General features: G+C 68.4%; 106 protein-coding genes, 5 tRNA genes, 2 pseudogenes and 1 riboswitch (1 of these 114 running past the window's edge). Of the genes and pseudogenes, 71 read left to right on the top strand and 42 right to left on the bottom strand.

Going from position 1 to position 113,132, the window contains the following annotated elements:
- The 3 genes from ACWEQQ_RS32470 to ACWEQQ_RS32460 all read left to right on the top strand — a co-directional run.
- Positions 1–16 (top strand) — tRNA-Cys (locus ACWEQQ_RS32470) (it extends 55 nt beyond the left edge of the window).
- A gap of 25 nt (positions 17–41) precedes the next feature.
- Positions 42–116 (top strand) — tRNA-Val (locus ACWEQQ_RS32465).
- 203 nt (positions 117–319) lie between these two features.
- A complete protein-coding gene (locus tag ACWEQQ_RS32460) occupies positions 320–2,617 on the top strand; it encodes an FdhF/YdeP family oxidoreductase (protein WP_452350924.1) in 2,298 nt (765 codons plus the stop codon).
- 35 nt (positions 2,618–2,652) lie between these two features.
- Here the strand turns inward: ACWEQQ_RS32460 and ACWEQQ_RS32455 are convergent, their stop codons facing one another.
- Positions 2,653–3,717, bottom strand: coding sequence for an FUSC family protein (locus ACWEQQ_RS32455; RefSeq protein WP_452350923.1), 1,065 nt, complete (start codon positions 3,715–3,717; stop codon positions 2,653–2,655).
- Between the two features lie 358 nt (positions 3,718–4,075).
- Positions 4,076–5,023, bottom strand: coding sequence for a LysR family transcriptional regulator (locus ACWEQQ_RS32450; RefSeq protein ID WP_452350922.1), 948 nt, complete (start codon positions 5,021–5,023; stop codon positions 4,076–4,078).
- Between the two features lie 253 nt (positions 5,024–5,276).
- Here ACWEQQ_RS32450 and ACWEQQ_RS32445 point away from each other — a divergent pair, with 253 nt between their 5' ends.
- Entirely contained in the window at positions 5,277–6,323 is a 1,047-nt protein-coding gene (locus ACWEQQ_RS32445; protein ID WP_452350921.1) for a fused (3R)-hydroxyacyl-ACP dehydratase subunits HadA/HadB, read from the top strand.
- A 103-nt stretch (positions 6,324–6,426) separates the two neighbouring features.
- On the opposite strand, the gene ACWEQQ_RS32440 is transcribed toward ACWEQQ_RS32445, so the two are convergent.
- On the bottom strand, positions 6,427–8,172 hold the full coding sequence (locus ACWEQQ_RS32440; protein WP_452350920.1) for an N-acyl-D-amino-acid deacylase family protein: 1,746 nt from the start codon (positions 8,170–8,172) through the stop codon (positions 6,427–6,429).
- Positions 8,173–8,299: 127 nt separating this feature from the next.
- Between ACWEQQ_RS32440 and ACWEQQ_RS32435 the strand changes: the two genes are divergently transcribed.
- Positions 8,300–8,983: a CPBP family intramembrane glutamic endopeptidase gene (locus ACWEQQ_RS32435; protein WP_452350919.1), complete on the top strand. Its 684-nt coding sequence runs from the start codon at positions 8,300–8,302 to the stop codon at positions 8,981–8,983.
- On the opposite strand, the gene ACWEQQ_RS32430 is transcribed toward ACWEQQ_RS32435, so the two are convergent.
- Positions 8,956–9,450 carry a DUF1772 domain-containing protein gene (locus ACWEQQ_RS32430; RefSeq protein WP_452350918.1) on the bottom strand — a complete coding sequence of 165 codons (495 nt, stop codon included), beginning with the start codon at positions 9,448–9,450 and terminating at the stop codon, positions 8,956–8,958. The genes ACWEQQ_RS32435 and ACWEQQ_RS32430 overlap by 28 nt on opposite strands.
- 119 nt (positions 9,451–9,569) lie before the next feature.
- Between ACWEQQ_RS32430 and ACWEQQ_RS32425 the strand changes: the two genes are divergently transcribed.
- The 4 genes from ACWEQQ_RS32425 (at position 9,570) to ACWEQQ_RS32410 (ending at position 11,305) form a co-directional block, all read left to right on the top strand.
- Positions 9,570–10,061, top strand: a complete 492-nt coding sequence (locus ACWEQQ_RS32425; RefSeq protein WP_452342642.1) for a MarR family winged helix-turn-helix transcriptional regulator — start codon at positions 9,570–9,572, stop codon at positions 10,059–10,061.
- 91 nt (positions 10,062–10,152) lie between these two features.
- On the top strand, positions 10,153–11,025 hold the full coding sequence (locus ACWEQQ_RS32420; protein WP_452350917.1) for a DMT family transporter: 873 nt from the start codon (positions 10,153–10,155) through the stop codon (positions 11,023–11,025).
- 114 nt (positions 11,026–11,139) lie between these two features.
- Positions 11,140–11,215, top strand: a tRNA-Gly gene (locus tag ACWEQQ_RS32415).
- A 15-nt stretch (positions 11,216–11,230) separates the two neighbouring features.
- A tRNA-Val gene (locus ACWEQQ_RS32410) sits at positions 11,231–11,305 on the top strand.
- A gap of 368 nt (positions 11,306–11,673) precedes the next feature.
- Here ACWEQQ_RS32410 and ACWEQQ_RS32405 read toward each other — a convergent pair.
- Positions 11,674–12,927: a PucR family transcriptional regulator gene (locus ACWEQQ_RS32405; protein WP_452350916.1), complete on the bottom strand. Its 1,254-nt coding sequence runs from the start codon at positions 12,925–12,927 to the stop codon at positions 11,674–11,676.
- Positions 12,928–13,068: 141 nt separating this feature from the next.
- Between ACWEQQ_RS32405 and ACWEQQ_RS32400 the strand changes: the two genes are divergently transcribed.
- The 7 genes from ACWEQQ_RS32400 (at position 13,069) to ACWEQQ_RS32370 (ending at position 21,568) form a co-directional block, all read left to right on the top strand.
- Positions 13,069–14,871, top strand: coding sequence for an AMP-dependent synthetase/ligase (locus ACWEQQ_RS32400; protein WP_452350915.1), 1,803 nt, complete (start codon positions 13,069–13,071; stop codon positions 14,869–14,871).
- 73 nt (positions 14,872–14,944) lie between these two features.
- On the top strand, positions 14,945–16,165 hold the full coding sequence (locus ACWEQQ_RS32395) for an acetyl-CoA C-acetyltransferase (protein ID WP_452350914.1): 1,221 nt from the start codon (positions 14,945–14,947) through the stop codon (positions 16,163–16,165).
- 31 nt (positions 16,166–16,196) lie between these two features.
- Complete coding sequence (locus tag ACWEQQ_RS32390) at positions 16,197–18,347, top strand: 3-hydroxyacyl-CoA dehydrogenase NAD-binding domain-containing protein (protein ID WP_452350913.1); 2,151 nt, start codon at positions 16,197–16,199, stop codon at positions 18,345–18,347.
- A gap of 32 nt (positions 18,348–18,379) precedes the next feature.
- Positions 18,380–19,519 carry an acyl-CoA dehydrogenase family protein gene (locus tag ACWEQQ_RS32385; RefSeq protein ID WP_452342636.1) on the top strand — a complete coding sequence of 380 codons (1,140 nt, stop codon included), beginning with the start codon at positions 18,380–18,382 and terminating at the stop codon, positions 19,517–19,519.
- A gap of 138 nt (positions 19,520–19,657) precedes the next feature.
- Complete coding sequence (locus ACWEQQ_RS32380) at positions 19,658–20,164, top strand: MaoC/PaaZ C-terminal domain-containing protein (protein ID WP_452350912.1); 507 nt, start codon at positions 19,658–19,660, stop codon at positions 20,162–20,164.
- The gene (locus tag ACWEQQ_RS32375) at positions 20,161–20,643 is read left to right on the top strand and encodes a DUF4126 family protein (RefSeq protein ID WP_452342634.1); all 483 of its coding nucleotides are present in this window, start codon (positions 20,161–20,163) and stop codon (positions 20,641–20,643) included. The genes ACWEQQ_RS32380 and ACWEQQ_RS32375 overlap by 4 nt, the downstream gene beginning before the upstream one ends.
- A 259-nt stretch (positions 20,644–20,902) precedes the next feature.
- The gene (locus ACWEQQ_RS32370) at positions 20,903–21,568 is read left to right on the top strand and encodes an esterase/lipase family protein (RefSeq protein ID WP_452342633.1); all 666 of its coding nucleotides are present in this window, start codon (positions 20,903–20,905) and stop codon (positions 21,566–21,568) included.
- A 631-nt stretch (positions 21,569–22,199) separates the two neighbouring features.
- Here ACWEQQ_RS32370 and ACWEQQ_RS32365 read toward each other — a convergent pair.
- On the bottom strand, positions 22,200–22,643 hold the full coding sequence (locus ACWEQQ_RS32365) for a hypothetical protein (protein WP_452350911.1): 444 nt from the start codon (positions 22,641–22,643) through the stop codon (positions 22,200–22,202).
- 197 nt (positions 22,644–22,840) lie between these two features.
- A complete protein-coding gene (locus ACWEQQ_RS32360) occupies positions 22,841–23,803 on the bottom strand; it encodes an alpha/beta hydrolase (RefSeq protein ID WP_452350910.1) in 963 nt (320 codons plus the stop codon).
- Between ACWEQQ_RS32360 and ACWEQQ_RS32355 the strand changes: the two genes are divergently transcribed.
- On the top strand, positions 23,802–24,416 hold the full coding sequence (locus ACWEQQ_RS32355) for a TetR/AcrR family transcriptional regulator (protein WP_452350909.1): 615 nt from the start codon (positions 23,802–23,804) through the stop codon (positions 24,414–24,416). The genes ACWEQQ_RS32360 and ACWEQQ_RS32355 overlap by 2 nt on opposite strands.
- Before the next feature lie 15 nt (positions 24,417–24,431).
- Here the strand turns inward: ACWEQQ_RS32355 and ACWEQQ_RS32350 are convergent, their stop codons facing one another.
- The 3 genes from ACWEQQ_RS32350 to ACWEQQ_RS32340 form a co-directional block, all read right to left on the bottom strand.
- Positions 24,432–24,794, bottom strand: coding sequence for a hypothetical protein (locus tag ACWEQQ_RS32350; protein ID WP_452350908.1), 363 nt, complete (start codon positions 24,792–24,794; stop codon positions 24,432–24,434).
- Between the two features lie 164 nt (positions 24,795–24,958).
- Positions 24,959–25,315 carry a VOC family protein gene (locus ACWEQQ_RS32345; protein ID WP_452350907.1) on the bottom strand — a complete coding sequence of 119 codons (357 nt, stop codon included), beginning with the start codon at positions 25,313–25,315 and terminating at the stop codon, positions 24,959–24,961.
- Between the two features lie 95 nt (positions 25,316–25,410).
- Complete coding sequence (locus tag ACWEQQ_RS32340; RefSeq protein WP_379385744.1) at positions 25,411–26,055, bottom strand: dihydrofolate reductase family protein; 645 nt, start codon at positions 26,053–26,055, stop codon at positions 25,411–25,413.
- A gap of 58 nt (positions 26,056–26,113) precedes the next feature.
- On the opposite strand from ACWEQQ_RS32340, the gene ACWEQQ_RS32335 reads away from it, so the two are divergent.
- The gene (locus tag ACWEQQ_RS32335; RefSeq protein ID WP_452350906.1) at positions 26,114–26,650 is read left to right on the top strand and encodes a winged helix-turn-helix transcriptional regulator; all 537 of its coding nucleotides are present in this window, start codon (positions 26,114–26,116) and stop codon (positions 26,648–26,650) included.
- Between the two features lie 360 nt (positions 26,651–27,010).
- Positions 27,011–27,637, top strand: a complete 627-nt coding sequence (locus ACWEQQ_RS32330; protein WP_379385916.1) for a hypothetical protein — start codon at positions 27,011–27,013, stop codon at positions 27,635–27,637.
- A gap of 172 nt (positions 27,638–27,809) precedes the next feature.
- Here ACWEQQ_RS32330 and ACWEQQ_RS32325 read toward each other — a convergent pair whose 3' ends face one another.
- Positions 27,810–28,568, bottom strand: coding sequence for a dienelactone hydrolase family protein (locus ACWEQQ_RS32325; RefSeq protein ID WP_452350905.1), 759 nt, complete (start codon positions 28,566–28,568; stop codon positions 27,810–27,812).
- A 176-nt stretch (positions 28,569–28,744) separates the two neighbouring features.
- On the opposite strand from ACWEQQ_RS32325, the gene ACWEQQ_RS32320 reads away from it, so the two are divergent.
- From ACWEQQ_RS32320 to ACWEQQ_RS32310, 3 genes are all read left to right on the top strand, one after another.
- Positions 28,745–29,554 (top strand): PIG-L family deacetylase, encoded by an 810-nt coding sequence (locus ACWEQQ_RS32320; RefSeq protein WP_452350904.1) that lies wholly within the window; start codon positions 28,745–28,747, stop codon positions 29,552–29,554.
- A gap of 274 nt (positions 29,555–29,828) precedes the next feature.
- A complete protein-coding gene (locus tag ACWEQQ_RS32315) occupies positions 29,829–30,380 on the top strand; it encodes a hypothetical protein (RefSeq protein WP_452350903.1) in 552 nt (183 codons plus the stop codon).
- Positions 30,381–30,448: 68 nt separating this feature from the next.
- The gene (locus ACWEQQ_RS32310; protein WP_452342625.1) at positions 30,449–30,760 is read left to right on the top strand and encodes a hypothetical protein; all 312 of its coding nucleotides are present in this window, start codon (positions 30,449–30,451) and stop codon (positions 30,758–30,760) included.
- 325 nt (positions 30,761–31,085) lie between these two features.
- Here the strand turns inward: ACWEQQ_RS32310 and ACWEQQ_RS32305 are convergent, their stop codons facing one another.
- Positions 31,086–32,630, bottom strand: coding sequence for an acyl-CoA synthetase (locus ACWEQQ_RS32305; protein WP_452350959.1), 1,545 nt, complete (start codon positions 32,628–32,630; stop codon positions 31,086–31,088).
- A 141-nt stretch (positions 32,631–32,771) separates the two neighbouring features.
- Here ACWEQQ_RS32305 and ACWEQQ_RS32300 point away from each other — a divergent pair, with 141 nt between their 5' ends.
- From ACWEQQ_RS32300 to ACWEQQ_RS32285, 4 genes are all read left to right on the top strand, one after another.
- Positions 32,772–33,902 (top strand): PucR family transcriptional regulator, encoded by a 1,131-nt coding sequence (locus ACWEQQ_RS32300; protein ID WP_452350902.1) that lies wholly within the window; start codon positions 32,772–32,774, stop codon positions 33,900–33,902.
- Between the two features lie 300 nt (positions 33,903–34,202).
- Entirely contained in the window at positions 34,203–34,727 is a 525-nt protein-coding gene (locus tag ACWEQQ_RS32295; RefSeq protein ID WP_452350901.1) for a MarR family winged helix-turn-helix transcriptional regulator, read from the top strand.
- Positions 34,724–37,411: an MFS transporter gene (locus ACWEQQ_RS32290; protein ID WP_452350900.1), complete on the top strand. Its 2,688-nt coding sequence runs from the start codon at positions 34,724–34,726 to the stop codon at positions 37,409–37,411. Before ACWEQQ_RS32295 ends, ACWEQQ_RS32290 begins: the two co-directional genes overlap by 4 nt.
- Positions 37,408–38,229: a YceI family protein gene (locus ACWEQQ_RS32285; protein ID WP_452350899.1), complete on the top strand. Its 822-nt coding sequence runs from the start codon at positions 37,408–37,410 to the stop codon at positions 38,227–38,229. The genes ACWEQQ_RS32290 and ACWEQQ_RS32285 overlap by 4 nt, the downstream gene beginning before the upstream one ends.
- A gap of 180 nt (positions 38,230–38,409) precedes the next feature.
- Here the strand turns inward: ACWEQQ_RS32285 and ACWEQQ_RS32280 are convergent, their stop codons facing one another.
- The 3 genes from ACWEQQ_RS32280 to ACWEQQ_RS32270 form a co-directional block, all read right to left on the bottom strand.
- Positions 38,410–38,691 carry a hypothetical protein gene (locus ACWEQQ_RS32280; RefSeq protein WP_452342620.1) on the bottom strand — a complete coding sequence of 94 codons (282 nt, stop codon included), beginning with the start codon at positions 38,689–38,691 and terminating at the stop codon, positions 38,410–38,412.
- Positions 38,692–38,977: 286 nt separating this feature from the next.
- Positions 38,978–39,463, bottom strand: a complete 486-nt coding sequence (locus tag ACWEQQ_RS32275) for a hypothetical protein (protein WP_452342619.1) — start codon at positions 39,461–39,463, stop codon at positions 38,978–38,980.
- Positions 39,460–40,167 carry a hypothetical protein gene (locus ACWEQQ_RS32270; protein WP_452350898.1) on the bottom strand — a complete coding sequence of 236 codons (708 nt, stop codon included), beginning with the start codon at positions 40,165–40,167 and terminating at the stop codon, positions 39,460–39,462. Before ACWEQQ_RS32270 ends, ACWEQQ_RS32275 begins: the two co-directional genes overlap by 4 nt.
- Positions 40,168–40,365: 198 nt before the next feature.
- Between ACWEQQ_RS32270 and ACWEQQ_RS32265 the strand changes: the two genes are divergently transcribed.
- From ACWEQQ_RS32265 to ACWEQQ_RS32255, 3 genes are read left to right on the top strand one after another with little or no spacing between them, the layout of a single operon-like run.
- Positions 40,366–40,926, top strand: coding sequence for a hypothetical protein (locus tag ACWEQQ_RS32265; RefSeq protein ID WP_452342617.1), 561 nt, complete (start codon positions 40,366–40,368; stop codon positions 40,924–40,926).
- A gap of 9 nt (positions 40,927–40,935) precedes the next feature.
- Positions 40,936–42,270 (top strand): Dyp-type peroxidase, encoded by a 1,335-nt coding sequence (locus ACWEQQ_RS32260; protein ID WP_452350897.1) that lies wholly within the window; start codon positions 40,936–40,938, stop codon positions 42,268–42,270.
- Positions 42,267–43,280, top strand: coding sequence for a hypothetical protein (locus ACWEQQ_RS32255; RefSeq protein WP_452350896.1), 1,014 nt, complete (start codon positions 42,267–42,269; stop codon positions 43,278–43,280). The genes ACWEQQ_RS32260 and ACWEQQ_RS32255 overlap by 4 nt, the downstream gene beginning before the upstream one ends.
- Positions 43,281–43,499: 219 nt before the next feature.
- Here ACWEQQ_RS32255 and ACWEQQ_RS32250 read toward each other — a convergent pair whose 3' ends face one another.
- A complete protein-coding gene (locus ACWEQQ_RS32250) occupies positions 43,500–44,714 on the bottom strand; it encodes a lipase family protein (RefSeq protein WP_452350895.1) in 1,215 nt (404 codons plus the stop codon).
- Between the two features lie 632 nt (positions 44,715–45,346).
- On the opposite strand from ACWEQQ_RS32250, the gene ACWEQQ_RS32245 reads away from it, so the two are divergent.
- Entirely contained in the window at positions 45,347–46,795 is a 1,449-nt protein-coding gene (locus tag ACWEQQ_RS32245) for an alpha/beta hydrolase (RefSeq protein WP_452350894.1), read from the top strand.
- 76 nt (positions 46,796–46,871) lie between these two features.
- Positions 46,872–47,439, top strand: a pseudogene (locus ACWEQQ_RS32240) (transposase); the annotation flags it as partial.
- Here the strand turns inward: ACWEQQ_RS32240 and ACWEQQ_RS32235 are convergent.
- Together ACWEQQ_RS32235 and ACWEQQ_RS32230 are read right to left on the bottom strand one after the other, a co-directional pair.
- Positions 47,438–47,662 (bottom strand): hypothetical protein, encoded by a 225-nt coding sequence (locus ACWEQQ_RS32235; RefSeq protein ID WP_452342612.1) that lies wholly within the window; start codon positions 47,660–47,662, stop codon positions 47,438–47,440. The pseudogene ACWEQQ_RS32240 and the gene ACWEQQ_RS32235 overlap by 2 nt on opposite strands.
- A 4-nt stretch (positions 47,663–47,666) precedes the next feature.
- Positions 47,667–47,870, bottom strand: coding sequence for a hypothetical protein (locus ACWEQQ_RS32230; RefSeq protein WP_452342611.1), 204 nt, complete (start codon positions 47,868–47,870; stop codon positions 47,667–47,669).
- 172 nt (positions 47,871–48,042) lie between these two features.
- Here ACWEQQ_RS32230 and ACWEQQ_RS32225 point away from each other — a divergent pair, with 172 nt between their 5' ends.
- The 3 genes from ACWEQQ_RS32225 (at position 48,043) to ACWEQQ_RS32215 (ending at position 49,611) form a co-directional block, all read left to right on the top strand.
- The gene (locus ACWEQQ_RS32225; protein ID WP_452350893.1) at positions 48,043–48,948 is read left to right on the top strand and encodes a helix-turn-helix domain-containing protein; all 906 of its coding nucleotides are present in this window, start codon (positions 48,043–48,045) and stop codon (positions 48,946–48,948) included.
- Positions 48,945–49,139, top strand: a complete 195-nt coding sequence (locus tag ACWEQQ_RS32220) for a DUF397 domain-containing protein (protein ID WP_354836793.1) — start codon at positions 48,945–48,947, stop codon at positions 49,137–49,139. Before ACWEQQ_RS32225 ends, ACWEQQ_RS32220 begins: the two co-directional genes overlap by 4 nt.
- Positions 49,140–49,224: 85 nt before the next feature.
- Positions 49,225–49,287: riboswitch (guanidine-III (ykkC-III) riboswitch) on the top strand.
- A 9-nt stretch (positions 49,288–49,296) separates the two neighbouring features.
- Positions 49,297–49,611, top strand: coding sequence for a DMT family transporter (locus ACWEQQ_RS32215; protein WP_452350892.1), 315 nt, complete (start codon positions 49,297–49,299; stop codon positions 49,609–49,611).
- A gap of 3 nt (positions 49,612–49,614) precedes the next feature.
- On the opposite strand, the gene ACWEQQ_RS32210 is transcribed toward ACWEQQ_RS32215, so the two are convergent.
- On the bottom strand, positions 49,615–50,271 hold the full coding sequence (locus ACWEQQ_RS32210) for a hypothetical protein (protein ID WP_452350891.1): 657 nt from the start codon (positions 50,269–50,271) through the stop codon (positions 49,615–49,617).
- Positions 50,272–50,634: 363 nt separating this feature from the next.
- On the opposite strand from ACWEQQ_RS32210, the gene ACWEQQ_RS32205 reads away from it, so the two are divergent.
- From ACWEQQ_RS32205 to ACWEQQ_RS32165, 9 genes are all read left to right on the top strand, one after another.
- Positions 50,635–51,966 (top strand): hypothetical protein, encoded by a 1,332-nt coding sequence (locus tag ACWEQQ_RS32205; protein ID WP_452350890.1) that lies wholly within the window; start codon positions 50,635–50,637, stop codon positions 51,964–51,966.
- A gap of 997 nt (positions 51,967–52,963) precedes the next feature.
- Positions 52,964–53,629 (top strand): hypothetical protein, encoded by a 666-nt coding sequence (locus tag ACWEQQ_RS32200; protein ID WP_452350889.1) that lies wholly within the window; start codon positions 52,964–52,966, stop codon positions 53,627–53,629.
- Positions 53,630–53,632: 3 nt separating this feature from the next.
- Entirely contained in the window at positions 53,633–54,610 is a 978-nt protein-coding gene (locus ACWEQQ_RS32195; RefSeq protein ID WP_452342605.1) for a MinD/ParA family ATP-binding protein, read from the top strand.
- A gap of 218 nt (positions 54,611–54,828) precedes the next feature.
- Positions 54,829–55,473, top strand: coding sequence for a hypothetical protein (locus ACWEQQ_RS32190; protein ID WP_452350888.1), 645 nt, complete (start codon positions 54,829–54,831; stop codon positions 55,471–55,473).
- Positions 55,474–55,490: 17 nt separating this feature from the next.
- Positions 55,491–57,173 carry a cutinase family protein gene (locus ACWEQQ_RS32185; RefSeq protein WP_452350887.1) on the top strand — a complete coding sequence of 561 codons (1,683 nt, stop codon included), beginning with the start codon at positions 55,491–55,493 and terminating at the stop codon, positions 57,171–57,173.
- Complete coding sequence (locus ACWEQQ_RS32180) at positions 57,170–58,366, top strand: hypothetical protein (RefSeq protein ID WP_452350886.1); 1,197 nt, start codon at positions 57,170–57,172, stop codon at positions 58,364–58,366. The genes ACWEQQ_RS32185 and ACWEQQ_RS32180 overlap by 4 nt, the downstream gene beginning before the upstream one ends.
- A 149-nt stretch (positions 58,367–58,515) precedes the next feature.
- Positions 58,516–58,588: transfer RNA gene (locus ACWEQQ_RS32175), tRNA-Gly, on the top strand.
- 116 nt (positions 58,589–58,704) lie between these two features.
- Positions 58,705–59,004, top strand: coding sequence for a hypothetical protein (locus ACWEQQ_RS32170; RefSeq protein ID WP_354837076.1), 300 nt, complete (start codon positions 58,705–58,707; stop codon positions 59,002–59,004).
- A 99-nt stretch (positions 59,005–59,103) separates the two neighbouring features.
- Positions 59,104–60,288, top strand: a complete 1,185-nt coding sequence (locus tag ACWEQQ_RS32165) for a hypothetical protein (RefSeq protein ID WP_452350885.1) — start codon at positions 59,104–59,106, stop codon at positions 60,286–60,288.
- Positions 60,289–60,663: 375 nt separating this feature from the next.
- Here ACWEQQ_RS32165 and rox read toward each other — a convergent pair whose 3' ends face one another.
- The gene (rox, locus tag ACWEQQ_RS32160) at positions 60,664–62,091 is read right to left on the bottom strand and encodes a rifampin monooxygenase (RefSeq protein WP_452350884.1); all 1,428 of its coding nucleotides are present in this window, start codon (positions 62,089–62,091) and stop codon (positions 60,664–60,666) included.
- 134 nt (positions 62,092–62,225) lie between these two features.
- The gene (locus ACWEQQ_RS32155) at positions 62,226–63,224 is read right to left on the bottom strand and encodes a hypothetical protein (protein ID WP_452350883.1); all 999 of its coding nucleotides are present in this window, start codon (positions 63,222–63,224) and stop codon (positions 62,226–62,228) included.
- Positions 63,225–63,484: 260 nt separating this feature from the next.
- On the opposite strand from ACWEQQ_RS32155, the gene ACWEQQ_RS32150 reads away from it, so the two are divergent.
- Positions 63,485–64,717 (top strand): MFS transporter, encoded by a 1,233-nt coding sequence (locus ACWEQQ_RS32150; RefSeq protein ID WP_452350882.1) that lies wholly within the window; start codon positions 63,485–63,487, stop codon positions 64,715–64,717.
- Between the two features lie 8 nt (positions 64,718–64,725).
- Positions 64,726–65,262, top strand: coding sequence for an N-acetyltransferase family protein (locus tag ACWEQQ_RS32145; protein WP_452350881.1), 537 nt, complete (start codon positions 64,726–64,728; stop codon positions 65,260–65,262).
- Here the strand turns inward: ACWEQQ_RS32145 and ACWEQQ_RS32140 are convergent.
- From ACWEQQ_RS32140 to zapE, 3 genes are all read right to left on the bottom strand, one after another.
- Positions 65,238–67,025, bottom strand: coding sequence for an ABC-F family ATP-binding cassette domain-containing protein (locus ACWEQQ_RS32140; RefSeq protein WP_452350880.1), 1,788 nt, complete (start codon positions 67,023–67,025; stop codon positions 65,238–65,240). The genes ACWEQQ_RS32145 and ACWEQQ_RS32140 overlap by 25 nt on opposite strands.
- Positions 67,026–67,311: 286 nt before the next feature.
- Positions 67,312–68,118, bottom strand: a complete 807-nt coding sequence (locus ACWEQQ_RS32135; RefSeq protein WP_452350879.1) for a tyrosine-protein phosphatase — start codon at positions 68,116–68,118, stop codon at positions 67,312–67,314.
- 153 nt (positions 68,119–68,271) lie between these two features.
- The gene (gene zapE, locus ACWEQQ_RS32130; protein ID WP_379385804.1) at positions 68,272–69,294 is read right to left on the bottom strand and encodes a cell division protein ZapE; all 1,023 of its coding nucleotides are present in this window, start codon (positions 69,292–69,294) and stop codon (positions 68,272–68,274) included.
- A 35-nt stretch (positions 69,295–69,329) separates the two neighbouring features.
- Between zapE and ACWEQQ_RS32125 the strand changes: the two genes are divergently transcribed.
- From ACWEQQ_RS32125 to msrB, 4 genes are all read left to right on the top strand, one after another.
- The gene (locus ACWEQQ_RS32125; protein WP_452342594.1) at positions 69,330–70,103 is read left to right on the top strand and encodes a pyrimidine reductase family protein; all 774 of its coding nucleotides are present in this window, start codon (positions 69,330–69,332) and stop codon (positions 70,101–70,103) included.
- 32 nt (positions 70,104–70,135) lie between these two features.
- Positions 70,136–71,698, top strand: a complete 1,563-nt coding sequence (locus tag ACWEQQ_RS32120) for an alpha/beta fold hydrolase (RefSeq protein ID WP_452350878.1) — start codon at positions 70,136–70,138, stop codon at positions 71,696–71,698.
- Positions 71,699–71,876: 178 nt separating this feature from the next.
- Complete coding sequence (locus ACWEQQ_RS32115) at positions 71,877–73,163, top strand: glycosyltransferase family 87 protein (protein ID WP_452350877.1); 1,287 nt, start codon at positions 71,877–71,879, stop codon at positions 73,161–73,163.
- 9 nt (positions 73,164–73,172) lie between these two features.
- On the top strand, positions 73,173–73,631 hold the full coding sequence (msrB, locus tag ACWEQQ_RS32110; protein ID WP_354836833.1) for a peptide-methionine (R)-S-oxide reductase MsrB: 459 nt from the start codon (positions 73,173–73,175) through the stop codon (positions 73,629–73,631).
- Between the two features lie 155 nt (positions 73,632–73,786).
- Here the strand turns inward: msrB and hemQ are convergent, their stop codons facing one another.
- Complete coding sequence (hemQ, locus tag ACWEQQ_RS32105) at positions 73,787–74,482, bottom strand: hydrogen peroxide-dependent heme synthase (protein WP_452342590.1); 696 nt, start codon at positions 74,480–74,482, stop codon at positions 73,787–73,789.
- Between the two features lie 502 nt (positions 74,483–74,984).
- Between hemQ and ACWEQQ_RS32100 the strand changes: the two genes are divergently transcribed.
- Entirely contained in the window at positions 74,985–75,935 is a 951-nt protein-coding gene (locus tag ACWEQQ_RS32100) for a serine/threonine dehydratase (protein ID WP_452342589.1), read from the top strand.
- 18 nt (positions 75,936–75,953) lie between these two features.
- Here the strand turns inward: ACWEQQ_RS32100 and ACWEQQ_RS32095 are convergent, their stop codons facing one another.
- The 3 genes from ACWEQQ_RS32095 to hemE form a co-directional block, all read right to left on the bottom strand.
- Positions 75,954–77,219 carry an NADH:flavin oxidoreductase/NADH oxidase family protein gene (locus ACWEQQ_RS32095; RefSeq protein ID WP_452350876.1) on the bottom strand — a complete coding sequence of 422 codons (1,266 nt, stop codon included), beginning with the start codon at positions 77,217–77,219 and terminating at the stop codon, positions 75,954–75,956.
- Between the two features lie 162 nt (positions 77,220–77,381).
- Positions 77,382–78,728: a protoporphyrinogen oxidase gene (locus tag ACWEQQ_RS32090; protein WP_452350875.1), complete on the bottom strand. Its 1,347-nt coding sequence runs from the start codon at positions 78,726–78,728 to the stop codon at positions 77,382–77,384.
- 247 nt (positions 78,729–78,975) lie between these two features.
- Complete coding sequence (gene hemE / locus ACWEQQ_RS32085) at positions 78,976–80,043, bottom strand: uroporphyrinogen decarboxylase (RefSeq protein WP_452342586.1); 1,068 nt, start codon at positions 80,041–80,043, stop codon at positions 78,976–78,978.
- A gap of 74 nt (positions 80,044–80,117) precedes the next feature.
- On the opposite strand from hemE, the gene ACWEQQ_RS32080 reads away from it, so the two are divergent.
- Both ACWEQQ_RS32080 and ACWEQQ_RS32075 read left to right on the top strand, forming a co-directional pair.
- The gene (locus ACWEQQ_RS32080; protein ID WP_354836847.1) at positions 80,118–80,744 is read left to right on the top strand and encodes a DUF3000 domain-containing protein; all 627 of its coding nucleotides are present in this window, start codon (positions 80,118–80,120) and stop codon (positions 80,742–80,744) included.
- A gap of 202 nt (positions 80,745–80,946) precedes the next feature.
- Positions 80,947–82,191, top strand: a complete 1,245-nt coding sequence (locus tag ACWEQQ_RS32075) for an HRDC domain-containing protein (protein ID WP_452350874.1) — start codon at positions 80,947–80,949, stop codon at positions 82,189–82,191.
- A gap of 274 nt (positions 82,192–82,465) precedes the next feature.
- Here the strand turns inward: ACWEQQ_RS32075 and ACWEQQ_RS32070 are convergent, their stop codons facing one another.
- Together ACWEQQ_RS32070 and dxs are read right to left on the bottom strand one after the other, a co-directional pair.
- Entirely contained in the window at positions 82,466–83,269 is an 804-nt protein-coding gene (locus ACWEQQ_RS32070; protein ID WP_379385828.1) for an enoyl-CoA hydratase, read from the bottom strand.
- Positions 83,270–83,396: 127 nt separating this feature from the next.
- Positions 83,397–85,343 carry a 1-deoxy-D-xylulose-5-phosphate synthase gene (gene dxs, locus ACWEQQ_RS32065; protein ID WP_452342584.1) on the bottom strand — a complete coding sequence of 649 codons (1,947 nt, stop codon included), beginning with the start codon at positions 85,341–85,343 and terminating at the stop codon, positions 83,397–83,399.
- Between dxs and ACWEQQ_RS32060 the strand changes: the two genes are divergently transcribed.
- Entirely contained in the window at positions 85,228–85,860 is a 633-nt protein-coding gene (locus ACWEQQ_RS32060; protein WP_452350873.1) for a glutaminase, read from the top strand. The two genes, dxs and ACWEQQ_RS32060, sit on opposite strands and share 116 nt — an antisense overlap.
- On the opposite strand, the gene ACWEQQ_RS32055 is transcribed toward ACWEQQ_RS32060, so the two are convergent.
- The gene (locus ACWEQQ_RS32055) at positions 85,851–87,344 is read right to left on the bottom strand and encodes a UbiD family decarboxylase (RefSeq protein ID WP_452350872.1); all 1,494 of its coding nucleotides are present in this window, start codon (positions 87,342–87,344) and stop codon (positions 85,851–85,853) included. The two genes, ACWEQQ_RS32060 and ACWEQQ_RS32055, sit on opposite strands and share 10 nt — an antisense overlap.
- 161 nt (positions 87,345–87,505) lie before the next feature.
- Between ACWEQQ_RS32055 and ACWEQQ_RS32050 the strand changes: the two genes are divergently transcribed.
- The 9 genes from ACWEQQ_RS32050 to ACWEQQ_RS32010 all read left to right on the top strand — a co-directional run bounded on the left by ACWEQQ_RS32050 (position 87,506) and on the right by ACWEQQ_RS32010 (position 93,870).
- Positions 87,506–88,432 (top strand): LysR family transcriptional regulator, encoded by a 927-nt coding sequence (locus ACWEQQ_RS32050; RefSeq protein WP_452342581.1) that lies wholly within the window; start codon positions 87,506–87,508, stop codon positions 88,430–88,432.
- A 93-nt stretch (positions 88,433–88,525) separates the two neighbouring features.
- Positions 88,526–88,939 carry a DUF1707 SHOCT-like domain-containing protein gene (locus ACWEQQ_RS32045; protein WP_452350871.1) on the top strand — a complete coding sequence of 138 codons (414 nt, stop codon included), beginning with the start codon at positions 88,526–88,528 and terminating at the stop codon, positions 88,937–88,939.
- A 16-nt stretch (positions 88,940–88,955) separates the two neighbouring features.
- Positions 88,956–89,129 carry a hypothetical protein gene (locus ACWEQQ_RS32040; protein WP_364618937.1) on the top strand — a complete coding sequence of 58 codons (174 nt, stop codon included), beginning with the start codon at positions 88,956–88,958 and terminating at the stop codon, positions 89,127–89,129.
- Between the two features lie 68 nt (positions 89,130–89,197).
- Complete coding sequence (locus ACWEQQ_RS32035; protein WP_452350870.1) at positions 89,198–90,214, top strand: hypothetical protein; 1,017 nt, start codon at positions 89,198–89,200, stop codon at positions 90,212–90,214.
- Between the two features lie 32 nt (positions 90,215–90,246).
- Positions 90,247–90,822 (top strand): GrpB family protein, encoded by a 576-nt coding sequence (locus ACWEQQ_RS32030; protein ID WP_452350958.1) that lies wholly within the window; start codon positions 90,247–90,249, stop codon positions 90,820–90,822.
- A 54-nt stretch (positions 90,823–90,876) separates the two neighbouring features.
- Positions 90,877–91,224: a hypothetical protein gene (locus ACWEQQ_RS32025; protein ID WP_354836864.1), complete on the top strand. Its 348-nt coding sequence runs from the start codon at positions 90,877–90,879 to the stop codon at positions 91,222–91,224.
- A 134-nt stretch (positions 91,225–91,358) separates the two neighbouring features.
- On the top strand, positions 91,359–91,934 hold the full coding sequence (locus tag ACWEQQ_RS32020) for a TetR/AcrR family transcriptional regulator (RefSeq protein ID WP_452342578.1): 576 nt from the start codon (positions 91,359–91,361) through the stop codon (positions 91,932–91,934).
- The gene (locus ACWEQQ_RS32015) at positions 91,931–93,130 is read left to right on the top strand and encodes an NADH:flavin oxidoreductase (RefSeq protein WP_452350869.1); all 1,200 of its coding nucleotides are present in this window, start codon (positions 91,931–91,933) and stop codon (positions 93,128–93,130) included. The genes ACWEQQ_RS32020 and ACWEQQ_RS32015 overlap by 4 nt, the downstream gene beginning before the upstream one ends.
- Positions 93,127–93,870 (top strand): SDR family oxidoreductase, encoded by a 744-nt coding sequence (locus ACWEQQ_RS32010; RefSeq protein ID WP_452350868.1) that lies wholly within the window; start codon positions 93,127–93,129, stop codon positions 93,868–93,870. Before ACWEQQ_RS32015 ends, ACWEQQ_RS32010 begins: the two co-directional genes overlap by 4 nt.
- Positions 93,871–93,873: 3 nt before the next feature.
- Here ACWEQQ_RS32010 and ACWEQQ_RS32005 read toward each other — a convergent pair whose 3' ends face one another.
- On the bottom strand, positions 93,874–95,085 hold the full coding sequence (locus tag ACWEQQ_RS32005; protein WP_452350867.1) for a pyridoxal phosphate-dependent aminotransferase: 1,212 nt from the start codon (positions 95,083–95,085) through the stop codon (positions 93,874–93,876).
- A 94-nt stretch (positions 95,086–95,179) separates the two neighbouring features.
- Between ACWEQQ_RS32005 and ACWEQQ_RS32000 the strand changes: the two genes are divergently transcribed.
- Both ACWEQQ_RS32000 and ACWEQQ_RS31995 read left to right on the top strand, forming a co-directional pair.
- Entirely contained in the window at positions 95,180–95,779 is a 600-nt protein-coding gene (locus ACWEQQ_RS32000) for a winged helix-turn-helix transcriptional regulator (protein ID WP_452342574.1), read from the top strand.
- A 95-nt stretch (positions 95,780–95,874) separates the two neighbouring features.
- Positions 95,875–96,561: an SIMPL domain-containing protein gene (locus tag ACWEQQ_RS31995; RefSeq protein ID WP_452350866.1), complete on the top strand. Its 687-nt coding sequence runs from the start codon at positions 95,875–95,877 to the stop codon at positions 96,559–96,561.
- Between the two features lie 3 nt (positions 96,562–96,564).
- Here ACWEQQ_RS31995 and ACWEQQ_RS31990 read toward each other — a convergent pair whose 3' ends face one another.
- The 3 genes from ACWEQQ_RS31990 to ACWEQQ_RS31980 all read right to left on the bottom strand — a co-directional run bounded on the left by ACWEQQ_RS31990 (position 96,565) and on the right by ACWEQQ_RS31980 (position 101,102).
- Positions 96,565–97,374 (bottom strand): hypothetical protein, encoded by an 810-nt coding sequence (locus tag ACWEQQ_RS31990; protein ID WP_452350865.1) that lies wholly within the window; start codon positions 97,372–97,374, stop codon positions 96,565–96,567.
- A gap of 147 nt (positions 97,375–97,521) precedes the next feature.
- Entirely contained in the window at positions 97,522–99,117 is a 1,596-nt protein-coding gene (locus ACWEQQ_RS31985; protein ID WP_452350864.1) for a TRAM domain-containing protein, read from the bottom strand.
- A complete protein-coding gene (locus tag ACWEQQ_RS31980) occupies positions 99,114–101,102 on the bottom strand; it encodes an APC family permease (RefSeq protein ID WP_452342570.1) in 1,989 nt (662 codons plus the stop codon). The genes ACWEQQ_RS31985 and ACWEQQ_RS31980 overlap by 4 nt, the downstream gene beginning before the upstream one ends.
- Positions 101,103–101,315: 213 nt before the next feature.
- On the opposite strand from ACWEQQ_RS31980, the gene ACWEQQ_RS31975 reads away from it, so the two are divergent.
- The gene (locus ACWEQQ_RS31975) at positions 101,316–101,981 is read left to right on the top strand and encodes a potassium channel family protein (protein ID WP_452342569.1); all 666 of its coding nucleotides are present in this window, start codon (positions 101,316–101,318) and stop codon (positions 101,979–101,981) included.
- A 19-nt stretch (positions 101,982–102,000) separates the two neighbouring features.
- The gene (locus tag ACWEQQ_RS31970) at positions 102,001–102,690 is read left to right on the top strand and encodes a potassium channel family protein (protein WP_452342568.1); all 690 of its coding nucleotides are present in this window, start codon (positions 102,001–102,003) and stop codon (positions 102,688–102,690) included.
- An 87-nt stretch (positions 102,691–102,777) separates the two neighbouring features.
- Here ACWEQQ_RS31970 and ACWEQQ_RS31965 read toward each other — a convergent pair whose 3' ends face one another.
- From ACWEQQ_RS31965 to ACWEQQ_RS31955, 3 genes are all read right to left on the bottom strand, one after another.
- Positions 102,778–103,359 (bottom strand): sigma-70 family RNA polymerase sigma factor, encoded by a 582-nt coding sequence (locus tag ACWEQQ_RS31965; protein WP_452342662.1) that lies wholly within the window; start codon positions 103,357–103,359, stop codon positions 102,778–102,780.
- 295 nt (positions 103,360–103,654) lie between these two features.
- The gene (locus ACWEQQ_RS31960) at positions 103,655–104,251 is read right to left on the bottom strand and encodes a DUF3159 domain-containing protein (RefSeq protein ID WP_452342661.1); all 597 of its coding nucleotides are present in this window, start codon (positions 104,249–104,251) and stop codon (positions 103,655–103,657) included.
- A 248-nt stretch (positions 104,252–104,499) separates the two neighbouring features.
- Positions 104,500–104,892 (bottom strand): OB-fold nucleic acid binding domain-containing protein, encoded by a 393-nt coding sequence (locus tag ACWEQQ_RS31955; protein ID WP_379362240.1) that lies wholly within the window; start codon positions 104,890–104,892, stop codon positions 104,500–104,502.
- A 164-nt stretch (positions 104,893–105,056) separates the two neighbouring features.
- Between ACWEQQ_RS31955 and ACWEQQ_RS31950 the strand changes: the two genes are divergently transcribed.
- Complete coding sequence (locus ACWEQQ_RS31950) at positions 105,057–105,773, top strand: alpha/beta fold hydrolase (protein WP_452350863.1); 717 nt, start codon at positions 105,057–105,059, stop codon at positions 105,771–105,773.
- 182 nt (positions 105,774–105,955) lie between these two features.
- On the opposite strand, the gene ACWEQQ_RS31945 is transcribed toward ACWEQQ_RS31950, so the two are convergent.
- Positions 105,956–106,813, bottom strand: a complete 858-nt coding sequence (locus ACWEQQ_RS31945; RefSeq protein WP_452342660.1) for a DUF3710 domain-containing protein — start codon at positions 106,811–106,813, stop codon at positions 105,956–105,958.
- Between the two features lie 5 nt (positions 106,814–106,818).
- Positions 106,819–107,319, bottom strand: coding sequence for a dUTP diphosphatase (gene dut, locus ACWEQQ_RS31940; RefSeq protein WP_328290080.1), 501 nt, complete (start codon positions 107,317–107,319; stop codon positions 106,819–106,821).
- A gap of 79 nt (positions 107,320–107,398) precedes the next feature.
- On the opposite strand from dut, the gene ACWEQQ_RS31935 reads away from it, so the two are divergent.
- Positions 107,399–107,893: a DUF3093 domain-containing protein gene (locus ACWEQQ_RS31935; RefSeq protein WP_452350957.1), complete on the top strand. Its 495-nt coding sequence runs from the start codon at positions 107,399–107,401 to the stop codon at positions 107,891–107,893.
- Positions 107,894–108,029: 136 nt separating this feature from the next.
- Here ACWEQQ_RS31935 and ACWEQQ_RS31930 read toward each other — a convergent pair whose 3' ends face one another.
- Complete coding sequence (locus tag ACWEQQ_RS31930) at positions 108,030–108,332, bottom strand: DUF4193 domain-containing protein (RefSeq protein ID WP_364618887.1); 303 nt, start codon at positions 108,330–108,332, stop codon at positions 108,030–108,032.
- 435 nt (positions 108,333–108,767) lie between these two features.
- Between ACWEQQ_RS31930 and cei the strand changes: the two genes are divergently transcribed.
- Positions 108,768–109,445, top strand: coding sequence for an envelope integrity protein Cei (gene cei, locus ACWEQQ_RS31925; RefSeq protein WP_452350862.1), 678 nt, complete (start codon positions 108,768–108,770; stop codon positions 109,443–109,445).
- A gap of 174 nt (positions 109,446–109,619) precedes the next feature.
- Here the strand turns inward: cei and ACWEQQ_RS31920 are convergent, their stop codons facing one another.
- A complete protein-coding gene (locus ACWEQQ_RS31920) occupies positions 109,620–110,561 on the bottom strand; it encodes an inositol monophosphatase family protein (protein WP_452350861.1) in 942 nt (313 codons plus the stop codon).
- Positions 110,562–110,686: 125 nt separating this feature from the next.
- On the opposite strand from ACWEQQ_RS31920, the gene ppgK reads away from it, so the two are divergent.
- Together ppgK and ACWEQQ_RS31910 are read left to right on the top strand one after the other, a co-directional pair.
- Entirely contained in the window at positions 110,687–111,445 is a 759-nt protein-coding gene (gene ppgK / locus ACWEQQ_RS31915) for a polyphosphate--glucose phosphotransferase (RefSeq protein ID WP_452342564.1), read from the top strand.
- Between the two features lie 66 nt (positions 111,446–111,511).
- A pseudogene (locus tag ACWEQQ_RS31910) lies at positions 111,512–113,032 on the top strand (RNA polymerase sigma factor); the annotation flags it as partial.
- Positions 113,033–113,132: the final 100 nt, after the last annotated feature.

Genomic DNA, 113,132 nt, shown 5'->3' with positions numbered 1-113,132 from the left:
ATTCCCGTCGCCGCCTCTTCTTTTTGAAGAGCAAAAGACCCGCGCGATTAGCTCAGCGGGAGAGCGCTTCCCTGACACGGAAGAGGTCACTGGTTCAATCCCAGTATCGCGCACCATGTTTCATACAGATCAGGCCCGGCTCACGCCGGGCCTTTCTGCTGTCCCGGGCAGAATCGGCGGGGCGCCCGCGCGCGGTGATCGGCGAGATCTATCGTTTGTTTGTTGATGCGTCTTGGACGTCATCGGCGAGCAGTGGCGAGGATGAGGACAGTTTCGGGCCCGGCCCGGTCGGATCATCGGATCGTCGAAGGGATACGTGATGGCCACGGTTTCACCCGAGAGCGTCGGCGAGAGCGACGAGCACGAACCCGTTTTCCACCCCTACCATCACCCCGCGGCCGGCTGGGGTGCCGCCAAGAGCGTGACCGGTCTCCTGGCCCGCGAGGGTGAGCCCATCATCGGGCCGCGCGCGATCCTGAAGATGAACCACGAGAACGGCGGCTTCGACTGTCCCGGGTGCGCATGGCCCGACGACATGAAGGGCCTGCATCTCGACATCTGCGAGAACGGCATCAAGCATGTCACCTGGGAGATGACCCACAAGCGCGTCGGGCGCGAATTCTTTGCGGCCCATACCGTCACGGAGCTGTCGGGGTGGAGCGAGTTCGACCTGGAGAATCAGGGCCGGTTGACGGAACCGATGAGCTACGACCCCGATACCGACCGCTACGTCCCCATCTCCTGGGCGGACGCGTTCGAGATGGCCGGACGCGCGCTGCGTGAGCTGGACGACCCGAATCGGGCGGCGTTCTACACGTCCGGCCGTCTCGGCAACGAGGCCACGTTCCTGTATCAGCTGCTCGCGCGGGAGCTCGGCACCAACAATCTGCCGGACTGCTCGAACATGTGCCACGAAGCCAGTGGCCGCGCGTTGCAGGCCTCGCTCGGAACCGGCAAGGGCACAGTCGATCTGAAGGATTGGGAAGAGGCGGACGCGCTGTTCATCCTGGGGGTCAACGCGGCGTCGAACGCGCCGCGGATGCTGACGGCACTGGTCGAGGCCCACAAGCGGGGCGCGCGGATCGTGCACATCAATCCGCTGGTCGAGGCCGCGGCGCGCAAGGCGATCATCCCCCACGAATTCCTCGCGATGGCAACCTTCCGGGCGACGCCGACCAGCAACCTGAACCTGCAGCCCCGCATCGGCGGCGATATGGCCCTGCTCCGAGGTATGGCCAAAGCCGTTCTGGAGCAATCGAAGTCGGATCCGAAGGCGCTGGACCACGAATTCATCGACCGCTACACCAGCGGGTTCGACGCCTATCGCGCGGTCTGCGAGGCCACCTCGTGGGCCGAGATCGAACAGCTGTCCGGAGTCAGCGAAGCGCGAATCCGCGCGGCGGTGGACATCTACCGTGCCGCCGACCGCACCATCGTCAGCTGGTGTCTGGGAGTCACGCAGCACGAGCATGGCGTCGACACGGTGCGCGAGATCGTGAACCTGCTGCTGCTCCGCGGCAATCTGGGCCGTGAGGGCGCGGGTCCGTCACCGGTGCGCGGGCACAGCAATGTGCAGGGCAATCGCACCTGCGGCATCGACCATCGGCCCACCGAGGCGTTCCTGGACCGGCTCGGCCAGGTGTGCGGCATCGAGCCGCCGCGCGCGCACGGCCTGGACACGGTCGCCACCATCGAGGCGATGACGGCCGGGCAGGTGACGGTGTTCATCGGGATGGGCGGGAACTTCGCGCTCGCCGCGCCGGACACCGCGTACACCTTCGAGGCATTGCGCAACTGCGAGTTGACGGTCCACGTCAGCACCAAACTCAATCGCAGCCATCTGGTGCACGGACGGCGTGCGCTCATCCTCCCCTGCCTGGGCCGCACCGAGAAGGACATGCAGCGCAACGGGATCCAGTCCGCCTCGGTGGAGGACTCGATGAGCATGGTGCATCTCTCGACCGGCATGAAGAAGCCCGCGTCCCCGCATCTGCTCTCCGAGCCGGCGATCATCGCCGGTATCGCGCGCGCCGCACTACCCGACAGCCACACCCCCTGGCAGGACTACGTCGGCGACTATGACCGCATCCGCGACACCATGGCCGCCGTCCTGGACGGATTCGAGGACTTCAACCGCCGGGTGCGGTTGCCGCTCGGGTTCCGGATCCGCCAGCCCGCACGCGAACTCGTCTTCCGCACGCCGTCAGGGCGCGCGGAATTCTCCGCGGCCCCGCTGCCGCAACTGGCACAGAACGCGGATGTGCTGACGCTGGCGACCGTGCGCTCACACGACCAGTGGAACACCACCATCTATTCGGACAACGATCGCTACCGGGGCATCAAGAATCTGCGCACCCTGATCTTCATGAACACCGACGATATGCGCGAGCGTGGGCTCAGGGAGTTCGACGAGGTCGACATCACCAGCATCGCCCGGGACGGCAGCACGCGGAAGCTGAGCGGCTACAAGGTCATTCCCTATGACATTCCGCGGGGTTGCGCGGCCGGGTACATGCCGGAGATGAATGTGCTGTGCGCGATAGGCGACTACAGCACCCAGAGCGACCAGCCGATCATGAAGAACGTCAATGTACGGGTCGAGGCCTCCGGTCGCTGACCGGCGTCGCGAATACAGAGCTTTCGACACCCGGCTCACGGGCGAGGTTCCGGCCCCGGCGCGACGCGGCCCCGATCCTCGGCCGGTTCGGGCTGCGACGGCCCGGGAGTCGTCCGCGGCCGGGTGGCGATGGCTACGCAGATACCGACGCCCACCCCGAGGATGGTGTCCGTGCCGCGGTCGAGCAGCAGCCGAACCGGGTCGGCGGGCGCGGCGAGGTCGGTCATCACCATGATCAGCGGGGTGAAGAAGCCCAGTGCGAGAGCGTAATTGCGGGCCATGAACAGTTCGGTGGGAAACAGCAGCAGCAAGACCAGCACGCCGAGCAGCGCCGCGGGCAGATGCGGCAACAGCAGGACCGCGGTGGCGGCGAGGCCGACGAAAGTCCCCAGTACGCGGTGTATCCCGCGCAGGACGTGGCCGCGCGCACCCTGGGCCGCCAGGGGTACCGCCGCCGCGGCCATCGCCCAATTGGCATGGGCCACACCCCACCCCACCCCGACCGCACCGGCGAGCGCGACCGCGAGGACATAGCGGCCGGCGTGGCGCGCCGACTCGCCCAGCTCGAACGCCCGGGCTTCTGTGGTCGGCGCGACCGTGTCGGCGTGCAGCGTCCCGAGCAGGACGCAGAGCAGCGCGGTGACGGCGAACAGCGACAGTCCCGGCAATGGTGCGGCCGCACACGCGGGAACCGACGCCAGCGCGCCGAGCGCGAACAACCCGAAGAAGGGGCCGCCGGGCCGCAGTCCGGCACGGTCGGCGAACAACGAACCGGCAGCGGCGAATCCGGTCTCGACGGCGACCAGGAGCACCGGACGGGCATGGATCGCCGCCAGCAGGACGCCGATCGCCGCGCCCGCACCGATCAACGCGGCCGCGAGCAACTGGTGCCGCAGCCGTGACCAGCGGCTGCGGCCACGCCCGTACATGCCGACGAAGGAGCCGAATACCGCGAACACCAGCAGATCCGTCCGGCCCGCCAGCACCAGCACCATGCCCGGGATCGCCAGCCCGGCCGCGACACGCACCGCATGGTGGTGGTCGTCGCCGCGGGGACCGACCACCAGCAGTTCGCGCGTCAGTCCGCGTATCTGGTGCACAGCCGGTCTCCGATCGTCGTACGAGCAGCTCCGCATCGCCTGCCGGTGGCAATGGCGCCACCGGGCATAGGGATACGGCACGCCCACCGACGGTGTGAGCCGGAGTTCGCGCGAGGTGGTGACGGACGAGCGGACCGACGCTCACGATCCGACAACGGAGGGGACACAGATCCGCGGGTATTCGTCCGCCAACCCATTGTCGTCGATCATGAATGCCCAGTTCAAACGGCAATTCTTATCCCCCGATAAACAACACCGATCAACGCCGGTCGACCCGGCCCGGCGACCACCGCATCTCGGCGCGGCGGTGCACAGCCCGGCGACCGGCGCACTTCGGGACCATCACACTCCCCGAAGATCAACTCGCTTCTGGACCACGCTGTGTGGGTGGGCGATCTGTGTGCTCGTGCTCGACGACACCGGGGCGTGCGGCGCGGGCGGTTTCGATCAGGGCCCGGGCCAGCGTAGAGACCGGTTCGTCCGACTGGATGACCAGCGCGATCATCGAGCCGACGGCAGGGTCTCGCAGGGGCACGACCCGGGCTCCGGCGGGTGGCGGCGTGGTGCGCAGCCACGTCGAAGGGATGACCGTGGCCCAGCGACCGGTGGCGACATGCGCGAAAAGGGTTGCGACCGAGTCGGTTTCGAGACGCGGGTGCGCGACCAGATTCCGGGTGGCAAGAGCGGAATCGACCAGCTGGCGGCCTCGCATTCCGGGATTCAGCAGGCACAGCGGCAATTCCACGATGTCGATCCAGTCGAGGGGGCTCGTCCGCTCGGCGACCAGGTCGGCGCCGACGAGCAGCACCTGCTCTTCGCGGTACAGGGGCGTGACGGTCAGTCCGGAGGTGTCCTGCCCGTCGGGGTAGATGACGCCCGCGTCGAGTTCGAACCGGCGCAACCGATCGACGATGTCCGCGGAGGCCAGGCTGGTCTCTACGTGAACCCGTACCAGCGGATGCGCGGCGCAGAACGGGTCGGTGAGCAGCGCGATGGTCGCGGCGGAGGCGGGGATGACACCCAGCCGCAGCTCGCCGGACAGACCGGTCCGCAGCGCGGTGACCTCTTGTTTGAGCGCATCGTGGTCGGCCAGGATGCGGCGCGCCCACAGCACCAGCCGCTCTCCCTCGGGAGTCAGCCCCTCGAAGGTGCGGCCGCGCTTCACGAGCGGCACCTTCAATTCGTTCTCCAGTTTGCGTATCGCCTCCGACAGCGCCGGTTGCGACACGTAGCAGGCGGCCGCGGCCCGCGCGAAATGACGCTCCCGCGCGAGCGCGACGAAATACTCGAGCTGGCGGAACAGCATGGCCCTATTCGATCACGCCGATCCGGTGGTTCCTCACCACCGTCGCCGAGCTGTCTACTCACTCGGGGGTCTTTGTCCGCTTCGGGGTCGCTGCGACAGAAATGGGCTCGCGTTGGTTACTCTGCCTTGTCACGCCGTTACAGGTTTCGCTCGACCCACGTTCGATCGACCCGGGGTTCGCTGGACCACACGGCTGTTGCCCTACATCGATGACTCGAGATCGTTCGCTTCGGTTCGTGCAGGAGGTGGGGTAATGGAGGCCGGGGTCGGCGTGGATACCCGAGACGGGTTCGATGCGATCGAACACGCGCGGGAGATGGCGGGGCGGCGCTTCCGGCTGGACGGGTATTACGAGGTCGGGCGCGAGAAGGTGCTGGAGTTCGCGGCAGCGGTTCAGGACGAGCATGCGGCGCACTGGGATGACGAGGTCGCGGCCGCGCTGGGGTATTCGGCATTGCCGGCTTCACCGACATTCGTGGCGCTGCTGGGCGGCCCGGTGCTGCACGGGGTGAGCAAGCTGCTGATGGGTTATGACCTGCGGGCTTCGGTGCACACGGATCAGGTGCTGGAGTTCCATCGGCCGGTTCTGGTCGGTGATCGATTGACCAGCAATGTGGTGCTGCAGTCGTTCCGGCAGGCGTTCGGCGGGGACATGCTGGTGTTCGAGAATGTCGTCACCGATCAGTGGGGCGAGGCGGTGGTCACGGGGACGACCAGCATGATCTCGCGGTCGGAACGGTCGGCACAGACCGCGGAGGTGGCACAGCGGATCGGGGCGCTGGTGCACCGCGGCCTGGACCCGTTCGTGCGGCATTCGCCCGAACGGGTCGAGCTCGTCGACTGGATCCCCACGCCGGCCACGTACCGGAGCACCCACTCGCGGGCGGTCGGCTCGCTCCGCGAATGCGATGAGTTGCCCAGTCGCACAGTCTTTCTCACCCTCGGCGATCTGGTCCGCTACGCGGGGGTGGCGGGCGACGCGAATCCGATCCATTGGCACCCCGACGCCGCCCGCATGGTGGGTCTGGAGCGTGGCGTGGTCGCGCACGGCATGCTCACCATGGCCTATGCCGGAGCCTTCGTCACGTCCTGGCTGGGTGATCCGGGCGCGCTGAAGCGGCTGAGTGTGCGCATGAGCAATCCCGTCTACGTGGGCAGCGAGGGGCCGACCGCGATCGAATTCACCGGCAAGGTCAAGGCGATCGATCCGGTGGCCGGCACCGCCGCGGTCGCGATCACCGCAATGCACGAGGGCCGCAAGGTATTCGGCCGCGCCACCGCCGTGGTCCAGCTGAGCTGATCCGCCCCGGCCGACGTCACTTCACCCGAGAGGGCAGTCCTGGGGCTCGATGTAGGGCGTTCACCCGTTGTCGAACGGTGAACACGGCGGTCACGTGCGGCAATCAGTGTGAACGCTGGGAGCGGATGAGGGCGCCGGGCCGGGCGCCGGTGTCCTCGCCGTCGCGGAGCACGACCTCGCCGGAGACGATCGTCGCGCGGTAGCCTTCGGCGCGCTGTAGCAATCGGCGAGCACCACCGGGCAGGTCGTAGGCCATGGCGGGCGGCAGTAGGCGCAGCGCCTCGAAGTCGATCACATTGAGGTCGGCCTTCTTACCGACGGCGATGACGCCGCGGTCGTCCAGACCGTACATCTGGGCGGTGTCGTAGGTCATCTTCCGGATCGCCAGGGGCAGCGGAATGCGTTCGCCCCGCGCACGATCGCGCGCCCAGTGGGTGAGCAGGTAGGTGGTGTTGGAGGCGTCGCAGATCGCGCCGACGTGCGCGCCGCCGTCGCCGAGACCCACCGCGGTGGCCGGATGCAGGAGCATCTCGCGGATCGGATCCTGTGTGAAGCGGGAGTAGTTGAGCAGCGGGCGGTAGAACAGTGCCCGGCCGTCGCGGGAGAGCAGCCGGTCGTAGATGTAGTGGAACGGTTCGAGGCCCGCGCGGGTGGCGTCGCCGGCCAGGCTGGTTTCCGGGTCCGGCTCGTAGTCGGGCGGGTCGCCGAGGGTGAATGTGCGGTCGAGTCCCATGCTGATGAAGGCCATCGGATTGTCGGGGAGATCGGCCTCGGTCAGGATCGTCTCGCGCAGCGCGGGATCGCGGAGTTCGGCGACGAGGGCGTCCAGGTTCTGGCCCGCGCGTTCGACCGCGGCCTGGTAGGAGGGCCGGAACGAGAACGGGTTGAAGGTCTGCAGGCCGATCAGCAGGCCCAGTGGCCGTGCGGAAACCTGTGGGCGCACCGGGATTCCGGAGTCGAAGGCGGCGGCGGCCGCGTCCAGCAGGCGTTTCCAGTCGTCGGGTGCGCCGTCGTGTTGCAGGAGGCCGAAACTCACTGTGCGGCCGGTCTGTTCGGCGAGGCGCAGCATCCAGGCCAGTTCGCGATCGGGGGCGGCGAGATCTTCGCCCATGATGCCGGCGGGAGCGAGTTCGAACACGCCCGCGCCCGCGTCGGCCAACGCCTGGCCGATGCCGAACAGTTCCTCCTCGGCGGCGAAGGTGCCGGGCACGGGTTCACCGTCGATGGCGCGGTGCACGATCGTGCGTGAGGTCGAAAAGCCCAGTGCCCCGGCCTCGATGCCCTCGCGCACCAGTTTGGCCATCATGGCGATGTCCTCGGGCGAGGCGGGGTCGTTCTTCGCGCCCCGCTCCCCCATCACGTACGCGCGCACCGCGCCGTGCGGCACCTGTGTGCCGACGTCGATGGCCAGCGGCAGCCGGTCCAGTGCGTCGAGGAATTGCGGGAAAGACTGCCAGTCCCAGCGGATTCCGGTCGACAGCGCCGCGCCCGGAATATCCTCGACGCCCTCCATCAACCCGATCAGCCACTCCCGCTTCTCGGGCGTGACCGGGGCGAACCCGACTCCGCAGTTCCCCATCACCACGGTCGTCACGCCGTGCCAGCAGCTGGGCGTGAGCTGCGGGTCCCAGGTGATCTGCCCGTCGTAATGCGTGTGGATGTCCACGAAGCCCGGGGTGACCAGCAGCCCCGTCGCGTCGATCCGGTTCTGCGCCACCGCGTTCGCGAGCGCCCCGGGCGCGGCGATCACCGCGATCCGTCCGTTCTCCACCGCGATGTCGGCCGGATACGGTTCCGCTCCGGTCCCGTCGACGATCGTGCCGTTGCCGATGATGAGTGAGTAGCTCACGAGAGGTCCTAGCAATCCAGATTCGCTAACACTGCACAGACTAACTAGACATGACGTCAGCGAAGTGGGAATCGGGAGAATCCGTTCCGATCAGCGCGGTGACGTGCGGGAAATTATGGTGGAGCCCATGAGAATTCGGCGGTGGCGGTGGGTTTATCTGGCTGCCGAGTACGCGGCGTTGTTCTTCGGCGGGACGACCCTCTACAACGCGGTACTGCGGGGGAAGCCGCCGATTCCGGCGCTGCTGGTACTGGGGACCGGGGTGACGGTGTATCTGCGGCGGTCGAAGGGATTCGATCGAGGGTCGCTGTGGCGGGCGGAGGCATTCCCCGAGCAGGCGCGGTCGATGGCGGTGACCGCCGGAGCGAACGCGGTGGCGCTGACCGCCGTGACCGCGGCGCTGCGCCGGGAGGATCTGTTCGATCTGCCGCGGCGGAATCCGCTGATCTGGCTGGCGGTGATGGTGCTGTATCCCGCCCTGAGCGTGTATCCGCAAGAGTTGATCTTCCGGTCGTTCCTGTTCCACCGCTACCAGCCGGTGTTCGGTGACGGGCGGGCGATGGTGGCGGCCAGCGCCGCGGCATTCGGCTACGTGCACATCGTGTTCGGAAGCTGGTTCTCGGTGGCGGCGAGCAGCGTCGGCGGGTGGTTGTTCGCCGCGCGGTACATGCGGACGCAGTCGCTGTTCACCGCCTCGGTCGAGCACGCGCTGTACGGGATGCTGGTGTTCTCGGTCGGACTGGGACGGTACTTCTATCACGGCGCCGCCCCGGCCGCCCGAATTCAGTTGGGGGCCAACAGAACCGCCTGACGCGACGGTGCGGACTGGACGAAGACCGCCACGGTGACGATGAGCACGAAGGCCAGCAGTGCCGTCGTGGTGCGGGCGATGTGGAACAGCTCCCAGCGATGCAGCAGCTGGGCATAGTCGGCGGGGACCGGGCCGACCGCCCACTGCTTGATCTTGCCGTTGATGGGGACGTTGCCGAATCGTGTGATGACGAAGCTCGTCACCTCGAGGCCGAACGACGTGGCGGCCAAACGGCGCACGAGACCGCCGCTGTAGACGGCCAGCAGCAGTGAGGTCAGCGCGGCCAGCGCCATGGCCGATTGCATGACGGGACCGTTGACCTTCATGAGGGCGGTATGGAAGGTGAAGCGGACGTCCAGGGGGACGGTCTTGAATGCCTGGGCGACATTGATCAAGCCGTAACCGAATGCGCCGCACAGGTATCCGGTGGTGAGCAGAGCGGCTGCGGTGAGCAGGCGGGTGCGCATGGGCGAGCCTTTCGAGAGGTCAGTGGTGCACAGATAGTTCATCTTTCTGAACAGTTCTGATTTTTGAACCTGTATCCTGACTCTGTCAAGACAGCGGTTCGACATCGATCGGAGGGTTCGTGCCTCGTTCACCGCGACCGGCGCACACCGCGGGCGCACCGGTGAGCGCCGAGGAGCAGCGGCGACTCGAGGCGCTGGCGCCGCTCATCGCCACGCATTTCCGCCGCGCCCACGGCGATATGCCCTCGACCCTGCGCACGTCCTTCGAGGCGGACGGGCTGGGCAATCGCCACGGCGCCGTCCTGGCCCAGGTGCTGGCCGCGGGCAGCATCAGCGTGAGCGAGCTGGCCCGTCGCCTCGGCATCAGCCTCACCAACGCGAGTCAGCTTGCGGGAGAACTGAATCGGGCCGGCTGGCTGCAACGCCACAACGACCCGGACGACAATCGCCGGACCCTGCTGTCGCTCCCCGACGACCGCCGCGACGATGTGGCCACCTTCATCAACCGGCGCTCCGACGCCCTGCTGCGCGCCATGTCCCGGCTCGGCGCCGAGGAACGCCGGGGCTTCCTGGCCGGCCTGCAAGCCTGGGCCGAGGAAATCGACCGCTGACGGCTGCCCCTTGCTGTCGACCGCCTCGCATTCCGCTGGTAGCGGGCCCCTGACGACCGACCGGCATAGGGCGGTCGGGCAGACTGGCCGGGTGGGAAACCTACCTGTGGCAGCGGTGGTCTGCGCGTTCATCGGTGCGATCTTGTTCGCGGTGTCGGCGGTGGCGCAGCAGCGGGCCGCGGCGGATGTGCCCGAAGGGGAAGCACTGGTCGCCAAGTTGATTCGGAATCCGCGATGGTTGGCGGGTCTGATCGGGGACGCGGGCGGATTCGCGTTCCAGGTGGCGGCGCTGGCGCTGGGCTCGGTGCTGGTGGTCCAGCCGATCCTGGTGACGGCGCTGGTGTTCGCGCTGCCGCTGGCCGCGCACTACAGCGGCCGCCGGGTGACGGTGGAGATGTGGATGCAGGCGGCGGCGCTGTCGATCGCGCTGGCCTGCTTCCTGGTGATCGGGGACCCGACCCAAGGGGTGACCGACGCGCCCTGGCATCAATGGATGCTGCCGCTGGGGTTGGCGCTGGGTGCGATCGTCGCCGGCATCGCGGTGGCAACCACGGTGCGGGTGCCGACCCTGCAAGCCCTGCTGCTGGGCACGGCCGCGGGTCTGCTGTTCGGCATATCCGCCGCTCTCACGGAGAATGTCACCCAGCTGTTCCGGGTCGGCATCGGCACCGCACTGACCAGTTGGGAGCTCTACGTCCTGGCCGCGTGCGGCATGCTCGGCCTGTACGTGCAACAGCGCGGCTATCAGGTAGGCCCACTGTCGGCCTCGCTGCCGGCCTTCACCGTGGCCGAACCGCTGGGCGCGGCCTTCCTCGGCATGACGGTCCTCGGCGAGCGGCTGCGCTCGGGCCCCGTCGGCACCGCCTTCGTCGCCGCGTCGGTCGTCGTCATGTGCGTTGCGGCGGTGCGCCTTTCCCGCGCCCAGGCCACCCCCGCCCCCGCACCCCGGCCCGCCACCGACTGACCATCGCCGCCACGCCCGAAATCCCTCATTTTCCTGGCGATTTGCATTAACCACCCACCCATAGGCTAATGTTCTGTCCCGCAAGCCGATCGGCCCACAAGGCCGGGTGAGCACGCGGATGTAGCGCAGCTGGTAGCGCATCACCTTGCCAAGGTGAGGGTCGCGGGTTCGAATCCCGTCATCCGCTCCACGGGGGATTTTGTCGGCGCGATTAGCTCAGCGGGAGAGCGCTTCCCTGACACGGAAGAGGTCACTGGTTCAATCCCAGTATCGCGCACCAGAGTTCGACCAGATCAGGCCCGGCTTCCGCCGGGCCTTTCTGCCGATTCGGCTCACGTCGGCGGTAAGCGATCACATCCCGCGGAACCACCACTCGCGCTAGTTCTACGCGGGTCTGGCATCCCGAATCATGATGACCGATAGGCTGATTCGGGCAATCTGTCACGTTGGCCGGCCTCGGTAACTGGTTCCGTGACGAGTGCATGCCGCGTCCTGGGCGGGGTGGAGCGCCTGATTTCAGCGCGTCGCCCGCCGCGCCCGAGGACGAATTCCTGCTTCGGTCCGTTGGGATCGTGGCGGTCCGGAGATCGGAAATTCGTCCTCGGCCGGAAGCCTCTGCGACGCCGCGGCGGGCAGGGTGCCGGTGCTTCACTCCGGGAGCACCCGTTCACCGAGGGTGGCCACTACCCGGAGAGCGACCTCCAAGGGCATCTTGTGTTCGTCGAGCGGCTGCGGCAGTAATTCCTCGACCTGCTGCATCCGGTAGAGCACCGTGTTCTTGTGCACGCTCAGTGATTCGGCGGCCTTGGCCATGCTGCCTTGTTCGAGGTAGACCAGGGCGGTATCGCGCAGCCGTGCGGTGGCCTCGCCCCGCGCTGCGAGGCCGCCCAGTTCGCGGCGCACGAACCGCGACAGCGCGGCGATGTCGGCGGCCAGGCAGCTGACGAGTTCGACATCGCGGTACAGGGTGACCGGCGCGGGCTCGGTTTCCGCGGCGATCCGGTAGGCCCGCAGGGCCTCCTGGTGGCTGACGCGGAATCCTTCCACTCCGGTCGCGGGGACCCCGGCGGCCAACTGAACGATCGGTTGACGCTGCTGAAATGCCTTCAGGTGAGCGATCTTCCGGAGGTCGGGCACTTCCGGTGTGGCCAGCCAGGCCCAGAGCATCCGGCCGCCGGCGGGCAGCATCAGCGGACGTGGAGCGCCGAGGCCGGTCGCGATGTCGACGGCCAGTGTCTCCAGCATCGCGGTGACGTCGTCCTCGGTGCGGTCCAGAGTCCAGATGATCAGGCCGGTCTGCTGGATGTAGAGGTTGTGCCCAAGTTGCCGTGTACTGCGCTCGATATCGACCCTGTCCTCGTGCAGGATTGCCTCGACGAGTTCGCGCCTGCGGGTCAGCGCGCTGCTCGCTTGCCGCCGCGTCTCGTCCAGAAAGGCCATTTCAGCGCGCTCGGTAGCACCGGATATGGTGCGGCTCAAGTGATCCCACTGTAGATCCAGCACCACCGGCAGCAACTCCGGATCGGTGATCTCACGGCAGGCGGAGGTCATGATCTCGGCCCAGCTGATGCGTTGCAGGGTCCGGTAGCAGCGTTGCAGCAGTGCGATGTCGTAGCTGCGCTGGGCCAGTGCGCGGCCCAGCGCCTTGGCGGCGTTGGGCAGGTGGATATCGCCGGGACGTTCGTGCGGCCCCTGGCTGAAGTACGCGCCGACTCCGTCGTGCACCGCGACCCGAAGTTCCTGCCGGAGCGCGGCGTCGGATCCGATCTCGGGCACGTCGGCGGCGATGGCGTCGATCATTCGCCCGGACAGGATGCTCAACTCCGGCTCGGCCACCTCACGGTTGGCGAAGGATTCGAACCAGGCTCTGGCCTCCCCAACGAGGTCACGGGGTTGACGCATATCAGTTTCTCCCGGCGTACGTCGATGTACAGATGGCAGCCGTGGCACATTACAGACTGCGGCGGCGGCACAACCGCGGCCGGTCGCTTTGTGATCCACGGTACAAGCGTCTCATTCGCGCATGACAGCACACTGACCGTCATGAGCACTACAGACACCCTTTCGCGGCTGTCGCAGGCGAAGTCGCTGTGCGAGCTGTTCCAGCACACCTGCGCGACTCGAGCCGGAGATCTCGCGCTGCGCACACTCGACGGCAAGACCGCGTTGACGTGGGGTGAATACGGTGCTCGAGTGCGCCGGCTCGCTGCGGGGCTGGCGGCCCTCGGTGTCGGACGCGGTGACACGGTCGCGATCATGCTCACCAACCGCCCCGAGTTCCATCTGATCGATACTGCCGCGTACCACCTGGGCGCGATCCCCTTCTCGGTCTACAACACCAACGCCCCGGCGCAGATCGCCTACCTGTTCGCCAATGCGGGCAATCGCGTCGTCGTGTGCGAGGCACAGTTCCTGGCACGTGTGCTCGAAGCCAAGGAGGGTGGCCGGGTCGAGCACGTGATCTGCCTCGATGACGCCCCGGCGGGCGCCATGACGCTCGCCGAACTCGAAGCCCTGGGCGATCCCGAGTTCGATTTCGAGTCCCGTTGGCGTGCGGTTGACGCCGATGACCCGATCACCATCATCTACACCTCCGGCACCACCGGGGCGCCGAAGGGCGTGGAGATGTCGCATCACAACGCCATGTTCGGCACCGAAGCGATGCTGGGGATCCCGGAGTTCGCGGCGGGTTGCGGTGGGCGGGTGGTGTCCTATCTTCCCGATGCGCACGCCATCAACCGGTGGCTCGCCCACTACATGCCCGCCGTCACCGGTGCGGCGGTGTACACGGTGGCCGATGGCAAGAACCTCGCGGCCGCTCTGCCGGTGGTGCGGCCGACGGTGTTCATCACCGTGCCGATGCTCTGGTACAAGATCGAGGCGGCGGTGCGCACCGCGCTCGCCGAGCAGACCGGCCGGCGCGGTGCGGTGGCCGCGTGGGCGCTCGAGGTCGGCCGGCGCAAGGTCGCCGCGGATCTCGCGGGCCGATCGATCTCCGTGGGGCTGCGGCTGCGGTATCTGCTGGCCGAGCGCCTGGTGCTGGCGCGGCTGCGGGAACGAATCGGTTTGGACCAGACGAGTATTGCCTATACCGGTGCCGCGCCGATCACCCCGGAGACCCTGGAATTCCTGCTGGCGCTGGGGATTCCGGTAGCCGAGGCATGGGGTATGTCCGAGATCGGCCTGGCGACGTCCAATCGTCCGGGTGCGCAGCGGGTGGGCACCGTCGGCACGGTGCTGAACCGGGTAGAAATTCGCCGTCTCGAGGACGGTGAATTGGTGGTCCGCACTCCGGGAGTGATGAAGAGGTACCGCAACGACCCGGTCCGCACTGCCGAGGCCGTCGACGCCGACGGCTGGGTGTACACCGGCGATGTCGGGGTCATCGATGCCGACGGTTACGTCACCATCGTCGATCGCAAGAAGGAATTGATCATCAATTCCGCGGGCAAGAACATGTCGCCCACCAATATCGAGAGCGCGATCCGTGCGGCGAGCCCGCTGGTCGGTTCCGTGGCGGCCATCGGCGATCGGCGCAAATATGTGACCGCGCTGATCACCCTCGAGCCCGAGGCGGCGGCTGTATTCGCCGCCGCGCACGGCGTCGAGGGGTCGCCGCAGGTGCTGGCGGCCGATCCGGCCATTCGACGCCGGCTCGACGAGGCCGTAGCCGTCGCCAACGCGCGACTGTCACGGGTCGAGCAGGTGAAGGCCTACACCGTGCTGCCGGTCTTCTGGGCACCCGGCAGCGACGAGATCACTCCCACGATGAAGCTGCGCCGCGCCGTCATCGCCGAGAAATACGCGAGCGAGATCGATGGGCTCTACACGCGTGACCGGACCTGAACATGCTGCCGCTCAGGCATTTCCAATCGAATGAACCGTCGCGTCGAAGCGACAGAACGGAAGAAAGAGAGCAATGACGACAGAAGCATTCGTGTACGACGCGATTCGCACCCCACGAGGTCTGGGCAAGCCGACCGGTGGGCTGTACACGATCGCGCCGGTCGAGCTCGCCACCGGCCTGATCCGGGAACTGCTGCGGCGCAACAAGGGCATCGACGCGAACCGGATCGACGACGTGATCCTGGGCTGTGTCAGCGCGGTCGGTGAGCAGGGCTTCGGCATCGCCGAAATGGCAGTACTGCGTGCGGGATTGGGCGAGACCGCGGTGGGCGTGCAGCTCAACCGCTACTGCGCTTCGGGACTCGAAGCGGTGAACACCGCCGCCCAGAAGATCGCCTCGGGCTGGGAAGACCTCATCTTCGCCGGTGGCGTCGAATCCATGTCCCGGGTGCCGATGGGCTCCGACGGCGGCATGGTCGTCGCTTCGGATCCCAATGCCTACCAGCGCACCCCGATCATTCCGCAGGGACCGGCCTCGGATCTGCTGGCCGCCAAATACGGATTCGACCGCACCGATCTCGACGCCTTCGCCGCGCGCTCGCACCAGAACGCCGCCCGAGCGTGGGCCGAAGGCCGTTTCAAGGATTCCGTGGTGCCCGTCGCGGACCTCAACGGTGTCGTCGTGCTCGACCACGACGAACTGATTCGTCCGGACGCCACCGTGGAGTCGCTGGGCGCGTTGCGGCCGTCGTTCGCGGCGATCGGTGAGCACGGCGGCTTCGACGCCGTCGCGCTGCAGCGCTATCACGAGCTCGAGCGCATCGAGCACGTGCACACGGCGGGCAACTCCTCGGGCATCGTGGACGGCGCGTCGCTGCTCGCCATCGGAAACGCCCGTGTCGGTGCGGAATTCGGGCTCACCCCGCGCGCCCGGATCGTGGTCACCGCGGTCACCGGATCCGACACGTCGATCGGATTCACCGGCCCCTACCCGGCCTGCCGCAAGGCGCTGGACAAGGCCGGACTGAGCATCGACGACATCGATCTGATCGAGGTCAACGAGGCGTTCGCGGCCGTGGTGCTGACCTTTGCGCAGCAGTTCGACATCGACGTGGACAAGATCAACGTCAACGGTGGCGCCATCGCTATGGGTCACCCGCTGGGCGCGACCGGCGGCATGCTGCTCGGCACCGTCATCGACGAACTCGAGCGCACCGGCAAACGCTACGGCATGGTCACGCTCTGCGCGGTCGGCGGCATCGGCATCGCCACCATCGTCGAGCGCCTGAGCTGATCCGCCCGCACCAGAGAGGACTGGAAAGACAATGAGCGAGAACATCATCGGCTGGGAACTCGGTGCGGACGGCATCGTGGTGCTGACCGTGGACGATCCCTCCCAGACCGCCAACACGTGGAATGCCGCCTTCCGGCAGTCGCTGGCCGTCACCGTGGACCGCCTGGAGGCCGAACGGGAGACCTACGCGGGCGTCGTGATCACCTCCGGCAAGGAAATCTTCAGCGCCGGAGCGGATCTCAAGGAGGTCGGGCCACTGTTCCAGAGCGCGGACGCGGTACAGATCGCCGCCTTCTTCGACGGGGCGAAGGCGCTGCTGCGCCGGCTGGAGCGCCTGGGCAAGCCGGTCGTGACCGCAATCAACGGCACCGCGCTCGGCGGTGGCCTCGAACTCGCGTTGGCAACACACCACCGAATTGCTGTGGACCGTTCCGGAATTCAGATCGGTTTACCCGAGGTGACCCTCGGCGTGATTCCCGGCGCGGGCGGCGTGGTGCGCACCGTGCGCATGTTCGGCCTGGCGGGCGCGTTGATGAACGTGCTGCTGAAGGGCACCAAGTTCAGCCCGCGCAAGGCGCTCGCGGCCGGGCTGGTCGACGAGGTGGTCGGCACCGATGCCGAATTGCTGCCCGCCGCGCGGGCGTGGATCGCAGCCAACCCGGCTCCCGTGCAGCCGTGGGACCGCAAGGGCTACATCCTCCCGGGCGGGCGCGCCACCGAGGCCGAGCTGTCGCAGCAGATGTTGGCACTGGCGGCCACCGTGCGCAAGCAGCTCAAGGGAGCCGATCTGCCGGCCCCGCGCAACCTGATCGCCGCCGCGGTCGAGGGCAGCCTCGTCGACTTCACCGCAGCGTCCACGATCGAGACCCGGTACCTGGTCAACCTGGCGATGAATCCGCTGACCGCCAACGGGATTCAGGCATTCTTCGACCTGCAGCAGGTGAACCGGAACACTGATCGCCCCGCGGGGACGGCGCCTTTCCGTCCGACCAAGGTGGCGGTGCTCGGCGCGGGCATGATGGGCGCGGGTATCGCCTACGAATACGCCAAAGCCGGTGTGGCCGTAGCCCTCAAGGACATCTCGCTGGAGGCGGCCGAACACGGCAAGACGTATTCTCGCACCCTGGTCGAGGCCGCGGTCGCCAAGGGCCGCTGGACCCAGCAGCGCGCCGACGATCTGCTCGCCCGCATCACCCCGACGGCCGACGACGCCGACCTCGCCGGTGCGGATCTGATGATCGAGGCCGTGTTCGAGGACCCCGAACTGAAGAAGAAGACCTACGGCCAGGTCGAGCCGGTCCTCGACGGCAACGCGTTGCTGGCGTCGAACACCTCGCAGATCCCGATCTCCGGACTCGCCGAGGGAGTCACCAGGCCGGAGGCGTTCATCGGCATGCACTTCTCCTCGCCGGTGGACAAGATGCCGATGGTCGAGGTGGTCAAAGGTGCTCTGACCGACCGGGAAACGGTGTCGCGCGCCATCGACGCGGTCCGGCTGATCAACAAGACGCCGATCGTGGTCAACGACGGTCGCGGCTTCTACCTGACGCGCTTGTTCATGGCGGCCACGTTCGAGGCGTGCGAGATGGTGGCCGATGGCGTGCCCGCCACCTCCATCGAACAGGCGGCGCTGCAGAACGGCATGATGACCCAGCCGCTGCTGGTGCTCGACCAGGTGAGCCTGTCGCTGTCCCGGCAGATCATCGCCGACCGGGAAGCCGCGACGGGTAGCACGGACAGCCGCACCGCGGGCCAGGGCGTCGTGATCCGCATGGTCGACGAATTCGGGCGCCTGGGCCGTGCCGCCGGCGCGGGCTTCTACGAGTACGCGGACGGCAAGCGCCTCGGGCTGTGGCCGGGCTTGCGCGAGGCGTTCGGACCCGCCCGGGACATCCCGTTCCAGGATCTGCGCGACCGCTACCTGTTCCGGGTGGCGTTGGAGGTGGTCGCCTGCTTCGAGGAGGGCATCGTCGAATCCGCGAGCACGGCCAATGTCGGTTCGGTCATGGGCGGATTCCCAGCCGGAACCGGCGGTGCGCTGTCGTTCATCAACACCTACCAGGGCGGCCCCGCCGGATTCGCCGCCCGGGCCCGCGAACTCGCCGCCGCCTACGGCCCTCGATTCTCCCTGCCCGCCTCGGTGGTGGCCGCCGCCGAGAACGGCAGCCTCGTCGGCCACTGAATCAGCTACTCCTGCAACCAGATCGGACCATCATGAATGCATTCATCCTCGACGAGGATCACCTCGTCTTCCGCGACAACGTCCGCAAGTTCGCCCGCGAGAAGTTCACTCCCGGCCAGCTGCAACGGGCCGCAAGTACGGAATACCCGCGCGCGGAGCTGCGGGAGCTGGCCGCCGCGGGTCTCACCGCATTGGCCGTGCCGGAGGAATACGGCGGACAGGGCGCAGACCTGCTCGCCCTCGGGATCGGCGCCGAAGAAATCGGCTACGCCTGCTCGACCATGGCGCTGGCGTACTTCTTCGTCAATGTGCAGACCAGCTTCTTCGCCGCACACGCCCCGGCGGCGGTGCGCGAGGAGTGGCTGCCCAAACTGATCTCTGGCGAAGCCATCGGCTGCACCGCACTCACCGAACCCGGCACCGGCTCCGACGCCTCCGCGTTGACCTGCCGCGCCGAGCGGGTCGAGGGCGGCTGGAAACTGTACGGCGAGAAGTCCTCCATCACCCAGGCCCCGCACGCCGATGTCGCCGCCGTCATCGCGCAGACCGATCCGGGCAAGCGTGCCAAGGGAATCGGCGCCTTCGTGGTGCCGCTCGACGATCCGACCATCGCGCGACAGGCGTTCCACGACCCGGGCTGCAAGCCCATCGGCCGCGGCGCGCTCACCTTCGACGGCACCTTCGTGCCCGACTCCGCCGTGATGATGGAACCGGGCACCGGCTTCCACGGGATCATGCGCGAATTCGACCTCACCAGAACTCTGATCGGGCTCATGGTGATCGGCACCGCGCAGCGCGCCGTCGACATGACAGTGGAATACACCCAGCAGCGCACCACCTTCGGGCAGCCGCTGGCGGTGAACCAGGGTGTGCAGTTCCCGCTGGCCGAGCACAGCACCTACATCACCGCGGTCCGGGCGCTGGCCTATCAGACCCTCGGCTTGCGCATGGCGGGCGAGCCGCACACCGCCCAGGCGGCGATGCTCAAGTGGTGGGCTCCGCAGGTCGCGATGGCCGCCGTCAACGACTGCGTCGTCCTGCACGGCCACATCGGCTGGTCCGAGGAAATGCCGTTGCAGGCCATGCTGCGCGACGTGTCGGGCTACCAGATCGGTGACGGCACACCGCAGATCCAGAAGATGATCATCGCCCGCGATCTGTACACCCGGTGACGACGACGCCTGACGCATAGGCCGGCGAGGACCATCTGGTTGGCGGCATCAGCGATCCGCCAACCAAGTGATCCTCGCCGTCGACGTCACCGCCGTCCACCGTGTCTCCTCACCTGAGCCACGCCAAGGAGATGTCCCATGAACGGAAACCAGTCCACAGGCGCGCGCCTCTATGCCGAGGACCTCACCGAGATAATCGGTGTCACACAGGAACTCGGCCGATACAACCTGACCGAGGCGGCCATCCGCGCATTCGCGCAGCAATGGGATCCGCTGGCGATCCATGTCGGCGATGGCGAACACTTCGGTGGTGTGATCGCCAGCGGCTTGCACACTCTGTGCGTGTTCCAACGGCTCGCCGTGGCCGGCGTCTACTCGCGCTGGGCCGTCGTCGCCGGACGCGACGTCAGGGGCATGACGCTGCCGAAACCGGTCCACCCCGGAGACACCCTTACGGGCCGGGTCACGATCGCCGACGTCGCGCCGGCGCGGGGCGGGCGAGCGAAAGTCCGCGTCCGGGGGGAACTCTCCAACCAGCACGACGAGCGCGTCATGATCATCGAACTCGATGGCTACGTCCACTGCCGGGGCAACGCCGCGGATACTCCTTCACCTGGTAACTTGCACGAGAAGAGGGCTACGTGACACACGCGCTGGTATTGCTGTCAGCCCTGCTTATCGGTGTAGTTGCGGGCCTCCGGGCGCTCACTGCACCCGCGGTGGTGGCCTGGGGTGCCGCGCTCGGCTGGTTGCCGGTGGCGGACACATGGGCCGGCTGGATCGCGCACCCAGTCGCCGTGACCGTGCTGACCATCCTGCTGGTGGTCGAGCTGATCACTGATCAACTGCCTTCGACCCCGCCCCGGACGGTACCGCCGCAGTTCCTGTCCCGGATCGTCACCGGCGCCTTCGCCGGTGCCGTAGTTGGTGCCGGGTGGCACCACACCTTCACCGGGATGGTGTGCGGCGTGGTCGGCGCGGTAATCGGGACACTGGGCGGGTTCCACGCGCGGCGACTGCTGGTCGAGCGGACCGGCGGCCGCGACCTTCCGGTGGCGTTGGCTGAAGACGTCCTCGCGGTGGGCGGCGGTTTCGTCATCGTCGCTCTGGCCATGAGCCTGTAAGGCCGAATGTCGACTGAGACAATGGCGTGCACAGGATATCGGCGACCGGTTGGGCCGTCAGGACGATGCCCCGGCTCGGAAACCAAGCCGTCACGAACCACCGCAAGGCACTCGAGAAATTCGGATCGACTGCACGGACTCGGCACGCTGATAACTGCGGTGGTAGAACGGCAGTCAGATCTTCAACGAAAGCGGGCCGATGTACTCCCTCAGGCAGATCGCACGCACGGGCCTTGTCCTGCTATGCGCGGCAACAGGATTGGTCACGGGGCACGTCGGGACCGCGGCAGCGGAAGGCGGTGACCGGGACCCGGTCCTGGTGATCGGCGGCATCTATGCGGATCAGGCGCGGTTGGAGAGCCTCCAGGATTGGCTCGATGCACGCGGATACTCTGCCTTTTCGATGGTGCTGGCCGGGAATCCTACGGGGACAGCACCGATCTCGGAGTCAGCGCAGGCCGTCGCCGACAAGGTCGCCGACATCCGTCGACAGACCGGGGCGCGACGGGTGGATCTGGTCGGTCACTCCATGGGCGGTCTCGCACAGCGGGCCTATGTGAAATTCCTCGGCGGAATCGATTCGGTCGGAACCTACATCGACTACGGCACACCCGAACAAGGTGACGACCTCGGAACCCTGTGCTCCGGGGTGTCCCCGGGTTGCCAAGATCTGGTGCCGGGTTCAGCATTCCTGACTCGGCTCAATGCGGATCCCGCGGTGCCGTCGGGCCTGATCGCCTACCATTTCTCCTCCGACAGCGCTGGGGCGGAGAAGAGCCCGCTGCCGGGCGCGACCAATGTCAGTATCCAATCGTTCTGCCCCGGCCGTACGGTCTCCCACGGCCAAGAGCCGATCGACGGTGCATTGCAGCAGTTGATCGATTCCGCGCTGCGCGGTGCGCCATTGGCCACCAACTGCCCCTGAACGCCAAGGTCCGGCGCGTGCGGCTTCGCTGACGCGCCCCCGGTGCTCACGGCGCCAAGCGACTGACCGCCCGCTATCAACGCGACCGCACCATATCCCAATCCACCGAACGCGCCGAGACGACCTGCCTGGACGAGACGCGGCGGCAAGCGAGCAGTGCGCAGATCCGCAGGCGCGAGCTTGTCGAAGCCATCCTGCGCGAGGAGACGGTTGATATCGAGCGCAGCACACGGCAACTCGGGCACAACCTCTACATCCAGCAGACCGGCCTGATCATCTGGACTCTCGACCGCCCCGAGGACGACGCCACAGCGCTGCTGGAGACACTGGTCATCTACTACGGCGACCCATCCCGCGCCACTGGTTCAATCCCGGTATCACGCACCAACGTTCGACCAGATCGGGCCCGGTTCCGACGGGGTCTTCTACTCTTCTGATCCAGGTGTCGAAGTAGGTGAGTGCGGGCCGGATGGTCCGCACTCACCGCTGTCGGAGCCACTGGTCGATCGCGGCGCCAGGTAGGGGACGGCGAACTGGCTGCCGAATCTTTTCGATGATCAAGGACGATCCGAACTCTTCCTCGGGGCTCGTCTCCGGGGTCCTGGCCGCTGGGCACCCGACGGTCGAGGAACTACCAGGAAGGTGGATTGACCGTCAGAGGGAATGAATTGATAGTCGCAAGGACGGGTCCCGGGTTGTTTATGCCCTCGAGGTCCAGCGGCTCTACAAGCGCGTAGACATCGTTCTGTGGGGGGAAGCCGGTGACATTGGGGTTCCTGAGAATGGCCCGCTTCACCGTGTCGGTCTTGATGACTCTCACCGAGGAGATGGTGTCGTTCATCGAGTCGCCGACGTACGCGATGTCGCCGGTGTAGATCATCTCCGCGCCTTTGCAGTCGCCGTCCTTATAGGCAACAGCCGAATAGCCTGGAGCCACTTTCAGCGAGGACACAACGTCGTTGCCGACATGTCCTGTGCCGTCGCCGAGGTTGTAGGTGCCCTCGTCGAGAATCACGCTTGCGCCGCCATAGTCACGGTCGGCGAACAGCTGGACCTTGCCAGATGATGGAGGCATAGCAAATCTCCCAACTTGTGGATGATCACAACAACGTCTTCCAGCGACACCGGTGCTGGATGTCTGTACGGTTGCGAAGCCGGTGGGCGCCTTGCGTGCCTGGTTCGATTTCGGTGTCGTACACGACGATACAATTGTTAGCTACATTGTTGCTGCGGTTTCGATCAAACGTCGACCAACCTTCTCCGCATAACCCTTCAGCTGGTGGCGGCGACTTGGTGGTAGATGTCCGCCAATGCTGTGGTCAGCTGCCGGATTCCGGGGTCTTCCACCGGGTAATGGCCTGCATCGTCCAGGACGACAAGGTGTTTCGGGGCAGCGAGTCGGTCGAAGAACGTTTCGCTGAGCGCCAACGGCGTCCAGCGGTCTGCGCCCGGGTGGAGCAGCCACACCGGGCAGGCGTCGAAGTTCTCCGGCTCGACCAGCGGGGCTGCTAGCAGGTAGGTGCGTAGGAAGCCCAGCGATATCCGGACTCCCCCACCCCGGGGATCCGCGATGACGGTTGAGGTGAGGTCGGGAAGGCTGGACATTGCCGCGATGTTGGCGACCCATCGCATCGGCACCCGGACACTGTCGATCGCGGGGACGAGCAGCCGTGTGCCGTAGCGGCCGAGCCAGCGGTATCTCCCGATAGAGCTACGGACTCGCGGCGATCGAGGGTCGAGGAGACAGGTGGCAGCGATCGCGTCGACCATCCCGGTGCGGGCCGCCGCCTCGTAGGCGAGCATCCCGCCCATACTGGCCCCGAACACGACCAACGGGCGCGGATCGGCCGCCTTCTCGGCCCGGACCAGGTCGGCAACGCAGTCCACCCAGTCCGAATAACGCACTGCCCGAGGCGATCCCACCTCGGTGCGGCCATACCCCGGCAGGTCGAGCGCCGATACCTCGAAGCCCTGAGCGACCGCCAAGGCGGCGAACGGCCACATCAGCGCCGAATGTCCGCCACCACCGTGGACCAGCAGCATCCGCACGCGCGCCTGCGGTCGGGCGACGCGCTCGATATGGATGCACGCGCCACGCCATCGCCACCATGTCGACTCGGGTCGGAGTTGCAGGCCGTGCCGGAGGTCGGCGGGAAGAAAGGCGAGGTAGATGCCGTGCATGTCACAATAATTCGAGTAATCCTCGGTTCTGACAACTCGGTTTCGGGAGCCCATGTCGACACCCCGTAAAACACCGCGCCAGCAGCGATCGGAGTTCACCTTCGACGCGATCCTCGACGCGGCTGCTCGACTTTTCCAGCAGCACGGCTACGCCGCGACCACCACGAACAAGGTGGCAGAGCTCGCCGGCGTGTCCATCGGGACGCTCTACCACTACGTGCCCAACAAAGACGCGCTGCTCTATGCACTGGCCGAACGCCATCTCCGCGACGGCGCCCAGGACCTGCTGGCCGAAGCAGCCCACTTACGCAGCGAGCAGCCACCTTTGATCGATACCGTGCGACGGCTGATCACCGCGGTCGCCCGCTTGCACACTGCCGCGCCGCACATGCATCGGCTGCTCTATGAGCAGGCGCCTCGCACACCCGCCAGCACGGCGAAGCTACGACAGTTCGAGCAACTGCTGGCCGGCGAGGTCGCCTTTCACCTCAGCCGTCTCGGTGTGGCCGGAGCCGATCCCGCATTGAACGCGCTGCTACTGATTCAAGCGGTCGAAGCGCAGATCCACGGTGTCGTGCTCGAGCCACTCGACGGCCACACGATCGAATCCTCCGTCGAGTTCGTGATCGACTTCTGGACGCGAGCACTCGCCGCACAGGCCACCTGATCCACCGGTGCCGGTTTACACACCGGATCGGTGCATGTAGCAGTTGGTTTCGATCACTGAACCCGGGTCGAGGTGTTCGGTCCAGCCGGCGGGGCCGACCACGTGAAGTGTGTCCGTCCACGGCGAATAGGGCTTGCCCTGGGCGTCATAGCCGGGGTACGGGACGTAACCCCAGTAGCAGGCGAGTCCGGCGGCCGGGGGCGAGAAGACCCACATGTCGGATGGGATATCCACGCCTACCGATACGTGCCGGACCTGTTGCTGTGCAAGCACATTCGGGTCGCCGTTGCTCACATCGCCGGGAGCCGCACCCGCTACACCCACTGCCATCGCGAACGCCGCCGCTCCGGCCGACCCCACCCCGAGCACACGCTTCATCCCCAACCCATTCCTCTTGTCGAATCCCCGCCGCGCCCGAAACAAAGACGGCGCGGCGAACTCTAACAGGGACTTGGCATCTCGCAGTAGGGCATTGAATTGGTCATCGAATCCGTCATCGGTGGGATGATCCGTTCAATCGCGGTCGGCGGGGCAACCCCGAACTACGAGCGGTACTGAACCAGACAGAATTCGTGCTCCTCGGGGTCAGCCATTACGACGACCACACCCTCGTCATAGTCGTGTCGCTCCCCGGTCCACTTTCCACCGAGCGCGACAACCTGGGCGATCCCCTGATCGATATCGTCCACTGCGACATCAAGATGCACGCGCACCTTGCCGCGCTTGGGCTCGGCGACCGGCTGAAAGACAAGGCGGGGCTGCTGATCTCCGGGATCCCCGAGATAGACCCAGCCAGGTTCGGAGGGCCCTCGCGGCCGATCCAGCAACGCACTCCAAAAATCTGCCACCCGTTCGACGTCGACGCAGTCGATGGTCACCCCGACCCAGCGATTAGCCATCACGTCAGTGTCCTGCAACGTCACCACTGCCGGCGAGACCGCATGGGACTCGGTGCCGCCCTGCGCGCCCGGGCGGCACCGTCAGCCGATCCGAGCTATCGGCGCCAGAAGAAGTGGTGCGTCACGCCGCTCGGGCTCGGGATCTGCTCCAGGTGGAAGCGGTCGGTGAGCTCGTCGGGGCTGGTCCACAGTCTTTCGCCGTGGCCGAATTCGACTGGCGCGACGGCGAAATGGAGCGTGTCGATGAGGTCGGCGTCGAGGAATTGGCGGACCGTGGCCACGCCGCCGCCGATGCGGACGTCCTTACCTTCGGCGGCCTCGAGAGCCTGTTCCAGGGCGTCCTTCGGAGATGTGTTCAGGAAGTGGAAGGTGGTGGCGCCCCGGGTGATCGACGGCCGTACATGGTGGGTGAGGACGAATACCGGTGTGCGGAAGGGCGGTTCCTCTCCCCACCAGCCTTCCCACTCGTAGTTCTCCCACGGGCCGCGTTGGGGGCCGAATTTGTTGCGGCCCATGATTTCTGCGCCGATGTTGCGGTGCCACTCCCGGGTGCAGTAGTCGTCGAGGCCGTAGCTGCCGCCGGGCTCGGTCCGGGTGGGCGCGTGGGCGGTGGCGCCGGACCAGGAGAACAGCGCGGTCGCGTCGGCGTCGCCGAACGGGTGCGCGAGACTTTGCCCCTCACCGGCGCCGTACCCATCGCTGGAGAGATTGAAATTGTGAACCCGAACCATCTGCGCCATCGACAATCCCTTCTGGTTGCAATCTGCAATCAGTTCGGACTGTACCTAGACTGATCTCATGGTGCAACCAGTTGCTCATGACAAGCTGACGACGCCCCCGGGCAAGTCGGGCTGCCCGATCAATATGACGGTCGAGCTGCTCGGAGACCGGTGGAGTCTGATCGTCCTGCGCGACATCATGTTCAGCGGCGCCACCCACTTCCGCGAACTACTCTCCGGATCCATCGAGGGCATCGCCTCGAACATCCTCGCGGCCCGCTTGTCGAAACTCGTCGACGCGGGCCTGCTCACCCGCGACGACGATCCGAGCCACCGGCAGAAGGTGGAATACCACCTCACCGAAGCGGCGATCCAGCTCGTGCCGGTCATGGCTCAACTCGGCGCATGGGGCGCACGCTGGCTCGATACGACCCCGGAGCTGACCGTGCGAGCCGAACTCCTCGCCGCCGGCGGCCCCGCCCTGTGGGAGCGATTCATGGCCGAACTCCGTGCCATCCACCTACACGGCGCACCGCCCCCGACCGACGGCGTCCTGTCGGAACTCACCGCCGCCTACGAAGCCGCAGTCCGCCGAGAACAGGAAGCCACCGGATAACGGCCGCGGATCTTCAGGGGCAGCAAGAACTGCGTCACCAGCCAGCCGCGATGCGGCCCGGAGTGCACCATGCCGGTTTGCACGAGAACCGTTCGCTCTCTGCCGTTTTCCAGGTCTCCAGGCGGCATTCGCCATATCAGCGGTACTGCGGCCATGCCACCGTCGGCCCACATGCGCCGGAGCTCGAGATATCCGCTCAGGCACTCCGGGGCGGCGCCGAGTGATCCGTTTCCGCTGTTCACCGATGGCTGCCGGGCGTTTGCCGGCAGGCTATTGCCACAGCGATCTTGCCGGGGCAGGCTGAGGGGCGTCGGTGGCGTCACCGAGGCGCTGCCCCCGCTCAGAGGAGGTGGATCGAACGTGTTCGCACGCTCTAGCACGATTCAGGCGCAGCTGTCCTCTATTGATGCCGGGATTGCCTACATGCGCGATGAAGTGATGTCCGAATTGGCGGACATGCCCGGTTGGGTGGGCCTGTCGCTCATGGTCGACCGACGCTCCGGCCGGTGCATCGCCACGACCGCGTGGGAAACGGAAGACGCGATGCGTGACAGTCAGGGTCGAGTTCGCCCGATTCGCGATCGCGCGGCCGAAATGTTCGGGGGTGGCGGACCGCTGGTCGAGGAATGGGATATCGCCGTTCTGCATCGGGACCACCTCGCACAGGAGGGTGCCTGCGTCCGTGCGATCTGGACCCGGACCACCCCGGATCGGCTCGACTCGGCCATCAACGTCTACCGATCTGCTGCCCTGCCGGGCATGGAAGGGCTGGAAGGCTTCTGCAGTGCCAGTCTCATGGTCAATCGGGCAACCGGGACCACTGTCTCGAGTGCCTCGTTCGACAGCGCCGAGGCCATGGCTCGCAACAGCATGGAGGCCGCGGATCTCCGGGCATCCACGACCCAGCAGGCCGGCGTCGAGGTGACCGACGTCGGTGAGTTCGAACTCGCGCTCGCACACCTGCGCGTCCCCGAGTTGGTGGGTTAGTCCGCACCGGGCGGCGCCGGCACTCCGGCGCCGCCCGTCCGCGCGGCCGGGCCGTCGGAGACCCGGCATCCTGCCGATATCCTCGATCGCCGCCGCAGTCCGCCACTTCCATGGAGCCGGAACGGCCCGGAAGCGCTTGTGCGCCTGTGAGAATCGCTGGGGACGGACGTGCTCAGCGCAGGTTGCGGTCGAACAGGTTCAGTAGTTCGCGGTAGTGGCGTTCGTCGGCCTCGGCGTCGTAGGCGGAGGTGTCGGCCTGGGTGTAGCCGTGCTGCGCGCCTTCGTAGACTTCGGTGCGGTGGCGGATACCGGCGGCATCGAGTGCCTTGTCGAACTGTTCGATGTGCTCCGGAGTCATGTGGTGGTCCTCGCCGGCGTGGGCGAAATACAGCTCCCCCGTGATGTTTCCGACGGTCAGGTGCGGACTTTCCGGACTGTCGGTGACGAGCGGGCCGCCGTGGAATCCGGCCACCGCCGCGACCCGGTCGGGGAACATGGCGGCGATGATCACCGCCAGCCGGGCACCCATGCAGTAGCCGGTGAGACCGACCTTGCCCGGGGCGACCTGCGGTGAGGCCGCCAGCCAGTCGAGGTAGGCGCCCGCGTCGGAACGCATTCGCTCCGGTGTCAGCTCACGGATCATCGGGAAGACCTGCTGGAAGATCTCCGGCCGCTCCGACGGGTCGATGAAGTCCGGCAGCTCGATCATCGGTGCGCGCCCGTGCCGGTAGAAGGCGTTGGGCAGCAGGACGGTGTAGCCGTGGGCGGCAATACGATCGGCCAGCGCCCGCAGGCTCGGCCGCAGCCCGAACCCGTCCTGGATCACCAGCACACCCGGATGAGTCGCGCCATCGTCGGGATGGACGACGTACGCGTCCGCGACACCGTCCGGTGTCCGAATGTCGACCGACATCCCTTGCACAGCAGTCACCGTTGAATCCTCCTGTCGCGTGCCCCTTTCGAACGTACCTCATGCAAGATCGGCCGATTCGACTCGGCGCCGGACAGACGCGAATGACGCGAGGCACGGGAATCACCGCTCCGAGTCGCGGTGTTGCTTCGTAGAGTGAATGCACCGAATCGCCGAGCGCACATGGATGGGGACTCATGACCGACCAACTGACGATCATGGCCGTACACGCCCATCCGGATGACGAAGTCCTCAGCACCGGTGGGGTTTTCGCGCAGTATGCCGCCGAAGGAATCCGGACGGTCCTGGTGACCTGCACCAATGGCGAGCAGGGCGATGCGCCGGGCGGGATCAAGCCGGGCCTTCCGGGCCACGATCCGAATGCCGTACGGGCGCAGCGACTTTCCGAACTTCAGGAGTCGGCTGCGCTGCTGGACATCCAGCACGTCGAGCTGCTCGGCTACCGCGATTCGGGGATGGACGGCTGGGACGCCAACCACGACCCCGAGGCCTTCTGGAATATTCCGGTCGAGCAGGCGGCCGCACGACTCGCGGACCTCATGCGGCACTACCGTCCCCAGGTGGTCGTCACCTATGACGAAAACGGCAACTATGGCCACCCTGACCACATCCAGGCCAACCGTGTCGCAGTGGCGGCGGCAGCGGCAACCGATATCCCGGACAAGCTCTACTACACGGCGCTTCCGCGCGAATCCTCTCGCGAAATGTTCGCGGACCTGCGGCTGAGAGGCCTGATCGACTTCGAGCCGCCGGACAACTTCGGTACGCCCATGGATCAGATCACCACCGTCGTGGACGTGGCCGCCTATACCCGGCGCAAGATCAAGGCGCTCGAGGCCCACGCCAGTCAGAGCGACAGCGTGCCGTTCCTGCAGATGCCCGCCGAACTACAGCACTCGATCTTCGGCACCGAATCCTTCGTCCGCCACTTCAACCGCGTCGCCACACCCACCCGGGAAACCGACCTCTTCGCCGGCCTCCGCTGACCGGCGTAGACCCTGCTCCACACCGTCACGGCGGGTTGTACCGCCCGTCGTGACCTGGTGGACTCGGCAACATATGCAGACGCTGTGCCCCGTACCCGCCTCACATCATTGCGCCTTTTACGCATCGGCCCCCGGCAAGTAATCTTGATCCAGGGGAACGCACGCTACCGCAGGCCGGAGGACACCTTCGGTTTGTAACGCGGGGCGAGCAATTCGATAGCGATCTTCAAGGCTGCACCCGTAGATTTCGAGGGGATCGAGAGGGTGAAAGGCTATGGCGCTCCGCATATCCGGTCGCGCGATTACCAGCGATGTGACGCCCGAGACCGCGCATCTGGTGTTCGGTTCCGGCGGTGGTACGTGGGTGTTGAGCTGGCTGCCGGGGTGGGATCTGACCCGGGAGCAGGCCATCGACGGGATGGCGCTGGACGAGATCCTGAGCGACCCGTCACCCGCCGACCGGGAGTTCGCGTTGGAGATGGCCGCGCTGCGGGCCGAATCGCTCGGCCTGCGGCTCGAGGAGGTCGTGGTGCGGCTGTTCGCACGGATCGCCGAGCGGGATCGGCAGCAGCAGACGCGAACGGACGGGGCGGACGGTCCGCCGGGGAACGCTGAGGGACCGTGCCGCACCCGCCGCCTGAAGACGATCCGCCCCGGTGCGCTTCGGCGACACGCCGAGCCCGCGCCAGGCGGGGAGCGGCCGACGGTGCGCATCGTGGATTCACGGCGAAGACGAGCCGCCCATCCGATGCCCGGGAACTGCACGCCATTGGGGGATTTCTCCCTAATCAGCCCCGATGGTGGGTCGTTGAGCAGATGTCGATGATCGATTTTCGGCGGGCATCGGGCAAACTCGGAGGCGCCAACCGCACACGATCTCTTGGGAGTGAATGAATGCGCAAGATCCTGCCTTCCGCCCTGCTGGCCGCCAGCGCCGTGGGCGCCCTGCTGGTACTGCCCGCCGGCACCGCCAATGCCCTCACCCCGGCCTGCCAGGCCGCCAACGACATCCTCGGCAGCTACGGTTCGCTCGGCCCGAGCCCGCAGCAGAAGCAGGAGGTCGCCGACCGCCTGCACGCCATCGACGCCAGCGGCCAGGAGCGGTGGGCGATCGACAACTACGCCGACGCGCTGGCCAAGGGCGACGTCGCGCTGGTCGGCAACAACGCGGCGATCCTGAACGGCGTCTGCCAGACCGGCCAGTAGTTCTTCCTGCTCCGCAGCACACTTCGGGCCGGGACACGCCAGGTGTCCCGGCCCGAAGTGTGACGGTCGGCCGGCAACGATGCACTGCCCTCTACCTGGGCACGGGACTGGTGCCGGCCGCCGATCCCGAAGCCGTTGAGCCACCAGTCCCGGCGGCCGCTCAGCTCGACCAGGAACTGAGCGACACCCTGCGGACCGCGTTGCCATTCGAGATTCCGCTCGTTCCCGAAGACGGTGCCTGGCAGATCGTTCCGAGCTGGATCTGCCAGTTCTTCACCGCCGCCGAACGTCCCGCGGCCTGCGATGCATCGCCGACCCACCAGGGTCAGTTGACCAGGCGCGCGTGCTCTCCCCAATACCGTTCGCGCAGGTCGCGTTTCAGGATCTTTCCGGCTCCCGACACCGGCATGGCGTCGACGATCTCGACGCTGCGCGGGGCCTTGTAGCCGGCGATCAGCTGCCGCGTGTGATCGCGGATCTCGGCCGGGGTCACCGAATGGCCGGGCTTGCAGACGATGACCGCGTGGACTCGTTCACCCCATTCCTCGTCGGGGACGCCGATGACGGCGACCGCGGCCACGGCGGGGTGTGCGGCGACGGCGTTCTCCACCTCGGCGGAGTAGACGTTCTCACCGCCGGACACGATCATGTCCTTCAACCGGTCGACGATGTGGAGGAAGCCCTCGGCGTCGAGGTAGCCGCCGTCGCCGGTGTGCAGCCAGCCCGCGCGGAGCGCGGCGGCGGTCTCGTCGGGCTTGTTCCAGTAGCCGAGCATGACGTGGCCGCCGCGGGTCACCACCTCGCCGACCGCACCCGACGGCACGTCCTGCCCGTCACCGTCGACAATGCGGATTTCGCTGTGCGGCACCGCCTTTCCCGCCGAACGCAATCGGCCGGCCCGGTGCTCGCCCGGGCCGAGCAGGGTGATGATGGGCGAGGCCTCGGTCTGGCCGTAGGCCTGGGTGAATCCGGCGCGCGGGAACAGCCGCATGGCCCGCTCCAGCACCGCCTCCGAGATCGGAGACGCGCCGTACATGAGGTGCTCGACGCTGGACATGTCGAATTCGGCCGCCTGTGGGTGATCGGCCAGCAGCTGGATCATCACCGGCACCAGCACGCTCGAGGTGACCCGGTGCTGCCGAACGGAACTCAGTACCGCCACGGGGTCGAAGGCCGGAACCGTCACATGGGTGCCGCCGACGATGAGCACACCCAGCCAACCGGCCAGATCCGCCAGGTGGAACATGGGCGCGGCGTGCAGGAACACCGTGTCCTGGGACATCAGGTAGCCGGTGGCGACGCCGCCGAGCGCGGAGGTCATCAGATTCGCGTGGCTGAGCATGACGCCCTTGGGGAATCCGGTGGTGCCGCCGGTGTAGAAGATTCCGGCCAGCGCGTCACCGCCGCGGCGGGCGTCGGCGATGGGCTCGGCCGCGGCGATCAGCGTCTCGTAGGACTCCATGCCCTCGGGCGTCGCGCCGTCACCGCAGTGGATCACCGTGGCCAGTCCGTCGTACCGCTCCCGCAATGCGGGCACCAGGGCCGCGAAGGCGTCGTCCACCAGGAGGACGCGGCTGTCGGAATCGGCGAGGCTGTAGGCGATTTCGGCGGCGCTCCAGCGGATATTGACCGGATTGAGCACCGCGTCCGCCCAGGGCACCGCGAGCAGGTACTCGTGGTACCGGTCCGAGTTCAGCGACAGCATGGCCACCCGGTCCCCCGGCCCGACCCCCAGCCCGCGCAGCGCCCCGGCCAGCCGGGACACGCGATCCAGCACCTCACGATTGGTGCGGGTCCGCTCGCCGCAGATGGTCATGATGCCGTCGGGCCGCTGCTGAGCGGCGCGGTGCAGCCCCTGGGTCAGGTACATCGGGTAACCCTTCGTCGAACAACTGTGGTCGGTGTCACGAGTATTCGCGGGCACTGTGACGTGCGCCATGGAGATGGGGTTCAATTCCAGGTCGCCGGATTGTTGATTTCTCCAAGACACCGGTCGTAGGGTCGGGACACCATGAGTTCGAGTCGGGTGAGCGCGAAACAACGGATGATCACCGGGGTCCTGGACCGGGTCTCCGAGGCGTCCGAGCGCGTGGTCGCCCGCGCCCGCGCCGAGATGCCGGTCTACGCCCGCCTGTCCGCGACGACCGTCGTACGCAGCACCGAGGCCATCCTGCAGCGGCTGGCCCGGGCCCTGCTCGACTCCCGCCCGCTGCTGGCCGACGATCTCGACGCCCTGCGGGATTTCGGTGAAACCCGTGCCCGCCAGGGCATTTCACTGGCGGACGTGCAGAGCGGCTGGCGTATCGCGGTGCGCGAGATCCTGGCCGAGCTGACCGCGGCCGCCCATGCCGGCAAGGTTCCCGACCGCGTGCTGCTGGAGTCCATCACCGACCTCCTCGACCTCGTCGACCAGGCCTCCATCGCCTTCAGTTCCGCCCATCGCGAGGTCGAGATCGCGCTGGCCCGCCATGACGAGCAGTTCCGCGCCGAGGTCACCCGGGCCCTGCTGCTGGGCACGATCGGCCCAGCGGAGCTGCAGATTCGCGCCCAGCAGCTCGGCCTCGACGTCGACGGCGAGTACCGCGCGTACCGGTCCCGCCCGGATGAGGGACCGACAGTGCCTGCCCTGCAAGGTATTTCGACTGCGCGCGGGTTCGCCACCACGGTGGACGGCGATCTCGCGGGCTTTGTGGAAAACTCCAGCAGGCTCGAGGGATCCCGCCTGATCGCCTACGGCCCCGCCACGCGCATCGCGGACCTGGACCGCTCCTTCCGCCTGGCCACCCGGGTCCTCGCCACCGCCCAGCTGTTCGACCTCACCGGACCGCTGGACCTCGATCGCGTCGGGCTGCTGCCCGCCATCGCCGCCGACACCGAGCTGGGCGCCGAACTCGTGCGCCGCTACCTCGACCCGCTCGGCCCCGGCGAGGCCGCCCGCACCCTGATCGACACCGCCGAGTGCTTCCTCGACACCGGCATGCGGGTCGACGCCACCGCCGAGCGACTCATCGTGCACCCCAACACCGTTCGCTATCGCCTGTCCCGTTTCGAGGAACTCGCCGCGACCGATCTGCGCGGCGCGGGCACCGCACTACAGGTCTGGTGGGCGATCCAGCACCGCCGCGCGACCGGTCACGACTGAGCACGCCACCGGGGGCGCGGGAGCCACCGCGCCCGCCGCACTGGCGGTTCCCGCGGTGCCGGATACCGGTGCCCGGCATCGAGACCACCGGACCGTGCGAGTTGGGCGCGCAGGTGCTGACCTCACGGCGTGGTGAGGCTGCGCAGGGACGGCACAGCCTGCCGTACGAATTTCCCGGCCACGCTTCCGGTTCGCGGCGATCGCCGCCGAACCGGGACTGGAATCGAGCGGGCGAACGTGGGTATAGTTGGCACACGCAAGTAGTTGCACGTGCTAAGTAAGTGTGAGAAGGAACCGATAATGGCTCACACCACCCACGATCCCGATACCAGCACCGACCTGTCGGACGCCGGGGCACTGGGGGATGCCGACGCGCTAGGGGCGCAACTGGTTCGGCTCCTCCGAGCCATCGGCCGAGCCAAGCATCGGGTGATCAAACACGGTCCCGAAGGACTCGAACAGCTGGCCTACGCCATGCTGTTCACCCTGGTCCACGACGGGCCACAACGCACCGGGAAACTCGCCGAGCTGCTGCACGCCGAGATCTCCACCATCAGCCGGCAGAGCCGGAACCTGGTGCGCCACGGGCTGGTCGAGCGCGGCGCCGATCCGATCGACGGACGCGCGTGCGTGCTCAAGGCCACCGCCGACGGGGAACGCGTCTTCGCCGAGAACCGGCGGCTGCGCAATCTCTGGATCGCCGAAATGCTGGCCGACTGGTCCACCGCCGACCGGGCAGCGTTGACCGGTCTGCTGGCGCGGCTCGTGGACGGCATCGAAAAGACCACCGCACCAATCGATTCGAAACAGGGCATCGACACATGACAACAGCGACGACCGACGCGCACGCAGGCGCACCGGCAGGCGCTCCACCCCAACTGTCGCATCGGCAGATCCTCACCATCCTGTCCGGCCTGCTGCTGGGCATGTTCCTGGCCGCGCTGGACCAGAACATCGTCAGCGTGGCGATCGTCAAGATCGCCAACAGCCTGCACGGGTTCGACCAGCAGGCCTGGGCCACCACCGCCTACCTGATCACGGCCACCATCAGCACCCCGCTCTACGGCAAGCTGGCCGACATCTACGGGCGAAAGTCCTTCTACCTCACCGCGATCGGGCTGTTCGTCATCGGCTCCGCGGCCTGCACCTTCGCCACCTCCATGTACGAGCTGGCGGGGTACCGAGCCTTCCAGGGCCTGGGCGCGGGCGGGCTCATGTCGCTGGCCATGACGATCATCGGCGATATCGTTCCGCCCCGCGAAAGAGCCCGCTACCAGGGCTATTTCATGATGACCTTCGGTATCGCCACCGTGCTCGGGCCGGTGCTGGGCGGCTGGTTCTCCGGCTTCGACCACCTGTGGGGGATCGAGGGCTGGCGCTGGGTGTTCCTGGTGAACGTGCCGATCGGCGTGCTCGCGCTCGGTGTGGTGGCGCGCGTGCTCAACGTGCCGCACCAGCGGCGTGACCTGCGGGTGGACTGGGGCGGCGCGGTGGCGCTGGCCATCTGCGTAGTGCCGTTGCTCATCGTCGCCGAACAGGGCCGCGGCTGGGGCTGGGGTTCGGGCCGGGCGCTGGTCTGCTACGCCATCGGGCTCGTCGGCCTGGTGTTGTTCCTCGTCGTCGAGCGTCTGATGGCGGACGCCGCGCTCATTCCCTTGCGGCTGTTCAAGAATTCCACCTTCACGGTGTGCATCGTGGGCGGTTTCATCGTCGGTATCGCCATGTTCGGCGCGATCTCCATGGTCCCGCTGTACATGCAGGTGGTGCGCGGCTTCTCGCCCACCAAGGCGGGTCTGCTCATGCTGCCGCTGGTGGCGGGCATCATGATCGGATCGCTGGTCTCCGGTCAGGTCACCAAGCGCACCGGGCGCTACAAGATCCTGCCGGTGCTGGGCACGTTCATCATCGCCTGCGGCGGTGCGCTGTACGCGACGGTGCAGTACGACAGCGCGCTGTGGCAGCCGCTGGTCTACGGCGGCATCATCGGTCTCGGCCTGGGCGGCTGCATGCAGACGCTGATCATCGCGGTGCAGAATGCCGGGCCGCGTTCGGATATGGGTGTGTCGACCGCCGCGGCGACCTTCTTCCGGCAGGTCGGCGGCACGCTGGGCGTCGCGGTCTTCCTGACGATCCTGTTCAACCTGTTGCCGCACAAGATCACCGACGCGTTCGGCGGACACCTGCCGCCCGGATTCTCGGCCGACAAGCTCTCCAGCGTGCAGTCCAATACCGCGGGCATCGCGGCGCTGCCGGCGCAGGTGCGCGACCCCATTCTGATCGGGTTCACCAACTCGATGCACGGTGTGTTCTGGGCCGCGGCGGGCGTGGCCCTGGTGGCGTGCATAGTGCTGCTGTTCATGAAGGAGATCCCGCTCCAGGAGGCCCCGGCCGCTCCGGCCCCGGCCACCGATCCCCTGGCCACGCAGTCCGACCCGGCGGTCGCGGCGCGGCAGGCCGAGGCCGAGTGGGCCGAGGACCAGGTATGGGAGGGTGCGGCCCAGGCGATCTCCCAGCCCGAGCCGGTGCTGGCCGCGGCCGCGGCAGCGCACAGCTCGATTGCCAACGGGCACAGCGTCATCGCGAACGGTCACGCCCTGCTCGCCGGTGAGCACGCGGCGGCCGACGACCCGGTGGCGCAGCGGATCGCGACCGCCGCACTCGGCGGGGCGGACGGCTCGTCGATCGGCGGCCGGATCCAGCGGACGGACGGCAGCCCCGTCCCCGCCGCGGCGCTCACCCTGATCGATCAACGCGGGCATCAGGTTTCGCGCGCCACCGGCGGTGACGACGGCCGCTATCGCATCGACTCGCCCGCTACCGGCAGCTATGTGCTCATCGCTTCGGCGAACGGGCACATGCCGACCGCGGTGAACGTGTCGATCAACGGGCGGTCGCCGGAACTGGACCTCACGCTGGAGGGTTCGGGCGAACTGTCCGGCACCGTCCGCGCCGCGGGCGGCGAACTGCTTGCGGGCGTGACCATTACGGTGACCGATCTGCACGGCGAGGTGGTCGGCGCGGCCATCTCCGGTGACGACGGTGGTTATGTCTGCCACGGCGTCGGAGCCGGTACGTACACCCTGGTGGCGGCGGCCGAACGCCTGCGCCCGACCGCCACGGCACTGGTGGTGCCCGCCGGTGGCCTGCTGCGCCACGACATCGAACTGACCCCGACGGCGGCGCTCACCGGCACGGTCCGGGGCGACGGCCGGACGGTGGCGAACGCCGAGGTCACCGTACTGGACGCGGCGGGCACGCCGGTCGGGACCACCCGCACCGACGCGGACGGCCGCTACACGCTCACCGATCTGGACGCGGGCGCGTACACCGTCGTCGCCCGCGGCTATCCGCCGGTGACCAGCCGGGTGACCGTGCTCGGCGGCGAGGTCGAGCACTCCGTCGAACTCGGCTACGACCTGGAAAGTACCGAGCCCGAACGGGTTCCGGCGGAACAGGGCGAAACCGAGCTCTACGCAACGAGTTCCGACCCGGCCGCGGAGTTGCCGTGACCGGCCTGACCGCCGAGATCCGCGGTCCGGAGGGCTGGCCGGTCGCCGAGGCGGTACTCACCGTCACCGACCTCGACGGCCACCAGCTCGCCCGGGCCGCCGCCGATGCGACCGGGGCGGCGGCCACCGCGCCGCTGCCCCCGGGCACGCACACCGCGGTCGTCACCGCGCCCGGCCACCAGCCGGTCGCGCTGATCGCCCGCATCTCGGCCACCGGCGCGGGCACTCTCGGCGAAATCCGCCTGGAACGCTCCGCCGACGCGGTCACCACCCCGCCGCCGGGCCCCTGGACCATCGACCCGGCGCACTCCACCGTCCTGGTCACCGCCCGCCACCTCGGCATCGCCGGCATCAAGGCCCGCTTCGCCGAGGTCGGTGGCCGACTCGATATTGCCGAGATCTTCGAGCGCACCACCGGATACGCGGAAATCAAGGCCGCCACCGTCGACACCGGCATCGCCATGCGCGACGACCACCTGCGGTCGGCGGACTTCCTCGATGTCGAGCGCTTTCCGCTGATCACCTTCCGTGGCACGGGATTACACCGCACCGGCCCTACCGGCTGGTCGATGCCCGGCGCCCTGACGCTGCATGGCCGCACCCGCCCCACCGAACTCACGGTCACCTACGGGGGCTACGGCCCCGACCCGTGGGGTGGCGTCCGCGCGGCCTTCCACGCCGAAACCCTCTTGCACCGGGAGGATTTCGCGCTCGACTACAACGTCATGGTGCAGGCGGGTATCGCCGCGGTGGGCACCACAGTGCGTATCGAACTGGACATAGAGCTCGTCCAGGGAGACCGGTTACCCGCGATGTAGCGTGGACGCGCTCGATATGTCTACCCGGTGAGTATGAGGACATCCCCGGCCCTGGGAAGTCGGAATCCGGGGATGCCACAGGATCCTTGCAGCTCCTTCCAACTATGCGGAGGCGTCAGCCCGTGGTCTCAGATGCACCAGACCACACTGCCCAGGGGGAAGCAGATAGCAATTGATCCATCAGCGGGAGTAACCGCGGTCGATGTCGAACTCGGCGTTGCGGCCGAAGCTGCCGGAGCTGCGATAGCGCCCAACGGCAGGGCAATAGCGATTGCGGCCACGAACTTGATCATTTTGCTGGACATATCTGTTCCTCGATGTCGAGTGACTTGTCCAGTGCAGCCGGGCAACCTCGGTGATTGCCGCCGAGCCGCTGCGCTGGTGCTTGAGCGGCGAAGTCTGCTGAAGCAGACAGTGGTACGACTGCTGTCGCTCGCTTCGCCGCTCTCGGAAGCGGCTCATGACGCACTTCGTCGTTCTCGACCCCGACCAGTTGTCATGGTCCTGATGACGAGCGATAGCCACACGGTGAAGTTGCCGAACCAGATCCTGTGTGGGAATGGTCCGGTGCCAGGCACTGTCACTACCACGTCGACCTGGCGGCTCCGGTAGCTGTGTCGACCGAAGCAACGTCCTCTCCACAGTTTTTGAGAAAGGACGATCTTCAGGCTAACCGCGATCGGCCAGCATCCGCTAGGGGCCAGAAGTCTTCATTCGTAGGTCACCACTGCCGACCAGCTCAGACTGCTCAACCGCCGAGATTGGTCAGTGTCCGCACGATCATGAACACGGCGGCTACGCCGAAGCAGCTGAGTCCGACGACCCATACCTTGAACATCTGCCGTATCGGGATCAGCTTGCCCACCAGCCCCGCGTCCAGGTCGGCGATGTCCTGTTGCCTCGCGAATGCCGAGCCGTGTGCGCCCCAGGTTCCCACGTCGAGTTCAGTTTGTTCGAATCGCTCCAGCCAGAGCTCATCCTTGCGGCCGGCGAGGCGATGGCTTGCCATCAGCATGATCGAGATGATCGAAACGATCAGCGCGAGAAGCGAGGAGGCGATCCGCGCGACGGGGTCGTTGCCTGCTCCCATCGCAATACTGAACAGGAAGGCCTGGGCGGTCAGACTGAGCGCAGGCACCTGCCAGAGCAGATTCTCGTATTGCAGGTGCCGGTCCGCCACCGCGAAGTAGAGCAGCTCCAGATCAGGCGAACGCGGCGAAGGTGGCTCGTTCACGAAAGCCTCCGAGACCGATCGCCCTCGTCGCGGCGCTCGCCGATCAGTCCGGCGCGGGCCAGGAGCAAGCAGCTGACCACGAGCACCCAGACCGGGAACACCAGGGTCAGCCAGCGGCTCATCTCGCTGCCGATCAGCAGCACCAGGGCGGCCAGATAGCTGAGTACGACGAGCCAGCGGGGCATGAGCCTGGTCTTCGCCCAAATCGTCGCGAGCGAGATCATGAACACCGCGGCCATCCGCAGTGCGTAGGTTTGGCTCGCCGAGATCACCATCATCCTGGCGAAGTTGATCACCTCGGTGCGGGCGGGCGGATCGGTGACGCTGTTGTTACTCGTCACAAGACCGGCAATACCGGCGGTCGCGACGAACATCATTGCGACGAAGAGCAGTCCGCTGCACAGGAATACCGTCAGGAAGAACCGGTCTTCGTGGTGTCCGAACCCATCGCGGACGACGCCGATGAACCACAAGAAGCTGATTCCGGCGAATGGCATCAGCACGGTCGCCGTGGTGAGCGCGCCGCGCCGGCTCTGCAGCCATTGCGCCGAATCCTCGACATGGTCGGGCATTTGGATGCGAATCAGGACCAGCGTTGTACCGAGTAATATCGCGAAGAGCACCCCGGCCAGTGCGGCGGCTCGCGGCGTTGACAGTTGACCCAGAGGTGGCGCAGGCTTGCTCTGTTGCGACGGAGTCGGCATAGGGTCATCCTGCCAGAATGGGTTGCCTGCCCCGAGAATTCGGCGGTATCGCTACCGCGTAGAGCGGTCGGGCAGCCTAACAAAACGACAACAGTTTCCGGCCCTGGCCTCAGCCGATTCACGGCATCCATATTCGGTGCCGAATGCAGGTTACGACACGGTCTCAATAGGTGGCTTACTGCGAAAGGTGTGGACAACATGCCATCCGCCGATCAGGACTGGAGTAAACCAGCAGCGCTGGCCATTCCCAAAGAGGGCTACTTCGAACTGCAGCGCGGTAGATACGGTCCCATCTATCCACGGACCCCCGCCTGTTACGGATTCTCGATCATTGCCAAGGTGAAACCCGGCCGGGAAGAGGCCATCCGCGCCCACGGCAAGCGGATCCAAGACGCGGTGGCCGCAAGCCCGGACGTATTGGCACCGCTCCGGCTGCACTACCTGCGGTGGCTGCTGTTCGACGTCGGCTTCGGACTGTACTTCCAGTATCAGGGCATCTTCGACACCGATTTCGACAAGTACACCGAAGACGCGGTGATGCTGTTCTCGCAGACCGGTATCGACACCGTTTTCACGAACCTCGAGGGATTCCCGGAGGACTGGAAGGAAAATCCGGAGTCATTCGTGGAATTCGTTCGCAAACACCAGTTTCCGAGCTTCCTCGAGTACGGCGAGTACCCCTACGCCACCGCTGACGAGATCAAGAAGGCGCTGCGGGCGAAGGCGGCGTTCTCCGACATGCTCGATCAGATGCAGTAGCCCGGGGCCATGCTCGAGCTCGAGGATATTCAGCACATCCTGCTGACCCGCACCCCAGCGGTGACCGGGCGCTATGAGTTCCTGTCCTTCGACGACCCCGCCGGGGGCCGAGCCTGGTTGACGCCGCTGCTGGACCGGGTGCAGTCGGCCGCGGACGTGCGCGCCACGATGGACAGTTCGCAGCGCTGGATCACGCTGGCCTTCACCTGGAATGGGTTGCGGGCGCTCGGGGTTCCAGACCGAGCGCTTGCCACCTTTCCCGACGAATTCCGGGAGGGCATGGCCGCCCGGGCCGACATCCTGGGTGACACCGGCGCCAATCATCCCGACAACTGGGTGGGCGGGCTGGCCGGTGCCGACCTGCACGCCATCGCAATCCTGTTCGCCCGCACCGAGGATGAACGACTGCGCTGCACGGCCGAACACGAGAAGCTGGTGGCCGGCTGTCCGGGTGTGCGCGTGTTGTCGTTCCTGGATTTGAACGCGACACCGCCGTTCAACTACGCCCACGACCACTTCGGGTTTCGCGACCGCTTGTCCCAGCCGGTGATGCAAGGATCCGGGGAAGAACCGACCCCGGGCTCGGGCGCGTCCCTGCAACCCGGTGAATTCATCCTGGGCTACCCCGACGAGGAAGGGCCACCCCACGGGCTGCCGCAGCCGGAGGTCTTGTCCCGCAACGGCAGCTACATGGCCTACCGGCGGCTGCAAGAACACGTGGGTGCATTCCGGGAATTCCTGCGTGAGCACGCCGACACGCCGGACGGGCAGGAGCTCCTCGCCGCCAAGATCATGGGCCGTTGGCGCAGCGGCGCGCCGCTCGTGCTGTCACCGGACCACGACGATCCCCAGCTCGGTGCAGATCCCTTGCGCAACAACGACTTCAACTACAAACAGATGGACCCGCACGGTTACGCGGTGCCGCTGGGCTCGCATGCGCGCCGACTCAACCCGCGCGACACCGCGCCGAACATGAACCGGCGCAGGATGATTCGCCGTGGCGCCACCTACGGACCGGCGCTGCCCGAGGATGCGCCCGACGACGGCGTGGACCGGGGCATCGCCGCGTTCATCATCTGCGCCAGCCTGGTTCGCCAGTTCGAGTTCGCCCAGAACGTCTGGATCAACGACAAGGCATTCCACGAACTCGGCAATGAGCACGACCCCATTTGCGGCGCCCAGGACGGCACCCTGGAATTCACCATCCCCAAGCGCCCGATCCGAAAGGTGTTCACGGGCCTGCCCGCCTTCACCACTCTCAAAGGCGGGGCGTACTTCTTCCTGCCCGGGATCAGCGCCCTGCGCTACCTGGCCACGCTCGAAAACCGAGAGGTGACCTCATGAGCAGCCTGCCGACGGCACGCACCTACAACCAGAGCCACATTCCGCGCACGGCCGATGGGCGGCGGCGGGTCAGCATCTACTGGACGTGGAGCTACCCCTGGGAAGCCCAACGCGACCCCGCCGAAATCTACAATCGCTTCTCCACGATGACCGAGGTACGCAACGTCACCTGGCCGGCCTACGAGACCCCCGACTACGACAAGGACCATTTCCTGCAGGGTATCGCCGGCACCCTCGAGCTGTTCCACCGTTCGACACTGGATTTCCAACAGCTGGCGGGGCAGGCCACCGGCCATCCCGTCGCGGTCTTCCAGCGCATCGATCAGGCCGGCTACTTCCTGCCCATCGACGAACGCATCCTGGCCGACACCGACACCCTGATGGTGTTCGGGCTCGACCATGTCCTCGCCGAACAGCAGGCCGCGCCCGAGGAGATCGACGCCATCCGTGAGTGGTTGCAACGGGAGGGCACCTGCCTGCTGCTGGCGCCGCACCACGACGTGGGCTTCACCGACGACAACGCGCAGCGACAGATCGAATACGAGCATCACGGCGATCCGCTCGTGCCCCGCCAGCAGCGATTCGGCCAGTACACGCGCTCGCTGATGAAAGCGCTCGACGTGCCGGTGCACAACATCTGGGGCCTGCGCCCGGCAGTCGTCGAAGGCACCGATCAGATCGCCCCCGTCACCGCGTTCCGCGACCTGGACACACCCCGGCTGCTCGACCAGGTCACCACATTCAACTTCCACCCCCATCTACCGCACTACGAACTCACCGCACCCGAAAGCGACTCGCTCCGCGTACTGGCCCGCCAGCGCGTCGACCCCCACCGACCGCATCCCTTCACCACCGCCGGAAACACCGAATTCAACACTTTGATCTGGATGCCGCCCGCCGGCCCGCGCGCCGGCGACATCCTGCTCATCGACTCCACCAACTTCACCACGCTCTTCGGCGGCACCGACAGCCTGCGACACCTCTGGCACAACCTCGCCACCATGAAATGACCTGCGGCGAGGCTGGGGTGAACAGCTCCGACGAGCCCATGACAGTGGTTGGTCCAGGCTGTGGAGAGCCCGGTGCCATCGTGAGCCGCAGTCATGCCTGCCCAGTTGATATCGAACTCCGGTCCCCGATTCGGCGAGACTTGTGCGGCGGTCGCCGTACGCGTCCCGTGAAGGTGAGTCCGGCCAACGGCCCGGCGGGGGTACCGGGTGAGCCGGCGCTTACTCCACCACACACCCCGCGGCTTGTGGGGTGCCCGCGAAGCGGTCGGCGAGGAAGTTCATGCCGCCGAGTGCTTCGCCCGCGGCGGCTCCGATGTGCGTCGGGAACAGCGAGTGGATCGCGGTGAGGGTGGCGCCCAGAGCGCAGTAGGTATCGACGAGGGCGGTGTAGCCGGCGACGGGGATCTTCTCGTCGGCGATGCTGTGGTACAGGTACAGCGGGGTGTCGGGGGCGGTGCGGCCGAGTTCATTGGGCAGGGCGGCGTTGCGGAAAGCGGGCTGCGCCAACAGGTTCGGGACTGTGGCGAAATCGTCGACGTGGACGTCAGAGTATTCCTGAGACAGATCCGCACCACAGCCGGAGGTGCCCGCGGCAAGCAGCGCGCGGCGGCCCCGGTCGTTCAACAAGTCGGCCAATCGGGAGGCGGGTTCGTTGCGGGCCAGCCCGAGCAGCATCAGTATCGCCCCGGCGGCGCTGTCGGCGCGTTGCGCGACGGCCGGGAGATCGGTGGGGATTCCGCCGGCGCTGGTGCCGACCAGTCGCACGTCTGGTGCGTATTCCCGGCGCAACTGTGTGGCCCACAGGGTCGCGAAGGCTCCGGCCGAGTATCCCCAGGCGCCGATTGAGCTCGAGGCATCGATGCCGGCCGGCGAGAACGACCGCGCGGCCCGGATTCCGTCCAGAACTCCACGCCCGGATGTCACGCCGTCGAAGAGCCGGGACTGCGGCCCTTCGTAGTCGCTGGCCACGACGGCCCATCCCCGCAGCAGTGCGTCCGCGATGAACGGCGCATCCTGCATGGCGCTCGCCATGTCGTTGTCGCTTCCGCCGCGCAGCGTGACCGACGGCGCGCACCGGGTGTCGAGACTGTTCTCGGGTACCTGGTACGACAACACCGGCCGCGGCCCGTTCCAGGGCACCGATGGCACTAGCACCGTGGTCACGTTCAACTGCGGATGCTCTTCGGAATCGGTTGTGCGATAACTCAATTGCCATGCCGACACCGGTACCGGCAGACCGAGCAGTGCGATCGTCCGCGCTCCGAGTACCGCGCCGTTCGGATGTGACGCGAGATCGGAGGGTGCGGCATAGAAGGGATCGTCACCGGGGGACAGCGAAGCGGCTCGCGCGACCGGCATCGACACCGCTGCCGGCAGCACGATCATGGCGAGTACGAGGGCCGCAAGCCATTGCAGGCCGATCCGCCACCACATCACTTGTTGCCCGGGCGTGCTGCCAACCGGCAGGCCGGGCGTATTGGTTGCCGAATACGCTGTGCGGCAAGCATTTTTTCGATATGTCGACAACATATGCCGGAATTCCATCACGCCTCCCGCGTCCACTAATCCGACGCGCAGGCACTCGGGGCCCGCACAATCAGTCGCACCAATTCGAGATCTAGATCACGGTAGCATAACGATCCCGCATTCGCAGCTTAACTTTCCGACAACGGTCGAGGCCGCCCAGTACGGCGGAGAAGGCTCGCCGGACCGAGCGAATACGAGCGCGGGTGCCCGGTCTCGACACGGCAGGCTATTGCTCGGCATACGCCGCTATCGCGCTGGCCTCTGGGCCGTGCACGTCGCGCGCACGGCAAAACCAGATGTCAGAGGCACAACCATGATGTGACCGGGCAAGTATGTGTGACGCTCCTGAGAATTTCTGCCTCGCCGAGCCGGTTTCAGCAAACGTCTGTAGTGTGCTGGTCCGAGACCCCGGAAATAGCTGTGCGGCGGAATCAGGGATGCGTACACGGAGGTCGCGGGCAGGAGATGCGATGCCGACAAAATGGTTACGATGGCTCGTTCTGGGAGTCATATCGGCAGCTGCATTCGCCACGTTGCCCATGGGATCGGCAAGCGCCGATCCGATCGACGACATTCCGGGTGGGCTGGAGTCGTTCTATCACCAGCCGCTGAACTGGACGCCGTGTAACGATGCGGTGCTCGACGGTGCGGGGGCTCAGTGCGCGGGCGTTGTCGTACCGCTCGACTACAACCGACCGGACTCGCGCACGCTGACCGTAGCGATCTCGCGTATCCCGGCCACCGACCCAGCCCGCAGACGCGGGATCATGCTGTCCAACCCCGGCGGTCCCGGCGGTCCGGGCCTGAGCATGATCGCCGACCTCCGGGATCGGCTCACACCGGATGTCCGCGCCCGGTACGACCTGATCGGCATGGACCCACGTGGTATCGGCCGATCGGACCGAATGAGTTGTGCGCTGCCGCTGCCCAGCATGTTGTTCTCGGCCGGCTTCGACGCCTTCGGCTACGCGCGCGACGCCACCCTGGCCGCCGCGTTCGCGGCTTCCTGCGTAATGCCCGATCCCGAGAAGGCTCGGTCCATCACCACCCGCAATACCGCCCGCGACATGGATGTCATCCGCAGCGCATTCGGCGAACCCGAGCTCAACTATTACGGCGACTCCTACGGCACCTACCTGGGCGCGGTGTACACGCAGATGTTCCCTCAGCACAGTGACCGGATCGTGCTGGACAGCGCCCTCGACCCGGACCGCTACTGGATCGGCACGTACCAGGACATGGGCGCCGTCAACGAGGCCGGGCTCGACGACTGGGCGATCTGGGCGGCCCGCCACGACGCCGACTACCACTTCGGCGACAGCGGACCGCAGGTCCGGGCCTTTGTCGAGGACCTGATCCGACGTGCCGCCGCGCATCCGGTCATCGGCAACGGCTATCTCATCGATGAACACACCGTTCCGATGATGCTGCTGTCGCTGTTGTCGAATCCGAAGAAGAACACCAACCTCGCCGAGCTCGTGCGGACCCTGGACGACGCAGTGTCCGGGCTGCCCATCGACATGGAACAGCTGAAAGCGAAGGTCAGCGGTCCCGTTGCGCTGGATGCGTCGGGCATGGCCGCGGTCATGTGCGGCGACAAGGCCGCACCCCGGGACCTGGCCTGGTATAGCCGGAATATCGACAGCGTCCGGGCGACCCAACCGGTGTTCGGCGCCTTCGCCAACAACATCACCGCATGCGCGTTCTGGCCGGACCCGGTCGAGCCACCCACCGCCGTGCACAACGCGACACCAGCCCTGATCCTGCAGGCAACCCGCGACACCCGCACCCCCTACCAGGGGAGCCTTGCATTGCACCAGGACCTGACAGCGTCACGAATGGTCACACTGGCAGACACCCGCGTTCACGGCCTCCTCGGCTCCAACCTGAGCCAATGCGTGAACGAGGTCGTCAATACCTACTTCCGTGACGGCACGCTCCCCGATGCCGACCTCACCTGCCAACGCGACTCCGACAATCTCCCCTGACCTGACCCCATGACCTCGGTCCGGGGAGTGTGAGAGCCCTTGCGGCCCACGAAGTGGGCAGGAAGGCTCGAAAACCATGGCAACACGCAAGAGTCACACCCCCGAGCAGGTCGTCCGCAAGCTGGGCGAGGCCGATCGGCTGCTGGGCGAGGGCAAAGACATCGCCGACGTGTGCCGGGACGCTGCAGATCACCGAGGCCACCTACTACCGCTGGCGCAACCAGTTCGGCGGGCTCGAGGCCGACGACGCCAAACGGTTGAAGGACCTCGAACGCGAAAACTCCACCCTGAAAAGGCCTCTCGCCGAGGCCGAGCTGGAGAAGGCAGCATTGCAGGAGATCGCCAAGGGAACTTCTGGACCCGGAACGCCGGCGGGCGGCCGTCGCGCATCTTATGCGCGTGCTCGAGGTGAGCGAACGGTTCGTCTGCCGGGTCACCGGGCAACACCGAAGCACCCAACGCCGCCCTCCGGCCGCGCAATCAGCCGCCGATCCCGATGCGGCACTGCGTGATCGGCTGCGCTAATGGGCGTGAGGTCATCCGCGGAAAGGGTCCGCCCCGCCTACCTCGAAGCTCGCGCCGAAGGCTGGACGGCAAACCACAAGAGGATCCAACGACTCTGGCGAGACGAAGGGCTACGGGTCAGGCGAAGCGGCGGGCCTTGGTTGCCAGCGCGACCCGGCCACGAGGGGTGATGCGGTAGCGGCCGCGGGGACGGCTCGGTGTGATGAGGCCACGGGATTCCAGGCGGGAGAGGGCATTTCGTGTGCGCCAGCTGGTCAGGGCGGCAGATTGCTGGATCTGCGGAGCGGTGAGGGTGTGGTCGGGGTGGAGGGTGGCGAGGACGGCGATTTCGGCGGGGGTCATGGGATCACCTGGTCGAGTGGGGGCGGTGGCGGCCGGTGGGATGGCCGGGCGGACAAGGGATGTCGAGGTGGCCGCCGGTGGACAGGGGCAGGCGCAGGGTGGTGGGGCGGGACTCGCGGCCGAGGCGGTACGAGTCCCACGCGGTGCGGGCGGTAATGGCGGTGCAGACCACGATGATGGACAGCAGCGCCCATGCGTCCCAGGGCATTTCGGACTCCCTTTTGCGAGGAATTCTTCGAGATTCGGTGTGGCGCGCCGTATTCAGTAGACACTGCGCGGGACGAATTGACACCATCGAATCGTGCAATTCATTCCAATTCGTTGGACATCCACCGAGGGCTATTCCAGTACGGCGCTTCCCAGATAGAGAGGCTAACGAAATGGCGGGATCGACATTGCCCCGCAGGGCATTTGGACGTGCACTCCGAACCTTTCGCATTCAGGCCGGAAAGGGGCAACTCGCGGCCGGTCGGCACATCGAAATGTCACCCCAGAGCGTCGGCCGCCTGGAGGACGGCCAGCGGGTCAAGATGTGCACAGCACAGATCAGGGACCTACTCGAGTTCTACGGCGTCCCCAATCCGAGCCCGAAACGGGACGAGGTGCTGCGGTTGTGGGAGGAGGTCAAGCAACAGGATCTCATCATGAAGGCGCAGGGCGGCACCGCCGGCTGGTGGCGGGCCTACAGCGATCAGTTGGATGCGCACTTCGATCATTACCTGAGACTGGAGGAAGAGGCGGATCACTTGACAACGCATCAACTTTCGCTGGTACCGGGCCTGTTGCAGACCGCTCAGTACCGCCGAACCCTCATCAGCTTCGCCGAGCTAGAGCTGTCCGCCGTCGATATCGAGCGCCGCCTCGAGTTCTCCGCACGGCGGCAGGCGCGGCTCGAACAGGACGACTTCCGGCTCGACGCGCTGCTGTCGGAGGCGGTGCTGCGACATCGCCCTGGCGGACCGTCCGTCATGGCCGCACAGCTGCGGCGGCTCAGCGAAGCCGGCGAGCGCGAGAACGTATCGATTCGAGTGGTGCCATCCGCCACCGAAAACAACTGCGGTCTGGTGGTGCGGTCATTCACGCTGCTCGAATTCCCGCCACTCACAAACAGATTGGTCGAGCCGCCGGTCGTCTACATCGAAGGCTATGAAGGCGCGATCTATCTCGAACAGCGAGAGGTCATCGCCCGGCATCGGCGGGCCATCGACACTCTCCGGCAGGTAGCGTTGAGTGAGGACGCCAGCCGCGATCTGGTGTGGCGCATCGCGAAGGAGTGCACCGCGTGAGCTTCGACCTTTCCAACGCCCAATGGTTCAAGTCCAGCAAGTCCCCGAACGCTTCGGAGTGTGTCGAGATCGCCTTCGCCGACGATGCCGGGCTCGTCGGGGTCCGTGATTCGAAGGATCCGGGTGGGCCGGTGCTCGTCTTCTCCGGTGAGCAGTGGGATCGATTCCTCGGTAGTGGGATCTGGCGCTGAGATACAGCTGGTGATCTCGGCGGATGGAGGCGGAGATCACCAGCCGGGAATTTGCCCTGGTCGCTGAATATTTGCCATCGTGTAGGTAGTCCCCGGTTGGGGGCCCGGACGAGGGAGCCGTACCCGGTGTGCGACAAGACGGCCTTCGGAGGTTGTCATGTCGTGGCTGGTACTGGTCGTGTCCGGGGTGTTCGAGGCCGTGTGGGCCACCGCGCTCGGGAAGTCGGAGGGGTTCACCCGGCTCGGGCCGACCGCGGTGTTCGGGGTGGCGCTCGTGGTGAGTATGGCGGGGCTGGCCTACGCCATGCGGGGGCTGCCCGTGGGGACGGCGTACGCGGTGTGGGTGGGGATCGGAGCGGTGTTGACCGTCGTCTATTCCATGGCTACCGGTGGGGACTCGGTCAGCGCGGTCAAGGTGCTGTTCCTGGGCGGGATCGTTGCGTGCGTGATCGGGTTGAAGCTGGTCGGGTAGCCGCTATTTCGGGGGTTCCAGCCTGACCGCGTCCGCGGGGACGCTGGGAACCGATTGCACGGTCTGGGTTTTGGCGGCGGGGTCCGCGAGGAGCAGCCGCCAGTCCTCGGACGCCCAGAGCACCGTCTCGGCGGTCGCGGTGATGCTGGCGTCGGAGTAAGTGGCGTAGACGGTGAGGTCGGCGCGGTCGGGGGTGTAGGCGGTGAGCTTGTAGGCCGTGATGCGCGGGGCCACCACCGGGTTGGCGGGGGCGGTGATCGAGACCTGCGCGCGGGCCAGTACCCAGGAGTCCTTGGCCGGACCGGGAATCAGCGAAATCGCTGCCACCTGCGGCCATGCGCCGTCCGGGGCCAGTGACAGCCGGGTGCTGTGATTGATGGCGGCCAGCGCCGCTCCCTGCGGGGTGTGCGAGAAGCCAGCGGCGGTGGTGCCGAGTTTGCTGGGACCGTCGTGACTGCCGATGGGGAGTTGGACTCCCTGGTAATTCTCCCAGTGCACGTCGGCGGGCACACGGGCCGGGTCGACCGGTGTGGTAGTCGTTTTCGCGGCGCTCTGATCACTGATTCCGCAGGCAGCGACGCTGAGGACGGCTGCGGAGGCGAGCAGGGTCGCGGCCGCGGCGGCGAAAGTTTGCGCGTGGTGTGCTGGCTTGGCGCGCATGAGGATTCCTCCGGGTGGACCTGCGGGTGGTCGAGAAGTGTTGCGGTGAAGCCGGTTCGGATGACGCGCGGGCGGGCGACGTGTCGTGATCCTACGAGTGCCGGGAGCTGATCCACGAGTGTTGCTCGGCTCGGTTTAACAATTCGTCACTCCTGTAACGGAACCGGTTGTGGGGGCCCACGATCCGGGTAAGATCAGGGCCGCAACATGATCATCGCAGGTGGTGGGGTTCATGATGGATCATCGGGACCTGGTTCCGGTGGGCCACCTGTGTAGTCGGCCAGGGGTGCGGAATGCCATGGCATCCGGGGGATTCGGGCCGTGTGCCCGGTGCTGTCCATTCGGGGAAGGGGAATTGGGGACATGAAGACCACACGAACTTCGATCCTGTTGTCGATGCTGCCCATCGCGCTGGTGGCCGGCCAGGGCGTCGCCGCCGCGGCCCCGGGCCAGCCGGGCCTCGCCGTACCCGGCGACGGGCAACCGGGCCTGAGCACCCAGCCGCAACAGCCGCCCGCGAATTCCTTACCCAGCCCGGCGGATTACATCCCGGATCCGCCCATCGCTCCCCCGAACCGTCCCCGGCCGAAGCAGCAGACAACGCCGCAGCAGGACACCATCATTCAGCCGCAGACCCAGCCACAGGTCCAGCCGACTGAACCACAGGACACCCAGCCTGGTCAGCCCGCCGCGAATGCGCCGGAAGTGATGCCCGCGGACCCGCACAAGCTGCGAGTGGGCACGGGCGGCGTCGAGCTGCCGGACTGGATCGACACCAAAACTCGCGACAAGGCCCAGGCCTATCTCGATATGGCGGAGTGGCAGATCGCGGCCGCCTACGACCGATTGGGTTTCTCGCGCGAGGACTCAGACCGAATGGCCGCCTCCAGCACCATTGGTGCTGTGCTCGGCGCAGGCGGCACCGCAGCAGCGGTACCGATCGCGGCCGTTCCGATCGGTTGCGCGGCAGGTGCCGTAATTGGTGCGGTAGCCGGTGGCGTGATTGGTGGCGTCCCCACAGCCGGGATCGGAGCACCCGCTGGAGCAGTGGTCGGCGGCATCTCGGGATGCGTGATCGGCGGCGGTGCCGCCGCAGTGATCAGCGGCCCCTTCGTCATTGCCGGTGGAGCGTTGGCGGCCCTCGCAGCCGGCGCGCTCAGTGGCGGAGATGCCACCAAACCAGCGCCGGCCCTTCCAACGTCGCTGACCGATACCGCTGCGCAGGTGCCGGTTTCGGATCCGGTGACGGGTTTTCCCGGGGTACGGCCGGTTTCGGCGATCGCCGGATTGCCCGCGCCGATCGCGCAGGTGGCCGCGCCCGTGGTGCAGCAGGTCGCCACGACCGTCGAGCAGCAGGTCATGCCGGTGGCGCAGCAAGTCGCCACCATGGTCGAGCAACAAGTCGTGCCGGTCGCGCAGCAAGTTGCCACCACGGTTGAACAGCAGGTCGCGCCCGTCGCGCAGCAGGTCGCCACCACGGTCGAGCAACAGGTTGCGCCGGTGGTGGAGCAGGCGGCTACCGGGGTCGGGCAGCAGGTGGCCGCGGTGGCGCCGCAGGCCGCGCCCGTGGTCGAGCAGGTGGTGGACGGCGTGAACGCGCAGGTCGACTCGTTCCGCACCGCCGTGGCGCAGATGCCCCCGCTCACCCCCGAAGCCTTCATGGCCGCCCTGCAACCCGCCCCGCCGGGTGCGTGACCGGAACGGCACGGGCAACGCCGTGACTCCAGACACCAACGCCTCCGACTCCACCCCAGGCCACTTACCTCCCGCCACCCCCGACCCCACCTCCGCACCTCCGCATCCCGACCTGACCCGAACCGACCGCGCCCACGACTTCCTCGCCCTCGACCCCGATCCCGCCGTCAAGACATCTGCAACGGCCCGGGCCGAAGGTCACGAGGCCCAGGCCGAAAGCGCCGCGCCCCAAGCCAAGAACGGCGCAGCCCAGACCCAAAGCGGCACACCCCGAGTTGAAAACGGCGCAGCCCGGCCCGATAGCGCCACACCCCGAACCGAAGGCAGCACGGCCCCGGCCAGCAGCGCCACACCCCAGTCCAACGGCACCCCAGCCCAGCCCCAAAGCGGCACCCGCAGGACCGAATACGGCACACCCCGGATCGAAAGTGGCGCAGCCAGGGCCGAAAGCAGTACCACTCCACGCGCAGCCGACGGGGCACACCGAAGACCCGGCACAGCTCAGCGCGAGTCCGTCACAGCGCGCGAACCCGGCACAGCGCAAGAAGAATCCGCCACAGCTCAGCACCGAACCGGCACTGGTGGACGCGAACCCGATACAGGTCGGTGGGAACCCGACAGGGGTCGGCCGGAGCTGGGTGCGGCCGCACGGGTGATCGGCGTCGGGCATTCGGGAGTTGTTTCGGCTGGCGGCGGGGGTGCTCGGGGTACTGCCGGTGGGGTCGACGTGGGCTTGGGCGAGGGTGGCTTGGGCCGGGTTGGGAGCGAAGGTATGGACGGTCGAGGTGGGGCGGGGCGGCATCGGGCGGCGGAGGGTTGGGGAGGGTTCTCGGCGGACCAGGATAGGGGCGCCGGGGATGTGGGCGGAGACGTTGGGGATGCGGGGCCGAGTGCGGGGCGGCCGGTGATGCCGGTGCTGGCTCCCGGCGGTGGGGAGCCGGTGGGGGCGGTGGAGGCGGAGGCGCCGGGGTGGGCCTCGTGGCTGACGGAGGGGGCGATGCCGGCGGCGAGTGAGGCAGGGCGGCAGTCGGTTCGGGCGGACGAGTTGCGGGCCGAGGATCCGATGGCGGCGCTGGTGTCCGAGGCGCGGCGGCGGGCGGAGCAGACGCAGCGGCGGTTGCGGATCCGCAATCGGGCGCTCGCGATTGCCGGAGTTTCGCTGGCGCTGGTGCTGGTGGCGGTGGCCGGGTGGCTGGCGCTCACGCCGGGCGATTCACAGGCGCCGCAGGCGGTTCCGGCGACCAGTGCGGCAGGCCCGAGCACGTCCGGCGGGAATCAGCCGGGGCTGGTCACCTGGTGCCAGGAAGTCAGTACGCCGCAGCGGGTGAGCGGCGACACCGCCGGCGACCTCCTCAGTGGGCCCGGCGTCATCATGCACCTCGAATACGCCTGGTACGTGCTGCGCGACGTGGGCGCGGTGCGCGCCCTGCTCACCCCGGACGCCCGCGTCGCCCCGGAACAGGCCACCCGCGACGCGATTTCGGCCACCCCGGCCGGCACCAAGCACTGCGTCACCATCACCGGCGCGGACGCCGACCGCTGGAACGTCACCGTCGACGAGAAGCACCCGGACGGCACTCAGACCTCCTGGCAGCAGGTCATCACCACCGCCGCCCGTGACGGCCAGGTCCGCATCACCTCCATCGTCGCCGGAAGCCGGTGAGCCATGGTCGACATCGACGACCGGCTCCGCTCCACTCCCCCCGGTCCCCCCGCAACCCCCACACCCGGGCCCGGTCTCGAACAGCCGAACACGAGTGCGGAGGTGGAGGCGCGGCTGGTCGAGGCGGTGCGGGCGAGTGTGGCTGGGGGCGAGGGAGATTCGGGGCTCAGTGAGCTGATGCAGCCCGGGCCCGCGGGTTCGCCCACCGATGGCGTGCCGTTGCGGGGCGGGCAGGGGCGGCTGGTGCGGGCCGCCGTGCCGCCGGTGCTGGTGCTGGGCGGGTCGGGGGCATCGGGGGCCAGTACGACGGCGCTGGGGCTGGCCGCGGCGGCGGCCGTGGACAGTGACGGCGAGGTGTGGCCGGTGGTGGTGGACGCGACGCTCGGGGGCGGGGACGTGGCGCTGCGCGGGTGTGATGCGGCGGCTCCGGTGGGGAGCCTGCAGAAGTGGCTCGGCACACCGTATCCGGGGCTGGCATCGAGCGTGGGGGCGTGCTCGGGGCAGACGTCGACCGGGGTGCGGGTGTTGGGGCGGACGCCGGACCCGTTGCCGCGCAGGGAATCCCTGGTGTCGGTCGCGCGGCATCTCGAAAATGCCGGGCTGCTGGGGGTTTTCGATGCGGGCGCCCCGGTCACCAGCCGGTTGGCGGCCCCGCTGCTGGCGGACCCCCGGGTCGGGCTGGTGATCACCGTGGCCGCACGCCCCGACGCCATCAACCGCCTCCAGCCCGCCCTCACCTGGCTGGACGAGAACTTCAGCGAATTCGTCGTCGGCGATGCGGTCATCGTCCTCACCGAACAGGTACCCGGCTCGGCCGCAGCGGTTCTCGACCATGTACGCACCCACCTCGGCTCCTGGGTCCGTGCCGTGGTCCCGATCCCCTTCGATCTCCACCTCGCCACCGGCGGCCCCATCACCTGGCACCATCTCACCGCACCCACCCGCGACGCCTACCTCACCCTCCTCGGAGCGCTGCGATGACCACGCTCCACGACCCACGCCACGCCTCGCCGTCCCCGGACCCGCACGCCGCCCACACACCGGCACCGCGCGCCACCGACAACTCGGGTCCGGCACCGCACACTGCGCACAGTCCCTTCGATACCGACGAGACGGCCTCTGGTCGGCCCGCTGTGCCGAGCACCGCATGGCAACCACTGGGCGGCGGCGAATGGCGCAGCGGCACAGCATATTCCGACGTGCCTGCACCGACCCCGCCCGCGCCCACGGCTCCTCCCGTGCCGATGTGGCATCGAGCGGTGCCGAATCGGCCGCCGCGGCCGCCACTGGTGTGGCTGGTGGGCGTGCACGGCGGCGCGGGGGTCAGCAGTCTCGCGGCCAGTCTCAGCTGGGCGGGGGACGCGGGGCAGCGGTGGCCCGCGCGGATCGGGCTGGCGGGGGATCTGGATTCGCCGCTGGTGGTGCTCGTCGGGCGCAGTCATCTGCGCGGGGTGAATGCCCTGCATCGGGCGCTGCTGGCACATCAGGCCCGGGCCACGCCCGCCGGCAGTCAGGTGGTCGGCGTGGTGACCGTATCGGATTCGGCTCGGCCGCTGCCGATTCCGGTCGCGCAGCGGCGCGAGGAGATGGAAGGCCTGGCCGTCGCGCTCGGCGCCCGCACCTGGCGGCTGGGCTGGCTCGAACAGTGGCGCGCCCTCGAACCCTACGAAATGGCGGAATGGGATCCCGCCGCCGGTGGCTCACCGGTGGACGACGGGGATCCCACTCGTACTCCCCCGCAACCGGTTCGGCTTCTGGCCGAGCAGATCCTCACCGCGGCGCGCATTGCCGGGGCGCGGATCACCGAACGCGCGCAGCACGGCGCGGAATCAGCCAGTCCATAACCTGAACGAGGTGCGACGTGCATCGAAAACTGCTGCCCAGCGTGGGGTTTCGGAGTTCGGCACTCTTGACCGCGGCCGTCTGCATCGTGGCGACGGCCGCCGTCGGGCCTGCTGTGCTGAGCACGGCGGAAGCCCGGGGCGGGCCGCCAGACACCACGGTCCCCATCGACAAATGCCCGGCGCTGTTCGCGCTCGGCGTCCAGGGCACCGGCGAATCCTCCCCCGACGCCGCCGTCACCACCGACACCGGCATGCTCTCGGAAGTCTTCCGGCCCATGATGGCCGCCGCCACCGACGCCGGTCTGGTGGACCGGGCCTACGTGCCCTATGAGGCGTCCTTCGGCGGCGCGGTGTCGGTGTCCACCACCACCTACAGCCAGTCCGTCACCGGCGGCCTGGACCGGCTGCGGTCCATGGCCAAACAGGTCACCGACCGCTGCCCCAGCACGAAACTCGCCATCGCCGGGTACTCGCAGGGCGCGCATGTGGCCTCGCAGTTCGCGCAGGAGGTCGGCGCGGGCCAGAGCACCGTCCCGGCCGACCGGATCGCGGCCGTCGCGCTGTTCGGCGATCCCAACCGCAATGCCAACGCGCCGCTGTTCCCGGGCAAGCCGGATCAGAAGCTGCCCACCGCCGCACCCGGCACGGACGGCAAATCCGTGGCGGCACTGGGAGATCCGCCCGCCACCAAGACCGCGTCCGGGGCGGGCATCGCCCCCGACAGCGCCACCCTCGAGAACTTCGGCACCCTGGTCGGGCGGGTCGCCGAATTCTGCACCGAGGGCGATCTGGCCTGCGATACCCCGGTGGGCGCGCCGCTGGTGCGGACCGTCGCCAATATCGCTGGGCAGGTGGAGATTTCGGCGGGCGACCCGATCGGCTCGCTGAAATCCATCGCGGAGGCGCTGGCCTACACCTCGATCAAGACCGCCACCTCGGTGGTGAACAACGACGTGTCCGGCAACTCGCTGTCGGATCTGTCGTACCAGCCGCAGAAGTCGATCTCGCAGCGCATCGCCGACGCCTCCAACCCGAACAACCAGGTCGACGTCCCGGGTGCGTTCCAGGCGCTGCTCAAGATCGGCACCATCGCCATCAATTCCATTGTGGCCGTGGTGAAGGACATCCTGACCCCGGCCAATATCACCGAGATCGCCACCGCCGGACTGGCCAACCCCCTCGCCGGGCTCGCGGTGTTCGGGGCCAAACTGGTCGGCGCGGTCACCAACCTGGTGCCGCCCACCACCATCAGCCGGCTCACCACCCAGGCATTCACGGCCGTCACCCAGAACGTCACCGACAACAAGGATCTGCTCGACATCACCACCTGGGTGCGGTACTGGGACACCGCTCAGAAGCACGACTACACCCACGCCCAGGGCGCGGGATTCGGCGAGAGCCCGACCGACTGGGTCGGCCAATGGTTCGCGGCCGTCGCCCATGACCTGTCCGGGGCCGCCACCCCGGGCGCCATTCCGGGGGGCGGCAGCGACAAACCCACGCTGGGAATGGATTTCGCGGGCACCTCGACGACGCCCACCAGCGTCGCACCCAACGGGCAGTTCCCGCTCGGCGGCGGCACCTCCACCGGCACGCCCAGCAGCGGCGTCCCGGTACTGAGCTTCTCCCCCGCCCCGACCACACCCACCACCAGCGGGGCGCCACTGATCCCCGACCTCAGCCCGCGGGCGACGCCATGAGCACCACCGAATCGGAGTCGCGGACAACGGAATCGGAGCCGCCCACCCCGCTGCACCAGGGCGCGCAGGCGTACACGGGCAGCTGGTCGGACTGGATCACCGGTGCGGCCGGGCCGGTGCGCTCCGGATACGGCGAGTACCCCGAGCAGTCCGGCGACCGTAGGGTCAACGCGGCCCGCCGCGAGAACTACGCGGCCGGTCCTGACGAGTACGAAGCCGACGAATTCGACGACGAGTACGACGATTTCGACGACGAGGACGAGTACTACGAGCCGCGATCCGCGGCATCGAATCCCCAGCAGGCGACCGGTTGGGCCGCCGCCGCGCCGGAGTACAGCGGGCCGGGCGCCCGGGCGGCCTCCGGCTCGTCCCACGCCCGGTCGATCGACGACCCGCCGGACACCCGGCAGCCGAACGTGGCCCACGCCCGGCTGGGCCGCGCCCGGGCGGGCGATCCGCCACGGGCGCTCACCGCCTACGACCCCGCCCGGCATGCCGCGGGCGCCGACGGTCCCCCGCCGGGCTACCCGACCGCCCGGCGCCCCTTGAAGCGGGCCGCGCGACCGGCCAGGCAGCGACCGAGATTCGCACTCCCCACGCTGAACGGCGGCCAGTGGGCCGTCCCCCTGCTCGGCCTGCTGGCCGTCCTCGCGGTGACGGCCGCGATCGCGGTCCAGATCGCCAAGGTCACCGGTGGCGACGCGCCCGCGAAGCCCCATGTCGCCACGCCTCAGGCGGCGCCCGCGGCATCCTCGCCCGCCGCGGCCTCTCCCACCGACCAAGCGGCGTCGGGCCTGCCCGCCAATCTCTGCCCCAACGAGGTGAAGGGCGGCAATGTCCGCGGCAACGGGCCCGGCAGTACCAAGTCCGGCCCGGACGCCATTCTCGCGCTGCAGAACCGCTACTACGTCGACCGCTCGGGCAAGGCGGTCCGTGAGATGTTCGCGCCGGACGCACCCACGCCGACCGTCGACCAGATCCAGGCCGGCATCGACAGCATCCCGGTGGGCACCACCTACTGCGTGCAGATCATGCCCGGCCCCTTCGACGGCCAGCACATCATGGTCGTCACCGAACAGCACCCCGACGCCAGCAAACGCACCTGGTCCCCGCAGCTGGTCATCACCACCAAGATCGGAGACGCGACCCTCATCTCCGCCATCGTGCCCATGAACGAGGACACTCCCAAATAGCCGCCGCGCACAACCGGAACACCGCCACCCCGCCCCGGAGGCACGCTGTGGCAACTCGGGGTTTGCCAGGCGTTTTGGAAATGCGGGGCGGGTGGGCTAGTGTTTTCTCTCGCAGCCGGACGGGCCGAAACGGGCCGGATGGAAGCGATGCGGATGTAGCGCAGCTGGTAGCGCATCACCTTGCCAAGGTGAGGGTCGCGGGTTCGAATCCCGTCATCCGCTCAACACAGACAACGAGACGCAGCACCTCAGCCGCGAAAGTTGTTCTTGCGCAGTAGATCCCGAGCACATTCGCAGCCATATCGGCCCGATTTCGCGGTAACCTTGTCAGAGTGACCATGTTGCTCAGCGCCTTCCACGACACTGTGCTTTCCCAACACGCCGTGCTCGCCCAGCTCGGCAATCCCACACCGGAGACACCGCCGGTGGCGGACAAGCTCATGAAGCTCGTCCGGTACTTCACCTGGTTCGTGTTGCTGTCGGGTGTCCTGGGCATCACCTACGCCGGTGGCCGCTTCGCCTGGGAGAAGTGGTCGGGCGGCGGGCTCGCCTCCCCGAAGATGGTGGCCGGAGCGATGATCGGCGGAATCATCGCCACCAGCGCGGGCACCATCATGAATGCCGTCATCGGATCCTGACCGTTCCACGGCGATTCCGGCCGTTCAGCGCGTGGTGCGCCGTGTGTCGGTGGGCACCGTTAGGCTCGTCGAACCGACTGGCGAAGACGGGTAGGGGCCTTGACGACGAGCGATGCACGCACCGCGCGCACCACACCGCGCGACGACCCGGCCGAGGGAGTCGACTTCGGGCTGGAGCACGTCAACGAGGTGCTGGCCGCCATGGCCGGCGATGTGGTGGCCGATCGGCCACGCGATGCCGAGCTGATCACCTGCCGGCTCGGACTGGACGGGGAGGGTCCGGAGACCCTCATGCTGCTGGGCGTGCGATTCGGGGTGTCGCGCGATCGGGCGCGGCAGCTGTACACGCGGGCCGTGGGCACCATGCTGCGGCAGACACTGGCCACCGGGCAGCACGATCTGGGGGTGTTCGCGGAACGGTATCCCGTGGGGTGGGGTGACGAGCGACTGGTGCGGACACTGCTCGCGGAAACCTATGCCACCGACGGCGATATCGCGGCCCAGGACTGGGCATATCTGAAGCTGCGGCTCGCCGGGCACGATCTGCAGGACTCGAAACGACTGGCGGGCTTCGTCTTTCAGCGCATCGCAGGGTGGCAGCAGAAGGGGCGCTGGCATCTGCTGCCCGCGGCGCCATCCGATGACACACCCGACGACATGTGGAATACGTGGCTGCGGCGCGTCGAATGGGGCGACGGCAGTCCCGAGGAACTCCCGGTCCTCCCGGCCGGACGCCTGGACTACGACGATGACGGCCGCGGGCGCATGTACTCCGAAAAGCTCGGCCGTGAAGTCACTTTCGACACCGCCCTGCAGGCGCGCCTGCTCCGCCTGCTGGACGCCAGCCCGCGCGTGGAATCCTTCCGCGAGCTCCCCGCCGCCGTCGGCTACGAACTCGACGGCGCCGACCGCGTCCACTACCCCACCGCCGCAGCGCGATTCACCGATGGCCGCACCGTCCTCATCGACGTGCTCCCCCTCGCCCACACCGCCCTGCACCCCCAGCGCGCCCGCGCGGCAGCCTCCCGTGCCCACGCCTTCTCCCGCGGCTGGGGCTGGCTCACCTGGACCGGCAGCCGCGACGGCATCCCGGAACTGCTGTCGCGCACCGTGCACCCCCACCACGAGTCCACCCTGACCAACCGCCTGTCCACAGGTCCGATGAGCTGGCCCGCCCTCGATGCCTACCGCACCGAGACCGGCATCGACCTCCTCGACCTCGCCGCCCTCGTCCTGCGCCATGACTGGCACTGGCACCGCGCCCCCTTCCGCCTCACCCGCTGACCCTTCCAAGATCAGGGAGCTCTCGGCGAGGAATTTCACCCGATTCCCCACGCTGTGAGCTCCCTGATCTTGAAAACCCTGTGGGACACGCCTGGCCTGCGATACCGACATTGCGAAACGGCAAACGCGTTATACACGCCGAATCAACTTGCGCTGGTAACCAATCCGCGATAGTCGTGTCCGATCAGCCTCTCGCAGTGCCCGATCGGACTATCGAGCGCTGCCGAATCACACTGTCATGGTTGCCATATCGGCACACTGCGTGCCGAATCAACTCGTGGTGGTGCCGAATCAGCATGCGACGCTGCCGAATCAGCTCGGCGCGGTGCTGAACCAGCACTCGACGGTGCGGAATCGACACATGATGGCGCCGAATCAGCGTGTGGCGGTGCCGAACCAGCGGGGCAGGACTTCGAACAGGTCCTCCTGGTCGGAGCCGGACCAGGCGATGTGGCCGTCGGGGCGGAGCAGGAGGGCGGGGGCGGTGAGTTCCTCGCCGACGTCGACCACGTGGTCGACGCGGTCGGACCAGCCCTGGACCGACAGCCGGCCGGTCTGGTCGAGGAGCAGGCCGCGGCCCTGGCGCATGAGCTCGTAGAGGCGGCCGCGCTTCAGGGCCACGTCGCGTTGGCGGCGACCGCGGAGGTCGTCGCCCGGGCCGAAGTCGTAGCGGACGCCGAGGGCGGTGACGCGTTCGATCAGGAACCGGTGGACCGCTTCGAATTCCATCAGTTGGGTGAGCAGGCGGCGCAGGGCCTGGGGGCCGGGTTCGAGGGAGGTGAGTTCGCTCATGGCGCGGGCGGTGTCGAGGACGTCGGCGGCCACCGGGCGGCGTTCGGATTCGTAGGTGTCGAGGAGATCGGCCGGGGCCCAGCCGTTCACGGCCGCGGCGAGCTTCCAGCCCAGGTTGAACGCGTCCTGGACCCCGAGGTTGAGACCCTGACCGCCGTTGGGCGGGTGGATGTGGGCCGCGTCGCCCGCCAGGAAAACGCGGCCCGATCGGTAGGCGTCGGCGAGACGGGTGGCGTCGCCGAAGCGGGAGAGCCAACGGGGTGAGTGGGCGCCGAAATCGGTGCCCGCCACCGCCCGGACCTGACGCTTGAGCTCGTCGAGGGTGGGCGGAACATCGCCGTCCTCGGCCACGCCGTCGGCGGGCGCGCCCAGCCGGTACACGCCATTGCCCAGCGGCATCGCGCCAAAGCGCCGATGGGTCTTGTGCAGTTCGGTGACCAGCGCCATCACCTCCTCCTGCGGTGTGGTCAGCTCCACCTCGCCCATCAGCGTCTCGAGCCGGGCGGGCTCGCCCGGAAACCCGATGCCGAGCAATTTCCGCACCGTGGACCGGCCGCCGTCACAGCCGACCAGGTAGCGCGAGCACAGCCGGGAACCCCCGGCCAGCTCGACCGTCACCCCGTCCGCATCCTGGCTCAGCCCGGCCACCGCACACCCGCGCAGGATCTCCACGCCCAGCTCGACCGCGCGCTCGGCCAGCAGGCGATCCGTGATCGGCTGCAGCAGACCCAGCACGAACGGAAACGTGGTGTCCAAGCGCACCGGCCGTGCGGGCACGATGCCGGCGAAGAACGCGCTCGGATCGTGCTGCTTGCCCAGCGCCAGGAATCGATCCGCCACACCGCGCTGATCCAGCACCTCGACAGTGCGTGCGTGCATCCCCATCGCCCGCACCACCTTGGTCGGTTCCGGGTCCCGATCCAGCACGAGCACCTCCACCCCGTGCAACCGCAACTCCGCGGCCAGCATCAGTCCCGTCGGCCCGGCACCCGCAATGATCACATCGGCCATGAATCGCCATCCTCCTGATTTCCGCAGGTAATCGCCTGTCGGCCGACGATTCTGCGGCACCCCCCGGGCCTTGCCGCAAGCCCCCCACTGCGATATACGTTGAAGGGGGAGGGAGATTCAGGCGCGATTCGCGGCTACTTCAGGACCAGACCCGCGGCGATGAAGGTGATGATCACCATCACCGCGAACCAGGTGATCAGCTGCCAGTGCAGGATCGCGGACTTCTGACTCGCCACCGTGAGCCGCAGCGTGGCGTCGACCCGATTGTGGTCGGCGATCTTGCGGCGGGTCTGGGCCAGATCGTCGGCCTGCTGCTGGGCGGCGATCTCCGCGCGCTCCAAGCGGTGCGTCATGCGCAGCAGCTGCTTGGTCTTGTCGCGGGTGGCCTTGCGGGCCAACGCCAGAGCCGTGCTCTGATTCATGAGTTCCTGGCGCTGCCGTGCGATGACGGCCGCCTGTGTCCGAGTGTGGCGTTCCCAGTCGGTCACTGTCGCCCATCCTCCCGTGTGCTCGTCGCGGCAGCCGAACGCTATCGCCCCCGCCACCCAGCCCGTTACGAATTCACGCAGTTCACAAGCGGATTGGCGAGCCGACACCACACCGCCCGGGCCGGAGGACAGCAGGCCGCCGACCACCCGATACTCGCAGCCCTCGGCAGCGAAGTCGTCGAGGCCGAGCGCGGGCAGCTGCGCGGTCCAGAATCCCGGCGGGCAGATCCACAGCACTTCACCACCACTGCCGGCCCGGAGCTCGGCGGTGATCGCACGGGCGCGCGCCAACTCGGGTGGCGCACTGGACACCTCGATGACGCCACTGCGATCACCTTTGCGCCACAGCACATCCGAGAGCCGCGCACCGACAGCGACATCCAGCTGGACATCCTCGGCGCCGGCCGCCAGCAGCCGGCCGCGCAGCCAGAATTTGAGCCGCTGCACATCCCAGCGGCAGTCCGCGCAGTCGGTTTCCCGGCACCGCTCCCCCGCCACATGGCCACGCCCGTCGACACTGCGGACAGCCGTGTCCGCGTCGCCCCGCACAGACTTCTCCACCGTCTCGCGCACAGACTTGTCGACCGCCGAATCCCCCACGGCCGTCGCAGGATTCGCGCGCGGATCCGGGTCGGCAAGAGCCACCGACCGCTCCCGCGGAACTTCCACTCGCCTCGCGCTCACAAGATCACCCCAGCCACCACACTCACCGGAAGGACCGCTTCCGTCCTATCGGAAACCACCAGCCCGAGCCGTCACTTCCAGAGTGCCGCAGGGCATGCGTCCGAAGACACGAAAGCGACCAGATTCGTTACCCAACCGCGAGCCGCGTGTGATCAAGCGCGCCGCGGATCGTAACCCGTGCCCGGGATGCCGGACCGACCCGCCGCCGCTACTCTTTCGAAATGCCCCCGAGTCAGTCCCCGAAGCCGCAGCTCAGCGCACTCCATCCGACACTGCGCGCGGCGCGCTCCGCGAACTCGGTGGCATTCGCGCTGCAGGGGTTCTTCCTCGCCGTGATTCTCACCGAGCTCCCACAGCTGAAGGACAAATTCACCCTCTCCGACGGACTGATCGTGGCGATCGTCGCGCTCATCTCCCTGCTCGCGGGCGTGGGCAGCATCACCGCCGAGCGGATCGCGCTGCACTGGTCGAGCCGCACCGCACTGCGGATCGGGCTGGCGCTGATCGCGGTCTCCGGTGTGGCGATCGCGCTGTCGCCGAACATCATTGCGGCCTTCGTGGCCCTGGGCGTGTACGGCGTGGCCGTCGGCATCGTGGACGCCGGAACCAATATGCAGGCGGTATTCATTCAACATGGCTATGGCCGATTCATTCTGGTCTCGTTCTACGCGGCCTGGAGTGCGGGATCGATCACCGGCGCGCTGTTCGTCTCGGCGTTCGAGGCGCTGAATGTGCCGCTGCAGGCGTCGATCCTGGTGGCCGCGGCGGTGGTGGCCATCGGCTGCCTGGCCGCGGGACCGCGACTGCTGGGCACCGACGAGGCCGAAGCCGGTCCGGCCGAACACGAACCGGCCGGCGCGGTGCCGATGCGCATCTTCTGGATCTTCGGCGCGGTGATCGCCCTCGCCTTCGCCATCGACCTCGCGGTCGGCAACTGGTCGGCGCTGTACCTGAAGGACGAACTGCTCTCCTCCTCCGCGACCGCCGCGCTGGCGCTGGCCGCCTACCAGGGCGCGTCGCTGCTCGGCCGCCTCACCGGCGACCTGTGGGTACGCCGGTTCGGACCACGCATGGTGGTGCGGGTGGCCGCGGCGGTCGGGTCGGTCGGTCTGGTGATCGTGGTCACCGCCCCGGGACCGGTGGCCGCGATCCTCGGATTCCTGGTCGCCGGAATCGGATTGCCGGTGATCGCGCCCCTGTGCTTCAGCGAGGCCGGCCAGCTCACCAGCGGACGCGAGCTGGATGCGCTCATCGCGCGGCTCAACCTGTTCAACTACGCGGGCACCCTGGTCGGCGGCGCGGTGGTGGGCGCGGTCGCCGACGCCGCCAATCTGCGAGCCGGATTCGCGATTCCGCTCGCCTTCGCGGTGGTGCTGATCGGCTGCGCGCGGGTCTTCCACCGCCGCACCGACGCCACCCCCGCGGCCGCCGAGCCCGCCGCGGAGCCTGCTTGACTGGAACGGTGAGCGATTCCGTAGCCATCACACCGGCGACCGCGGACGACGCCGGCGAACTCGCCGTCGTCGCCGCCGCGACCTTTCCGCTGGCCTGCCCGCCCGGATCCACACCCGAGGACATGGCCGCCTTCATCGCGGAGGTGCTGTCCGCGGACCGGTTCCGCGAGTATCTCGCCGATCCCGGCCGTGTGGTTCTGAAGGCGGTGCTCGGCGGCGAGATCGTCGGCTACGCACTGCTCAATGCCATCGAACCGGCCGATCCCGCGGTGGCGGAGGTCATCACCCTGCGCCCGGTGATCGAGCTCAGCAAGATGTACGTGCTGCCCGGCCAGCACGGCAGCGGGGTCTCGGCGGCGCTGATGCTGCGCGCGCTCGAGCACTCCCGGGCCGACAGCAGCAAGGCCGTGTGGCTGGGCGTGAACCAGCAGAACGCGCGCGCCCAGCGCTTCTACGGCAAACACGGCTTCACCGTCGCGGGCACCAAGACCTTCACCGTCGGCAACCAGCTGCACCACGACTACGTCATGCTGCACGAATTCTGAAGCTCCAGGCGGCGACCCGCGAAGCGCTGCCGCATCCGGCGATCATGGGTCACCAGCACCACCGCGCCGGGGTAGCCGTCCAGGGCCTGCTCCAGATCCTCCACCAGGGCCGGGGACAGGTGATTGGTCGGCTCGTCGAGCAGCAGCAGATCCACCGGATCGGTGACCAGCCGCGCCAATTCGACGCGACGGCGCTGGCCATAGGACAGCTCACCCATGCGCAGGCGCAGGTCGTCCGGCCGGAACAGACCCAGCGCCAGCAGCGCCTCGGCATGCTCGTCCGGATAGCCCGTCCGCCCGGACGCGAACGCACCCAGCACCGTTAGCTCCGCCGGCCACGGTGACTCCTCCTGCCGCAGGTGCCCGACCCGCCCGCGCACCGTGACCTCGCCCGCCTCGGCAACCAGCTCCCCGGCCAGCAGCCACAGCAGCGTGGTCTTGCCCGCGCCATTGGGACCGGTCACCAGCAACCGTTCACCGGCCTCGATCCGCAAGCCGTTCATGCACAAACGGCCTTCCACCACAACCGAACTCATCTCGGCGACGGGCGGTACCACCACGGCTGCGACCACCCCGACGCTGTCGCCGGCGTCCGTCGGCGCAGTGCCGGTCGGTCCAGTGCCGGCCGGTCCAGCAACGGCCGATCCAGCAACGGCCGATCCAGCAACGGCCGATCCAGCAACGGCCGGTCCTGCGGCGGCTGGGAGGGGGTCGGTCGTGGATATCTCGGCGGTGAAGCGGAGCGGATCCGGTGGGGGCGCAATCGGATCCGCGGTCAGGCGGGAGACCCGCTCCTTGGCATTGCGGATGCGGGACTGGGCGCCGTGGCCGCGGCTGCGGGTTCGGAAGGGACCGGCGGCGAAGACCGCGAGCGGGAGCTTGCGCGGAATCGCTTCCAGGCGGACGACATTCGACTCGGCCAGTCGCTCGTTGCGGGCCAGTTCGGTGCGCCAGCGCTGGTGCGCGAGCTGCTGCCGGTGCCGCTGAGCGGCCTTGGCGGTGAGGTAGCCACGGTAGCCGTTGCCGTGGCGGGCGACCGCGCCCGCGTCCACCTCGAGCACGATGCTGGTGATGCGTTCGAGGAAGACGCGATCGTGGGTCACGGCCACCACGGTGCCGGAGTAGTCACGCAGCTGCCCCTCGAGCCATTCGACGGCATTGTCGTCGAGGTCGTTGGTGGGCTCGTCGAGCAGCAGCAACTCCGGCGCGGAGGCGAGGGTGGCCGCCAGCGCCAGGCGGCGGCGCTGACCGCCGGACAGCGTGCCCAGCAGGCGATTCCGATCCAGGCCGGGCAGGCCGAGCCCGTGCAGGGCCGCGTCCACCCGGGCATCGGCCTGGTACCCGCCGCGCGCCTCGAACCGGGCCGCCAGGGCGGTGTACGCCTCGAGGCGGCGGCCGAGCGGCCCGGGCGCGGCCAATTCGGCCTCGGCGGTGCGCATCCGGGCCTCCAGGTCGCGAATATCGCTGAGAGCCAGGTCGATTGCCGCGCCAACGGTGGCGGTGGGCGGCAGCTCCAGACTCTGGGCCAGGTAGCCGATGCCGCCCGGGGCCTGCACGACGACCTCGCCGTTGTCGGGGACTTCGCGACCCGCGATGAGCCGCAGCAGGGTCGACTTGCCGGCACCGTTGTCGCCGACCACGCCGGCCTTCTCACCGGGCCTTATGGACAGGTTCACTGTGTCCAGCACGATGCGGTCGGCATAACGTCTGGTGACACCGGACAGGGTCAGCTGGGAGACGGCAGGTGTTCGGAGGGTGAGCACAGGGATCTCCTGTTCTCGGCTCGGCACGAGCCGGATGGGTGGAGCCCACGCGAAAATCGAACGCCGACAGGCGGATAGGCGTGGGAGGGGATTCGACGCGGAGCAAAGCTCAACGCGGCGAAGCGATCACAAGAACAGGAAACCGAAACCCATGAGGCCTGGAACGTTAACGGTACGACGCGGGGCCGTCAACCACTTTGTCGTGGATCACAAACGTGGATCACAAAGGAGAACGCCGGGCGGTAAGAACCACCCGGCGTTCGCCATCACATCGTGAACGACCTTGTCAGGCCAGCAGTTTCGCCTTCAGCGCGGCCACGTCCGCGTCGGAGAGCTTCAGGCCCTCGCGCACGTAGTTGTCGAAGCTGCCGTAGCTCTTGTTCACCTGGTCGAAGGCCGAATCCAGCGCCGAGGCGGTGACGCCGTTCATCATGTCGCCGTCCTTGGCGCCCCGGTAGTAGTTGGACAGCAGGTAGTCGTAGTAGACCGTGTCCTTGTCCACACCCAGGATGGTGAGCAGCACCGCCGAGGTCCAGCCGGTGCGGTCCTTGCCCGCGGTGCAGTGGAACAGCACGCCGCCCGGGTTGTAGGCGATGTCGCGCAACACGTTCGCGAAGCCCTCGTTCGCGCCCGGCGCGGTGATGAAGGCGCGATACAGGTCGGTGCCCGCGGACAGGGTCGAGACCATCACCTGCGGCGGAGCCTGGCCGATGATGTCGTCGTGATGCTCGGCGGCGCCGGCGGGGACCTTGTCCACGCCCATGAACAGCTGCTCGTAGCTGGTGCGCAGATCGTGGATGGACGCCACGTTCAACGACGCCAGCTCGGCCAGGTCGGCGCCGGTGGCCTTGCTCAGATCGCCGGTGCGGAAGACCAGACCGGTACGCACGGTGTGGCCGTCGACGGTCCGGTAGCCGCCGGCGTCCCGGGCGTTGAGCACGCCGGTCAGCCCGAGGGCACGGTTGTCGGTGTTGACGAGCACGCTGCCGGTGGCGGCGGGCGGGTCGGCGGCGAAGGCGGTCGCCACCGACCCGAGGCTCGCGGACAGTGCGATGGTGACCACCGCGGCAGCTTGGACAGCACGGTTACGCAAGGTAGATCTCCTTCCGGGGCCGAAAACCGAATCCGGCCCGGCTTTCACTGACCCTCGGAATTTATTACCTAAGGAAACTATGAGAGAAACCGGGTCCTACCTGGCGGTTGCACCTGAGCCAAGGCCGGCGGTCACGCGTGCGCCGGACCTGCGTTACACGTGAGCCGGGGCTTCGAACCGCGACAGCGCCAGCAGACGCGAGATCGCGCGCAGGTACTTCTTGCGGTAGCCGCCGTCGAGCATCTCCTGGGTGAAGATCTGATCCAGCTTCGCGCCCGAGATGGTGACCGGGATGCCCGCGTCGTACAGACGGTCGGCGAGCACCACGATGCGCAGCGCGACCGCCTGATCGGTCACCGGGTGCACATCCGAGATGTACACGGCCGAGACGTCGTGGATCAGGGCGCCGTAGCGGGACGGGTGCAGCGTGCTCAGGTGCTTCACCAGCGCGTCGAAGTCGTCGAGCGTGGAACCCGGTGTGGCGGCGGCCTTCTCGGCCAGCAGCTCGGGAGCGGTGGGCTCCGGGGCGGGCGGCAGATCGCGGTGCCGGTAGTCGGGGCCGTCGACACGGACGGCCTCGAACAGGGCGCCCAGCTTCTTGATCTCGCGCAGGAAGTCCTGGGCAGCGAAGCGGCCCTCACCCAGCTGGCCCGGCAGGGTATTGGAGGTGGCGACCACGGAGACGCCGCGGTCGGTCAGCTCGGTGAGCAGGCGCGAGACCAGCATGGTGTCGCCCGGATCGTCGAGTTCGAACTCGTCGATGCACAGCACGCTGTTGGCCGCGAGCCGCTCGACGGCATTGTTGAAGCCCAGCGCGCCAACCAGATTGGTGACCTCACCGAAGGTGCCGAAGGACTTCGGCTCCGGCACGCTGTGGAAGATCGAGGCCAGCAGGTGGGTCTTGCCCACACCGAAGCCGCCGTCCAGGTACAGGCCGATGCCGTGCACCGGCTTCTTCTTGCCGAACAGGCCCTTCTTGTCCGCGGCCTTGCGGAGCTTGGTCACCTGATCCGCGAACAGCTCGGCCTTCAGCACGGCCGCGGCCTGGGACGGTTCCTTCGGATCCGGGATGTAGGAACCGAAGCTCACCTCGTCGAAGGTGGGCGGGGGAACCATCTGGGCCACGAGCTGGTCTGCCGGAACCTCCGGGTGGCGATCGACGAGGCGTTGTTGCACGGCGTCAGCGTAGATGCGTGGTGGGATGGGTCCTTATGCAGCGTATGCCGAATGCGATTCAGCTCACAGATCTCACCCGCGACGACCTGGTCGAGTTGTACGCGTATCCGGTCGAGCCATCCGCACCCTACGTTCGAGTCAACTTCGTCACCAGCATCGACGGCGCGGTCACCGTCGACGGGCGCTCCGGCGCGCTGGGCACGCCCGCCGACAAACGGGTCTTCGGGCTGCTGCGGGATCTGGCCGACGTGGTGCTGGTCGGGGCCGGGACCGTGCGCGCGGAGAACTACGGTGCGGCACACACCGATCCGGAACTCCGCAAGCGGCTGCACGAGGAGGGGCTCGGCGGCGATCCGGACGGGACGCCGCCGCGCATCGCGGTCGTCACCGGGTCCGCGGCGCTGGATCCGGCGAGCAAGCTGTTCACCGACACCGGGGCGCGGCCGATCATCCTCACCACCACCGCCGCGCCCGGCGACCGCACGAAGCGGCTCCTCGACGCGGGGGCCGAGGTGATCGAATCCGACCCGAACGAAGCCACCGTGACCGCCGTCCGCACCGCACTGGAGCGTCTCGGGCTGCGGCGGGTGCTGTGCGAGGGCGGGCCCTCACTGTTCGGCCAATTCCTCACCGCCGGGGCCGTGGACGAGCTGTGCCTGACCGTATCCCCGCAGCTGGTGGGCGGGACCGCGGGCCGAATCGCGGTGTCCCCCAAGGCCCTGCCCACCCCGATGAGCCCCTGCCACCTGCTGCTCGACACCGACGGCACGATCCTGACCCGATGGGAACGCGCGCAGACCCGAGGCTGAAACCGCGTGCCGGACCTGGCAGGCTGTAGCGCATGCGCTGGACTCGGGCCGCTCTGCTGGCGTCGACACTGTCGATATTGGTGACCACCGCGTGTGGGGCCGGGCCGTCCAACCGGCCCGCCGTCGCCGTGGAACAGCCGCACCAGGCCGGAGTCGCCACCTCCACCGCGCCCGCCGACGCCACCCCGCCCGCACCCGAGGTGCCCAAGGCCGACCTGGCCTGGAAGGACTGCACCGCACCGACATTGAACCTGCTGTCGCTGGGCGCGCCGCCGCAGGGACTGGTGCTCGAATGCGCCGAATACACCTCGCAGGTGGACGTGGCCGGAAATGTGGCGGGCAACTTCCGCAACGCGGCCATGCGGGCCCGCTACGACCGGACGCCCAAGGACGCCGCGCCGCTCATTCTGACCTCCGGTTCCGACCGGTCCTCGACGGCCACCCTGGCCGGGCTCGCGGCCGGGCCCGCCAGCGCGCTGCTGGCCGCGCGGCCGATCATCGCGGTGGACCGGCGCGGCATCGGCAGCTCCCAGCCGGTGACCTGCATGACCGATCCGCAGCGCAAGGCCATCGCCGATCAGACCCAATTCACCCGGGGCGCAACCGATGCCGTGGACACCATGAGCACCGCCGGGCGCGACGCCACCGTCGCCTGCCTGGACTTCCTGGCCCCGGCCCAGGCCACCTTCGACGCACCACACGCCGCGGACGACCTCGAGCAGCTGCGCAAGCAGTTGCAGGTGGACCATCTCGCGCTGCTCGGCACCGGAACCGGCACGAACGTCGCGTTGAGCTACGCGCGGAAATACGGACAGCACCTGGGCCGGCTGGTGCTGGACTCGCCGCAGGGAGTCGGCACGGACGCCAACGGGCGCGCCGAGCAGCGGGTCAAGGGACAGGAGGCCGCGCTCACCGCATTCGGGCAGCGGTGCGCGTCGCTGAACTGCTCGCTCGGGAGCGACCCACGGGCCGCCGTCGTCGACCTGATGATCCGGGCCGGCGCCGGACAGCTCGGCGACCTGTCGGCCTCGGCGCTGGTGACCACCCTGAGCGGCTTCCTCGGCGACTCCCGGGCGACCGGCAACGCGCAGATCACCGAATTCGCCGACGCCCTCAGTGCCCTCGGCAAGGGCGACCACGTCCCGATCACGCCGTTCCTGCTGCGCGCCGCCGCGGGGATCGCCACCGACGGTCAATTCGTCAACCGCTGCAGCGACAACCACGAGCCCTCCACCCCCGACAAGGCCAAGGAGCTCGAAACGACCTGGGGCACACAGTATCCGGTGTTCGGCAAGGTCGCGGCCATCGACCTGATGGCATGCTCGGCCTGGCCCGCCGCCACCCCCATGCCCCTGCCCGACAAGCTGAACCTGCCGGTCCTGGTCCTCGGCGGCAGCGCCGACCCCGTCACCGGCCAGGACGGCCGGCCCACCGTCACCGGCGCGCTCGGCGCGGCGGGTGCGCGCACCGCCACCGTCGTCTGGCAGGGTTGGGGGCACCCGACCTTCGCCCACTCCGGCTGCGCCCAGCAGTCCCTCGCCGACTACCTGAAGGACGCCACGCTGCCCGCCGACGGCACCGCCTGCCCGGCCTGAGTACACACCTGTGAAGTGACGCCGATCACTGCTCGACAGAGCGCGGAGTGCGCTTGACCGGCCCGAGCATTCGAGGCGGGCCGGGGTTTCATCCGACCGGCGGGCGTGGTGTGTCCCGCACAACGCATTAAGCGGGTCGGCGCATGTGTGACGCGGGGATTCGGTGTACCGTGCCCGAGTGTTCCTTCGACAGCTCGAGCCCCGCACCGCTCGCACCACCGCCGAGGTACTGAATTTCGCACTGTGGCCGCTCGCGATCCTCACCGTGTTGCACCGGGTGTTCATCAACGCTGTCAACTACCACATCACCAATGACTTCACACCGGTGTACAACGCGTCCCTCGCGTTCCTCAACCACCGGCCCGTGTACAACGCGAACTTCAGCTCGACCGATCCGGCCTATCTGTATCCGCCCAGCGGCACGCTGCTCATCTCACCGCTGGCCTTCATCGATCCGGAAAAGTCGCGGTGGGCCTTCATCCTGGTCAATGCGATGGCCCTGCTGCTGGCCTGGTATCTGCTGCTGAAGCTGTTCAACTACACGCTGAACTCCGTCGCCGCGCCCGCGCTGCTGCTGGCCATGTTCGTCTCCGAGACGGTGACGAACACACTGGCCTTCACCAATATCAACGGCTGCCTGTTCATGGCCATGCTGGTGTTCATCCACCTGCTCCTGAAGCGCCGGGACCTGTGGGCCGGTGTGGCCTTGGGGCTGACCATCGCGGTGAAGGGGCCATTGCTGGCGCCGCTGCTGCTGATTCCGCTGGTCCGCGGGCAGTGGAAGGTGTTCATCACCGCCCTCGGCATCCCGGTGGCACTGAACCTGCTGGCCTGGCCGCTGATCGTGGACTACAAGCAGTTCTGGACCCACACGCTGCCGTACCTGTCGGAGGCCCGGGACTACTTCAACAGCGCCATCGTCGGCAATGCCGGGTACTACGGTGTCGCCGAGTGGCTGACCTGGACCATGCGTATCACCGTCGGCGTCCTGGTGTTGATCTCGCTGTGGCTGCTGTACCGGTACTACCGCGAGGACGAGGTGTTCTACATCTGCAACACCTCCGGCATCCTGATCACCGCGGCCATGCTGCTGGGTCCGCTGGGCCAGATGTACTACTCGATGTTCCTGTTCCCCATGCTGATGACCGTGGTGTTGCGCAACTCGCTGCTGCGCAACTGGCCCGCGTGGGTGGCGATCTTCGGATTCATGTCCTACGACAAGTGGCTCTCGGACCGCTGGCAGAGTATCGGCCGCGATCTGGAGTACCTGCGCACGACCTTCGGGTGGGGTCTGCTGCTGATCGTGGTGTTCTGCGTGCTGGGCGACCGCTATCTCGCCGCCCGTCGCGAAGGCCGCCTCGAGGTCGGCAAGTCCCTGGATCCGAAGTGGATGCACCCCGAATGGGTGGCCGACGAACCCGAGGTCACCATCGCGCCCCGGACGAAGGCGACCGCCTCGTATTAGCGTGGAGCCATGAGTTCCGATGCTGACAGCTCCACGGGGACCGAGGGTCTGCCCGTCCCGCGTATCCAGCTGACCCCGCAGGAATGGCGGACCAAGCTGACCCCGGACGAATACCGGGTACTGCGCGAGGCGGGCACCGAGCGGGCGTTCACGGGCGAATACACCGACACCGAGACCGAGGGCGTCTACTCCTGCCGGGCGTGCGGGGCCGAATTGTTCCGCAGCGCCGAGAAGTTCCACTCGCACTGCGGGTGGCCGTCGTTCTTCGATCCGGCGAAGTCGGAAGCCGTGCTGCTGGTGGAGGACAACTCGCTGGGGATGCGGCGCGTCGAAGTACTGTGCGCGAACTGCCACAGTCATCTGGGGCACGTGTTCGAGGGCGAGGGATATCCCACGCCCACGGACAAGCGCTACTGCATCAACTCGATCTCGCTCCGATTGCACCCCTCGGACAGCGCAGCTGAGTGAGTCGCAGAAACACTATGGGGCGTGCGTGATTTCGCGCATGCCCCGAATTATGCGGGCAACACACCGGCGACCTTCCCGCTAACGACATCGGGCCCGGCCGCGGTATGCGGCCGGGCCCGATCTCCGTGCGGGTCGCTACGGGAGTGTGCAGGTAGCTACGGCAGTGCGGCGATGAGCTGCTCGAGCTCCACGCGCGGGCCGGTGAAGAACGGAATCTCCTCGCGCACATGGCGACGCGCCTCGGTGGCACGCAGGTCGCGCATGAGGTCGACGATGCGGTGCAGCTCGGGGGCCTCGAAGGCCAGGATCCACTCGTAGTCGCCCAGGGCGAACGAGGCCACGGTGTTGGCACGCACGTCCGGGTAGTCGCGGGCGGCCTTGCCGTGGTCGGCCAGCATCTTGCGGCGCTCCTCGTCGGGGAGCAGGTACCAGTCGTAGGAGCGCACGAACGGGTAGACACAGATGTAGTTGCCCGGCTCCTCGCCCGCGAGGAAGGCGGGGATGTGGGACTTGTTGAACTCGGCGGGGCGATGCAGGGCCGCATTGCTCCAGACCGGGTTGGAGATCTGGCCCAGTTCGGTGACGCGGCGGAAGTCGGCGTAGGCGGCCTGCAGATCCTCGATCTGCTCCGCGTGCCACCAGATCATGAAGTCGGCGTCGGCGCGCAGGCCGGCGACATCGTAGATACCGCGCACCACCACGCCGCGCTCCTCGAGCGAGTCGAAGAAGGCCCGCGCCTCCTTGATCGCCGCCTGGCGATCCTCGCCGAGCACGCCGGGCTCCACCTGGAACACCGAGAACATGAGGTAGCGGATGGTGTCGTTGAGGGCCTTGTAGTCGAGTCGCGCCATGGCCTCCATCGTGCCACTGCGCCCGAACCCGCCCGAAATGGGGCACGGCGGACCGCGTGATTCGGCTCGCGCTGCGTGATTCGGCTCGCGCTGCGTGATTCGGCTCGCGCCGGCGGCCCAGGAGGCGATGAGGCGGCGCAGGCCGTCGTGGAAAACGGCATCGCTGGTGAACAGTTCGCTGATGGCATCCAGATGGGTTGCCGGCACCGGGTATTCGTCCGGTAGGCGCGGAAGGTGTCGGCGGGATTCAGGCCGAGCGAAAGATTGTCGGCCAGTTGGGGTTCGGTGAGCCGCGACAGCAGGTTCCGGCCCAGCCAGGGGCGCGGGCCGTGCAGCACGACCAGGCCGGGATAGCCGGTACCAGGCGGTGAAGTGCTGCTCGGTGGAGTGCGCCCACTACAGTGGAACAAGGGGGTTCATCGGCTCGGGGGTTTTCCGTGAGCCGTGCCGTGCAGCCCCTCGGCGGGAAGAGAATCCAGCGACGGAAACGAAGGAAGCGCCAGTGCATCCGACATATGGGGACGTGACAGCGGCGGCCGACCGAATCGCCGGCCACACCCGCCCGGTGGTCCTCGCCCGCGCGGACGCCGACACCGTCCCGGTGGCCGGCGAGGTCTGGTTCGCGCTCGAGCACATGCAGCACACCGGCAGCTTCAAGGCGCGCGGGGCGGCGAATTTCGTACTGGCACAGCGGGAACAGGGGCTGCTGCCCAAGGTGGGGATCACCATCGCCTCCGGCGGGAACGCCGGGGTGGCGTGCGCGTGGGCCGCCCGGCTGGTCGACTCCACCGCCACCGTGTTCCTGCCCGACTCCGCACCCGCGGTGAAAGTGGCGCGGCTGCGGGCACTGGGGGCGCAGGTGCTGTGCGGCGGCGACGCCTACGCCGACGCGGCCGCCGAATGCGAGCGCTTCGCCGCGGTCAGCGGGGCGCTGCGCTCACACGCCTACGACGACCCCTATATCGCGGCGGGCGCGGGAACACTGCTCGACGAAATCGTCTCGCAGGTACCGGAACTCGACACCGTGGTGGTCGCGGTCGGCGGCGGCGGGCTGCTGACCGGAATCACGGTGTCGGCCAATCATCACGGCGTGCGGGTGGTGGCGGTAGAACCCGAACACTGCCGTGCCTTCCACGCGGCGGTCGAGGCCGGGGAACCGGTGGACGTCGAAATCGACTCCGTCGCAGCCGATTCCCTCGGCGCCCGTCGCGTCACGCCCATGGCCCTGTCCGCCGCGAACGCGGGCGATGTCCGCTCGGTCCTGGTCAGTGACAAGCAGATCATCGCCGCCCGCCAAACCCTGTGGGACTGCCGCCGTGTCGCCGTCGAGCACGGCGGTTCCACTGCCCTGGCCGCCCTGCTGTCGGGCGCCTACGTCCCCGCCCCCGGCGAACGGGTGGCGGTCATCGTCTGCGGCGCGAACACCGATCCGATCGACCTGGTAGCCCGCTGATGCCGCGGTGACGGAGGGTCAGCGTCCGGTGTCGGCCGGGGCGGGATGGGCCGGACGGGACTGGAGCCAGGAACGGTAGCGGCGGAGGGCGCGCCCCTGCACGATCTGGTCGGACAGCAGGGCCTGGACGGGACCGGTTGCGGGACGGGGGTTCCGGCCGCGAGCCATGCGGCGCATGTGGTGCCGAACCACCGCCATACCCGCGGCGGACGCGAGGGCCTTGTTCGACCAGGTGATGGGCTTCGGGGTGGCGTCGGCCCCGAGATCGTCGCGCCAGCGGGCGGGGAGGTCCGGGGTGATGGACAGGGCGGTGCCCATGCCGATCACCGCCACGCCGCTCGCCAGGACGTCCTGGGCGGTCTGGAGGCGGGTGATGCCGCCGGTGAGCATGAGCGGAATCGGGCTGGTGGCAACCAGTTCCGTCGCCAGCTCCAGGAAATAGGCTTCGCGAGCCTGCGTCCGGCTGTCGGCGGGGCGGCCGGTCATGGCGGGGCTTTCGTAACTGCCGCCCGACACTTCGACCAGGTCGACGCCGAGGGGCGTGAGCAGGGCGATCACCCGGCGGGCGTCGTCGGCGTCGAAGCCGCCGCGCTGGAAGTCGGCGGAGTTCAGTTTCACCGCGACCACGAACCGGGGCGACACGACCGCGCGGACCGCGCGCACCACCTCGAGCAGCAGCCGCGCCCGGTTCTCCAGCGAGCCACCCCACTCGTCGGTGCGGTTGTTGACCAGCGGAGACAGGAACTGCGACAGCAGATAGCCATGTGCGGCATGGATTTCCACCCCGTCGAACCCGGCCTGTTCGGCGCGGCGCGCGGTGGTGGCGAACCGGGCGATGGTGTCCTCGATCTGAGCCTTCGTCATCGCGACCGGACGGCCGAACCGGCTGCTGAGCCGGCCCAGATCGACCGGGATATCCGACGGACCCCACACCACGCCGGGCTGGTTGGCCGCGACCTGGCGGCCCGGGTGACTGATCTGCATCCACATGGCCGCACCCGCCGCCTTGCCCGCCCGCGCCCATTCCGCGAACGGTCCCAGCGGCGCGGCGTCATCGAGCACGATGCCGCCGGGTCCGGTGAGCGCCTCGGCGTGCACCATCACATTGCCGGTGATCAGGGCGCCCGAGCCGCCCGCTCCCCACCGTCGGTAGAGCGACACGAGACGGTCGTCGGGGAGTTGCCCGTAGCCGGCCATCCCCTCCTCCATGGCCGCTTTCACGATCCGGTTGGCCAGGACCGCGCCCGATCGCAGTACCAGCGGCGAGAACAAATCACTCGTCATCGGGCAATCCACCTCCAAATGTTGACTGCGCTTACATAATGTGCGCAGCGCTAACATAGGGGAAGGATGTAGGCAGCGTCAACACTGGTTGGATCGAAGACATGCCGACCTCGATCACGGCGACCGCGAGGGCCCTCGACGAGCGAGGTCCCGGGGAGTGGGTCAGGAGAGCTGCGCGATGATGCGGGCGGCGGCCTTGGTGCCGGTCGCGGCGCAGGCGGGGACGCCGACGCCGTCGAGGTAGGCGCCGGCCAGGGCCAGGCCGGGGAGGTCGGCCGTGGCGGAACGCAGGTCGGCGATGCGGGTGGTGTGGCCGGGGGCGTATTGCGGAAGGCCGCCGGGCCAGCGCTGGACCACGGCGCGCAGGGGGCGGATGTCGGCGGCGGTGACGGTGGTGAGATCTTCGACGGCGGCGGTGATGAGGTCGTCGTCGGACCAGGACAGCGGAGCCGGGTCGCCGAAGCGGCCGAAGGAGGCGCGGACCAGGGCCACGTCACGGGCGGCCAGGTGCGGCCACTTGCGGCTGGAGAGGGTGAAGGCCTTGGCGCGCAACGGTTCACCGGTGGCGACGAGGATGCCGGAGTTGTCGGGCAGGGCGGTCTCGGGCGGCAGGGCCAGGGCCACCACCGCCGAGGAGGCCAGGTCGATTCCGGCGGCCAGCTCGGCGGCCTCCGGGGCCACCGCGCGCAGGAGTTCCGCGGTCACCGGGGCAGGGGTCGCGAGAATCACAGCGTCGACGTCGCCGACCGGGTCGAGCCGCCAGCCCTGTGCGGTGCGGGCGAGAGTGGTGACCGCCGTCCCGGTTTCGGCCTTCACATCGGCGGCGGCGCGCAGCGCGTCCAGCAGGGCGCGGTAGCCGTCGCGGATGCCGCCGAACACCGGCGTGGTGCTGGGCGGGGGCAGGGCCTCGGACACGGCCCGGGTCAGGCTGGCCGCGCCGCGATCCAGGGCGGCGGCCAGCGTCGGCAGCGCGGCCCGTACGCCGATCGAATCCGCAAGTCCCGCATACACTCCCCCGAGCAGCGGATCCACGCTGCGCCGGACCACCTGCTCACCGAAGCGATCCCGCACCAGCTCCCCCACCGACACGTCCCCGCCCCGCTCCCACCGCAGCGGCCGGGACGGCTCCGCCGCAACGGTGGCCAGGGTCTGCGCATCCACCAGCCCCGCAACCGATTCCGGCGTGGCGGGGATGCCCATCAGCGTCCGCTCGGGCAGCCGATGCCCCACCCCTTCCGACCACACCAGCGGCCGCTTGCCCGCCGGATGAACGAGCTGCTCCGCAATCCCCAACTCCCCCATCAGTTCCGGAATCTCGGGCCGCCGGCCCACGAACGCCTCGGCCCCCAGATCGACCGGATCCCCCTCGATCTGCACGGTCCGCAGGATCCCCCCGACCCGATCCCGCCGCTCCACGAGGATCAGTTCCGCCGACTCCCCGAGCGCCTTCCGCAGCCGATACGCGGCCACCAGTCCACTGATGCCGCCACCGACAACCGCGACCCGCATCGACAACTCCTCGCCACTCGCCGAACGCCGCGACCACACGAGCCCGCGGCCCGCGACCCGCACCTCGACCTCGAGCCGCCCCGAGCCAACCTACTCCCGCCGCCCGTCGCGCCTACGCCGCCCTCCCGGAGCTCACCTGGGCGGGGCCGGCGCATCCGCTGGGCATTCGACGGTATCGGTGACCTCGACCACAGCGCGGCCACCAGCCGCGACCGGGCCCCGACGGTCAGCGCCTTCGAGGTGCTGGTCAGAGCGGGAGCGGGAGGCTGTGAATCAGGGCGACGGTCTCGGTGATGACACCGGGGTCGGTGTTCGGGAGGACGCCGTGGCCGAGGTTGAAGATGTGACCTTTGGCGCCCAGGGTGATTGCCTCGTCGGCTTCACGGGCGATGCGGCGCACCTCGGCGTCGATCGCCGCCGGGCCCGCGAAGAGCACGGCCGGATCGAGGTTGCCCTGCAACGCTTTTCCGGGGCCGACCCGGCGCGCGGCCTCGTTCAGCGGAATCCGCCAGTCGACGCCGACCACGTCCGCGCCCGCTTCGCCCATGGCGCCCAGCAGTTCTCCGGTGCCGACGCCGAAGTGGATGCGCGGCACACCCGCGGACGCGATCTCGGTGAAGACCCGTTCCGAGTGCGGCAGAACGTATTCCCGGTACTGGGCCAGGCTCAGCGCGCCCGCCCAGGAGTCGAACAGCTGCACGGCGTCCACGCCCGCATCGATCTGGGCGCGCAGGAATTCGATGGTGATGTCGGTGAGCACGCCCAGCAACTGGTGCCAGGTCTCGGGGTCGGCGAGCATCATCGCCTTGGTGCGCTCGTGGTTCTTACTGGGCCCGCCCTCGACCAGGTACGACGCCAAAGTGAACGGGGCACCGGCGAATCCGATGAGCGGGGTGTCACCGAGCGCGTCCAGCAGCAGCTTCACACCGGCGGTGACCGCGCCCACCTCCTCGGCGCGCAGGCGCGGCAGCGCACGCACATCGGCGACGGTGCGCACCGGATTCGCGACCACCGGGCCGACGCCGGCCACGATGTCGAGATCGATGCCGGCGGCCTTGAGCGGAACCACGATGTCGGAGAAGAGGATTGCCGCGTCCATCTGGTGGCGGCGGATCGGCTGCATGGTGATCTCGCACACCAGCTCCGGATCGAAACACGATTCCAGCATGCCGATTCCGGCACGCACCTCGCGATACTCCGGAAGGGACCGACCAGCCTGTCTCATGAACCACACCGGACGCCGATGCGGCACGCCACCGGTGGCGGCGGCAAGGAACGGGGCATCGGTCAGCAGGCGTCGGGTGTGAGTACTCATCACCGCCCATCGTAAAGGGGGCCCGGCGGCGCGCCTCGCACTACTCGGCACCGGAGGGGTCTACGGTGCCTTTCGTGACACCGCTCGACTTCCGCGACGGCGCTGCCCCCACCCCGGAGCCCGAAGAACCAGCCCGGTTCCGCGCCGCGGTCGAGGCCATGGGAACCGCATCTGTGCATCCTCGAATCGAGCTGGCACCGATCCGCCCGCCGCAGCGCCTCGCCCCGTACTCGTACGCCCTAGGCGCGGAAGTCACGCGACCCGATACAAATGTGGTGCCCGTCGACTCCGAGGGCGACGCGTTCGGCCGGCTGATCCTGCTGCACGACCCGGCCGGGCAGGAAGCCTGGCACGGGGTGTTCCGTCTGGTCGCCTACATCCAGGCCGACATCGACTCCGCCCTCGCCGCCGACCCGCTGCTGCCGGAGGTGGCGTGGAGCTGGCTGGTCGACGCGCTGGACTCGCGCACCTCCTTCACCGCCCTCGGCGGCACGGTCACGGCCACCAGCTCGGTGCGCTACGGCGACATCGCCGGGCCGCCACGCGCGCACCAGCTCGAACTGCGCGCCTCCTGGACCGTGTCCGACACCGTCATGCGGCCGCACGTGGAAGCCTTCTGCGAGGTGCTCGCCTACGCGGCCGGACTGCCGCCCGCGGGGGTAACCCGGCTGGACGTGCGCCGGGACGAGAGCACCGAATAATTGGGCGCGAGATCGGGGCGGCCGATCCGCGAATTCCCGCGCCGGTCGCCCGAAAATCCCCTCTCGCCTGCGAGAACATCTGTACTGCAACGAAATCGACGGCCGCCACGTACGATTCCCCATGGCCCGACGCAGTGTCACGGCCGGTCGTTTCACCGACGTGACGCGGCCCGCCAATGCCCAACCCGTAGAGTTCAAGACCATGTCCGTACCAGATGAACCCGAAGCCACTGCCGCGGTACCGTTGCTCGCGCCAGTGGACGGTGTGCCGCCGGTACTGGACTCCGCCGCCGCGGTGGCCGCAGCCGCCCACCGGCTCGCCGCCGGAACCGGACCGCTCGCGGTCGACGCCGAGCGCGCCTCCGGCTTCCGCTACTCCAATCGCGCGTACCTGATCCAGCTGCGGCGCGAGGGTGCGGGCACCTTCCTGATCGACCCGATCCCGGTGGACGGGGAGCTCACGCCGCTGGCCGAGGCGATCAACGATCTGGAGTGGGTGCTGCACTCCGCGGATCAGGATCTGCCCGGGCTGGCCGAACTCGGGCTGCACCCGGCCCGGCTCTTCGACACCGAACTCGGCGGCCGCCTCGCGGGTTACGAGCGCGTGGGCCTGGCCGCCATGGTGGAGAAACTGCTCGGCCGCGAGCTGCGCAAGGGCCACGGCGCGGCCGACTGGTCCACCCGGCCGCTGCCGGACGACTGGCTGAACTACGCGGCCCTCGATGTCGAGCTACTCATCGAGCTGCGCGACGCGGTCGCCGCCGACCTGGCCGAGCAGGGCAAATCCGAGTGGGCCGCAGAGGAATTCGAGCACGTCCGCACCGCGGAGCCGGCCGGCCCCAAGGCCGACCGCTGGCGGCGTACCTCCGGCATCCACACCCTGCGCCGCACCCGCCAGCTCGCCATCGTCCGCGAACTATGGACGACCCGCGACCGCCTGGCCCGCCTGCGCGACGTGGCCCCCGCCCGCATCCTCCCGGACTCGGCCATCGTGGCCGCCGCCACCAACGAGCCCAAGTCCATCGCCCAGCTGCGCACCCTGCCGATCTTCGGCGGCCCCCGCCAGCGCCGCTACTCGCGCGAATGGCTCGGCGCGGTGGAGCGCGCCCGCACCCTCCCCGACAGCGAGCTCCCGCCGCTCACCCAGCACTTCGACGGCCCGCCCCCGGTCAACCGCTGGGAGCGCCGTGACCCGGCCGCCGCCGCCCGCCTGCAGTGCGCCCGCGCGGCCATGACCGACCTCTCCACCGAGGTGTCGGTCCCGGTCGAGAACCTGCTCACCCCGGACCTGCTGCGCCGCATGTGCTGGGACGGGCTGCCCAAATCGGTCGCCAACGGTGAAGCCCCGACCCTCATCGAGGGCTACCTCGCCGCGGGCGGGGCCCGCCCGTGGCAGCGTGCTCTGACCGTCCCGCGACTGAGCGAAGCCCTCTACCCGAAGAGCTGACCCCGGGAATATCGCCCAAGAAAGTTGGGCCACAAGGGTTTTCTCGACCGGCGCCTTCCCTCACGCTCATCGGCGTCATCCCGTTCATGGCATCCCCGCCGACAGTGATCCCGGTGTCCGTGGTCGCCGCGCCACCGGGATCACCTGTCCCACAGCAGCCACCGCTGCGGGGCACCTGCGTCGGATCCGGCAGCGACGGTCCGCTCGGCTCCGGCAGCGCGAACCCGCTCGGATCCGGCAGTCAGAACGCGCCGGGCGCGCGGCGGCCGTTCGCTCAGTCCTGGAATTCTGGTGGGCGGCGGTCGCGGCGGGCTCGGATGGCCTCGTCGAAATTGTCGGTGGTGAGGCGGACGTAGAGCTGGGCCATGCCCTCGTTCTGCATGTGGGATTCGAAACTGCCCGCCTCCAGGCCACTCCACAGCAGGCGCTTGGTGAGCTCGCCGCCGACCCGGCTCCAGCGGATGATCTGGTCGGCGGTGTCGTAGGCGGCCTCGAGGAGTTTGTCGCCGGGGACGACGCGGGAGACGATGCCGATGCGCTCGGCTTCCGCGGCGTCCACATCGCGGCCGGTGAGCATGATCTCGAAGGCGCGGGTGGAGCCGATGGCCCGCGGCAGCGTGTAGCTGATGCCGAGTTCGGCCGAGGTCAGGCCGTTGTTGATGCCCGCCGCGCGGAAATAGGCGTCCTCCGAGGCGATTCGGATATCGGTCCCCATGGCCAGGCAGAACCCGCCGCCGATGGCCGCGCCGTTGATGGCGCTGATCACCGGCTGGTGCATCCGCTTGATCGTGAGCATCACATTGTTCAGCAGCTCCATCGAGCGCCGGGCAATGCTGGTGCGCGTCAACCCCTCTACCCCCGGCACCTTGCCCGCGTGCTGCAGGTCCGCGCCCGAGCAGAACCCGTGCCCGGCGCCCGTGAGCACCACCACGCGCACCTCGTTGTCGGCCGCCACGCCCTCGAGGGTCTCCCGCAGCGGCACCATCACGTCGAACGCCATGGCGTTCATCCGGTCCGGCCGGTTCAACGTGACCAACGCGATCCCCGGCCGCGGCTTCTCGACAAGCACAAACGACATCCGAACTCCCGTCCCGAAACTGTAACCTGTTTCAGAATCTACGCGAGAACCCCAGCTCCGTATAGAAAGAAGGGCCCGCGATCGGATGATCGCGGGCCCGTCACGAGCGGAGTGTCACTCGGCGGTGTTACTCGGCCGCCGGGAGCAGGGCCTGCTCGATCTCGCTGCCGGAGGCATCGGCGGCGCCGAGCCACACGTGCACCCGCTGGGCCACCTCGCCCGGAGTGAGGCCGAGATCCTGGTGGATCTTGGCGCGGGAGGAGTGGTCCAGGAAATGCTGGGGGACGCCGAGGTCGCGGGTCGGAACGTCGACGCCCGAACTGCGGAGCCGGGCGGAAACGGTGGAGCCGATACCGCCGTGCAGGCCACTGTCCTCCAGAGTGACCACCAGGCGGTGGTTCTCGGCCAGCTTCACCACGGTGTCGGAGACCGGGAGGACCCAGCGCGGGTCGACCACGGTCACCGAGACGCCCTCGGCCTCCAGCAGATCCGCGACCTTGAGCGCGAGGTCGGCGAAGGCGCCGACCGCGACCAGCAGGACATCGGCGCGCACCGAGTACGCGGCAGCGTCTTGCACGTCGGGCAGGCGCAGCACATCCACGCCCTCGAAGCGTTCCACCGCCGGAATCTCTTCGATCGCAGGACCCTTGGGGAAGCGGATGGCGGTGGGCCCGTCGCTGATGTGCAGGGCCTCCCCCAATTCCTCACGCAGGCGGGCAGCGTCGCGCGGGGCCGCGACCCGGATGCCGGGGATGATGCCCAGCACCGACAGGTCCCACATGCCGTTGTGCGAGGCGCCGTCGTCGCCGGTGATGCCGGCGCGATCGAGCACCAGGGTCACCGGGAGCTTGAGCAGCGCCACATCCATGAGCAGCTGATCGAAGGCCCGGTTGAGGAAGGTGGAGTAGATGGCCACCACGGGGTGCAGACCGCCCAGGGCCATACCGGCCGCGGAGGTCATGGCGTGCTGTTCGGCAATGCCGACGTCGAACATGCGCTCCGGGAAGCGATTTCCGAACGGGGTCAGACCGGTCGGCCCCGGCATGGCGGCGGTGATCGCCACAATGTCGTCACGCTGCTCGGCCTGGGCGATGAGCTCCTTGGAGAACACCGAGGTCCAGCTCGGCGCGGACGGGCCACCCAGCGGCTCACCGGTCTCCGGGTCGATCTGGTTGATGGCGTGCATCTGATCGGCCTCGTGGTCCTCGGCCGGCTTGTAGCCGCGACCCTTCTGCGTCACCGCGTGCACGATGACCGGACCACCGAAGTCCTTGGCCCGCCGCAGCGCAGCCTCCAGCTGTACCGGATCGTGCCCGTCGACCGGGCCCACATACTTCAGCCCGAGATCGCTGAACAGCTCCTGCGGCGCGACCGCGTCCTTGATGCCGGTCTTGATGGCGTGCAGCATCGAGTACGCCGAATCCCCCACGCGCGGAATGCTCTGGACGATCCGCTTGGTGGCGTCGAGCGCGTGCTCGTAGGCGGGCTGGGTGCGCAGCCCCGCGAGCCGCTCGGCGAGCCCGCCGATGGTCGGCGCGTAGGAGCGGCCATTGTCGTTGACGACCACGATGACCGAGCGGTCCGGCCCGGCGGCGATATTGTTCAGCGCCTCCCAGCACATGCCGCCGGTGAGCGCGCCGTCACCGACGACCGCGACCACATGCCGCTTCTGCCGGGTCAGCGCGAACGCCTTGGCGATGCCGTCCGCGTAGGACAGCGAGGCCGACGCGTGCGAGGACTCCACCCAGTCGTGGGCGCTCTCGGCCCGGCTCGGGTACCCCGACAGCCCGCCCTCTTTGCGCAGCGTGTCGAACCCGTCCTTGCGGCCGGTAAGGATCTTGTGCACGTAGGCCTGATGCCCGGTATCGAAGATGATCGGGTCGGCCGGCGAGTCGAAAACCCGGTGCAACGCGATGGTCAGCTCCACGACGCCGAGGTTCGGCCCCAGGTGCCCGCCGGTGACGGCGACCTTCCGCACCAGGAACTCACGAATCTCCTCGGCCAGCTCGTGCAGCTCCGGTACCGACAGCCGACGCAGGTCCTCGGGCGTGTCGACCCGGGAAAGCACTCCCACGGCTATTGCTCCCTCCGGATGTCTCCTGTGTTTGCAACAGTCTACGGAGCCCATTCCGGCCCCCGATGCCAGGAACGAAACGCCACCTGCAACATCCGTAGCAGATGTGAGGCTCAACACAGATTTCGCCGGTTACGGTGGCCCAGAGGGTCCGTCCGGCGGCGTCGTCGCCCGCATCATCGACGAAGTGTACGAGCTGTGCCGGGCCGACACGTCGGGAACGCCGGCCGACCACATTCCGGAACTGGCGGCAGTACAACCCGATTCATTCGGCATCTGCCTGGCTACCGCGGACAGGCCGGTCCACGGCAGCGGAGATCCGGACGCCGCCTTCACGATTCGGTCGATTTCCGAGCCGTTCACGTATGCGCCGGCCCGCTGCCTGTACACAGGCCGATGCCGCCGTGCGCGCGGTCGGCGCACGGCGGCATCTGGCCCGCCTCGGGCCGAGCCTCGTCCGACACCCCTCGTCCGGTCGCACGACGCCGCCCGTAGTCGTTCCCGCGATCAGCGGTAGCCGTACTCCTGCCAGCGATCCAGGACGCGCTGCTGGATCTCCGCGGGCCAGCCGTTCTCGAAGCTGCCCTTGATCGGGCGGCGGCCCTGCGGGAAGTGATCGGCCAGCAGGCAGTTGTAGATCACCTTGCCCGCCATGAAGGAATGTGCTTCCTCCGGCGAGAGGTAGACCGCGAGCTGATCGGAAACCGCTGCCGGATAATGGAATTCACCGCGCTCGACATCCGGGTGGGAGCGGGTGGCGAAGGCCCACACCACCTCGTCGATATTCGTGATGTCGACATCGTCCTCGACCACCAGGATCTTGGGCGCGTTGACCGACGGCTTGCCGGTGAAGATGATCTTGGCGATCTGGTCCACCAGCTCGTGCGAGCCCAGGCCGGTGCTCTCGTGCCAGTCCTGCCGCACCGCCAGGGTCAGCCAGTGCACCGCGGCCTCGAAGTTGTACCAGGCCGAGGAGATCGGCAGTCCGGCCCGCCGCAGCAGGTGAAGGATCTCGGCGGCACTGGTGGTGCCGATGATGGTGTGGTCCTCCTCCACCGGCGGGCCCGCCGCCACGGTCGGCTGGATCGCGCCGTCGCGGTGGGTGATCGCCGAGACGTGGAAGACCGCCTTGGGGCTGGCCTCGGTGGCGTTGTAGCCGGGGAACTCGTTGAACGGGCCCTCCATGACCGTCTCGTCGAGCGCGATGTGACCCTCGATCACGATCTCGGCGGTCGCGGGCACCAGCAGATCGACGGTCTCGGCCGGGACCAGTTCCAGGCCCTCGCCGAAGAGCGCGCCCAGGTAATGGGTTTCGTCCTCGCCCTCGGGAATCGGCATGCCGCCCACCCACGGCAGGCCCGGCTCGACGCCGATGGCCAGCGCGATCGGCATGGGCTCGCCGATCTCGGTCCACTTCGAGCGGATGATGCCCAGGTGCTGGGGTCCCGGGATCAGGCAGGCCAGGGTGTTCCTGTCGTGGATCATCATGCGATTGATCGACCAGTTGGTCCACGAGCCGTCGGGTGTCTTGACGATGTTCATCCCGTAGGTCTGGATGTAGCGGCCGCCGTCATTGCCGTGCAGCTTCGGGGTCGGGAAGACGAACAGGTCGATGTCGCCGCCGAGCATGACGTTCTCTTTGCAGGGCGCGGCCGCGCGGTCCACCACCACCGGCGGGATGCCCGGCTTGGCGCGCGCCTCGGCGAGCACCTCCACGATCTGCTGACCGGTGGCGTCGGCGGGCAGGCCCAGCGCCAGCGCGATGCGCGCCAGCCGGTGCTGCGGACCCGAGAGCGCGCCGGGTGCGCCGAGCACCCGGAAACCACTGTCCTGATATCCGGTGATATTGGTGAACAGGGGCGCGGGGGCCCGCAGATCGTAGGAGCGGCGAATGATCGCGCCGATCTCCAGATTCCAGTCGACCTCGGTGTCGATGTGCTGGACCTCACCGATGGCGTCGAGCGCCTCGATGAACTCGCGCAGGCTCTTCAAATGCGGCACAGGGGTTTTCCTTAGCGTCGGGTGTTCGCCGGTGTCGGGTGCTCAGGACGATGCCGCCCATCTCGGTGACCGCGGCAAGTCGACGCGATCCACTCACCGGCTCAGCATCCGTCACGTGTCGGATAGCCATCAACGCCGAAATCCGCGAAGATCGATAAGAAATGCTGATCGAAGACTCGCCTCGAGAAACCCGCGTCGACCCGGCCGAACTGGAAGCGTTCGTGGTCCTCGCCGAAGAACTGCACTTCGGCCGGACCGCCGACCGCCTCGGACTGTCCCAGCCCCGGGTCAGCCAGCTGATCCGCAGCCTGGAGCGCCGCGTCGGCCGCCGCCTGGTGGAGCGCACCAGCCGCCGGGTCACCCTCAATCCGCTGGGCGAGCATCTGCTGGCCCGGGCCCGCCCCGCCTTCCAGGAGCTGCAGCGGGCCTTCGCCGAAACCCGCACCGCGGCACGGGGTCTGCGCATCGGATTCCTCGGGCCCTACGCGTCCACCCTGGACACCGCACTGACCGGATTCCGGGCCCGCCATCCGGAATGCCAGGTCACGCTGACCCAGCTGGCGTGGACCGACATCTTCGGCCCGCTGCGGCGCGGCGAGGTGGACATCCAGATCTGCCTCGCCCCGGTCGAGCAGCTCGGCCTGACCGTCGGGCCGGAGGTGGGCGTGTTCCCGCGGCTGCTGGCCATCGCCCGCAGCCATCCGTGGGCCACCCGCGACCGCGTCGACGTCGAGGATCTGGCCGAATTGCGGGTGATCGGACCGCATCCGGATGTCGCGCCCGAATTCGCGCGCGCCTTCTGGCCGCCGGCCACCACCCCGGGCGGGCGGCCCATCCCGCGGGTCGCGCCCGCGCGCACCGAACCCGAGATGCTCACCGCGGTCGCCCACAACAACGCCGTCTTCGCCACCACCACCGCCATGCCCACCTACTTCACCCATCCGGAGGTGACATTCGTCCCGCTCACCGGCCTGCCCGACGCACGGGTCCGGCTGGTGTGGCGCACCGACACCGACCATCCCAAGGTCGACGAATTCGCCGGGCTGGCCGCCGGACAGCCCGCGGCGGGCCTACGTCAGCAGGCGTAGCCGGGATTACGCAAACACGTGCAGGCGCGCTGCCGCGAACGCGCCTACGCTGGCGGACAACGAGATTGCTTCCCTCCCCCGAGGTGGATTGTCATGACCGATTTCGATCCCGCGGTCTACGGACCGTCCACCGTCCGCGTCGGTACCGCGGAACGCGAGCAGGCCGCCGCCGCACTGGGCGAGCATTTCGCCGCCGGCCGGCTCGACATCGCGGAATACGACGAGCGGGTGGGCCGGGCATACGCGGCCAAGACCGCGGGCGAGCTGGCGGTGCTGTTCGGCGACCTACCCCGGCCGCAACGGCCCGCGCCGCAGATCCCGGCCCCGCCGCCCGCCCCGCGCCGCGCGCTGCCGGTGGCCCCGATCGGTGCGGCCGTGCTGCTGCTGTTCATGATCGCGTTCGCGGCGACCACCCACTTCTTCCCCTTCTTCCTGTTCCCGGTGCTGTTCTTCGTCTTCGCACGCGGGCGGTACGGGTATCGCGGTCCGCGCTACCACCGCATGTGAGGGCTAGGGTGAATTCGTGGGCGTCATAGGCGAACTGTTCCCCGGCAAGAAGCTGCAGGACGAGGGCAGCGAGGACGGCAGCGGCGAGGGCCACCGGCCCCGGGTCAGCCTCGATCTGGACGCCGGGGTGATCCGGGTGTCCCCGGCCCGGCCGGATCCCGGCCCGGACGCGCCCGCGTCGCAGGGCTAGGACACACCCGATAGGGTCGGGCTTCGACCAAGCCGAGGCGGCTCGGTGCGGCCGGAGGGTGAAAACACGTGACCGACAACAATGATCACTGGGCGAACCCCCACGGCGGGCCTCATGGTTGGGGTTATCCCGATGCGGGACAACAGGACTGGGGTTACCAAGGCGAGGCACCGCAGCCGACCGAGTATCCGGGCTTTGCCGCGCAACTGCCCCCGGGATACCAGCTCGCGCCTCCGCAGTACATCACCGGCCAGCAGCCCCAGTACGTCACCGGACAGCAGCACCCGTACGTCACCGGTCAGCATTCCGTCCCGAATTATGCGGGGCAGCAACCGATTCCGGGCTACGCGTCGCCATCCGCACCCGGCGGCGGGCCCCGTCGCACCCTGCTGATCCTCGCCGCGCTGGCCGCGGTCATCGTGCTGGCCGGCGGCGGTATCGCGGCGTACGCGCTGACCCGGGACTCCGCCGGCAGCGGCACCACCGCCGCGCCCGGCACCACCGCCGCGCCCTCGGGCGGGCCGTCCGCCACCGGGCCGTCCCGGTCCGGCGCACCCAAGCCCGGCAGCACCACCGTGGTCGCCCCGGCACTGGGTATCAGCTACGACGTGCCCGCCGGGTGGACGATCGCCGAGCCCACCGATATCACCGTGCAGACCGGGACCGACGGCTCGGTCATCGGGCACGCCAAGTCCACCGAGGGCAACGACTACTGCGCGGGCTCGGCGTATCGGACCCTCGCCTTCGTCGCCCACGTGGACGGCAGCGATCCCGCCGCCGCGGCCGTCAAGGTGGCGAGAATCTCGGCGGAGAGCGGCTATTCGGACGCAACCGGCGGCAACCAGGGCGCGCCGGCCGCGGTCACCACCACCAGCGGCATCACCGGCCAGCAGGTCGAGACCTCCGGCAGCTGGCAGCCGGGCGCGCCGGGCTGCACCACGACCAGCTACTCGATCTACACCTTCGCGTTCGCCGGCCCGAACAAGGCGCTGCTGGTGCTGGCCGTCCTGGCCGACCGCGGCACCCAGGGCGAACTCACCGCCGACCGGGCCGCGCAGATGATCGCCAGTCTCCGTACCTCCTGACCCGCACCGATTAGGCTCAGGTCGTGGCCATCATGGACGACGACGAGATCTCCGCCGCGTTCGTCGGCGAGCTGACGCCCTACGCGGTGCCGGTGATCCTCGAGGAACCCAACCCCGACTGGCCGTCCTGGTACGCCGACGACGCCCGGGCGATCCGAGCGGCCTTGGGGGCGAAGGTCTTACGGCTCGAGCACACCGGTTCCACCTCGGTGCCCGGCCTCGCCGCCAAGCCGGTCATCGACATCCTGCTCGTGGTCGCGGACACCGCCGACGAACCGGCCTACGTGTCCGCCCTGGAAGCCGCCGGATACACCCTGCGCGTACGCGAACCCGACTGCCACGAACACCGCTGCCTGGTCCGCCGCGTGGAAGACGGTGCGCCGCACGACGTCAACCTCCACGTGTTCTCCCCCGGCCTCGGCGACACCGAGATCGAGCGAGTCCTCGCCTTCCGTGATCGGCTCCGCACCCACGCGGCCGACCGCGCCCACTACGAACGGACCAAACGCGAACTGGCGCAACGACAGTGGAAGTACGTCCAGCACTACGCCAACGCCAAGAGCGCGGTCATCGAGGAGATCATCGGCCGCGCCCTCCCCGCCCGCTAGCGCGTACCGCCGCCGGGCCCCGATGGTCCTTGCCTCGGCTAATACACTGGCCGGATGCCCCTCGTCGAGGTGACCTACAAGCCGGAGCTTCCCGAGACCGTGCTGCGTGAGCTGGGCAAATGGCTGCCGCACCTGGTGTCCCTCGCCGTCGAATGCCCGGAGGAGCCCTACGACGGCGACCTGCAGCCGGGGGATGTCGAGATCCGCTTCCATCCACTGGGCAAGTTCGATCGCTCGGGGATGGATGTGGTCATCGAGGTCCGGTCGAAGTACTTCGCGAGCCGGGCCGAGAACCGGCAGGAGCGCTGTGACCAGCTGCTCGCCGATATCGAGAAGTTCGTCGACGCCCATATCGGCGTCTATCTGACCCTGCCGGTCGCGGCCTGGTCGCAGAGCGAGTGATCGCGCACTGCTGCCCGGCGCGATGGTGCCGCCGCCACGTCCAATAGACCAGGCCCACAACGCAGACCACGCCCACAACGGCAATTTTCAATCAATGATTGAATTACTGATTGAACCGTGTTTCACTGCTTGCCATGGTCGAGAAGGTGTCCGCGGGAACGCGGGAACGGCTGCTGGCTGCGGCCGAGCAGCTACTGCTGACCGAGCCCTATGACGAGGTATCGGTACGCGCCGTGTGCGCGGCGGCGGGCGCCAATCCCGCGGCGGTGCACTACCACTTCGGATCCAAGGAGGCGCTGGTCGCCGCCCTCATCGAGGCCAGGCTCGGGCCGCTGTGGGAGGAGGGGCTGGACCGGGCCACGGGCGGGCGGGATTCGGTGCCCGCGGTGGTGGACACCATCCTCGCGCCGTTCCAGGAGCTGGCCGCGGATCCGCTGGGGCGCCTGCATCTTCGGCTGCTGGCCCGCTTCGTGCTGGGCCGGCATCAGACCTCGTGGCAGGGGCCGTGGTTCCGGATGGATTCCTGGACCCCGCTGCTGCCCGAACTGGGGGCCGGCGAGGCGCGACGGCGCTGGATGCTGGCCTTCGACCTGATCATCATGCGGTTCGGCGCTCCCGAGATCGAGGATCACGGGATGCCCGAACCGGCGTTGACGGCCCTGCGGAACTTCGTGGTGGCCGGACTCACTGCACCGGGAGAACAACCATGAACGAGATCTTCGCACCGGCGAAACTCGGCCCGATCACCCTGCGCAACCGGGTGATCAAGGCCGCCACCTTCGAGGGACGCACCCCCGACGCGCTGGTCACCCCCGAGCTCATCGACTTCCACCGCGAGGTCGCCGCGGGCGGGGTGGGCATGACCACCGTCGCCTACTGCGCGGTCGCGCCGGGCGGCCGCACCGATCGGCACCAGATCTGGATGCGGCCCGAAGCCGTTTCCGGACTGCGTGAGCTGACCGACGCCGTGCACGCCGAGGGCGCGGCCGCCAGCGCCCAGATCGGGCACGCCGGTCCGGTCGCCAACGCCGCCTCCAACCGCGCCCCCGCGCTCGCGCCGAGCCGTATGTTCAGCCCGCTGAGCATGCAGGCCATGCACGTGCCCGGCGACTCCGAGATCCGCGAACTCATTGCGGCACACGCGAATGCGGCGCTGCTGGCCGAGCAGGCCGGATTCGACGCGGTCGAAATCCATTTCGGCCACAATTATCTGGTGAGCTCGTTCCTGAGCCCGCTGCTCAACCGCCGCCACGACAAGTGGGGCGGTACGCTCGCCAACCGGGCCCGGCTCGCACGCGAAATCGCCTGCGCGGTCAGGGATGCCGTGGGCGACCGGCTGGCGGTGACCGCCAAACTGAACATGGAGGACGGCCGCCGCGGCGGGCTCACGGTCCCGGAGAGCATCCAGGTAGCCGCCTGGCTGGAGGCCGACGGCGCGCTCGACGCCCTCGAATTGACCGCGGGCAGTTCACTTCTCAACCCCATGCTGCTGTTCCACGGCGACGCACCGCGCAAGGAGTTCGCCGAGGTGCTGCCCGGCCCGGCGCGCATGGGTTTCAAACTGGTCGGGCGTGCCTTCCTCAAGGAGTACCCCTACCACGAGGCGTACCTGCTGGAGCGGGCCCGCCAGTTCCGCCGCGAACTGTCCATGCCGCTGATCCTGCTGGGCGGCATCACCAATCTCGACACCATGAACCTGGCCATGACCGAGGGATTCGAGTTCGTCGCCATGGGCCGGGCACTGCTGCGCGAGCCGAATCTGTTGCAGCGCATCCAGGCCGACGCGGCCACCCGGTCGGCCTGCGTGCACTGCAACAAGTGCATGCCCACCATCTACACCACTACCCGCTGCGTGTTCCGGCCGGAGCGGACCATCATCGATCTCGACGGAAGGCACCGAGCATGAGTGGACGGCTCGACGGGCGCGTAGCGCTGATCAGCGGCGCGGCATCGGGAATGGGCGCCTCGCACGCGCGGGCATTCGTGGCCGAGGGCGCCTCGGTGCTCATCGGCGACATCTCCGACGAGGCGGGCGCGAAACTGGCCGCCGAACTAGGCGACGCCGCGGCGTACGTCCACCTCGATGTCGCCAGGGCCGAGGACTGGCGCACGGCCGTGGACACCGCGGTCGAACGCTTCGGCAAGCTCGACGTGCTGGTCAACAATGCCGGCATCCTCGACTTCGGGCCGCTCGGCACCTACACCGAAGAGCAGTGGCAGCGGGCCCTGTCCATCAACCTCACCGGCCCATTCCTCGGCCTGACCGCCGCCCGCGACGCCCTGGTGGCGGCCAGGCCCGCGGCGGTGGTGAACATCTCCTCCGCTGCGGGGATCCAGGGCGTGCCGGGCGCCCACGCCTACACCGCCTCGAAATTCGGGGTGCGTGGGCTCACCAAGTCCGCGGCGCTCGAACTCGCCCCGCACGGGGTGCGGGTGAATTCCGTTCACCCGGGCGGGATCATGACGCCCATGATCGGCGTGCCCGAGGGCACGACCACCGATCGCGACGCGAACACCCTGGCCCGCCTCGGTGCGCCCGAAGAGGTCACGGCGCTCGTGGTGTTCCTCGCCGGCCACGAATCCAGCTATTGCAATGGCGCCGAGTTCGTCGTCGACGGCGGGATGACGGCTGGCCGCCCGGTCTGAGACCTACTGCTTGTAGGTCGCCAGGAAACGTCCGATGCGCTCGATGATGGCCTCGAGCTCATCGGCGTGCGGCAGCGTCACGATCCGGAAGTGGTCGGGGCGCGGCCAATTGAAGCCGGTGCCCTGCACGATGTGGATCTTCTCGCGCAGCAGCAGATCCAGCACGAACTGCTCGTCGTCGTGGATCCGGTACATGTCGAGGTCGATGCGCGGGAAGGCGTACAGCGCGCCCCGGGGCTTCACGCACGAGATGCCCGGGATGGCGTTGAGCGCCTCCCACGCGCGGTCGCGCTGCTCGCGCAGGCGGCCGCCGGGCAGGGTGAGGTCGTAGATGCTCTGGTGTCCGCCGAGCGCGGCCTGAATCGCCTGCTGCGCAGGGACATTCGCGCACAACCGGAGACCCGCCAGCATGGTCAGGCCCTCGAGGTAGTTCTCGGCGTGCTCGATCGGGCCCGATACCACCAGCCAGCCACCGCGGAAGCCGGCGGCGCGGTAGGACTTGGAGAGCCCGGAGAAGGTGAGGCACAACAGATCCGGGGCCAGCGCGGCGGTCGCGGTGTGGGTCAGGCCGTCGTAGAGGATCTTGTCGTAGATCTCGTCGGAGAACACCACCAGGTTGTGGCGGCGCGCGATCTCCAGCATCTGGCGCACCACCTCGGGCGAATACACCGCGCCCGTGGGGTTGTTCGGGTTGATGATGACCAGCGCCCGGGTGCGGTCGGTGATCTTGGACTCGATATCGGCCAGATCGGGCATCCAGTCCGAGCCCTCGTCACAGATGTAGTGCACGGGCCGGCCGCCGTTGAGCGCGGTGGCGGCGGTCCAGAGCGGGAAATCCGGTGCGGGAACCAGGACTTCGTCACCGTTCTCCAGCAGCGCGGTCATGGCCATCATGATGAGCTCGGAGACGCCGTTGCCCAGGAAGACCTGTTCGACGTCGACCTCGGAGAGTCCGAGGGTCTGGTAGTACTGCACCACCGCGCGCCGCGCCGAGAGCAGGCCCTTGGAGGCGGAGTAGCCGCTGGACTGCGGCAGATTGCGGACCATGTCCTGAAGCAGTTCGGCGGGCGCCTCGAAGCCGAAGGTCAGCGGGTTGCCGGTGTTGAGCTTCACGACGTGATGCCCTTCCGCCTCCAGCCGTGCGGCGTGCTCGGCGACCGGCCCGCGGATCTCGTAGGACACGCCCGCCAGCTTGCTCGACTGCTTCACCTGCATCAAACGACCTCTTCTCGGTGTGGTTGCCGCACACTCTACTTGGAAATTCCAAGTTTGCACTTGGTATTTCCAAGCTGGGGGTTAGAGTGGGATCGTGAGACGCCGAAGCTACGACCACTACTGCACCGTCAGCCGCGCCCTCGACATCGTCGGCGACCGGTGGAACCTGCTGGTGGTCCGCGAATTGTGTTCGGGCCCGCGCCGATACAGCGATCTGTTCGCCGACCTGCCCGGCATCAGCACCGATGTGCTGGCCGCCCGGCTCAAGGATCTCGAGCGTGATGGGATTCTCACCAAGCGCCGCGTCGGCCCCCGCGCCGGAACCGCGGTCTACGAGCTCACCGACTCCGGCGCGGCACTGCGACCGGTGCTGGACTCGCTGTCGGCCTGGGGCGCGGCACAACTCGGCGAACAGCGCGCGACCGATGCCGTACGAGCGCACTGGTTCGCACTCCCCCTCGGACATGCCGTGGCCGAGCTGGTGCCCGCCGGCACCGTCACGGTCCGCATCGGCGAAACCGCCTTCCACTACGTGATCACCGAATCCGGCCTCACCCATCACGACGGCCCGGCCGCCGCACCGGATCTGGAGATCCGGCTGGAGCTGGCCGCGGCGAGCGAGATCGCCACCGGTGCCCGCTCGCTCGCCGCGACCCTCGACCAGGCGACCGGAACCGGACAACCGGTCGGCTGAACCGCGGCACCCGTCGTCGACGCGGCGGCGGCAGGTGGTCGGCGGCCCTCGGTAGCATCGGCTGGGTTGTGCCCGCATCGATCGAGGAGGAATCCGTGACCAGCGAGAACGCCACCGGCACGATCACGATCGTCGGCTCGGGCAGTGCCAGTGCCACGCCGGACATCATGCGGGTGTCGATCTCGGTCGAGACGCGCGCCGACACCGTGGCCGCCGCCTACGCGCGGGCCGGGGAACGCGCCGACGCGATGATCTCGTCGCTGCGCGCGGACGGCGTGGCGGGTCGCGACATCACGACCAGCGGGCTCACGGTGCGCGCGGAAACCGTATGGACCGAAGGGAATCGGGAGCAGCTGGTCGGCTATATCGCCGGCACCGCGCTGACGGTCACGCTGCGCGAGATCGCCGGACCCGGCGGGGAGGCGAAACCCGCCGCCGACGGCGGGCCCGCCGCGATCATCGCGCACGCGGTCGACGCGGGCGGCGACGATGTGCGCCTGGGCGGGCTGACGCTGACCGTCGCCGATGAGGAGAGCCTCATGGTCCGCGCCCGCGACGCCGCCTGGGACCACGCGCTGGGCAAGGCCGAACAGTACGTGTTCCGGGCGGGCCGCCGGCTGGGACCGGTGCTCGAGATCACCGAGGACGTCTCCGGTCCCGCGCCCACGCCGCGAATCGCGTTCGCCGCCAGCAAGATGGCCGCTCCCGGCGGCGCGGTGCCGGTGGAGCTCGGCGAGAGCGAACTGTCCACCAGCGTCCGAATCACCTGGCAGCTGGCCTGAGCCTCAGAGCTCGACCTGCGCCAGCAGGGAACCCGCGCGCACGGCGGTGAGCTGAATGCGAAACCGGGTGGCGTCCGCCCGGGTTCGATGCGGGAACGGGTCCTCGACGACCATCCCGCGCAGATCGTGCAGCAGCCGCGTGCCCTGCGCGATGGTGAGGCGGCCGATGTCCACCAGGTGCCGCACATTGCGACCGCCGTCCGGATCACCGGTCCCGGCCGCGTACGCCGTCACCTGCTGCAACGCCGACCGCAGCCGCTTCTCACACGCCGGGAACCGGCCCCGCTCATAGTGTTTCACCGCGTGCCGCAGGTGATCCAGCGCCGTCTGCTGGCCGCGCACCTCGAGCTCGGTCGCCAGCAGCGCGACCCGCTCGGCCAGCCGCACCGGCAGCCACGCCGTGGGTTTCAGGCGACATCGCACGCTCGCCTCCGGCCCCGCACCGTTCACCCGGCCGATCTTCATCCGGTAGCCGTCCTCGAGCAGCGCCGTGCGCAGCGCCGGCATCCACCCCGGAAGGCTCTTGCGCGCCAGGGACTCTCCCTGCAGGAACCGCGCCACCGTCACCTCGACCAGATCCAGCAGTGCCCGATCCGCCTCCGCGTTCCCGCCCAGCGCCGCCAGCCGCGCGCCGTACACCGGCGTCACCAACCGCCCCCAGTAGCTGTCGGCGTTCACCCACAACTCGACGCCGTACTCCGGCCGCTTGAGATCCACCCCCAGCAGCAATGCCTCGAGCGAGTGGAACCGCGACTGATCCCCATAGATCAGCTCCACCACCGACGCCACAGTCGGATCCGACAACGTAGTCATGGGCAACATCTTGGCGCACCCCCAAACCGCCCGCGCCCCAACCCATCCCCCGCGACCCCGACGCGCCACACCAAGATCGGGGAGCTGTCGGCGCGGAGCATCGGGCGACATTCCGCAGGGACAGCTCCCCGATCTCGCAGGACCTGGTCAGCGTTCCAGGACCGCGATGCACTCCACGTGGTGGGTGCCGGGGAAAGCGTCGAAGACGCGCAGGTCCACCGGCTGGTAGCCGGCGGCGCGGTAGAGACCGATGTCCCGGGCGAAAGCGGCGGGGTCGCAACCGATGTGGATGATGCGCCGCGGCGAACGCTCGCTCAGCGCATTGATCACGTCCTTGCCCGCGCCCGCGCGCGGCGGGTCGAGCACGACGACATCCGGTGCGGTATCCCGCTGTTCGTGAATCCACCGCTCGACGCGCTCGACGGTCAGGTCCACCCACGGCAGATCCCGTAGCGCGGCACGCCCTTCGGCGACCGCGGTGCGCGCGAACTCGACACCGTGCACCATTCCGGTCACACCGACCTGCTCCGCCAGCCGCGCGGCGAACACGCCCACGCCGCAGTACAGGTCCCAGACCAGCGCCCCGGGCGCGCAGTCCGCCCACTCCGCCACCACATCCGAATAGCACTGCGCCGCACCGTAATGCGGCTGCCAGAACCCGGTCGCCGACAGCTCCCACCGCCGCTCGCCCACGTACTGCACCGCCCGGCCACTGCCGTCCACCACGCGCTCGGTCCGCGCACTGTGCGCCGCCGCCCGCCGCGCGGCGGTACTGCGCCGATCACCCCCGCCAGGCCGACCGGAATCCCCTGCCCCACCGCCTCTTTCACGACGCCCGCGCGGGCCGCCCGCCGCCCCGGCCGGAGCCAGTTCGACGACGTGCCGCACCCCGTCCCCATCCACGACCACAACGAGATCCGCCCCGGGCGTCCACAACCGCTCGCCGATCCCCGCCATGGCCCCCGCCACCGGCTGCGGGCACCGCAGATCCGCGATCACCTCGGTGCTCCGATACCGGTGCACCCCGGCCCGCCCCTCCGGGTCCACCACCAGCCGCACCCGGCTCCGCCATCCGGCGGTATACGACCCCACTGAAGGCTCGCCGCCCTGCGCCGTTTCCCCGGCACCGGGGCGGGCGATGAGCGCACGCGCAGAGGGCGTCGACACCCCGCCGATTCGACCCGGCGGGACGCTCGTGCCCGGGGTCGGGCGCGGGGCCGTCGCGGCGGGCTCGGCGGGACCGCCGAGCAGAGTCGAGCCGAGGTCGGTCGTCACGCTGCCGAGCCGCCCGGGATGGCCGGGCTCCGGGATCGGTGCACCGAGCGAGGTTCCTGGTGGCACACCGATCGGCAGACCGGGCGGTGCCGGGATCGGTTCGACGGCGAAGTCCGGTTCCCAGTCGGCGAGGCGGCGCAGCTGCTCGGCGACGACCTGGCGTTTGAGTTCGCGCTGGGCCGCGGGGGTGGCGAAGGTGAAGTCGCAGCAGCCCGCACCGCCCGGGCCGGAGACCGGGCAGGTGGCGGGAATGCGGTCGGGCGAGGCGTCGAGGATCTCGATGGCGTCGGCGCGGCAGAAGGAGCCACCGCGGTCCTCGGTGACGAGAGCGCGGACCAGTTCACCGGGCAGGCCGTGGCGGACGAACAGCACGCGGCCCTCGTGACGGGCCACACAGAAGCCGCCGTGGCCGGGCGGGCCCAGGCGGACCTCGAAGACCTCTCCGTACCAATCGGATCCGGCGCTCATGCCTCGTCTCCGAATCCGCGACGCACCGAACCGGGGGCATTGACCACCCGGCCGGGACGGGCCCGGCCCGCCGAGGACGACAGCTGCCAGGGCACGCTGGTCACCATGACGCCGGGCTCGAACAGCAGCCGGCCCTTCAGCCGCAGCGCACTCTGGTTGTGCAGCAACTGCTCCCACCAGTGGCCGACCACGTATTCCGGGATGAACACGGTCACCACGTCGCGCGGGGAGTCCTTGCGGACCCGCTTCACGTAATCCACCACCGGCTTGGTGATCTCACGGTACGGGGACTCGATCACCTTGAGCGGCACCACGATATCGCTGTGCTCCCACTCCCGCACCAGCGCCCGGGTGTCGGGCTCGTCGACGTTCACCGTGATGGCCTCGAGCGTGTCGGGCCGGGTGGCGCGAGCGTAGGCCAGGGCGCGCTTGGTGGGCAGGTGCAGCTTGGACACCAGCACGATCGAGTGCGTGCGACTGGGCAGCACGCCGTCCCATTCGGACTCGTCCAGCTCCCGCGACACCGTGTCGTAGTGGCGACGAATGAGTTTCATCAGCCCGAAGATGGCCGCCATGGTGACGATGGCGATCCACGCGCCCGCCAGGAACTTGGTGACCAGCACGATCAGCAGCACGGTCGCGGTCATGGTGAGACCGATCGCGTTGATCACCCGCGACCGCTTCATCCGCGCCCGCACCGCCGGATCGGTCTCGGTGCGCAGCAGTCGCGTCCAGTGCCGCAGCATGCCGGTCTGGCTCAGCACGAACGACACGAACACGCCCACGATGTAGAGCTGGATCAGGCGCGTCACCTCCGCGCCGAACAGCACCACGAACGCGATGGCCGCGCCCGCCAGGAACAGGATGCCGTTGCTGAACGCCAGCCGATCACCGCGGGTGTGCAGCTGCCGCGGCAGGAAACGGTCCTGCGCCAGAATCGAACCCAGCACCGGGAAGCCGTTGAAGGCGGTATTGGCCGCCAGCACCAGGATCAGCGCGGTGACGATGGTGATGAAGTAGAAGCCGGGCTGGAATCCGGAGAACACCGCGCCCGCCAGCTGCGCCACCAGCGTCTTCTGCTCGTATCCGGCGGGTGCGCCGATCAGGTCGTCGGTGTTGTGCGCGTACACGATGCCGACCTTCTGAGTGAGCACGATCATGCCCATGAAAAGCGTCACCGCGATGCAGCCGAGCAGCAGCAGGGTGGTCGCGGCATTGCGGGACTTGGGTTTGCGGAACGCGGGCACGCCATTGCTGATCGCCTCGACACCGGTCAGCGCCGCGCAACCGGAGGAGAACGCGCGGGCGAGGAGGAACACGAACGCCAGCCCGAACAGATGCTCGTCCTCGGCCTTCAAGCCGAAGCCGTACGACTCGGCGTGCACGGTCTGCCCCAGGCCGAGCCGGGTGAAGCCCCAGATGAGCATGATGAACATGCCGATCATGAAGGCGTAGGTGGGGATCGCGAACGCCGTACCGGATTCCCGCACACCGCGCAGATTGATTGCGGTGAGGATCACGATCGCCGAGACCGCGAACAACACCTTGTGGGTGGCGACGAACGGCACCGCCGACCCGATATTGGAGGCCGCCGACGAAATCGACACCGCCACCGTGAGCACGTAGTCCACCAGCAGCGCGCTGCCGACGGTCAATCCCGCGGTGGGGCCGAGGTTCTTCGTCGCGACCTCGTAGTCGCCGCCGCCGGACGGGTAGGCGTGCACGTTCTGGCGGTAGCTGGCAACCACCACGGCCATCACCAGCGCCACCGCCAGACCGAGCCACGGCGCGTAGGCGTAGGCCGACAGTCCGGCCACCGACAGCACCAGGAAGATCTCCTCGGGCGCGTATGCCACCGAGGACAACGCGTCCGAGGCGAACACCGGGAGCGCGATCCGCTTGGGCAGCAGCGTATGCCCGAGAGAATCGCTGCGGAATGGGCGGCCGACCAGCATGCGCTTGGCGGCCGTCGTCAACTTCGACACTCCAGGCAGCATAAGGCAGTGCGCGAGTGACCGTGTTCGGGGCGCGACCTCGCAGTCGTAGGGTGGCGGATGCGGGTTGTGAGGTTTTCCCGATTCCGGTTTGAACGCCTTCCGGAGGGGGAAAGTGCCCGCAGTGAAACTCGAACGGTACGGTTGCGACCCGAGCAAGCAACCAGACCGCACACCACGGTTTTCGGGAATGGGGTTCGTACGGTGTACGTCGTGATCATGGGGTGTGGGCGGGTCGGCTCCTCGCTCGCTCGTGCCCTCGTCCGCATCGGCCACGAGGTCGCGGTGATCGATCAGAACTCGAGCGCCTTCCTGCGTCTGGGCCGCGATTTCCCCGGTGCGTGCATCACCGGCGTCGGTTTCGATCGAGATGTCTTGACCCGCGCCGGAATCGAGCGCGCCGGCGCCTTCGCCGCGGTGTCCTCCGGCGACAACTCCAACATCATCTCCGCCCGCGTGGCCCGCGAGACCTTCGGCGTGGAACGCGTGGTGGCCCGCATCTACGACGCCAAGCGCGCCGCCGTGTACGAGCGCCTGGGCATCCCCACCATCGCCACCGTGCCCTGGACCACCGACCGCTTCCTGCGCGCCCTGGTCGCCGACCAGTCGACCACCACCTGGCGCGACCCGACCGGCACCGTCGCGGTCACCGAACTCGTCCTGCACGAGAACTGGTACGGGCGTTCGGTGCAGTCGCTCGAGGACGCCATCGGCGCCCGGGTGGCCTTCATCATCCGCTTCGGACAGGGCGTACTGCCCAATGGCAAGTCCATGCTGCAGGCCGACGACCTGGTCTATGTCGCCGCCACCTCCGGCACCGTCGGCGAGGCCGTCGCACTCGCCGCGAATCCCCCCGCTAGCGAAGACTGATCGTGAAAGAAGCCCGAGCATGAAGGTAGCCATCGCCGGCGCCGGAGCCGTCGGCCGCTCCATCGCCCAGGAACTCCTGCGTGGCGGCCACCAGGTCATGCTGCTGGAACGCCGCCTCGACCACATCGACCCGACCAGCGCGCCCACCGCGGTCTGGACCCACGCCGACGCCTGCGAACTCGAAACCCTCGAGGAGGCCGGCCTGGAAACCTACGACGTGGTCATCGCCGCCACCGGCGACGACAAGGTGAACCTGGTGTTCAGCCTGCTGGCCAAGACCGAGTTCGGCGTGGGGCGCGTGGTGGCCCGCGTCAACGACCCCCGCAACGAGTGGCTGTTCGACTCGTCTTGGGGGGTGGACGTCGCCGTCTCCACCCCGCGGCTGCTCGCCTCACTGGTCGAGGAGGCCGTCTCGGTGGGCGACCTGGTCCGGCTGATGACACTGCGCCAGGGTCAGGCCAACCTGGTCGAGATCACCCTGCCCACTGACACCCCCTTGGCGGGCAAGGCCGTTCGCACCCTCGCCCTGCCCCGCGACGCCGCCCTGGTCACCATCCTGCGCGGCGGCCGCGTCATCGTCCCGCAGGCCGACGACCCCCTCGAAGGCGAGGACGAGCTGCTGTTCGTCGCCTCCGTCGAAGCCGAGGACGAGCTGCGCAAAGCGCTCGGCGTCAACAGTTTCAACAGCACGGGCGACGCCCCGGCCTGACCGCGCGCCGACCACGGATCCGGACACAACAGTGGGCCGGGCGCACCCCCTGCGCCCGGCCCACTCGCCGTTGACCGCACCGAACCGTCAGGACGCCACCCGCAGTTCGGCGCGCAGCCGGTTCAGCGCGCGATGCTGCATGACCCGCACCACGCCCGGGCTGGTGCCGATGGCCTCGGCGGTCTCCGCCGCCGTCCACCCCAGCACAATTCGCATGACCAGCACCTCACGGTGGGTCGAGGACAGCACCTGCATGAGATCGCGTGCCGCCCGGCGGGTTTCCATCGCCAGCGCCCGCTCCTCGGGTCCCGCCTCGTTCATCGGCGCGTCCGGGAACTCCGCGACCGGGTAGGCCGGGTGCAGCTGCGCCCGCCGGAACGCGTCGGCCACCTTGTTCGCCGAGATGCCGTAGACGAAAGCCAGGAACGACTTGCCCTGATCCCGGTAGCGCGGGATGGCCTGCACCGTCGCCAGACAGACCTCCTGCGCCACATCGTCCGCGGTCACGTGCAGGTGACCCGCGCCGCCCATGCGCGCCGCGCAGTAGCGGCGCACCAGCGGATACACGATCTTGAGAATCTCCGAGACCGCTGCCCGGTCACCGGCGGCGGCCGGGCCGATCAGCGTCTCCAATTCCGCTGCGGCGCGCCGGGACTCCGACGACGCCACACTTCCCGCTTTGCCTCCCCGCCCCGCCGGGTGCCGGCGCGAGGCTGCCGTCTGCACCGCGGTCCCGAGCCCCTCGCCCCGGTCCTGCGCTGCCACTGCCTTGCCGTCGGTAACCAACTCCGCGATCCTTTCTCCGATGAGCTGCTGAGAGCTTCTGAGAAAGATCGTGCTCGCCGGGAGCCCGCCGAAATAGGTACCCCAGGGGTGGGTTGGTCACCCCCTTCCGTCCCCCAATGGCTCCGAAGGTGTTGCGCCCTCGACATTTAGCGCGATAAGGGCCCGATCGGGCGGTTGTCTAGCCCGCGGATTCCGGGGCTTTGGCGGACGAGGAGGGCAGATGGCCCGCCTTGCGCACCGCCCAGAAGGTCACCAGCGCCGCCACGGCGGTCAGCGGCCAACCCATGGCGATGCGCGCCACGGCCAGCAGACCGGTGCTGTTGGCGTCGTAGAGGTGGTTCTGCACCAGGTAGCGGGCCACGAACACCAACGCCCACACCGCGGTCGCGATGTCGTAGAGCCGCATGACGCGCTTGTCCGAACGCCACTCGGTGCCGTGCCCGTTGAGCGCACCCCAGATCACGCCCGCCAACGGCCAGCGCACCACCAGCGACATCAGGAACACACCGCCGTAGACCAGGCTGGCGTAGATGCCGAACAGGAAGAAGCCCTTGGCCTCACCCATCCGGTAGGCGATGAACGCGCACACGCCCACCCCGAGGAAGCCCGAGATGGCCGGCTGGATCGGACCGCGACGCACCAGGCGCCACACCAGGATCGCCGCGGCCACGCCCAGCGACGCCCAGATGGCGGCGGTCAGCCCGCGCAGCGAGTTCACCGGCACGAACACCAGCACCGGCAGCGAGGAGTAGATCAGGCCGCTGAGGCCGCCCATCTGCTCGAGCAGCGTCTGCTCGGGTTCCTGCTCGCCCTCGTCGTCGCCGGCGTCCCGGGCCGCGCGCTCGGCGTCGACCAGCGCCTGCATGTCCTCGTCCAGCAGCGCGTGGTCCATGCGCAGTGGCGGTTCGTCGCCCGAGACGGCATTGAGCTGGACCGTGGGCGGATCGAACGGGGCTGGCGCGCCGAAGGACTCGGTGCGATCACGGCCCTGGTCGCCGTTGCTGGTGGGGTTAGGCATGAGTGTCAGGAGTTCCCGCGGAGTTCGTAGTAGGGGTTGTAGATGACCTTGCCGCCGTCGCGTTCGCCGACCCGGCCGCGCACCAGGATACGACGACCCGGTTCGATTCCCGGGATGCGACGCCGCCCGATGAACACCAGCGCCACGCTGTCGGTGCCGTCGAAGAACTCGGCTTCCACCTCGGCGCCCGCCGATTTGGGACAGGCCTCGACACTGCGGAGCCGGCCCAGCATGGTGACTTCCTCACCGCGCCGGCACTCCGATGCCCGGCACGCGCCCGACGCCTCCGACGTCTCGGCGAGCTCCTCGGCATCCAAACGATCCAGGTCCTCTGTCAGGCGCCGGCTGAGCCGCCGGAAATAGCCCGACGGGGTGTCCTTCCCACCCGCGGATGGCATCTCGCACGCTCTCCTGTAGAGCTCGACGGCGTGGGTCTCACGTCGTTCGTTCCTTCCACGGCGCCCGGCGGTTTGCCATCCGGCCGCCCGTGGCCGTACCTCCGCCACTGTAGATGGGACGGCCTGCACCCGCCACGCACGCCGGTCACCAGTACGCTCGATCGGTGCCCGATCTACCACGTCCGGCGGTCGCCGTCGCCCTGCCCGGAACCGGCTCCGACGCCCATTTCGCCCGCCGCGCCTTCGGATCTGCTTGCGCCGCACTGGATCTGCCGTTCCTGGCGGTCGACCCGGACCCGCGCGGGGTGATCGACAGCTACCGCAGCGCCCTGGACGCCGCCGCGCGCTCGGGCCCGGTGCTGATCGCGGGCATCTCGCTGGGTGCGGCCGTCGCCGTCGACTGGGCCGCGCATCACCCGGATTCGGTGTACGGCGTGGTCGCCGCCCTGCCCGCCTGGACCGGCGCCGACACCACCGGCTGCCCTGCCGCCCTGAGCGCCGCCGCCACCGCCGCCCAGCTGCGCGCCGACGGCCTCGACGCCGTCCTGACCCGCATGCGCGAATCCAGCCCCGCCTGGCTGGCCGAGGCCCTCACCCGCTCCTGGACCTCCCAGTGGCCCGAACTGCCCGCCGCTCTGGAAGAGGCCGCCGCCTACCGCTGGCCCGAACCCGAGGTCCTGGCCGCCGTCACCGCCCCCGTCGAGGTCATCGGCGCGATCGACGACCCCGTCCACCCGTTCGTCGTGGCCGAACGCTGGACCACGCTGCTCCCGCACGCCACCCTGCACTCGATCACCCTGGACGGTCTGGGCGCGGACCCGTCGGTCCTCGGCGCCCGGGGCATCAACGCCCTGCTCCCCCGCCGCATCCCCACCCCCTGACCGGAATCCGTCCCCGCCACGACGCCCGTCCGTGACTGCGGCGGGGCGCGCGCACGACAGCCCGGTGGCCGCGCTGCGCACCTTCATCGCGCCGAGAGCGAAACGGGGCTCCGCCGCAGTGGCGGAGCCCCGTTTCGCTTGTCGTGCAGCCGAATCCGGGCCGACCGGTCCGGACCGTCCGGTCAGTTCAGGCCGAGCTGCTGCATGGCCGAGCCCTCCGCGCCGCGACGCGGTTCGGTGGGCGCCTGCTCGGGCTGGAAGGCCGGGCCGCCCTGCATGGCGGCCATCTGGGCCTGCATGGCCTGCTGCTGGGCGGCCAGCTGCTGCTGGTGGGCGGCGGCGAGCTGGTCGGCCAGCTCCTGGGGTAGGACCACCGGCAGCGGTTCACGCACCGGCAGCGGCTCGTCCCCGCGGCGCACCACGGTCTCGCTCATGACCGCGCGAGCCGCGGCCACCAGCGGGGTGTTCTCGTCGGCCGCGCCGGTCGGACCGGCCGCGACCAGGCGCACCATCCAGCGGTAGCCGTCCACGCCGATGAAGCGCAGATCCGCGCCCTGGGTCACGGCGTGCAGCTCACGACCCCACGGACCCTGCACCACCGACACCTGCGCGCCGTCCTTGCGCAGCGTCTCGGCCAGATCGGCTGCCACCGAACGCCATTGGCCCGAGGTCTTGGGAGCGGCGTAGGCCGCCACCGTGATCCGGCCGTGCTGGGTGGCCAGATGCACCGCCTGCGGCGCGCCTTCGGGGGTCATCTCGACCTGCAGCTGCCCGCCCGGCGGCACCGGCACGATGACCGAGCCCAGATCCAGGCGCTGCTCGGCGATCGACTCGAGCCGGTCGGCGACGTCCTCGTAGTCGTAGGGACCGGTCTCCGGGCCGCGGGCGGCGGGCTCGTCGAACTCCTCGAATTCGTCTGCCGCGTAGCCGGTCTCGTCGTACTCGTCCGCGCCCTCGTACTCGTCGTACTCGGTGTACTCGTCGTCGTACTGCGACGCGTCGTCTCTGTCGCCGCCCTTGTTCTTCTTGCGTCCGAACACCATCGTCATGCCTCCTTGCCGGTCGCCTGACCCGCCCCACCGGACCGCGCGGACAGGCTGGCGTGCCCACCGCTGGATCCGTATCCTCCTGCGCCGCGCGCGGTGTCGTCGAGCGCCTCGACCTCGACGAAGTCCACCAATTCGACCTTCTGCACCAGCAACTGCGCGATGCGGTCACCCCGCCGGAGCTCGATGGCCGTGCGCGGATCGTGATTGATCAGGCACACCTTGATCTCACCGCGGTAGCCCGCATCGACCGTGCCGGGGGTATTGACAACCGACAGTCCCGCCTTCGCCGCCAGGCCCGAGCGCGGATGGATCAGCCCGACCGTGCCGATCGGGAGCGCCACCGCGATGCCGGTGCCGACGAGCACCCGCTCCCCCGGTTCGATGATGACGTCCTCGGTGGTGCACAGGTCCACGCCGGCGTCGCCCTCGTGGGCACGCGTCGGTACGGGGATGCCGGGATCGAGCCGCAGCAGGGGAATAGGTGGAATACCGGTCACGTAGGCCGAGCCTACGCGTTCCCCCTCTCGGTCATTGACCTAGTCTGAGGTCGTGTCCGACCAGCCCCCTCAGGTGACCATGGATCCCAAACAGCAGACCGAGCCCCTCTACACCGAGCGCCTCTGGGTGCCCCTGTGGTGGTGGCCCGTCGCGCTCGCCGTGACGGGGCTGCTGGCAGCCGAAATCCACATGGGCGCACCGGGAGTGCGGGCGTGGCTGCCGTACGTGCTGCTGTTCCCGGTGCCCGTCTGGGTGCTGCTGTGGTTCTCCCGCCATCGCGTGGAAGTGGCCCCCGACGACGCCGGTGTGCCGGAACTGCGCACCGATCGCGCGCACCTGCCCGCGACCTTCGTCAAGCGCGCCGCACCGGTGCCGACCAGTGCGAAAAGCGCGGCGCTGGGCCGACAGCTCGACCCCGCCGCGTTCGTCCAGCATCGGGCCTGGATCGGGCCCATGGTGTTGCTCGTGCTCGATGATCCGGACGATCCGACGCCGTACTGGCTGGTCAGTACGCGTCATCCGGAACGCATCATCACCGCGCTCGGCCTGAAGAACGCGGCCGAGCAGTCCTGATTCATCGAGATTCCACGCCCCGCCGCGAAGCGGACTTTACGCCCTGCTTCGCACAGGGGACTTTCCGCGCAGCCCCGTCCGGTCCGCGCTCGGCGGACCGAGCGCGGGCTGACGGATTGCGCTCCGGGACCGTGCCTTACGCGGCGCAGTCCATGCAGATCAGCTGACCGCCGGACTCGGTGGCCAGTCGGCTGCGGTGGTGCACCAGGAAGCAGCTCGAACATGTGAATTCGTCCGCCTGCTTCGGGATGACCCGGACCGAGAGCACTTCCTCGGAAAGGTCCGCGCCGGGAAGCTCGAACGATTCCGCGGTATCGGATTCGTCGATATCCACGACGGCGGACGCGGCTTCGTTGCGGCGAGCCTTCAGCTCCTCCAGCGAGTCCTCCGACACGTCGTCGGATTCATTGCGCCGCGGTGCGTCATAGTCGGTTGCCATGTCGTCTTCCCCTCGTCCTTACTCCGTATATCCCGGACCGGCACCCTCCTGACCGGCTCCTGGCAGGAGCCGGATCGGGTGGGATGCCGCCCCGCCCGTGGTGTACGTCACGCGTACACCGGTCACAGATCCGAGCCGGATACTCCTCATCCGCACCGGATCGCGCTCGGTCAACGCAGGACATGCCCTTGTTGTTCCCGAAATCGAACCCCAGTTTCACCCGGGCTGTACGATCTGGGCCGCCAGACAATAGCGGACCCCGGGACAAAAGTCGCAATCAAAACCCCTGCGAGTTGAAACTGAGGGGTAATCGTCACCGACAAGGGAACTCTTCGAGATCTTCCTGGCATCCTCCGAGACCTCCCCGCCACACCCGGCGGCCGACTTGCCGTGGCCGTTCACACGACAATCGCGACGTTTTCGTAGAGTGTGGGCGTGGTTTCACTGATCACCCAAGGTAACTCGACCGATCTGGACGGACGGTCCTTCATCCGGCGGCGCTGGCAGCCCTGGGCGGCCATGGTGGGCGTCATCGCTCTCATCTGCGTCGGCGTGTGGTTCAAGGCGCTGACCACGAGCGAGGGTGACCAGGGTGCGATGGCCTGCAACTCCCCCAGCCCCGCCTCGAGCACGACCGCGGCCCAGCCCGCCCCCCTCGGCGAGCGAGTGGGGGCGTCGCGATTGCGGGATGTGGAGCCCGCGGCCCTCGCCCAGTCGAAGGTGCGCGTGTTCAATGCCAACGGCCAGCGCGGTCAGGCCGCGCACGTCGCCTCCGAGCTGGGTGACCTCGGTTTCGCCAGTGCACCGGACGTCCAGATCGGTAACGATCCGGTGTACGTGAACGGCGACCTCGAATGCACCGGGCAGATCCGTTTCGGCGTGAAGGGCCGGCCCGCGGCGGCGTCGGTGCAGCTGGTGGCGCCGTGCGCCGAGCTCATCGAGGATCAGCGCCAGGACGACACCGTGGACATGGTGCTGGGCTCGCTGTTCCGCGATATCCGGCCCGACACCGATGCCGAGGAGGTGCTGAAGTCGCTGAAGAACCCGACCCCCGGCACCGCGCCGGCCATCGACCCGAAGCTGCTGGAGGCCGCGCGGCACGCGAAGTGCTGAGAATCTCTTTCGCGGGGTGCATGCTCTGACCGGCAGACCCGGCGCGAGACTCCAACCGGCGCAACCAAAAATGAACCGGATAACACGAATCGCCGCGATCCTTCGATCGCGGCGATTCGTTTTGCCCGGTCCGGACCGGCGGTCAGCCGGGCCCGGTGGTCGTCCAGCCCGCTGTCACGGCACCGGGATAGGGGTGGTGACATCCAGACGCCTGAACAGACCGAACAGTTCGTCAGCGATGCCGGGGGCGGCGGCGGACACCAAATCGCCTGCGGTGCCCGGCGAGTCGGGTCCGGGCGGCAGGATCAGGCGTGCGCCCGCCTCGGTGGCGATCAGCGCGCCCGCCGCCCAGTCCCACAGGTTCAGGCCGTGCTCGTAGTAGGCGTCGGTGCGGCCCTCGGCCACGGCGCACAGGTCCAGCGCCGCCGAGCCGAAGCGGCGGATGTCGCGAATGTGCGGCAGCACCTGCGCCACCAGCTCACCCTGACGGATCCGGCGCTCGGTGGCGTAGGCGAAGCCGGTGGCCACCAGCGCCATGGACACCGCGTCGACCCGGTTGGCGCGCAAGGCGATCGGCGCACCCCCCGGGGCGGTGCCGTCCACGCTGGAATCAGCACGGTGCGCACCCAGGCCGAGCCCGGCGCTGTAGGTGACCGCGTGCGCGACATCGGCGACCGCGCCCGCGACGGGCCGGCCGCCGCGCACCGCGCCCACCGACACCGAGTAGGACGGGATGCCGTAGACGAAGTTGACGGTGCCGTCGATGGGATCGACGACCCAGTGCACCAGATCCGGGTCGTCGGCCAGGGCGCCGCCGTCCTCCTCGCCGACCACGCGGTCGCCGGGGCGCAGTTCGGCGACCAGTTTGCGGACCAGCTGCTCGGTCTCGGTGTCGACGATGGTGACGGGGTCGGTGGGGGTGCTCTTGGACTGCACGGCGTCCTGCTCGTGCGCGCCCGGTCCGAAGACCTGCGGCCGGCGCGCGCGGACGTGCGCGGCGGCGGTCTCGGCCAGATACACCGCGACGCGGCGCAGTTCGGCGATATCGGACGTGTCGGTGGTCGTGGCAGCGGCGGGGACAGTGGAAGTGAAATTCGATTCCGGCACGAGCACCATCGCAGCACAGATCCGGCATCCGGCGCATTAGGCTTGTCGTGCACGACACAAGGCGGAGGTCGATCGAGCGGTCATCGGCCGGTGGCTTCGACTCGCCGGCATCCCAGGAAAACGAGGAGTGGTCCATGTCCGATCCCGGACGCGCGTTCGGCATCGATATCGGCGGCAGCGGTGTGAAGGGCGCCGAGGTCGATCTCGCGACCGGCGAGCTGGTCTACGAGCGCATCAAGATCGCGACGCCGCATCCGGCCACTCCGAACGCGGTCGCCGAGTCAGTCGCCAAACTCGTCGCCCAGTCCGGTTGGGAGGGCCCGGTCGGCATCACCATGCCGAGCGTGGTGCTGCACGGGCAGATCCGCACGGCCGCCAATATCGACCCGACCTGGATCGGCATCGATGCCCGGCACCTGTTCTCGCTGGCGCTGGGCGGCCGCGACGTGACCGTCCTCAACGACGCCGACGCGGCGGGCATGGCCGAGGACCGGTACGGCGCGGCAAAGGATCTCGACGGGTTGGTCATGCTGCTCACCTTCGGCACCGGTATCGGATCGGCCATGATGTACAACGGCGTGCTCGTGCCCAACAGCGAGCTCGGGCACATGGAGGTCGACGGCCGCGAGGCCGAGCACCGGGCCGCCGCCTCGGTCAAGGATCGGGTCGGCATGTCCTACCCGGAGTGGGCGCGGGAGGTCAGCAAGGTGCTGGTCACCTTGGAAAACCTGTTCTGGCCGAACGTGTTCGTCGCGGGCGGCGGCATCAGCCGCGACCACCAGGAGTGGATTCCGTTGCTCACCAACAGAACCCCCGTGGTACCTGCCGTGCTGCGCAACACCGCGGGCATCGTCGGAGCAGCCATGGCGGTGTCAGCCGGGATCGCACCGTAAGTAAGCTGGTTCGATCGTTACAATGGAACACATGCCCGGCGGTAGGCCGGAAACCGACACCGGCACGAGAGCCGGTTTACCCCCCGACAGAACCGCTCCGCCGGATCACCACTCTGGCGTGACGCCGCACGAGACCGTCACGAAAGGGCGTACGTGGTAGCCACGAATACCCGAGAGACCGCCGAATCGGCCGAGGCCGCTGATTCAGCAGACACCACTGAAGCACGGCCGGTCAAGAAGGCTGCCGCGAAGAAGGCCCCGGCCAAGAAGGTCGCGGCGAAGAAGACCGCGGCCAAGAAGACCGCGGCCAAGAAGGCGACCAAGGCCACCGCCAAGAAGACGGCGGCGAAGAAGGCCTCGCCGAAGAAGGCCGCGGAGCCCGGCGCCGAAGGCGCTGAGGGCGACGAGGTCATCGACGACGACTCGCTGGAACTCGACGACGACCTGGGTGACATCGAGATCGACGAGGACGACCTCGACGAGGACGACCTGGTCGACGAGGTCGAAGAGGACGAGGAACAGGAGGCCGGCCCGGCCGCTCCCGCCGCCGAGGAGGCCGAAGAGGCCGACGAGCCCTCGGAGAAGGACAAGGCCTCCGGTGACTTCGTCTGGGACGAAGAGGAATCCGAGGCGCTGCGCCAGGCCCGCAAGGATGCCGAGCTCACCGCCTCCGCCGACTCGGTCCGCGCCTACCTCAAGCAGATCGGTAAGGTCGCGCTGCTCAACGCCGAGGAGGAGGTCGAGCTCGCCAAGCGGATCGAGGCCGGCCTCTACGCCACGGAGAAGATGCGCGAGTTCGCCGAGAAGGGCGAGAAGCTGCCGGTGCAGTCGCGCCGCGACTTCCAGTGGATCATGCGCGACGGCAACCGCGCCAAGAACCACCTGCTGGAAGCCAACCTGCGACTGGTCGTGTCGCTCGCCAAGCGCTACACCGGCCGCGGCATGGCGTTCCTGGACCTGATCCAGGAGGGCAACCTCGGTCTGATCCGCGCGGTCGAGAAGTTCGACTACACCAAGGGTTACAAGTTCTCGACCTACGCGACGTGGTGGATCCGCCAGGCCATCACCCGCGCCATGGCCGACCAGGCCCGCACCATCCGCATCCCCGTGCACATGGTCGAGGTCATCAACAAGCTCGGCCGCATCCAGCGCGAACTCCTCCAGGACCTGGGCCGCGAGCCCACCCCCGAAGAGCTCGCCAAGGAAATGGACATCACGCCCGAGAAGGTGCTGGAAATCCAGCAGTACGCGCGCGAGCCCATCTCCCTGGACCAGACCATCGGTGACGAGGGCGACTCCCAACTCGGCGACTTCATCGAAGACTCCGAAGCCGTCGTCGCCGTCGACGCAGTCTCCTTCACCCTCCTCCAGGACCAGCTCCAATCGGTCCTCGAGACCCTGTCCGAACGCGAGGCCGGCGTAGTCCGCCTCCGCTTCGGCCTCACGGATGGCCAGCCCCGCACCCTGGACGAAATCGGCCAGGTCTACGGCGTCACCCGCGAACGCATCCGCCAGATCGAGTCCAAGACCATGAGCAAGCTCCGCCACCCGAGCCGCTCCCAGGTCCTGCGCGACTACCTCGACTAGCGATCACCCGAGTTTGACTCCGCGGTGAGCCCGTCAAAACCACGCAACAACGCACTTCTCACACCCCGCCCCGACCTCCGGACAACCCGGTCCCAGCACC

The organism is Nocardia sp. NPDC004123 (genome assembly GCF_053603795.1).
Note: the sequence above shows the minus strand (reverse complement) of the source record. Positions and strands in the feature narration are given on the sequence as shown.

Coding starts and splice junctions, on each gene's coding strand:
- ACWEQQ_RS32340 (WP_379385744.1), bottom strand. CDS start 26,055: ATGGCGCAGATGGTTCGGGTTCACAATTTCAATCTCTCCAGCGATGGG.
- ACWEQQ_RS32295 (WP_452350901.1), top strand. CDS start 34,203: ATGGCTCACACCACCCACGATCCCGATACCAGCACCGACCTGTCGGAC.
- ACWEQQ_RS32450 (WP_452350922.1), bottom strand. CDS start 5,023: ATGCTGTTCCGCCAGCTCGAGTATTTCGTCGCGCTCGCGCGGGAGCGT.
- ACWEQQ_RS32405 (WP_452350916.1), bottom strand. CDS start 12,927: ATGCGTCAACCCCGTGACCTCGTTGGGGAGGCCAGAGCCTGGTTCGAA.
- ACWEQQ_RS32050 (WP_452342581.1), top strand. CDS start 87,506: ATGCTGATCGAAGACTCGCCTCGAGAAACCCGCGTCGACCCGGCCGAA.
- ACWEQQ_RS32205 (WP_452350890.1), top strand. CDS start 50,635: ATGAAGACCACACGAACTTCGATCCTGTTGTCGATGCTGCCCATCGCG.
- ACWEQQ_RS32170 (WP_354837076.1), top strand. CDS start 58,705: ATGTTGCTCAGCGCCTTCCACGACACTGTGCTTTCCCAACACGCCGTG.
- ACWEQQ_RS32365 (WP_452350911.1), bottom strand. CDS start 22,643: ATGCCTCCATCATCTGGCAAGGTCCAGCTGTTCGCCGACCGTGACTAT.
- ACWEQQ_RS32195 (WP_452342605.1), top strand. CDS start 53,633: ATGGTCGACATCGACGACCGGCTCCGCTCCACTCCCCCCGGTCCCCCC.
- ACWEQQ_RS32445 (WP_452350921.1), top strand. CDS start 5,277: ATGGAGGCCGGGGTCGGCGTGGATACCCGAGACGGGTTCGATGCGATC.
- ACWEQQ_RS32020 (WP_452342578.1), top strand. CDS start 91,359: ATGGTCGAGAAGGTGTCCGCGGGAACGCGGGAACGGCTGCTGGCTGCG.
- ACWEQQ_RS32435 (WP_452350919.1), top strand. CDS start 8,300: ATGAGAATTCGGCGGTGGCGGTGGGTTTATCTGGCTGCCGAGTACGCG.
- ACWEQQ_RS32250 (WP_452350895.1), bottom strand. CDS start 44,714: ATGTGGTGGCGGATCGGCCTGCAATGGCTTGCGGCCCTCGTACTCGCC.
- ACWEQQ_RS32300 (WP_452350902.1), top strand. CDS start 32,772: ATGAGTTCGAGTCGGGTGAGCGCGAAACAACGGATGATCACCGGGGTC.
- ACWEQQ_RS32180 (WP_452350886.1), top strand. CDS start 57,170: ATGAGCACCACCGAATCGGAGTCGCGGACAACGGAATCGGAGCCGCCC.
- ACWEQQ_RS32320 (WP_452350904.1), top strand. CDS start 28,745: ATGACCGACCAACTGACGATCATGGCCGTACACGCCCATCCGGATGAC.
- hemQ (WP_452342590.1), bottom strand. CDS start 74,482: ATGGCGCGACTCGACTACAAGGCCCTCAACGACACCATCCGCTACCTC.
- ACWEQQ_RS32230 (WP_452342611.1), bottom strand. CDS start 47,870: ATGCCCTGGGACGCATGGGCGCTGCTGTCCATCATCGTGGTCTGCACC.
- ACWEQQ_RS32095 (WP_452350876.1), bottom strand. CDS start 77,219: ATGACGAGTGATTTGTTCTCGCCGCTGGTACTGCGATCGGGCGCGGTC.
- ACWEQQ_RS31935 (WP_452350957.1), top strand. CDS start 107,399: ATGGATCCCAAACAGCAGACCGAGCCCCTCTACACCGAGCGCCTCTGG.
- ACWEQQ_RS32280 (WP_452342620.1), bottom strand. CDS start 38,691: ATGAGCCGCTTCCGAGAGCGGCGAAGCGAGCGACAGCAGTCGTACCAC.
- ACWEQQ_RS32090 (WP_452350875.1), bottom strand. CDS start 78,728: ATGCGGGTCGCGGTTGTCGGTGGCGGCATCAGTGGACTGGTGGCCGCG.
- ACWEQQ_RS32335 (WP_452350906.1), top strand. CDS start 26,114: ATGGTGCAACCAGTTGCTCATGACAAGCTGACGACGCCCCCGGGCAAG.
- ACWEQQ_RS32030 (WP_452350958.1), top strand. CDS start 90,247: ATGGACGACGACGAGATCTCCGCCGCGTTCGTCGGCGAGCTGACGCCC.
- ACWEQQ_RS32075 (WP_452350874.1), top strand. CDS start 80,947: ATGTCCGTACCAGATGAACCCGAAGCCACTGCCGCGGTACCGTTGCTC.
- ACWEQQ_RS32390 (WP_452350913.1), top strand. CDS start 16,197: ATGAGCGAGAACATCATCGGCTGGGAACTCGGTGCGGACGGCATCGTG.
- ACWEQQ_RS32010 (WP_452350868.1), top strand. CDS start 93,127: ATGAGTGGACGGCTCGACGGGCGCGTAGCGCTGATCAGCGGCGCGGCA.
- ACWEQQ_RS32355 (WP_452350909.1), top strand. CDS start 23,802: ATGTCGACACCCCGTAAAACACCGCGCCAGCAGCGATCGGAGTTCACC.
- ACWEQQ_RS32245 (WP_452350894.1), top strand. CDS start 45,347: ATGGGATCGGCAAGCGCCGATCCGATCGACGACATTCCGGGTGGGCTG.
- ACWEQQ_RS32045 (WP_452350871.1), top strand. CDS start 88,526: ATGACCGATTTCGATCCCGCGGTCTACGGACCGTCCACCGTCCGCGTC.
- ACWEQQ_RS32310 (WP_452342625.1), top strand. CDS start 30,449: ATGCGCAAGATCCTGCCTTCCGCCCTGCTGGCCGCCAGCGCCGTGGGC.
- ACWEQQ_RS32150 (WP_452350882.1), top strand. CDS start 63,485: ATGCCCCCGAGTCAGTCCCCGAAGCCGCAGCTCAGCGCACTCCATCCG.
- ACWEQQ_RS31970 (WP_452342568.1), top strand. CDS start 102,001: ATGAAGGTAGCCATCGCCGGCGCCGGAGCCGTCGGCCGCTCCATCGCC.
- msrB (WP_354836833.1), top strand. CDS start 73,173: ATGAGTTCCGATGCTGACAGCTCCACGGGGACCGAGGGTCTGCCCGTC.
- ACWEQQ_RS32315 (WP_452350903.1), top strand. CDS start 29,829: ATGGCGCTCCGCATATCCGGTCGCGCGATTACCAGCGATGTGACGCCC.
- ACWEQQ_RS32265 (WP_452342617.1), top strand. CDS start 40,366: ATGCCATCCGCCGATCAGGACTGGAGTAAACCAGCAGCGCTGGCCATT.
- ACWEQQ_RS32015 (WP_452350869.1), top strand. CDS start 91,931: ATGAACGAGATCTTCGCACCGGCGAAACTCGGCCCGATCACCCTGCGC.
- ACWEQQ_RS32360 (WP_452350910.1), bottom strand. CDS start 23,803: ATGGGCTCCCGAAACCGAGTTGTCAGAACCGAGGATTACTCGAATTAT.
- ACWEQQ_RS32290 (WP_452350900.1), top strand. CDS start 34,724: ATGACAACAGCGACGACCGACGCGCACGCAGGCGCACCGGCAGGCGCT.
- ACWEQQ_RS32305 (WP_452350959.1), bottom strand. CDS start 32,630: ATGTACCTGACCCAGGGGCTGCACCGCGCCGCTCAGCAGCGGCCCGAC.
- ACWEQQ_RS31990 (WP_452350865.1), bottom strand. CDS start 97,374: ATGACTACGTTGTCGGATCCGACTGTGGCGTCGGTGGTGGAGCTGATC.
- ACWEQQ_RS32210 (WP_452350891.1), bottom strand. CDS start 50,271: ATGCGCGCCAAGCCAGCACACCACGCGCAAACTTTCGCCGCCGCGGCC.
- ACWEQQ_RS32255 (WP_452350896.1), top strand. CDS start 42,267: ATGAGCAGCCTGCCGACGGCACGCACCTACAACCAGAGCCACATTCCG.
- ACWEQQ_RS31930 (WP_364618887.1), bottom strand. CDS start 108,332: ATGGCAACCGACTATGACGCACCGCGGCGCAATGAATCCGACGACGTG.
- ACWEQQ_RS32345 (WP_452350907.1), bottom strand. CDS start 25,315: ATGGCTAATCGCTGGGTCGGGGTGACCATCGACTGCGTCGACGTCGAA.
- ACWEQQ_RS31985 (WP_452350864.1), bottom strand. CDS start 99,117: ATGAGCGCCGGATCCGATTGGTACGGAGAGGTCTTCGAGGTCCGCCTG.
- ACWEQQ_RS32385 (WP_452342636.1), top strand. CDS start 18,380: ATGAATGCATTCATCCTCGACGAGGATCACCTCGTCTTCCGCGACAAC.
- ACWEQQ_RS32260 (WP_452350897.1), top strand. CDS start 40,936: ATGCTCGAGCTCGAGGATATTCAGCACATCCTGCTGACCCGCACCCCA.
- ACWEQQ_RS32070 (WP_379385828.1), bottom strand. CDS start 83,269: ATGTCGTTTGTGCTTGTCGAGAAGCCGCGGCCGGGGATCGCGTTGGTC.
- ACWEQQ_RS32120 (WP_452350878.1), top strand. CDS start 70,136: ATGCGCTGGACTCGGGCCGCTCTGCTGGCGTCGACACTGTCGATATTG.
- rox (WP_452350884.1), bottom strand. CDS start 62,091: ATGGCCGATGTGATCATTGCGGGTGCCGGGCCGACGGGACTGATGCTG.
- ACWEQQ_RS32235 (WP_452342612.1), bottom strand. CDS start 47,662: ATGACCCCCGCCGAAATCGCCGTCCTCGCCACCCTCCACCCCGACCAC.
- ACWEQQ_RS32395 (WP_452350914.1), top strand. CDS start 14,945: ATGACGACAGAAGCATTCGTGTACGACGCGATTCGCACCCCACGAGGT.
- ACWEQQ_RS32270 (WP_452350898.1), bottom strand. CDS start 40,167: ATGCCGACTCCGTCGCAACAGAGCAAGCCTGCGCCACCTCTGGGTCAA.
- ACWEQQ_RS32380 (WP_452350912.1), top strand. CDS start 19,658: ATGAACGGAAACCAGTCCACAGGCGCGCGCCTCTATGCCGAGGACCTC.
- hemE (WP_452342586.1), bottom strand. CDS start 80,043: ATGAGTACTCACACCCGACGCCTGCTGACCGATGCCCCGTTCCTTGCC.
- ACWEQQ_RS32460 (WP_452350924.1), top strand. CDS start 320: ATGGCCACGGTTTCACCCGAGAGCGTCGGCGAGAGCGACGAGCACGAA.
- ACWEQQ_RS31960 (WP_452342661.1), bottom strand. CDS start 104,251: ATGGGCGGCCTCAGCGGCCTGATCTACTCCTCGCTGCCGGTGCTGGTG.
- ACWEQQ_RS31955 (WP_379362240.1), bottom strand. CDS start 104,892: ATGCCATCCGCGGGTGGGAAGGACACCCCGTCGGGCTATTTCCGGCGG.
- ACWEQQ_RS32215 (WP_452350892.1), top strand. CDS start 49,297: ATGTCGTGGCTGGTACTGGTCGTGTCCGGGGTGTTCGAGGCCGTGTGG.
- ACWEQQ_RS31920 (WP_452350861.1), bottom strand. CDS start 110,561: ATGGTGCTCGTGCCGGAATCGAATTTCACTTCCACTGTCCCCGCCGCT.
- ACWEQQ_RS32005 (WP_452350867.1), bottom strand. CDS start 95,085: ATGCAGGTGAAGCAGTCGAGCAAGCTGGCGGGCGTGTCCTACGAGATC.
- ACWEQQ_RS32225 (WP_452350893.1), top strand. CDS start 48,043: ATGGCGGGATCGACATTGCCCCGCAGGGCATTTGGACGTGCACTCCGA.
- ACWEQQ_RS32125 (WP_452342594.1), top strand. CDS start 69,330: ATGCAGCGTATGCCGAATGCGATTCAGCTCACAGATCTCACCCGCGAC.
- ppgK (WP_452342564.1), top strand. CDS start 110,687: ATGTCCGATCCCGGACGCGCGTTCGGCATCGATATCGGCGGCAGCGGT.
- ACWEQQ_RS32200 (WP_452350889.1), top strand. CDS start 52,964: ATGCCGGCGGCGAGTGAGGCAGGGCGGCAGTCGGTTCGGGCGGACGAG.
- ACWEQQ_RS32400 (WP_452350915.1), top strand. CDS start 13,069: ATGAGCACTACAGACACCCTTTCGCGGCTGTCGCAGGCGAAGTCGCTG.
- ACWEQQ_RS32350 (WP_452350908.1), bottom strand. CDS start 24,794: ATGAAGCGTGTGCTCGGGGTGGGGTCGGCCGGAGCGGCGGCGTTCGCG.
- ACWEQQ_RS32025 (WP_354836864.1), top strand. CDS start 90,877: ATGCCCCTCGTCGAGGTGACCTACAAGCCGGAGCTTCCCGAGACCGTG.
- ACWEQQ_RS32430 (WP_452350918.1), bottom strand. CDS start 9,450: ATGCGCACCCGCCTGCTCACCGCAGCCGCTCTGCTCACCACCGGATAC.